Genomic DNA, 115,343 nt, shown 5'->3' on the forward strand with positions numbered 1-115,343 from the left:
GCACCGGGGTGGCGATGGCCATCATCCTCTTCCCCTTCGGCCCGCTGGCGATGCTCGCGGGCCTGGCAGGCGGCGGCGTCCTGGCGATGACGGCCGTCAGCTCCTACGGCTCGGTGCGCATCCGTGTGGTCGCCGGCTCCCTTGTGGCGGGCAAGGCGCGGATTCCGGTGACAGCGCTGGGCGAGGCGGTGGTGCTCGACGAGGCCGAGGCGTCGGCCTGGCGGTCGTACAAGGCGGACCAGCGGGCGTTCATGCTGCTGCGCTCCTACGTGCCGACGGCGCTGAAGGTCGAGGTGACCGATCCGCAGGACCCGACGCCCTACCTCTACCTGTCGACGCGCTCGCCCAAGCGGCTGGCCCAGGCGCTCCAGGCCGCGGTCGCGGCGGCGGGCGGCGGGACGGGGAGGACGGCCGGCGAGGAGACGGGTGGCGGTTTTTCGGGCGAACGGGAGACGGGCGGCGGGGCGGGACCGGCGGCAGGCGCCTAGGCGCCGGGCGGGTCAGGCGGGCTCGGCCGGGCGGGGGCGCTGCGCGGCGCGCAGGTCGTGCCGTACGCGCTCGGCGAGCCTGCGGGTGTCGCGCCTGTTCATCAGGGCGCCGACGGACGCGCCGATGAGGAACGGGGTGAGCGCGGGGGTGTGGCGCAGGGTGCGCCGCAGCAGCCGCTGGCGCAGCTCCTTCTTCATGGAGGTGCCGACCGCCACGTTGACGGTGGACAGCTTGAGCACGTCGATGCCGCGCTGCTGGGACCAGGCCCACAGGTAGGCCGTGGCGCGGTCCCGGGCCGTGCCGGGCGCGCGCAGCCCGTAGAGCTCGTGCAGCTCGGCGATGAGCTTGTACTCGATGGCCGCGACGCCGAGGGTCTCGGCGGCGACCTCCGCCGGCATGGCGGGCGGGGTGGGCATCATCGCGGCGGCGCCCACACCGGCGCCCACCGTCATCGTGCCCTTGACCGCGGCGGCGATCAGCCGGTCCGCGACGTCCTCGGGATCGAGCCCGGGGAACTGTGCGCGCAGGGTCGCCAGGTCGCGCACGGGGATGCGCGGTGCGGTCTCCACGAGCCGCTCGGCGACCGAGCCGATGCCGACCCGGGCGATACGGCCGCCCGCGCGGGCGGTGCCGAACACGCCTCGGGCCACGCTCCAGGACGCGCTCCGGGAAACCGTCCTGGACGCCGTCCAGGACACTCCCCGGACGACGCTCCGGGAGACCCCGCGAGCGGTGGCGGCCGCGAGCGAGGCCGCCCGGCCTCGCTCGGCGTCCTCGGGGCCTTCCGGCAAGCCGGTCATGGCACTCGGGGATCAGGCCGCGCAGTCGCGGCAGATCGGGTTGCCGTTCTTCTCCGACGCCAGCTGGCTGCGGTGGTGCACCAGGAAGCAGCTCATGCAGGTGAACTCGTCCGCCTGGCGGGGCAGCACGCGGACCGACAGTTCCTCGTTGGAGAGGTCGGCGCCCGGCAGTTCGAGGGACTCGGCCTGGTCGAACTCGTCGACGTCGACGGCGGAGGTCGACTTCTCGTTCCGCCGGGCCTTCAGTTCCTCGATGCTGTCCTCGTTGACATCGTCGTCGGTCTTGCGTGGGGTGTCGTAATCCGTTGCCATGTCGCTCTCCCCCTGTGGGTGTCTGCGGTGTCTCCAGCGCACGTAACGCGCGGGAGGCCGGACTTGTGCCCGACCCGAGGCGGAGATTTTGCCTCACATCAAGGCCCGTTACTCAATCGACACCCAAGCCCGACCCCCGAGGGGCGAGCGCGCGGGTGGCCGATCATGGTCCGTGGCGGTCCGAAAGTCATACGCCACAGGTGCCCTCACGTGTACTTCCCGTGATCATGACCTGCGGAAACATGGATTTTCCGGTCCTTTTCCCTGGCCAGGCGCTCACCGAGCGTACATGAAGAATCGAGTCGGTGTGCTATTGCTCACAACCCGTTCCGGCCCCGCACAGACCCTGAAATTACTCGCAAAGCGAACAGACACCGGGGCGTGTCGGGTGGGCCGGGAGGGGCCCGGGTGACCTGGCGCCCGGACGCGGGTGACGTGCTTCACAGCGGGATGGCGACCCGCATGACCAGGCCACCGCCCTCCCTGGGCTCCGCGGTGATCACCCCGCCGTGCGCCCGAGCCACCGAGCGGGCGATGGACAGGCCGAGCCCGACACCCTTGTCACTGCCGGTGCGCTCGGTACGCAGCCGCCGGAACGGCTCGAAGAGGTTGTCGATCTCGTACGCCGGGACGACCGGGCCGGTGTTGGCCACCACCAGCAGCGCCTGACCGCCCTCCACTGCCGTGCGGACCCGCACCCAGCCGTTGCCGGGCACGTTGTACCGCACGGCGTTCTGCACCAGGTTCAGGGCGATCCGCTCCAGCAGCACACCGTTGCCCTGGACGACCGCCTCCGTGAGGTCCGAACGCAGCTCCACGCCCTTGGCCTGCGCCTCGCCGCGGGTCTGATCGAGCGCCTGGGAGGCAGCCTCGGCCAGGTCCACCGGCTTGCGGTCCACGATCTCGTTGTCGCTGCGGGCGAGCAGCAGCAGGCCCTCCACGAGCTGCTCGCTGCGCTCGTTGGTGGCGAGCAGGGTCTTGCCGAGCTGCTGGAGCTCGGGCGAGGTGCCCGGGTCCGACAGCTGCACCTCCAGCAGGGTGCGGTTGATCGCCAGCGGGGTGCGCAGCTCGTGCGAGGCGTTCGCCACGAAGCGCCGCTGGGCGTCGAAGGAGCGCTCCAGCCGGTCCAGCATCTCGTCGAAGGTGTCCGCCAGCTCCTTCAGCTCGTCGTCCGGGCCGTCGAGCTCGATCCGCCGCTTGAGGTCCGAGCCGACCACGCCGCGCGCGGTCCTGGTGATCCGGCCGAGCGGCGCGAGCACCCGGCCGGCCATCACGTAGCCGAACGCGAAGGCGACCACGGCCATGCCGATCAGGGTGATCAGCGACCGCTTGAGCAGGGTGTTGAGCGCCGCCGCCCGGCGGGCGTCCATGCACTGGGCGAGTGCCTGCTGGAAGGCGTCGGCGCTGGTGTGGGACCCCAGGCCGGGGCAGGCGTTGCTGTTGATCGTGACGTTGCCGCTGGTGATGCTGAACAACGGCTCGTTGCCCTGGTGGAGGGCCTGGGCGGCCAGCAGGTAGATGATCCACAGCAGCACGACACCGGCGATCAGGAACATGCCGCCGTACAGGACGGTCAGCCGTATCCGGATGGTGGGCCGCAGCCAGGGCGCCGTGCTCTCCTGGGGCTGCGGGTTCCACAAGGGGCGCGGGGGCGCGGTCGGCCGGGCCGGAGGGTGTCCCCCCGGGGCCCGTGGCGCCTGGGGCGGCTGCGGGGACGCGGACTGCGAGGACGGTACGTGGGGGGTCGAAGGTGTCACGGCGGTTCAGATCCGGTAGCCGGAGCCCGGCACGGTGACGATCACCGGGGGCTCGCCGAGTTTGCGGCGCAGGGTCATCACGGTGACCCGCACCACGTTGGTGAAGGGGTCGGTGTTCTCGTCCCAGGCCTTCTCCAGGAGCTGCTCCGCGGAGACCACCGAGCCCTCGCTGCGCATGAGGACCTCCAGGACGGCGAACTCCTTGGGCGCCAGTCGCACCTCGTCGCCGTTGCGGAACACCTCGCGGCGGTTGGGGTCCAGCCGGATGCCGCCGCGCTCCAGCACGGGGGGCAGGGCGGCGGTGGTACGGCGGCCCAGGGCGCGCACCCGGGCGGTCAGCTCGGTGAAGGCGAAGGGTTTGGGCAGGTAGTCGTCGGCGCCCAGCTCCAGGCCCTCGACCCGGTCGCTGACGTCGCCCGCGGCGGTGAGCATCAGCACCCGGGTGGGCATGCCGAGCCCGACGATCTGCCGGCACACCTCGTCACCGTGCACCACGGGGAGGTCACGGTCGAGGACGACCACGTCGTAGTCGTTGACGCCGATCCGCTCAAGGGCGGCGCCGCCGTCGTACACGACATCGACGGCCATGGCCTCGCGGCGCAGCCCGGTGGCAACCGCATCGGCGAGCAGCTGCTCGTCCTCGACGACCAGTACGCGCAAGGCGCTGTTCCTTCCATGAACGGTGGAGACGATCGGTGGAAAGGGCGGCGGAAAAGGCATGGCCCCCGCCTCCAATCGTGCACCGGAACGCCGTAAACCGGCGGTAAGGGTCGTCAAGGCAGCGGGACGGGGGCGGGTGGGGGCGAAGCGCCCGGCGCGATCACCGGAATTTCCCCGGTGTCCGCGAGGTTTCCGCCTCGGGCTCGGTGGGGAGGACGGCTGTACACCCGACCACCACGCCTTGCCGGCGCGTTCGCGCTTGGCACGGGCGTTGACACATCCCCGTGTCAACGGAGACGACGAGGGGCCGCATATGGACGCTTTCACGACGGGAATCCTGCAGCGCATACGCTCCACGGAGTCCGACCTGCGCCGGGCCCGGGAGACAGGGGACGACTACCTCGCCGAGGTCGAGCAGGGTGAGCTCGACGACCTGCGCCGCCTCGCGGCCGAGCACGGCGTGGACGTACGGCCCAAGGTCGCCTGAGCCGCGTCGGCCGACCCCCAAGCCGCACGCCCCGGTCACCGAAGGACGGTGCCGGGGCGTTCGCATGCCCGGGCGCGCCCCCGGGGGCGGCCCCGGGCGTGTCCCCGGGGGCAGCCAGGGCGCGTCCCGGCGCGTCCCGGCGCCTTCCATGGCGCGGACGCGCCCGGCGCGCGCCTCCCGCCCCGGAAAGCGCGGCCGCGGCGGCCGCCGCGGGACGGCCGTCACGGCCGCCCCGTCCCCCGTACGGGGCCGGCGCGGGGCCGCGGGCCCGATCAGTCGTGCCAGGCCCCCAGCTCCTCCAGCAGGCCCTGCAGCGGCTCGAACAGGCCGGGCGGAGCGGCCACCGTCAGCTCCCCGGAGGCCGGCTCGCCCGGGCGGCCGCCGGTGAGGGCGCCGGCCTCACGGGCGAACAGATCGCCCGCGGCCAGGTCCCAGGGGTTGAGCCCGCGCTCGTAGTAGGCGTCCAGCCGCCCGCAGCCGACGTCGCACAGGTCGATCGCTGCCGATCCCGCGCGGCGGATGTCCCGTACCCGGGGGACCAGGGTGCGGACCACCTCGGCCTGGGCCGCGCGCCGCTGCGAGAGGTACCCGAAGCCGGTGCCGACCAGGGCGTGCGCGAAGTCGGGGGCGGGGCGGCAGCGGGCGGGCCGGCCGTTGACGAGGGCGCCGCCGCCGAGCACCGCCTGGTACGTCTCGCCGCGCATCGGCGCCTCGACCACGCCGACCAGGGTCCGGCCGTCCTTCTCGGCGGCGATGCTGACCGCCCAGGACGGCAGGCCGTAGAGGTAGTTCACCGTGCCGTCGAGCGGGTCGATCACCCAGCGGATCCCGCTGGTGCCCTCGCTGCTGGCGCCCTCCTCCCCGAGGACGCCGTCGTCCGGGCGCAGCCGGGCGATGTGGGAGGTGATCAGCTTCTCGGCGGCGATGTCCATCTCGGTCACGACGTCGATGGGGCTCGACTTCGTGGCGGCGACGCCGAGGTCGGCCGGGCGGCCGTCGCGCAGCAGGGCGCCCGCCCGGCGGGCGGCCTCCAGGGCGACGGCGAGCAGCTCGGCGTGTTCCCCCGCCGCCTGGGATTCGGTCGATGGGCTCATCGGGGCGCTCCTCAGTCGGTGCCGGCCGCGGCCGGCTGGGGGTTCCTGGCCGGGCAGCAGCCGGCGGGGCAGACGTCGTGGCTGGGGCCCAGGGCGCCCAGCGCGCACCGGACCGGGGTCCGGCCCCGCTCGGTGGCGGCCCGCTCCAGGACCAGGTCGCGGATCGCCGCGGCGAAGCGCGGGTCGGCGCCGACCGTGGCCGCCCGGCTCACCGGCAGGCCCAGCTCCGCCGCCTTGGCGGCGGCCTCGGTGTCCAGGTCGTACTTGACCTCCATGTGGTCGGAGACGAAGCCGATCGGCACCATCACCACGGCGGGCGCGCCGTCCGCGTGCTCCGCCTCCAGGTGGTCGCAGATGTCGGGTTCCAGCCACGGGATGTGCGGGGCGCCGCTGCGGGACTGGTAGACCAGCCGCCAGGGCCGCTCGACCCCGGTGGCCTCGCGGACCGCGTCCGCCACCAGGCCGGCGACGTCGAGGTGCTGCGCGACATAGGCGCCGCCGTCGCCGTGGCCCTCCACGGGACCCGAGGTGTCGGCCGCGGCGGTCGGGATGGAGTGGGTGGTGAAGGCGAGCCGGGCGCCGTCGCGTACGTCCGCGGGAAGCGCGGCAAGGGCGGCGAGGACGGAGTCGACCATGGGCTCGACGAACCCCGGGTGGTTGAAGTAGTGCCGCAGCTTGTCCACGCGCGGCACCGGGCGGCCCTCGTCGGCGAGGACGGCCAGTGAGGCGGCCAGGTTCTCGCGGTACTGGCGGCAGCCGGAGTACGAGGCGTAGGCGCTGGTGGCCAGGACCAGGACGCGGCGGTGCCCTGTGTCACTGATCTCGCGCAGGGTGTCGGTGAGGTAAGGCGCCCAGTTGCGGTTGCCCCAGTACACCGGCAGGTCCAGACCGTGTCCGGCGAAGTCCTCGCGGATCGCCCGGAGCAGTTCGCGGTTCTGCGCGTTGATCGGGCTGACCCCGCCGAACAGGAAGTAGTGCCGGCCCACTTCCTTGAGCCGCTCGCGGGGGATGCCGCGGCCGCGGGTGACGTTCTCCAGGAAGGGCACGACGTCGTCGGGCCCCTCGGGACCGCCGAAGGAGAGCAGCAGCAAGGCGTCGTACGGGTGCGCGGATTCGGGCGGTGCGGCGTCGGACGGCGCCTGCCGGGGCGACGCGGCCGGGGCGGGGGCGGCTTCGGACGATGCGGCTTCGGACATGCCCCCGATCCTGCCATCCCGGCCCGGAAAACCCGTTGCCCGCCTCCGTAAGCTGTGTGGACCAGCCATGTTCCTTACCGGAGTCCGGAATGACGAGCCCCTACCGCGCCATCTTCACGCCGAAGGGCACCAAGGGCTTCTCCGCCGCCGGGCTGGTCGCCCGGATGCCGATGTCCATGGCGGGTGTCGGCATCGTGACGATGATCTCGCAGGTGACCGGGCGCTACGGCCTCGCGGGCGCCCTGTCGGCGACCCTGGCGCTGGCCACGGCGCTGTGCGGTCCCCAGGTGTCCCGGCTGGTCGACAGGCACGGGCAGCGGCGGGTACTGCGGCCGGTGACCGCCGTGACCGTCGCCGCGACGGCCGCGCTGCTGATCGGGGTACGGACCGGGGCTCCGCGGTGGACGTACTTCGTGTGCGTGCTGTTCGCCGGGCTGACCCCGAGCCTCGGCGCGATGGTCAGGGCCCGCTGGGCGACCGTCCATCGGGGCGCGCCCAGCCTGCTGCACACCGCGTACTCCTTCGAATCGGTCGTGGACGAGATCGTCTTCATCGTCGGGCCGATCCTGTCGATCGGGCTGTGCACGGTCTGGTTCGCCGAGGCCGGGCCGCTGCTGGCGGCCGTGTTCCTGGGCGTCGGCGTGCTGCTGCTGACCGCCCAGCGCGGCACGGAGCCGCCTCCGCACCCGCCCGGGCACGCGGCGGACGGCTCCGCGCTGCGCGAGCGGGGCCTGAGTGTCCTGGTCACGGCGTTCGTGGGGACCGGCGCCGTGTTCGGGTCGGTCGAGGTGGTGACGGTCGCGTTCGCCGGCGAGCGCGGGCACAAGGCGCTGGCGAGCCTGGTGCTGGCCGCCTACGCGCTCGGGTCGTGCCTGGCCGGACTGGTCTTCGGGGTGCTCACCCCGCGCGGCACCCCTACCGGACGGTTCCTGGTGGGCGTGTCCGTGATGGCGGTGAGTATGATCCCGCCACTACTGGTCGGAAACCTCTGGTTCCTGGCCTTGGCGCTGTTCTGTTCGGGTGTGACCATCGCTCCCACCATGGTGACCGCGATGGGCCTGGTCGAGCGGCTGGTGCCGCGGACGAAACTGACCGAGGGCATCACGTGGACCACCACGGGGCTCAATGTGGGCGTGGCCGCCGGGGCCGCGCTCGCCGGGCGGGTGATCGACGCGCACGGCGCCTCGGCGGGGTTCGCGGTGCCGGCCGGCGCGGCGGTCCTCGCCGTGGCGGTGGCTTTCCTCGGGAGCGGCCGGCTGCGGCCGGCGCAGGAGCGGAAGGAGTCGGACGGCGATGGGCATATCCGCGGCGAGTCGTACGCAGAGCCGGCCGGAGGCGACGGCGTGGCGTAACTGGGCGGGCAACGTGTCCGCCCGTCCCGCGCGCTCGGTGGCCCCCGCCTCGGTGGACGAACTGGCCGCCGAGGTGCGCCGGGCGGCCGCCGACGGGCTGACCGTCAAGGCGGTGGGATCCGGCCACTCGTTCACCACGACGGCCGCCACGGACGGCGTGCTGATCCGCCCTGAGGGGCTGACCGCGATCCGCTCGATCGACGCCGCGGCCGGCACGGTCACGGTGGAGTCCGGGGTGCAGCTCAAGCAGCTCAACGCGGCGCTGGCCGCCGAGGGCCTGTCGCTGACCAACATGGGCGACATCATGGTGCAGACCGTCGCGGGCGCCACCAGCACCGGCACGCACGGCACCGGCCGCGACTCGGGCTCGATAGCCGCCCAGATCAGGGCGCTTGAGCTGGTGACCGCCGACGGCTCGGTGCTGACCTGCTCGGCCACGCGGAACCCCGAGGTCTTCGCCGCGGCCAGGATCGGGCTCGGCGCGCTGGGCGTGGTCAGCGCGATCACGTTCGCGGTGGAACCGCTGTTCCTGCTGACCGCCCGTGAGGAACCGATGTCCTTCGACCGGGTCACGTCCGAGTTCGACCAGTTCGTCGCCGACAACGAGCACTTCGAGTTCTACTGGTTCCCGCACACCGAGGGCTGCGTCACCAAGCGCAACAACCGCAGCCGGGGGCCGGCCGCCCCGGTCCCGGCGGTGCGCGGCTGGATCGACGACGAGCTGCTGTCCAACGGCGTCTTCCAGGCCGCCTGCGCCCTGGGCCGGGCGGCGCCGGCCGCCATCCCGGGCATCGCCAGGATCTCCAGCCGCGCGCTGTCGGCCCGCACGTACACCGACATCCCGTACAAGGTCTTCACAAGTCCGCGCCGGGTGCGGTTCGTGGAGATGGAGTACGCCGTGCCGCGCGCGGCCGCGGTCGACGCGATACGGGAGCTCAAGGCGATGGTGGAGCGCTCGTCGCTGCGGATCAGCTTCCCGGTGGAGGTGCGGGTGGCGCCGGCCGACGACATCCCGCTGTCGACGGCGTCGGGGCGGGACAGCGCGTACATCGCGGTGCACATGTACCGGGGCAGCCGGTACCAGGAGTACTTCACCGCGGTCGAGAAGATCATGACGGAGCGGGGCGGGCGTCCGCACTGGGGCAAACTGCACACCCGGGACGCCGGTTACCTGGCGGACGTCTATCCCCGGTTCGGGGAATTCACCCGGTTGCGGGACCGGCTCGATCCCGAGCGGCTGTTCGGCAACGACTATCTGCGCCGCGTGCTGGGTTCGTAGCCGTACGTCCGGATTTGCCCGGGGCGCACAGGGCGCACTTGTGAGTTGCGTCACTCAACTCCCGGCTCCCGGGAGGAGATTCGGTGGCGCGGCGGCCACCCTCCGGTGGCCCGAATGGAGTACCGTGACCAGTCCCGGCCCCCGGTTGCTCTCCGGTCGCGGGGACCGATGGGGAAAGGAGCTGACGACCCTGGTCCCGGGGTGCCATGATTGGTCACGGACAGTGGCCAATCGTCCACCGTCCCATGACGGCGTGTCACCGCGGACATGCGACACGCCGGGCAACTCTGCAAGGTTGTGGCACGCTGCACCTGGGCAGGCCAGACTCGTCCAACGGGAGCAGCGACGCACGTGACGTCGGCAGGCACCACCCGGGAGGTAACCGTGCCCGAACTGCGCGTCGTGGCCGTCAGCAACGACGGCACACGACTGGTGCTCAAGGCTGCCGACAGCACGGAGTACACCCTCCCCATCGACGAGCGGCTGCGCGCCGCCGTGCGCAACGACAGGGCGCGGCTCGGCCAGATCGAGATCGAGGTCGAGAGCCATCTGCGGCCGCGCGACATCCAGGCCCGGATACGCGCCGGCGCCTCCGCCGAGGAGGTCGCCCAGCTCGCCGGGATCCCGGTGGAGCGGGTCCGCCGCTTCGAGGGGCCGGTGCTGGCCGAGCGGGCGTTCATGGCCGAGCGGGCCAGGAAGACCCCGGTGCGGCGGCAGGGCGAGAGCACCGGGCCGCAGCTCGGGGAGGCGGTGGCCGAGCGGCTGCTGCTGCGCGGCGCGGAGAAGGACACCGTGCTGTGGGACTCCTGGCGGCGGGACGACGGCACCTGGGAGGTGCTGCTGGTCTACCGGGTCGCCGGTGAGCCGCACTCGGCGAGCTGGACGTACGATCCGCCGCGCCGCCTGGTGCAGGCGGTGGACGACGAGGCCCGCTCGCTGATCGGCGAGACCGCGCAGAGCCAGGCGGCCGAGCCGAGCTTCCCGTTCGTGCCGAGGATCGCCCGGCTGCCCAGGGACCGCCCGCTGGACCGTGCCCTCGACCGGCAGTCCTCGTCCGACCGGTCCGAGGCCGCCCGCGCCGAGAGCGAGCGCGGTGCGGAACCGGAGGAGCGGGACTCCCTGACCAGCCTGCTCGAAGCGGTGCCCAGCTTCCGCGGCGACATGGTCGTGCCCGCGCCCCCGGGTGCGCCCGACACCGCCCCGGCGGCCGAGGTTCCCGAGGAGTCCGCCGAGGAGGCGGCTCCCGCCGCCAGCGCGGGATCGGCCTACGCGGACGTCCTGATGCCCCGTGCCGTCGCCGGGCACCGCGACCGCCTGGTCGGCACCACCGACCGGCAGGCGGAAGCGGACGGCGTCCGACCCGGCCGCAGGGCGACGGTGCCGAGCTGGGACGAGATCGTCTTCGGCAGCCGGCGCAAGAAGGAGTAGGCCCGCCGGGGCCCCGGGACCCCCGTGGCCCCGGGACCTCCTGGCCCCGGGGCCCTGCCGCACGTCCCGCCGGGCGGGACGGGTTCGCCGGGCGTCCTCGTACCGCCCGGCTCGGCGTGCGTTCCGCGCGCGGGCTCAGCCGGGCTGCGAGCCGGTGGCCACGGGCCGGGCGGGGTCGGCCGTCCACTCACTCCAGGAGCCCGGGTAGAGGGCGGGGGCGGAGATCCCCGCGAGGACGAGCGCGAGGATCTCGTGGGCGGCGGAGACGCCCGAGCCGCAGTAGACGCCGACTTCCCGGCCGGAGGCCGCGCCGAGGGCCTCGAACCGGCGCACGAGGTCGGCGGCGGGCAGGAAGCGGCCGTCGGGGCCGGCGTTGGCGGTGGTGGGCGCGTTGACCGCGCCGGGGATGTGGCCGGCGACGGGGTCGATGGGCTCCACCTCGCCCCGGTACCGCTCGGGCACGCGGGCGTCCAGCAGCAGGCCGCGGCGGGCGAGCGCGGCCGCGCCGTCGGCGTCGACCACGGGCATCGCCCCCGGCCGCGGCACGAAGTCGCCCTCCTCGGGGGCGGGTTCCTCGGTGGACAGCGGCAACCCGGCCGCCCGCCAGGCGTCGAGCCCGCCGTCGAGGACACGTACCCGCTCGTGCCCCGCCCAGCGCAGCAGCCACCAGGCACGGGCGGGGCCCCAGCCGTTGCCGTCGTCGTAGACGACCACGTCGGAGTCCGCGCCGACCCCGGCCTTGCGCATGGCCGCGCCGAACGCCTCGGCGTCGGGCAGCGGGTGGCGCCCGCGCGGCCCGGGCGCCCCGGCGAGTTCGGCGTCCATGTCGACGTAACGCGCCCCGGGGATGTGCCCCTTGGCGTACTCCGGATACCCGGGCGGGCCGCCCAGCCGGTAACGGACGTCCAAGAGGACGCGGGATTCGGAGGTTTGAGCGAGTTCGGCGGCGGAGATGATCGGTTGCATGTGCCCATTGTGGCGTGCGGCCTCCACCGGTCGGTGACCGGATCACCTCATACGGTGATGACGCCGATCCACACAGGGCATACCATTTCGCCCGCGCCCCGGCTCCGGCCGACGCACGCGGCGCGGCCAGGGCGCGCCCGCCGGCGGGGGGCGGACATCGGCGGGCCGCCTGCCTTGAGATGACGGACGCGCCCAGGCGCGCCCCGAGGAGAGTACGTTTCGCATGACGGAGGTAGCGGGCAGGCGCCTGCCCGGCACGCCCTGCTGGGCCACTCTCATGGTCCACCGGGCGGATCAGGCGCGGAGCTTCTACGGAGCCCTGTTCGGCTGGGAGTTCGAGCACGACCCCGGGCGGCGGGGCGCGTACACCTCGGCGCTGCTCGACGGGCGGCGGGTGGCCGCCATCGGCGACGGCCCGGCCGAGCCGCTGCGCCCGGTCGCCTGGACGACGATGTTCGCCTCGGACGACGTGGACGGGACGGCGGAGCTGGTCAGGGCGTGCGGCGGCACGGTCGCCGTCGGACCGCTGAACGCCGAAGGCGAGGGCAGGCTGGCGATCGCGGCGGACCCCTCGGGCGCGGTGTTCGGCATCCGGCAGGGGGAACGGTCCGCGCGCGCGGAGCCGACCGGCGGCCCGGGGTCCGTGGCGTGGAGCGAGCTGCGGACGTGGGAGTCGCCGCTGGTCGCCAAGTTCTACCAGGTGGTGTTCGGCTCGGGTGCCGAGCCGTCCGCCGGTGAAGAGCCCGACCGCGTCGTCCTGACCGTGGGCGGCAGGGCCGTCGCGGGCGTCCACGGCCTCGGCTCGCGCCTGCCGCGCGACCGCGGCGCCCACTGGACGACCTTCTTCGAGACCGTCGACGTGGACGAGACGGTGCACCGCGCGGCCGGGCTCGGCGGGCGCGTGGTGGACCCGCCGTACGACTCCCCCTGCGGCCGCGCGGCCACGCTCGTCGGCCCGGAAGGCGCGGCCTTCGCCCTCCTCGCCCCGGCACCGGCCTGACCCCGTCGCGCGCGGAACCGGTCCTCGCGGCCCGCGGGGCGGGCCCTTGGAGCTCCGAACGGAATGGGCGTCCGATCAGCTAGCGGCGTCTGGTGCCGTACATCGCAAGGCGCCGGTTCGTCCTCGTACTGGGCGTACTCGGACGAACCGGCAACTGGGGGTCCCCCCGCCGCAGGCAGGGGGAGAGGTGCGGTGCCAGGGGGCGCGAGCAGGGCGGCCATTCCGTTCGGAGTTCTAAGCTCCGGAGAGCAGGGCGGGGGCGTCGGCGAGGATCAGCGCCGCCGCGCCGCGGACCTCCGCCTTTTCGTCGAGACCGGCCGTGACGACGTCGAGTCCGGCGACCGCGGACGGCAGGGTGTGGCGGCGGACCCCGGACCGTACGGGTTCGAGGATGTCCTCGCCCGCGCTCGCCAGGTCGCCGCCGATCACGACGAGTTGCGGGTTGAGGAGGGTGACCAGGGCGGACAGAGCGCGGCCGACGGCGTCACCGGCGTCACGCACGGCCCGCAGCACGCCGGTGTTGCGTTGCGCGATCAGCGCGGGCAGGTCGCGGGCGTCGACCGGCTGGCCCCAACTCTCGGTGAGGAGGCGGGCTATGGCCACCGGACTGGCCACCGTTTCCAGGCAGCCGCGGTTGCCGCAGCGGCACACGAGCCCGTCGGGGATCAGCGGGAGGTGCCCGATCTCGCCTGCCAGGCCGCGGGCGCCGACCAGCAGCCGGCCGTTGCTGACGATCCCCGCGCCGATGCCCGCGGACAGGCGGACGTAGACCATGTCGACGGTCTGCCGCCCGGCGCCGTACATCCGCTCGGCCAGCGCGCCCGCGTTGGCGTCGTTCGTGACGCGGACCGGGAGGCAGGTGCGGTCGCGCAGTTCGTCGGTGAGGCGCAGGCCGACCCAGCCGGGCATGATGCCGTCCGCGCCGAGGGCGCCGGTGTCCTTGTCCACGGGGGAGGCTATGCCCACGCCGATGCCGAGCACCCGGGAGCGGTCCACGTCGGCGTCGCGCAGCGCCGCGCGGGACAGTGCCGCGACCAGGTCCAGGGTCTCCTCGGGGGCCCGGTCGACGTCCTTGGCGGCCCAGCGTTCCCACCGCACGCCGCCGAACAGGTCGCACAGCATGAGGCGGACGTGCTGGTGGCCGATGTCCGCGCCGATGGCGTACCCCGCCTCGGGCACCAGCGACAGCGCCTGCGCGGGCCGCCCGGTGCGCCGCGGCCCGTCGGCGGGCTCCTCCCCCGCCTCGTCCTCGGTGACCAGGCCGGCGGCGACGAGATCGGCGACCAGCGAGGAGACGGTCGCTCTGGACAGACCGGTGGCCCGCACCAGTTCGGGCCGGCTGGTGCGCGGCGCGGCGTGCAGCGCTTCCAGCACCCTGAGCCGTCCGACCTCCCGCAGGTTCGCTGGCGTGTCCTTCATGGCCCCCCAGGGGTGCGGCGCGTACGGCTCTTGCAGGGTACGGGGCCGCACGGGGTGCGCACGATCGGCCGCGGCGCGCTCACGGCAGCCCGGCCCGCTCGTTCGGGGGCGGCAGGGGCGGCAAGGGCGATACGGGTGGGCGGTACGAGTGGGCGCTCGGCGAACGGTGGCGGGCGGTTACCTGCGGTCACGACCACCGCGGCGGGAGCGCGCCTCAGGCCTGTCCCACCGGCAGGACGTCCTGGCCGAGCGCGGCGGCGCCCGCCGTGGCCCTGGTCATCCGGCGCCGGTGGTGGCGACGGCACAGCACCTCGTAACCGACCTCGCCGGAAGCGGTGCCCGCAGCGGAACCGGAGCCGGGGCCCGAGGCCGGGCCGGAGGCGGAGCCCGCGGCCGCCGCGGCGCTCTCGACGTCGCCGATCACCACCTGGGCGCCTTCGACGACCATCACACCGCCGATCGTGCGGGCGTTGTGGGTGGCCCGGGCGCCGCACCAGCACAGGGCCTCGACCTGCAACGCCTCGACGCGGTCGGCGAGTTCGACCAGCCGACGGGAGCCGGGGAAGAGCCGGGTGCGGAAGTCGGTGGTGATGCCGAAGGCGTAGACGTCCAGGTCCAGGTCGTCCACGATCCGGGCGAGCTGGTCTATCTGCTCGGGCCCGAGGAACTGCGCCTCGTCCACGACGACGTAGTCGACCCGGCCGCCGCGGCTGATCTCGCGGACCACATGGGCGTAGAGGTCCATCCCGTCGCCGACCTCGACCGCGTCGGTGACCAGGCCGAGCCGGGAGGAGAGCCGGCCCGCGCCCGCCCGGTCGTCGCGGGTGAAGATCACCGACTGCAGGCCGCGGGCGGTGCGGTTGTGCACGATCTGCAGGGCGAGCGTGCTCTTGCCGCAGTCCATCGTTCCGGAGAAGAAGACCAACTCGGGCATGGGAAGGGCGACGGCCTTTCGGTGGCGGGCGGCGGGGGCGGGGTGTGCGCGGCAGGGGCGTTCACAAGTGCGCGCGGGCGCGGCGGGACCTCAGGAGCGTACTTCGAGCAGCGGCACCAACTGCTCGACGGGGGCCAGCGAGCCGTGCAGGCCGACCATCTTGGACTCCCCCGGCTCGCTGCGGGCGGCCACGATCGCCATGTCGTCGCGGGCGACCGCGACCACGTCGCCGATGCGGGCGAGCACGCGCCGCTCCGGCTCGGGACCGAACCAGCCGGCGCGGACGGCCTGTTCGCGGTCGGCCACCCACATGCGGTCGCCCAGCACCTCGCTCCACACCGCGAACACGTCGGAGGCGGCGCCGGGCACCGCGTAGACATGCCGGGCGCGGCCCTCACCGCCCAGGACGGCGACGCCCGCGCGCAGCTCCCAGTCCTCGTCGAAGTCGATGCGGGACTCTTCGTCGAAGGGGATGTCGATCATGCCGTGGTCGGCGGTGACGTAGAGCACGGCACGCGGCGGCAGCCGCTCGGCCAGCCGCCGCACCAGCCGGTCGACCATGGCGAGCTGGCCGCGCCAGGCGTCGGAGCCGACGCCGTGCCGGTGGCCCATGGCGTCGAGCTCGCTGTAGTACGTGTACACCAGCGCCCGGTCGGCTGCGGCGAGCCGCTCGGCGGCCAGGTCCACCCGCTCCTCGCCGGTGAGCCGGCCGAGGAAGGTGCCGCCGGACAGCGCGACCTTCGTGAGCGGGGTGTGCTCAAAGTCGGGCGAGGAGACCTGGCAGGTCGCGATGCCGGCCGCGTCGGCGAGCCGGAAGACCGTGGGGTGCGGCTGCCACACCCCGGGTGACGTCCACGGCTGCCAGCGCAGCTGGTTCATCAGCTGGCCGGTGTCGGGGTTGAGCGTGGTGTAGCCGGCCAGGCCGTGCGCGCCGGGCGGCAGGCCGGTGCCGACCGAGGCCAGCGAGGTGGCGGTGGTGGCCGGGAAGCCCGCGGTGAGCGGCCGCCCGGTACCGCCGCGGGAGGTGCCCAGCAGCGAGGTCAGGTAAGGAGCCTGCTCCGGGTGGCGCAGCAGCAGTTCCCAGCCCAGGCCGTCGACGAGGAACACGCACACCCTGTCGGCGGGTTCCAGCACCAGCCCGGTCGCGGGCATACCGGGGATCGCGAAGCCTGCGACCGCGGCGGGGATCACGTCGCTGAGGGCGCCGGTGCCGTACTCGGGAGCGGGGGCGGTCAGCGGGTCGAGCGGCACGGGGGCGAACGCGTCGGGGAGCGGCCGGGCCATCAGTCCGTGGCCGCTGTCGCCTCGGCGAGCGCCTGCGCGAAGGCGAGGGTCTGGCGGACGGTGTCGGGGCCGTCGCCGGTCTCGCTGACCCGCAGCGACAGGTCGTCGGCGGTGGAGGAGCCGGTGTAGCCGTGGTCGGCCTCGCAGTTGGGGTCGCCGCAGGCGGCCGGCTCCAGGTCGAGCCGGGAGACCGCGCCCCAGCCGATGGTGAGGACCACCTCGCGGGGCAGCGTCCCGGGGGTGTACGCCTCGGGGTTCGCCACGACCCGGCTGACGACGACCGACGAGATCCGGCCGATCTTCACCGACTCGGTGGACGTGGTGGCGTACGGCGTCGGGGAGGTGTCGTCGGCGGCCTGCTCGTCCGTGTGGCTGACGATGAACCTGCTGTCGGTGAGCACCAGGACGGTCACATGGCGGCGCACCTCGTTGGCGTCGAAGGTGGTCTCCTGGTGGACCAGGTACGAGGAGACCGGCTCCCGGCCCACCGCTGCCTCGACGGCCTCGGCCACCAGGGCGGGGTAATAGCCACTGCGCTCGATGGCCGTGCGCAGGCCCTGCGTACTCGTACCGGTCTTCGCCATGACGACCATCCTAATGGCGCCGCGCTTCCCGGCTCCGGACGAGGCGGGTCCGGCTGTGGAAAACCCCTGCCGGAATCCCCTTGCGGCACGCCGCTCCCGGCGGATCCTTCCCGGCAGCGGGCCTCAGACCGACGCCAGGGCGCGGGGGCCCAGATCGGTACGGGCGGGCGGGCGGGCGAGCCGCACCCGGGCGCCGAGCACCGAGAGACCGCGCGGGGCGACCACGACCGGCTCCAGGTCGACCGCGACCACTTCGGGCAGGTCGTCGGCGAGGATCGACACCCGCAGCAGCAGTTCCTCCAGGGCGGCGGTGTCGACGGGTTCCGCGCCGCGCCAGCCGAAGAGCAGGGGCGCGGCCTTGATGGAGCGCACCAGTTCGGCCACGTCGCGGTCGGTGGCCGGTACGAGCCGGTGGGCGGTGTCGCCGAGCAGTTCCGAGGGCACGCCGGCCAGGCCGAAGGACAGGACCGCGCCGGCCGCGGGGTCCATGCCGGCGCGTACCACCGTGTCGACCCCGCGCGGGGCCATGGACTGGACGACCAGGCTCAGCTCGGCGGGGGCGCCGAGGCGCGCGGTCAGCTCGTCGTACGCCCGGCGCAGGTCGCGGTCGCCGGCGAGGTCGAGGCGTACGCCGCCGAGGTCGGAGCGGTGCCGCAGGTGGGGCGCGGTGGTCTTGAGCGCCACGGGGTAGCCGAGCCGGCCCGCGGCGGCCAGCGCCGTCCGGGCGTCGGGGGCGGGCAGGGTGGGCAGGACGCGGATGCCGTACCGGCCGAGCAGGGCGGCCGCGTCCCGCTCGGACAGCTCGGTCCCCTCCGCGGGCGCGTCCGGGGGCAGCATCCGGCGCACGTCCTCGGCGGCGGCCGCTTCCTGGATGTCGTCGAACTGCGGAACGCGGCCCGGCTCGGACTCGGTCCTGCGCCAGGCCGCGTACGCGGCGGCCTCCGCGAGGGAGCCGACGGCCCGGTCGGGAGCGCGGTAGGCGGGGACGCGGGCGCCCTCGCCGAACGCGGTCAGCCGGTCGGCCATGGCGTCCAGCGCGGTGTGGACCACCACGACGGGTTTCCCGCCGCCGTGCGCGGCGGAACGCAGGGCGGCGGCCAGCGCGGGGTCGTCGCCGGACTCGGGGTCGGGCCGGGGATCGCGGTCGGACCGGGAATCGGGGTCGGCCCGGGGATCGCGGTCGGGCCGGGAATCGGGGCCGGGCCGGGACTCCAGGTCACCGCCGGACGCCAGGTCACCGCCGGCTCCCGGGCCGCCGCCGGATCCCTGGTCGGCCTCGGGCGTGGCTTCCGTGCCCACCCGCGGGATCGCGGTGACCACCACGGCGTCGCACGTAGGGTCGGCGAGCGCGGCGCGCAGGGCCGCGGCGAAGTCGGCGGGCCCGGCCGCGGTGGTCAGGTCTCGGGGCGGGGCGGGACGCAGGCCGGCGGTGAGCGCGGCGTCGTAGGTGAGCAGGCCCAGGGACTCGGAGTTGCCGAGGATGGCGAGCCGGTCGCCGCGCGGCAGCGGCTGGAGTGCGAGGAAGAGGCCGGCGTCCAGGAGTTCGGTCACGGTGTTCACCCGGATCACGCCGGCCTGCCGGAAGAGCGCGGAGACGGTGGTGTCGGGGATGCGGGTGACGGGCACGCTGTGCCCGGCGGGCACCGACCCGGAGTGCAGCGCGCCCTTGACCACCACCACGGGTTTGGCCGCGGCGGTGCGGCGGGCGAGCCTGGTGAACTTGCGCGGGTTGCCGAACGACTCCAGGTACATCAGTACGGCGTCGGTCTCCGGGTCGTCCTGCCAGAACTGCAGCAGGTCGTTGCCGGAGACGTCGGCGCGGTTGCCCGCCGAGACGAAGGTGGCCGGTCCGGCGCCGCGCCGGTGCAGCCCGGACAGCAGGGCGATGCCGATCGAACCGGACTGGGTGAACAGGCCGAGCCTGCCGCGGCGCGGCATCTCCGGCGCCAGCGAGGCGTTCAGCGAGACGTCGGGGGCGGTGTTGACCAGGCCGAACGCGTTGGGACCGATGACGCGCATGCCGTAACTGCGGGCCTGGCGGACCAGCTCGCGCTGGCGTGCGCGCCCGGCCGGGCCGGTCTCGGAGTAGCCCGCCGCGACCACCAGCAGGCCGCGCACCCCCGCCTCGCCGCAATCGGCCACGGCTTCGGGGACCCGTGCGGCGGGGACGGCGAGCACCGCGAGGTCCACGGGTTCGCCGATGGCCCGCACCGAGCGGTGACCGGGCACACCCTCGATGTCGGCGGGGCCGCCCTCGCCGGGCCCGGGGAAGGAGTGGTTGACCGCGTACAGCCGCCCGGTGAAGCCGCCGGCCGCGATGTTGCGCAGCAGCGTACGGCCCACCCCGCCGGGCCGGCGGCCGGTGCCGACCACGGCGACGGACTCGGGGCGCAGCAGCCGCTGCACGGAGCGGGCCTCGGCGCGGTGCTCGCGGGCGCGCATCACCTGCAGCGACTGGGCGGTCGGTTCCAGGTCGAGTTCGAGGTGGACGACGCCGTCGGTGAAGCTGCGCTCCTGGGTGTAGCCCGCGTCGGTGAAGACCTTGACCATCTTGCGGTTGGCGGGCAGCACTTCGGCGATGAAGTGCAGGATGCCGCGCTCGCGGGCGACGGCGGCGATGTGTTCGAGCAGCGCGGAGGCCACGCCGCGGCCCTGGTGGGCGTCCTGCACGAGGAAGGCGACCTCGGCACGGGTGGAGGCGCCGCCCGGAGCGGCCGGGCGGCCGTCCTCGGCGATGCGGTCGTAGCGCACGGTGGCGATGAACTCGTCGCCGATCGTGGCCGCCAGGCCCACCCGGTCGTTGTAGTCGTGGTGCGTGAAGCGGTGCACGTCGCGGTCGGACAGCCGCGGGTAGGGCGCGAAGAACCGGTAGTACTTGGACTCGTCGGAGACCTTCTCGTAGAAGTGGACCAGCCGCCCGGCGTCGTCCGGCCCGATCGGGCGGATGTGGGCGATGCCGCCGTCCCGCAGGACGACGTCCGCCTCCCAGTGCACGGGGTACGGCTGCGCCGGCTGCTCGGTCATGTGCCCCAGGGTAAGGCGGCCCGCCGGGGCCGCGCGGCAGGTGCGCGCGGGGGCCGGCGCGGGCAGGCTTGGGGCAGTCCGCCCGACCGGCGGACCGCGGCGACGCGACCGGCCGGAGCGGGAGCGGCCGCCCGTACGTGCGAGATTGGTCCGGATAACTGGATGACCGGCACGTCCTGCACCGACCGTGCCACGACCAGAAGGGGCAGCACCATGGCTGAGCGCCGCGTCACCGTCGGCTGGGCGGAGGGACTCCACGCCCGCCCCGCGTCCATCTTCGTCCGCGCGGCAATGGCCGCGGGCGTCCCCGTGACCATCGCGAAGGCCGGCCGGGGCCCGGTCAGCGCGGCGTCGATGCTGGCCGTCCTGGGCCTGGGCGCCAAGGGCGGTGAGGAGATCGTGCTCGCCTCCGACGCCGAGGGCGCCGATCTCGCGCTGGACCGCCTGGCCAAGTTGGTCGCCGAGGGCCTTGAGGAGCTGCCCGAGACGGTCTGACGGCGCCGCCCGGCTGCTCGCGGCACGTTCGCGCTGTCGTCCTTTCCCCGCTTGTCGCGCCAAGCCGTACTCGCCGAGCCGGCGGTGCCCGCGGTGGTAGCCGTGCCGGCGGTGCCCGCCGGCCAGAAATTCACGGCGCGGCCGCGAGGGTGCGCCACCACCCGGCCCAATCGCGGGCAGCGGAATTCCGCGGGGTCGGACAATCCCCCATGATTGCCCGGCCTCGCTTTCCCGCTTCCGCTGGATTTCACCGGAACAGCAATTCCAGCACCTTGTATACGACGCGAATGTTAAGCACGGCGGCGCACCGCGTTTACGGGATGTTTCGGGTTCCTCACGGCCGTGGCCCGCTCCACGTGGACGGCGGCCAGCCGGCGGGCGCGCTCGGCGTCGCCGCGGGCGACGGCGTCGGTGATGGCGGCGTGCTCGTCCCAGGACTCGGCGGCCCGACCGGCGGAGGCGTCCCCGTACACCCAGGCGATCTTGTGGCGCAGTTGGGTGAGCAGCGCGGCCAGCGTGGGGCTGCCGGAGGCCTGCGCGAGCGTCTCGTGGAACCAGCCGCTCAGCGACGGCAGGTCCGAGAACTGCCCCTGCACGGCGCGCTCCTGCCCCAGGCGGACCAGGCCGCGCAGCACCTTGAGGTGCGCTTCGGTACGGCGCTGGGCGGCCCGCGCGGCGCCCAGCGGTTCCAGCAGGCCGCGGATCTCCAGCAGGTCCGCGGCCTCCCGCTCGGTGGGCTCGGCGACCGAGGCCCCGGCGTGCCTGCGGGTGCGCACGAAGCCCTCGGACTCCAGGGTGCGCAGCGCCTCGCGCACGGGAACCCTGGAGACCCCGTACCGCTGCGCCAGGAGCTCCTCGGTCAGCCGGGCCCCGGGCGGGAAGAATCCGCCGACGATGTCGTCGCGGATGGCCGTACACACCACCTGGGCGGAGATGCGCCGCCCCGAGCCGTCCGCCCCGCTCACATCCGAATCCGCATCGCAGGCTCCATTCTTTTCCCCGTATTGTGCCGAACTCTATTCCAGCACGCGGGAGATCGGAAAAGCAGCCCCCGAATAGAGGGATTTGATTCGGGACAGGTGCGGCTGTTCCGGGCGCGGAAGCGGGGGTGCGGGGACGCGGAAGCGCGCAGACGCGGGTGAACCCGGGGCCGGGGAGGCGCGCGCCCGGTGGCCCGCCGGTCACCGGGCGCCCGGGCGCCGGTCCATCCGGCTTCCCGGGCGCCGGCCACCGGTCGCGGCGGGAGCAGGTTCCCCGGGCCGGAGCCGGGACGGCTAGAGCGTCACCCCGTGGGAGCGCAGGTAAGCCACCGGATCGATGTCCGAGCCGTAGTCCGGACCGGTGCGCACTTCGAAGTGCATGTGGGGGCCGGTCACGTTGCCGGTGGCGCCCGAGACACCGATCGCCTCGCCCTCCGCGACGCGCTGCCCGGCGGCCACCAGCGGCCGGGTGAGGTGGCCGTAGAGGGTGTACTTGCCGTCGGCGTGCCGGATGATCACGTCGTTTCCGTAGGAGCCGTCCCATCCCGCGGAGACGACCGTGCCGACGGCGACCGCGTGCACCGTGGTGCCGATGGGCACCAGGAAGTCCACGCCGGTGTGGTATCCGCTGGACCAGTAGGCGCCCGCCTCCCGGTAGGGGGTGCCGATGGGGGCGTCACCGACGGGGCGCGTCCAGGCGGCGGCGAGTGCGCGGCGGGAGGCCGCACGGGAGGCGCGGGCCGCGGCGGCCACCTTGGCGCGTGCGGCGGCCTCGGCCCTGACGCGGACGGCCCTGGCGTCGGCCCTGGCCTTGTCGGCGGACCGCTGCTCGGCGGCGGCGGCTTCGCGCTGGGCGTCCGCCTGCTCCGCCACGGCGTCGGTCAGCGCCTCGCCCACGGAGACCGCCCGGGCGAAGGCGGCGTCCGGGGCGGAGGCGTCGCGGGCGGAGGCGATGCCGCCCGCCGAAGCCGCCGTGCGGCTCTGACCCGGGGCGGCGGCCGCGGTGGCGCCGAACGCGCCGACGGCGGTCAGTGCCGCCACTCCCGCCAGGGTGGCGCCGGTGCGGCCGGGGCCGCGCCGGGCGCGGCGGTGCTTCCCGCGCACGGCGGGCGATACGGTGAACGCCATGGGGAGGCGTCGCTCCTTTCCTTCCTTCTCGCCTACCGGGTTAGCTGACGGGTTCGGAGCAGGAAGGTCTCCTACCGAACACCCCACCACTTACTGGTGAAATGTCCTGATTCACCCCAACTACCTGGTTCCCCGGCTCCCCTGACGGGGACTCGGCGATGACACAACGGCCGTAGACGCTAGCCGGGCGAACACCCCTCCACCAAACAGATCAGCCGATATGTGGCGCGCGACACGCGGCCACGAGGGCCCTTCGCAACGGGCTCGCAAGCGACGCCAGGGGCACGGAGACGGGCCGCCAAAACGCCCGGAACCCCGGCGCCGCACGGGCTGCCGGGGTTCCGGAAGGGTTACGGGCGGGCGCTCCGCGAGGGATGCCCGCCGCAGGGATCAGGTGATGATCGTCACAGGGCCGATGCCCAGCTCGCGGACCGGGTCCGCGATCTTCGCGGCATCGCCGACGAGGACGGTCACCACCCGGTCGAGCGGGAAGGCGTTGACGACCGCGGCCGTGGCCTCCACCGTGCCCGTCTCGGCCAGCCTCACGTAGAGCCCGGCCTGGAAATCGTCGGGCAGCTGCTGCTCGACCTGGTCGGCCAGGGTGTCGGCGACGGCGGCGGCCGTCTCGTAGCGCAGCGGGGCCACGCCCACCAGGTTCTGCACCGCCACGTCGCGCTCCTCGTCGGTGAGCCCGTCGGCCGCGAGGGTGCGGATGACCTGCCAGGTGTCGGCGAGCGCGGGGCCGGTGACCTCGGTCGCCACCGAGCCGCTGATGGCCAGCAGCGCCGCACCCGTGCCGTCGGCGGAGGACAGCAGCACCTGGGCGAAGGAGCGCACCCCGTACGTGTAGCCCTTCTCCTCGCGCAGTACGCGGTCGAGCCTGGAGGTCAGGGTGCCGCCGAGGCAGTAGACGCCGAGCACCTGCGCGGCCCACACCGGGTCCTGGCGGTCGGGGCCGGTACGGCCGATGAGCACCTGGGTCTGCACGGCGCCGGGCCGGTCGACGATCACCACCCGGGCGGTGTCGTCCGCGCTGACCACGGGCCGCGGCCGGGGCTCGGCACGGGTGCCGGTCCACCGCCCCAGCGTGCTGTCCAGCAGCGCGGGCAGGTCGATGCCGGTGAAGTCGCCGACCACGACGACGGTCGAGGTGGCGGGCCGGACGTGAGCGTCGTAGAACGACTTGACCGCCTTGGCGTCGATCCCGCGGACGGTGTCCTCGGTGCCCTGGCGCGGCCTGGAGAAGCGCGATTCGGCCGGGAACAGCTCCTTGGACAGCGCCATCGCCGCGCGCCGGGCCGGGTTGGCCAGCTCGTGCGGGATCTCGTCCAGGCGGTTGGCGACCAGCCGCTTGACCTCGTCCTCGGGGAAGGCGGGGGCGCGCAGCGCCTCGGCGAGCAGGCCGAGTGCCTTGTCCAGCCGGGAGGCCGGCACCTCCAGCGAGACGCGCACGCCCGGGTGGTCGGCGTGGGCGTCCAAGGTGGCGCCGCAGCGCTCCAGTTCGGCCGCGAACTCTTCCGCGGTGTGCTCGTCGGTGCCCTCCGACAGCGCCCTGGCCATGATGGTGGCCACGCCGTCCAGTCCCTGCGGCTCGGCCTCCAGCGGCGCGGCCAGCAGCACCTCGACGGCGACCACCTGCTGTCCGGGACGGTGCTTGGTGAGCAGTGTCAGCCCGTTGGGCAGGGTGCCGCGCTCGGGCGCGGGGAAGGCCCACGGCCTGGCCTCGCCCGGCTCCGGCTGCGGGTGGAACGTCATCACGGCGGCGGTGTCGCTCACTGCTGGCCCTCTTCTTCCTGGTCGTCGCCGGACTCCCCGGCCTGCTCACCGGAGTCCCCGGCCTGTTCGCCGCCCGCCTGCCCTCCGCCGGTCGGCTCGTAGACGAGCACCGCGCGGTTGTCCGGCCGCAGCCGGGCCGCTGCCACCTCCCTGACCTCTTCCGCGGTGACGGACAGCACCCGCTGGACGGCGGTCAGCGCGAGCTGCGGGTCGCCGAACAGGACGGCGAACCGGCACAGTTCGTCCGCGCGGCCGCCCACCGTGGCCAGGCGGTCCAGCCACTCGCGCTCCAGCTGGGCCTGGGCCCGCTCCATCTCCTCGGGAGTCGGCCCCTGTTCGGCGAACCTGGCCAGTTCCTCGTCCACCGCGGCCTCGATGACCGGCAGCTCCACGCCGCTGGACGCCTTGATGTCGAGCCAGCCCAGCGAGGGCGCCCCGGCCAGCCGCAGCAGCCCGAACCCGGCGGTCACCGCGGTGCGGTCGCGGCGCACCAGCCGGTTGTGCAGCCGGGACGACTCGCCGCCGCCCAGCACGGTCAGTGCCAGGTCGGCCGCGTCCGCCTCACGGGAGCCGTCCTCGGGCAGCCGGTAGGCGGCCATCAGCGCCCGCGAGGGCACGTCCTCCTCCACCACTTCGCGCACCTGCTCGCCGACGACGGCGGGCAGCGATCCGTCACGCGGCGCGGGCTTGCCGTCGTGGTTGGGGATGCTGCCGAAATACTTCTCGATCCAGCCCAGCGTCTGCTGCGGGTCGATGGCGCCGACGACCGCCAGCACCGCGTTGCCCGGCGCGTAGTACGTGCGGAAGAACGCGCGGGCGTCCTCCAGCGAGGCCGCGTCCAGGTCGGCCATCGAGCCGATCGGGGTGTGGTGGTACGGGTGGCCGTCCGGGTAGACGAGGGCGGCCAGGCGCTCGAACGCGGTGCCGTAGGGCACGTTGTCGTACCGCTGGCGGCGCTCGTTCTTCACCACGTCCCGCTGGTTGTCCAGGCTCTCCTGGTCCAGGGCGGTCAGCAGGCTGCCCATCCGGTCGGCCTCCAGCCACAGGGCCAGCTCGACCTGGTGGGCGGGCATCGTCTCGAAGTAATTGGTGCGCTCGAAGCTGGTGGTGCCGTTGAGTGAGCCGCCGGCCGCCTGCACCAGCTCGAAGTGGCCGTTGCCCTTCACGCTGGCCGAGCCCTGGAACATCAGGTGCTCGAAGAGGTGGGCCAGGCCGGTGCGGCCCTTGACCTCGTGCCGCGACCCGACGTCGTACCAGAGGCAGACGGCCGCGACCGGGGTGAGGTGGTCCTCGGAGAGCACCACCCGCAGGCCGTTCGCCAGGCGGTGCTCGGTGGCTGTCAGGCCGCTGGAGTGTGCCTCCGGGGTGGCCGTGTGACCCATGGGCTGGCTGTCCTTCCGGTCGCGTGCTCGTGACTGCGTAGAGTGCTGCCACTCTAGGCAAGCGAGCGGACCTCCGGTGGAGTTCCCTGTGGACAACGCGCGCGTGCCGGGTCCTGGTCGGCGTTGTCGGTGGCGCGGTCCACAATGGTCGGCGTCACCAGAGAGCCACTGAGCAGCAGAAGCAGAACCGGCTAAACCAGCTAAGGAGCGCCGCCGAGATGGCCCGCCGCACGAGCAGTACGCCGCCGCCCGACGATTTCGAGGAGCGGATCCTCGACATCGACGTCGTGGACGAGATGAAGGGCTCCTACCTGGAGTACGCCTACTCGGTGATCTACTCGCGCGCGCTGCCCGACGCCCGCGACGGCATGAAACCGGTGCACCGCCGGATCGTCTACCAGATGAACGAGATGGGCCTGCGCCCCGACCGGGGGTACGTGAAGTGCGCCCGCGTGGTCGGCGAGGTCATGGGCAAGCTGCACCCGCACGGCGACGCGTCGATCTACGACGCGATGGTGCGCATGGCCCAGCCGTTCTCGCAGCGCCTGCCGCTGGTCGACGGCCACGGCAACTTCGGCTCGCTGGACGACCTGCCCGCGGCCATGCGGTACACCGAGGCGCGGATGTCCGGGCCGGCCCAGCTCATGGTCGAGTCGATCGACGAGGACACCGTCGACTTCACGCCGAACTACGACGGCCAGGAGCAGGAGCCCGACGTCCTGCCGTCGGCGTACCCGAACCTGCTGGTCAACGGCGCGTCCGGGATCGCGGTCGGCATGGCCACCAACATGCCGCCGCACAACCTGAACGAGGTCGTGGCCGCCGCCCGCCACCTGATCCGCCACCCGAACGCGGACCTCGACGCCTTGATGCGGCACATCCCCGGTCCCGACCTGCCGACCGGCGGCCGCGTGATCGGCCTGTCCGGGATCCGCGACGCGTACGAGACGGGGCGCGGCACCTTCAAGATGCGGGCCACGGTGGCGGTCGAGGACGTCACCCCGCGCCGCAAGGGCCTGGTCGTCACCGAGCTGCCGTTCAACGTCGGCCCGGAGAAGGTCATCGCCAAGATCAAGGACATGGTCAACGCGAAGAAGCTCCAGGGGATCGCGGACGTCAAGGACCTGACCGACCGCGAGCACGGGCTGCGCCTGGTCATCGAGGTCAAGAACGGCTTCAACCCCGAGGCCGTCCTGGAACAGCTCTACAAGCTGACGCCGATGGAGGAGTCCTTCGGCATCAACAACGTCGCCCTGGTCGACGGCCAGCCGCTGACCCTGGGCCTGAAGGAGCTGCTGGAGGTCTACGTCGACCACCGCTTCGACGTGGTGCGCCGGCGCAGCGAGTTCCGCCGCGGCAAGCGGCGCGACCGGTTGCACCTGGTGGACGGCCTCCTGGTGGCGCTGGTCGACATCGACGAGGTCATCGCGATCATCCGGGCCAGCGATAACGCGGCACAGGCCAAGGAGCGGCTGATCGAGCGGTTCTCCCTGTCCGACGTCCAGACCCAGTACATCCTCGACACCCCGCTGCGCCGCCTCACCCGGTTCGACCGGATCGAGCTGGAGGCCGAGCGGGACAGGCTCCAGGCGGAGATCGCCGAGCTGACCCGCATCCTGGAGTCGGACGCGGAGCTGCGCAAGCTCGTGTCGGCCGAACTGGCCGCGGTGGCCAAGCAGTACGGCTCGCCGCGCCGCACGCTGCTGCTGGAGTCGGCGGACACCCCGGTCGCGGCGGTGCCGCTGGAGGTCGCCGACGACCCGTGCCGGGTGCTGCTGTCCTCCACCGGGCTGCTCGGCCGCACCACGAGCGGCGAGGAGTTCGGCGAGAGCGGTGGCAAGCGCGCCAAGCACGACCTGATCGTCTCGGCGGTGCCCACCACGGCCCGCGCCGACATCGGCGTGGTCACCTCGGAGGGCCGCCTGCTGCGGCTCGCCGTCATCGACCTCCCCATCCTTCCCCCGGCCACCGGTGTGCCCACCCTCGCCGGCGGCGCCCCGCTGGCCGAGTTCCTGTCGCTGCGGGACGACGAGCGCGTGCTGTGCCTGACCACCCTCGACGAGTCCTCGCCGGGACTCGCCCTCGGCACGAAACAGGGCGTCGTCAAGCGGGTCGTGCCCGACTACCCGGCGAACAAGGACGACCTGGAGGTGATCTCCCTCAAGGAGGGCGACCAGGTGGTCGGCGCGGTGGAGCTGCGCACCGGCGAGGAGGACCTGGTCTTCATCACCGACGACGCCCAGTTGCTGCGCTACCCCGCCGCCCAGGTACGGCCCCAGGGCCGGCCGGCGGCGGGCATGGCCGGGATCAAGCTCGCCGACGGCGCCGAAGTGATCTCCTTCACCGCCGTCGACCCTGCCGCGGACGCGGTGGTCTTCACCGTCGCCCGGGCCGAGGACACCCTGGACGGCGGCGGCGAGGGCACCGCCAAGCTCACCCCCTTCGACCAGTACCCCCGCAAGGGCCGCGCCACCGGTGGCGTCCGCTGCCAGCGCCTCCTGCGGGGCGAGACGGGCCTCCTGTTCGCCTGGGCGGGCGCCGCCCCCGCCCGCGCGGCGACCGCGACGGGCAGCCCCGCGGAGCTGCCCCCGAAGGACCCGCGTCGCGACGGCTCCGGCGTCCCCCTGGCCAAGTCCGTCGCCGCGGTCGCCGGACCGGTCTAGACCGGTCCGGAGCTGCGCCCGGTGCCCCGGCGCGTGTTTCCGCGCCGGGGCCGGGGCGCCTGCCGCCAGGGGCGCCCCCGGCCGGACTCGGGTGCTGCGGTCTGGCCGCGGGGCCGGGCGTCCGGCCGCGGGGCCTTGCGCGGACGGACCGCCCGACCCGCCGGCCCCGCCCCGGAGCGCGCCCTCGAACCGCCCCCAGTACCCTCGACCGGGTGATCACGTGCACGCGGGCCTCCGCCGACCTGGCCGAACCACTGGAAGCCACCGCCCCGGTAGCCCGCACCTGGCTGCTGGTCGAACAGCCGGGCCCCTGGGGTGCCAAGGCCCTCACAACGAGCCATATGGATCCCGAAACGGGCCGTGCCCTCGACCGCGCCACCGCCGGCACCGGCGTCAGGGCCGCCCTGATCCGCCGCCCCGGCCGCCACTTCGACTCCCACCGGCCCGGCCGTCACCGGGTGATCGTGGCCCACACCGCGCCGGACTCCTCCTGGATCCGTACCGCCGAGGTGGCCGACCCGGCCGAACTGGCCTCCCTGGACTTCGCCGCCATGGCCGCGGGCTCGGACCCCGGCATCGGCACCCCGTACGCCGGCCCCCCGATCGTGGCGGTCTGCACCAACGGCAAACGAGACCGCTGCTGCGCGATGTACGGGCGCCCGCTCGCCGCGGAACTCGCCTCCTTCGGTGGCCTGGACGTCTGGGAGATCACCCACCTCGGCGGCCATCGCTTCGCCCCGACGATGCTCGTCCTGCCCTACGGCTACGTCTACGGCAGGATGGACAGCGGCCACGCGAAGGACGTGGCGGAGGCGGTTCGAGGCGGTCGCGTCGTGTCCGCGGGCTGCCGCGGTCGCTCCACCTGGGACCGGCCGGGCCAGGCCGCCGACCTGGCCGTACGCGCCCTGACCGGCGAGGACCGGGCCGGAGCCGTCACCGTGGGGCGTACCGCCGAGGAGTCGCCCGACCGTTGGAGCGTCGACGTCGCCCACGACGACGGCCGGGCCTGGCGGGTGACCGTGGTGCGCAGGCCCTGCCTGCCGCCCCGCCCGGAAAGCTGCGGCGCGGCCCTCGGCACCCCGGCCCGGCTGGAGGTCATCGCCCTCGAAGCGGTGACCGGGAACCACGCGCCCGCCCGCTGACACCGACCTTCGCCGGACGCCCGGGAAGGTTCACGCGGGTGCGGCCGTCGCGACGTCGGCGGCCGGAATGTCGGCGATCTGCGCGGTCGCGGCCTGCTGCACCGCGCCGATCAGCTCCGCCACGTCGATCTCGATGCTCCTGTCGGGCCGGCCGCTGCCGCAGTGCACGCGGCCCAGGCCCCCCACGGTCTCGTCGAACACCACGGCGGCGGCCGGGTCCGCGGACACCGGGCACACGCCGCCGGGCAGCATCCCGGCGCGCGCCAGCCGGTCGGCGCCCGCCGGCGCCAGGTCGGTGCGGCGGATCCCGACGGCCCTGGCCAGGGCGCCGTAGCGCAGCCGCGCGTGGCCGGGAAGGGCCGCCAGGACGAGCCGGTCGTCGGGGGTGACGAAGGCCAGGGTCTTGACGGTCCGCTCCAGGGGCACGCCCAAAGCGGCGCAGACCTCGACGGGGACGACCGCGCCGGGGTGCTCGTGCAGTGCGAAGGGCACGCCGAGTGCCGTGAGCACCTTCAGCGGGCCGGTCGGTGCGGAATCGCTCACGCCGCCGAGATTACCGTGCGTGGAGCGGGAGTTGACGGGACTTCACGGCACGGACCGGCTCGCATGGCGGCGGATGCCGTACGGCGGCGGCGCGCCGCGGGCACTCTCACGCGTCGGGGCCCGCCCGGCGGCGAAGGAGCCGGCCGTGGGCGGCCTGGGAGTGTGTGACGACGTACACGTCGATGTCCTCCCCGCAGCCTTCGATGATGGTCTCGCCCGTCCCGCGGGACACCGCCCGCTTGAGCCGGCCGCGGCGCGTGGCGCCGATCAGGATGTGGCTGGCGTTGACCTCCCGGGCGAAGGCGAGGATGGCCGCGGCGGGATCCTCGCCGGTGACGGTGTGGTAGGTGCCGCCCAGCTCCTCCACCAGCGCGCGCTGGCGCTCCAGGGACGGCGAGGGGACGGTGGCGAGGGCGTCGTCGCGCTGGACGTGGACGGCGAGGAGTTCGCCGCCCGCTCCCCGGGAGGCGGCGCGTTTGCCGCGGCGCACGAGGGCGTCGCCCTCGGGGCCGCCGGACAGCGCGACGAGCACGCGCTCACGAGTGGGCCAGGGCTGCTGGATGCCGTGGTCCGTGCGGTAGCGCAGCAGTGCTTCCTCCACGCGGTCGGCCGCCCACAGCAGCGCTATCTCGCGCAGAGCGGTGAGGTTTCCGGCGCGGAAGTAGTTGTCGAGGGCGGCCTGGATCTTGTCGGGCGCGTAGATGTTGCCGTGCGCCATACGGCGGCGCAGCGCCTCGGCCGACATGTCCACCAGTTCGATCTGGTCGGCGCCGCGGACCACGTCGTCGGGTACGGTCTCGCGCTGCGTGACGCCGGTGATCTCCGCGACGACGTCGTTGAGCGACTCCAGGTGCTGGATGTTGACGGTGGAGATCACGTCGATGCCGGCGTCCAGGAGTTCCTCGACGTCCTGCCAGCGCTTCTCGTGACGGGATCCCGGGACGTTGGTGTGGGCGAGTTCGTCGACGAGGGCGACCTGCGGGTGGCGGGCGAGGACGGCGTCGAGGTCCATCTCGGTGAAGACGCAGTTCCGGTACGTCATGGTCCTGCGGGGCACCGTCTCCAGTCCCTCGGCCATCTCGCGGGTCAGGGCCCGCCCGTAGTCCTCGGCGTACGCGAGGACCACGTCGGTGCCGCGTTCGGCACGGCGGTGGCCCTCGCTGAGCATGTCGTACGTCTTGCCCACGCCGGGCGCCGCGCCGAGGTAGACCCGCAGCTTGCCACGCGGCATCGCCACTCCTCTCGCCCGGCCCGGCGGCCGCGGTCCGAGATCCGGCCGGACCGGCGTACGAGTCCTTCTCCTCCATCATCGGACGCCGGGTCCCGGGCCGCGAGACGCCGCGAGGGCCGCGGGCGGCCGGGCGGCCGGGCGGGCGGGCGCCGGATCCGGCGCTCACGCCGTCCTGGACAGGGCGAGGTTGAGCTGGACCACGTTGACGTACGGCTCGCCGAGGAAGCCGAGGACGCGGCCGTGGGTGTTGGCCGCGACCAGGTCGCGTACCGCCGCGGGGGTCAGGCCGCGGGCCCTGGCGACCCTGTAGACCTGTTCGTGGGCGTAGGCCGTGGAGATGTCGGGGTCGAGGCCGGAGCCGGAGGCGGTGACCGCGTCGGCCGGCACGTCCTCGGGGCGCACGCCGTCGAAGGCCGCGATCGCCGCCTTGCGCTCCTTGATCGTCCCGGTCAGGCTCGGGTTGTTGGGGCCGAGGTTGGATGCGCCCGAGCGCAGCGGATCGTACGCACCGGCCGAGTAGCGGGGCTGGAACCACTTCGGGTCCGGCCGCGGGGCCTCGTCGGGGTCACCCGGGTTCCGCTTCGGCAGGTCGAAGCTCTGGCCGATGCGGCCGGACCCGACGACGCGGCCGTCGTCCCTGATCAGCGAGCCGTTGGCCGTGTGGCCGAGGAACGCCTGCGCGACGCCGGTGACCGCCAGCGGGTAGACGATCCCGGTGATCACGGTGAGCAGCAGCAGCATGCGGAGGGCGGCCAGGTGGGTGCGGACCGCCGTGGGAAGTCCGGTCATGGGGGTGGATCTCCTTTCCGTGACCGTGGTCAGCGCAGGCCGGGGATGAACTGGATGATCAGGTCGATGAGTTTGATGCCGGCGAACGGCAGCACCAGGCCGCCCAGGCCGAACACCCAGATGTTGCGGTTGAGCAGCGCGGCGGCCGAGGAGGGGCGGTAGCGCACGCCGCGCAGGGCGAGCGGGATCAGGGCGATGATGATCAGCGCGTTGAAGACGACCGCGGAGGTGATCGCGGAGTGCGGGCTGTGCAGCTTCATGATGTTGAGCCGGTCCAGGCCCGGGTACACGCCGGCGAACATCGCGGGGATGATCGCGAAGTACTTCGCCACGTCGTTGGCGATGGAGAACGTGGTCAGGGCGCCGCGGGTGATGAGGAGCTGCTTGCCGATCTCCACGATCTCGATCAGCTTGGTGGGGTTGGAGTCCAGGTCCACCATGTTCCCGGCCTCCTTGGCGGCCGAGGTGCCGGTGTTCATGGCCACGCCGACATCGGCCTGCGCGAGCGCGGGCGCGTCGTTCGTACCGTCGCCGGTCATCGCTACCAGCTTCCCGCCCGCCTGCTCACGCCTGATCAGCGCCATCTTGTCCTCGGGCGTGGCCTCGGCGAGGAAGTCGTCGACCCCTGCCTCCCGGGCGATGGCCTTGGCGGTCACCGGGTTGTCACCGGTGATCATGACCGTGCGGATGCCCATCCGGCGCAGCTCGTCGAACCGCTCCCGCATGCCCGCCTTGACGACGTCCTTGAGGTTGATCACGCCGAGCACGGCCGCGGTCACCTCCTCCTCGCGCCGCACGACCTCGCCCACGACCAGCGGCGTGCCGCCGCTCGCCGCGATGGAGTCGACCAGCGGGCCGACCTCCTCCGTCGGGCGGCCGCCGTTGTCCCGGATCCAGTGCATGACCGCGGTGGCGGCCCCCTTGCGCAGCGACCTGTGGCCGCCGTCCTCGGCCAGGTCCACCCCGCTCATCCGGGTCTGCGCGCTGAACGGTACGAACGTGGCGTGCGGCAACTGGCCCTCGGCCCGTCCCCGCAGCCCGTGCTTCTCCTTGGCCAGCACCACGATGGAGCGGCCCTCCGGGGTCTCGTCCGACAGCGAGGACAGCTGCGCCGCGTCCGCGAGCTCGTCCACGCTCATCCCGCTGACCGGCAGGAACTCGGCGGCCTGCCGGTTGCCCAGCGTGATGGTGCCGGTCTTGTCCAGCAGCAGCGTGTTGACGTCGCCCGCGGCCTCGACCGCGCGGCCGGACATGGCGAGCACGTTGCGCTGCACCATGCGGTCCATGCCGGCGATGCCGATGGCCGACAGCAGTGCCCCGATGGTGGTCGGGATCAGCGCGACCACCAGGGCGACCAGGACGACGATGGGCTGCTCGGCCCCGGCGTAGAGGGCGAAGGGCTGCAGGGTGACGACCGCGACGAGGAAGACGATCGTCAGCGAGGCCAGCAGGATGTTCAGCGCGACCTCGTTGGGCGTCTTCTGCCGGGCGGCGCCCTCGACAAGGGCGATCATCCGGTCGATGAACGTCTCCCCCGGCTTGGAAGTGATCTTCACCACGATCCGGTCGGAGAGCACCTTCGTCCCGCCGGTCACCGCCGACCGGTCGCCGCCGGACTCGCGGATCACGGGAGCGGACTCGCCCGTGATCGCGGACTCGTCCACGGAGGCGACGCCTTCGACGACATCGCCGTCACCGGGGATCATCTGCCCCGCCTCGACGACGACGTGGTCGCCCAGGGCCAGCGAGGCGGCGGGCACCTCCTCCTCGTGCGGGTCCCTGGCGCCCGGCCGCCAGTCGGTGAGCCTGCGGGCGACGGTGTGGGTCCTGGTCCTGCGCAGTGTCTCGGCCTGCGCCTTGCCGCGCCCCTCGGCCACGGCCTCGGCGAGGTTGGCGAACACCACGGTCAGCCACAGCCAGACGGTGATCACCCACCCGAAGACGCTCGGGTCCTTGATCGCGAAGACCGTGGTCAGCACGGAACCGGTCTGGACGACGAACATGACCGGATTCCTGGCCATGGTCCGCGGATCGAGCTTCTTGACCGCGTCGGGAAGTGATCTGATCAGCTGGCCGGGGTCGAGCAGCCGCCCGGAGGCCCGGTGGGAGTCGCGCGGTCCGCCGCCGGGCGTGACGGGGGATGTGAAGGTGGACGGGGACGACATCAGTGCAGACCTTCCGCGAGCGGACCCAGCGCGAGGGCGGGGAAGTAGGTGAGGCCCACGACGATCAGGACGACGCCGGTGAGCAGGCCGACGAACTGCGGCCGGTGGGTGGGCAAGGTGCCCGCGGTGACCGGGACCGGCTGCTGCCGGGCCAGGGAGCCGGCCAGCGCGAGCACGAAGATCATCGGCAGGAAGCGGCCCAGCAGCATCGCCAGGCCCAGCGCGGTGTTCCACCAGTGGGTGTCGACGCCGAGACCGGCGAACGCCGAGCCGTTGTTGTTCGCCGCGGAGGTGAAGGCGTACAGCACCTCGGAGAAGCCGTGCGGGCCGGAGTTGAGCATGCCCGCCCGCTCGCCCTTCAGCGACATCGCGAGCCCCGAGCCGACCAGCACGATCGCCGGGGTGGCGAGGATGTAGAGGGAGGCGAACTTCATCTCCCGGCTGCCGAGCTTCTTGCCCAGGTACTCAGGCGTCCGCCCGACCATCAGGCCGGCCACGAACACCGTGATGATCGCCAGGATCAGGATCCCGTACAGGCCGGAGCCGGTGCCGCCGGGCGCGATCTCGCCCAGCATCATGTCGAAGATCGCCATCCCGCCGCCGCCGGGCGAGAACGAGTCGTGGAAGGAGTTCACCGCACCTGTCGAGGTGAGCGTCGTGGACGCGGCGAACAGGGCCGAGGCCCAGATGCCGAATCTCTGCTCCTTGCCCTCCATCATCCCGCCGGCCGCGTGACCGGCCGCGCTGCTCACGCTGTGCAGTTCGTTGACGGTGATCAGGGTCACCGAGACCGCCCAGATCAGGCCCATCACGGCCAGGATCGCGTAGCCCTGCCGCTTGTCGCCCACCATCGTCCCGAAGGTGCGCGGCAGCGAGAACGAGATCGCCAGCAGCAGGTAGATCTCCAGCCAGTTCGTGAACGCGTTGGGGTTCTCGAAGGGGTGGGCGGAGTTGGCGTTGTTGATGCCGCCGCCGTTGGTGCCGAGCTGCTTGATCGCCTCCTGCGAGGCGGTCGGGCCGGTGTACAGGTGCTGGTGGCCGCCCGCGATGTTCGCAATCGACTGGATGCCGTGGAAACTCTGCACGACGCCGCCCGCGACGAGCACGATGGCGAACACGAAGGCCAGCGGCAGCAGCAGCCGCACCACGACGCGGGTCAGGTCCACCCAGAAGTTCCCGACCCGGTCGGTGCGCTTGCGGGTGAAGCCGCGGATCAGCGCGGCCACCACCGCGATGCCCACCGCCGCCGACACGAAGTTCTGCACCGCCAGGCCCGTCATCTGCACCAGGTAGCCCATCGTCGACTCGCCCGAGTACGACTGCCAGTTGGTGTTCGTGACGAACGAGGCGGCGGTGTTGAACGCCTGATCCGCCTTCACCCCCGGGAAACCCAGCGACAGCAGCAAATGCCGCTGCAGCCGCAGGAACCCGTACAGGAACAGCACGGAGACCGCGGAGAAGGCGAGGACGCTGCGCAGGTACGCCGTCCACCGCTGGTCGGCCTCCGCGTTCACCCCGCCCAGCCGGTAGACGAACCGCTCGGCACGCAGGTGCTCGGGGGCGGTGAGGATGTGGGCCATGTAGTCGCCCAGCGGCCGGTACGTCAGCGCCAGCGCGCCCACCAGCGCGAGGATCTGGAGCCAGCCCGCGAGGGTGTCGTCCACTAGAACCGCTCCGGGAAGATCAGGGCCAGCACGAGGTAGCCGAGCAGGCCGCAGGCGACGACCAGGCCGACGATGTTCTCCGCGCTCACAGCTTCTCGACCCCCTTGACCACAAGGGCGAGCACGGCGAACACCGCGATCGTCACGGCGACGAAAACCAGATCGGACATGAACGGGACACCCCGGATCGTGATGGCGGAGGTTGCGTCGAAACGGCGCCGACGGGCACCGGCGCCCCGACAGCAAACCTTGCCCCCGCATCGCCGTCCGGCGGCGTTGACGGCCTCCTGACGCCGCCGGACGGCCTATTCACGCGGCCTTGACATCACCCTTCCGCCTGACGTGAAACCGCGGGTCGCGCGCGGGGCGGGCCGGGGTTCGCCCCGGGCGGGAAACCGGGGCCCGCGCGCCCGACGGGACGCGCGGGCGGACCGGATGCGCCGGACCCTCGCGGGGTTCACTGCGCGGGCGGGAGCACCGGGCTGTTGTGATAGGCGGCGATCAGCCACTGGCCGTCGCGCTTTTCGAACACCCAGGTCGCGTTCACCTTGCGGGTGTCCGGAACCTCGGTCTCGCCGGCGTGGAGGATGGCGGATTCGCTGACGACGATCGCGGCGTCCCTGCCGACGAAGCGGAGGCCGAGCTGCCTGTTCCAGGTCGAGGTGCCCTTGAGCGGTCCCTGGAAGGCCAGGGCCATGCTCTCGCGGATCACCTCACGGCTGTCGCGGAGCGAGCCGGTCATGATGGCGGTCGCGTCCGCGGTGTAGTCGGCGACCATGCCGTCGGCGTCGCCGGCCGCCCACGCCTTGTAGGAGTCGGCAAGTACGGCCTGGATGGCCGCCGCGTCTTCCGTACGACTGTCTGACATCGGGTTCTCCCTTGTGGCCGGTCCGCCAGGGAATTCCGGCGGACTCGCCCGTACATACCGGCGGCGGGGCCGGAACTCATCGCGCCGGTGAACCCTTCTTCGACGGCCGCGGCCGCTGCCACGGCCGCGGCGGTCCCGGCAGTGGTCAGACGTCGATCCTGGGAGCGAGGCCGAACGTCGCGAACACGTCCGCGTCCTGGAAGACGGTGTTCCTGCTGATGCCGGCGGCGGTGACGGTGAACACCTGGAGGGTGTGCAGTTCGAACGCGCCGCTTTCGCGGAGGTTGTAGGCGGCGAAGCCCGGCTGGCCGTTGGCCGCGACGGGAGCCAGCCGCCACCTGGTGCCCGCCTTGGCGAAGACCCACTCCATGAACCGGCCGTAGTTGTCGCGGCCGGTGAACCAGTTGAGCATCGGCGGCATCTCCATGAGGACGTCGTCGGCGAGGAGCCGCTTGAGTCCCTCGATGTCGGCGTTCTCGAACGCCGACATGTAGCGCTCGACGGTGGCGCGCTGCTCCGCCCGCGAGGGCTCCGGGACGTCGTCCTCCAGGAGGCCGGCCTGCCTCAGCCGTGCCCGCGCCCGCTGCAGCGCGCTGTTGACCGAGGCGACGGATGTCCCGAGGATCGCCGCCGTCTCGGCGGCGGAAAAGGCCAGGACCTCGCTCAGGATCAGCGCGCCACGCTCACGCGCGGACAGGTGCTGAACCGCCGCGACGAAGGCCAGGCGCAGGCTGCCCCGGTCGATGGCCGCGCCGGCGGGGTCCCCCAGGCGCAGCAGCGAGTCGGGCACCGGCTGCAGCCAGGTGGCCTCGCCGCCGTGCACCAGGGGGTCCAGCGGCCGGCTGTCGGCGACCGTTCCCGACGGCAGGGGTCTGCGACCGCGGCTTTCCAGGGCGGTCAGGCAGGCGTTCGTCGCGATCCGGTACAGCCAGGTCCGCGGCGAGCTGCGGGCCCGGTCGTAACGGTCGCGCGCCCGCCAGGCCCGCAGGTAGGTCTCCTGGACCAGGTCCTCGGCGTCGTGGACCGAGCCGAGCATGCGGTAGCAGTGGGCCAGCAACTCCGGCCGGTACTGTTCGAGCCGGTGGTCGAAGTCCTCCACCGTGTTCGCCATGCCGGCCCTTTCCGCGCTTCCCACCTGCCGGGGACCGGCCTGCCCTGACCGGGCCCGTCCCGCCTCGCCTCAGACGTCGATCCGCGCCCGGTCCAGCGTGGAGGCCGAGTTGGTGATGAACTCCTTGCGGGGCGCCACCTCGTTGCCCATCAGGAGGTCGAAGGCCTGCTCGGCCGCTTCCAGGTCGCTGATGTTGATGCGGCGCAGAGTGCGGTGGCGGGGATCCATCGTGGTCTCGGCCAGTTGGTTGGCGTCCATCTCGCCGAGGCCCTTGTAGCGCTGGATGCTGTCCTTGTAGCGCACGCCCCGGCGCTGGAGGTCCAGCAGGGTCTGGCGCAGTTCGTTGTCGGAGTAGGTGTAGAGGTACTTGTCCTGGCCCCGCTTGGGCTGGACGAGCTCGATGCGGTGCAGCGGCGGCACCGCGGAGAAGACCCGGCCCTCCTCCACCATGGGCCGCATGTACCGCTGGAAGAGCGTCAGGAGCAGGCAGCGGATGTGGGCGCCGTCGACGTCCGCGTCGGCGAGGAAGATGACCTTGCCGTACCGCGCCTGGTCGATGTCGAAGGTGCGGCCGGAGCCCGCTCCTATGACCTGGATGATCGCGCCGCACTCGGCGTTCTTGAGCATGTCCGAGATCGACGACTTCTGGACGTTGAGGATCTTGCCGCGGATCGGCAGCAGCGCCTGGAACTCGGAGTTGCGGGCGAGCTTCGCGGTGCCGAGGGCCGAGTCGCCCTCGACGATGAACAGCTCGCTGCGGTCCACGTCGTCGCTGCGGCAGTCGGCGAGCTTGGCCGGCAGCGAGGACGTCTCCAGCGCGGTCTTGCGGCGCTGGGCCTCCTTGTGCTGGCGGGCCGCGATCCGCGTCCTGGCGGCGGCGGCGGCCTTCTCCAGCACCGCCCGGGCCTGCGCCTTGCTGTCCCGCTTGGTGGAGGTCAGGAACTCCTTGAGCTCCTTGGCGACGACCGCGGCCACGATGCGGTTCGCCGCAGAGGTGCCCAGCACCTCCTTCGTCTGCCCCTCGAACTGCGGCTCGGCCAGGCGCACGGTGACGACCGCCGTGAGCCCCTCCATGGCGTCGTCCTTGACGATGTCCTCTTCGGCGACGCGCAGCACCTTCGTGGCGCGCAGCACCTCGTTGAGCGTCCTGGTGACGGAGCGCTCGAAGCCCGCCACGTGGGTGCCGCCCTTGGGGGTGGCGATGATGTTGACGAACGAGCGGGTGGTGCTGTCGTAGCCGGTGCCCCAGCGCAGCGCGATGTCGACGCCCAGTTCGCGGGTGACCTCCGTGGCCGTCATGTGGCCGCGGTCGTCGAGCACCGGCACGGTCTCCTTGAAGGTGCCGCTGCCGTTGAGTCGCAGGACGTCGCAGATGGGCTTGTCGGGCGCCAGGTACTCGCAGAACTCGCTGATGCCGCCGTCGTAGTGGAAGACCTCCTCCACCGGCTTGTCCGACTCGATGCCGCGCTCGTCGCGCACCACGATGGTCAGTCCGGGCACGAGGAAAGCGGTCTGCCGGGCGCGCTGGTACAGCGTCTCCAGGGACAGCCGGGCGTCCTTGAGGAAGATCTGGCGGTCCGCCCAGTAGCGCACCCGGGTGCCGGTGCGGGTCCTGGGGACCTTCTTGGTCTTTTCCAGGCCGGTGTCCGCCTCGAAGGGCGCGTCCGGGCCGGGGCCGGAGAAACGGCCGGGCACACCACGGCGGAAGCTGATGGCGTGGGTGTGGCCGCCGCGGTCCACCTCGACGTCCAGCCGGGACGACAACGCGTTGACGACGGACGCGCCGACGCCGTGCAGGCCGCCGGATGCCGCGTACGAGCCACCGCCGAACTTGCCGCCGGCGTGCAGCTTGGTCATGACGACCTCGACGCCGGACAGCCCCGTCTTGGGCTCGACGTCGACGGGGATGCCGCGGCCCTTGTCGCGGACCTCGATCGAGCCGTCCTCGTAGAGGATCACCTCGATACGGTCCCCGTGCCCGGCGAGCGCCTCGTCGACGGAGTTGTCGATGATCTCCCAGACGCAGTGCATCAGACCGCGACTGTCGGTCGATCCGATGTACATACCGGGTCGCTTGCGGACCGCTTCGAGGCCTTCGAGGACGAGCAGGTGCCGCGCGGTGTAGTTGGACCCGTCACGGTCCGCGCCGGTCAGCAGCGCGGGGGACGGCACGGTCGTCTCGGCGGTCACGCGGGCAGCTCCTCGATCCAGGTGTTCTGAAGTTTTCGGCCCTGACGATGAGGCCGTGTCGGTGAGAGGGTACCGAGGTCCGGGGGGTGGGCAGCGCCGCGACCCGGTACCGGGAACGCCCATACTAGCTCTTATCGAGCAGTCGTTCGATAACCCGGGGGAGTGATACACATGTCACGTTCCCAAAGAGGCATGAACCATTTAGGCTCCGGGCACGTCCTCTCCAACACCCGGCAGCCGGCCGGGGGCCCGAGTCCGGACAACACCTCCATACGACACATCTGACGCAACTGACTCCAATTCGCCGCCAATCGGTAACACCCAGTCACTCCGAGGTCGGATTTCGAGGAAAAGCCGTCAGCGGGAACGTTTTCGGCCTGGTTGGATGTTGACCCTGGTACGACAGCTCGTCGAGCTAGAGAAGAGGCGACGTGACTACTGTTCTGACCCCCGCGAGTCCGCTGACAGCGGCAGACCGCTGCGACCGTTGCGGCGCTCAGGCTTACCTGCGCGTCGTCCTCATCAGCGGCGGAGAGCTGCTCTTCTGCGCTCACCACGGCCGCAAGTTCGAGCCCGAGCTCAAGAAGATCGCAGCGGAAATACAGGACGAGAGCGGTCGGCTGACCGACACCCCGGCTTCGGCGGGAGACGAAGAGCGCTGACACATCGCACCAGCGACGAGTTCGGAGCCGCGGGCGGACGGACCCCTTCAGGGGGTGTCCGCCCGCATGCTTGCCGGTCCGGGGAACCCGGGCCGAACGACGCCGGCCGGGTCTCCTCCGGCCGCGTCCGTCACAGGCGCCGGGAGGCAGTCACAGGTGCCGGGAGACCAGTGCCGACACGGCGGAGACCCGCGTATAGACCCCCGGGTAGCCAGGCTGCGCACAGCCGCTCCCCCATGAGACCAGTCCCACCAGGCGTCCCGCGACCACCAGCGGCCCGCCGCTGTCCCCCTGGCAGGCGTCCCGCCCGCCGCCCGTGACCCCCGCGCACATCATCGTGGTGGACGTGTACCTGCCGTCCGCACTCCCCGGGTACGCCCGCTCGCAGTCCGCGTCCGGCAGTACGGTGACGTCGGCCGCGTGCAGCGTGTCGGCGTAGTCGCCGCGGCCGCTGGTGTCACCCCAGCCGTAGACCTGCGCGCCCGTACCGGCGGCGTAGTCGGCCGTGTCCGAGGGCTGCGCCATGGGGAGAGCGGCGCCACCGGGCAGGTCCCGGTCCACTGTGACCACCGCCACATCCCCGGCGTTGGTCACCGGGTCGAACCCGGGGTTGACCCACACGCCCACCGGCGTGAGCTCCTCGCCCGCGTCCCCCCTCAGATCGGTGCGGCCGGCGATGACCCGCAGGTCGCCCAGGCGCCGCCAGTCGGTGACCCCCAGAACCTCGCCACCGAAGCAGTGCGCGGCGGTCAGCACCGTGCGCGGCCCCACGGCCACCCCTCCGCAGAACTGACCGGAACGCTCCGTTCCGAAGCGGGACCGGCTGGCCAGCGCGACCACCCACGACTGCTGGTCGGTGGTGGTGACGGTCCCGCCCACCACGACATCGTTGGCCGCGGCGGGCGTGGCGGGCGCGGCCAGCGGCACGGCCACCGCGGGAAGCAGCGCGAGCGCGCCGATGAGCGGCACCCGGCGCCGCAGCGGCGCGCGCACCGCGGCTGCCACCCGCGACGCTATGGAACGGCTTCCCGCGGCGGTATGGACGAGGGAACGCATGCGGCCTCCTGACCCTGTGGACAACTCTGGACACCCAGAGTCATCGACAGAGCCGGAGGCCGCATCCGCAGCAACGCCAGTGGCCTGGCGTGTCGGGCCTACCGCTCGCGCCGGTCGGGCCCACGGGGAGCGGCCCGGTCGGGCCGACCGGGCCGCTCCGTATCGGACGGACCCGACGGACCCGACGGACTGGCCGGACCGGTCGGTCAGTCGGTCAGCCGGTCAGTCGAGGTAGTCGGTCAGTCGAGGTAGTCGCGCAGGACCTGCGAGCGGGACGGGTGGCGCAGCTTCGACATGGTCTTCGACTCGATCTGGCGGATCCGCTCGCGCGTGACCCCGTACACCTTGCCGATCTCGTCCAGCGTCTTGGGCTGGCCGTCGGTGAGGCCGAAGCGCATGGAGACCACGCCCGCCTCCCGCTCGGAAAGGGTGTCGAGGACGGAGTGCAGCTGCTCCTGCAGAAGCGTGAAGCTGACCGCGTCGGCCGGCACGACCGCCTCGGAGTCCTCGATCAGGTCACCGAACTCGCTGTCGCCGTCCTCGCCGAGCGGGGTGTGCAGCGAGATGGGCTCGCGGCCGTACTTCTGGACCTCGATGACCTTCTCGGGGGTCATGTCGAGTTCCTTGGCCAGCTCCTCCGGGGTGGGCTCGCGGCCCAGGTCCTGGAGCATCTGGCGCTGCACTCGGGCCAGCTTGTTGATGACCTCGACCATGTGCACCGGGATGCGGATGGTACGGGCCTGGTCGGCCATGGCGCGGGTGATCGCCTGCCGGATCCACCAGGTGGCGTAGGTGGAGAACTTGAAACCCTTGGTGTAGTCGAATTTCTCGACCGCACGGATCAGACCCAGGTTCCCCTCCTGGATCAGGTCGAGGAAGAGCATGCCGCGGCCGGTGTAGCGCTTGGCGAGCGAGACCACGAGCCGGAGGTTGGCCTCCAGCAGGTGGTTCTTGGCCCAGCGGCCGTCCTCCGCGATGATCTCCAGCTCGCGCTTGAGCTTGGGCGCGAGCTTGTCGGCCGCCGCGAGCTTGTCCTCGGCGAACAGGCCGGCCTCGATCCGCTTGGCCAGCTCGACCTCCTGCTCCGCGTTGAGCAGGGGGACCTTGCCGATCTGCTTCAGATAGTCCTTGACCGGGTCGGCGGTGGCGCCGGCGACCGCGACCTGCTGGGCCGGCGCGTCGTCCTCGTCGTCGTCGGAGAGCACGAAGCTCTCGGACTCCGCCTTCTCCGTCTCGTCGTCCGCACTCTTCACGGGCGCGTCGTCCAGCAGGTCCTCCGCCTCGACCGCTGCCTCGTCCTCGCTCGGGACGGCGGTGGTCTTCTTCGCCGCCGTCTTCTTCGCGGGCGCCTTCTTGGCAGCCGCCGTCTTCTTGGCGACGGTCTTCTTCGCGGGTGCCTTCTTGGGCTGGGTTTCCGCCTCCACCGATGGCTCCACCGTGGTCTCGGCCTCGACCACCACCTCGGGGGCGGGGGCCTTGGGCGCTACGGTCTTCTTGGCAGGGGCCGCCTTGGTGGCGACCGTCTTGGTGGCAGTACGCTTCGCCGGGCTCTTGGCTGCGACGCTCTTTCGGGTGCGCTTGGGCGCCTCAGCGGCAGTCACCATCAGCGTCACACCCTCCTCATCGAGGACCTGGTTGAGGCTGCGCAGAACGTTCTTCCACTGGGTTGCCGGAATCTGGTCCGCCTCGAACGCCCGACGTACATCGTCGCCGGCGATCTGGCCCTGGGCCTTACCCTGCTCGATGAGCGCCATCAGAGACTCGGACTCTGCGATCTCGGACGGGAGCGTACGGGATGTGCTGGCCGACACGAACAACCTCTCGGAACGATGGGAACGACTCGGTGGAACCGCAGAGCGACTCAGCGCCGGCTGCGACGCCGAGAATTCCTCGCGCGGCCGCCACCTCTTAAGTCATCGCATTGCTTCGCTTGGCGTTACGCCCAGCTTACGTGGCCCGAGTCACACCCCAAATCGCACTTATTCCTACCCAAGCCGGGCATCTGCCACACGCGGTGCCGCCGCCGGTCCCGGTGGTGCGGGACCCGCGGCGGCCGGGGTCGCGCTCAGTGCTCGCGCGGCGCGGGGACTACGTGGCTGTCGGCGGCACCGGACGGCTGGTCGGCGGGCACGGTGAGGAGCTGGCGCATGGCGGCTTCGGCGGTCCCGCCGTCGCCCTCGGCGAGCGCCTCGACGATGCGCTGGTGGAGGCCCACCGAGGTGTCGCCCGGACGCTCGCAGCCGGTGACGGAGCCCCCGGAGACGTGCAGCGCGGAGGAGACGATGCCGGACAGGTGTTCCAGCATCTTGTTCCCGGCGATCTGCAGCAGCAGCGTGTGGAACTCGGTGTCGGCGCGGCTGAAGGTGAGGGCGTCGTTCTGGGCGGCGGCGTGCGCCATGATCTCGGCCATGTCGGCGAGACGCTGCTGGACGTCGTCACGGCCGTGGCCGGCGGCGAGGCGGGCGGCGAGGGGTTCGATGGTCCAGCGCAGTTCGAGCAGCTCGCGGCGCTGGTCGTCGCGCTGGGGGCCGAAGGCGCGCCATTCGATGATGTCGGGGTCCAGCAGGTTCCAGTCGGCGACCGGGCGGACCCGGGTGCCCACGTTGGGCCTGGCGCTGACCAGCCCCTTGGCCTCCAGCACGCGCAGGGACTCGCGCACCACGGTGCGGGAGACCTCGAAGCGCTGGCCGATCTCCTCGGGGACCAGCGGCCGGTCGGCTCCGAGATCGCCGGAGACGATCATCTGTCCGAGCTGCTGGACGAGTTGGCCGTGCAGTCCCCGGCCGCGACTGCTGCCGCCGCGCCGGCCGACCCGGCCCATGTCCGGCTCCACGCCCTCCCAGGAGGCGGGCCCGGGCCGGTCGGTGCCACCGGAATCGGGGTACGAGTAGCGGTCCAGCTCGCCCGAGCCGGCGACACCGGAGTCGGCGGAGCGAGCCGCGGTCATCATGGAATGCGCAAGGGTACTCACGCATCCTTTGTCGGCGATGCCGATGCGCGCCTTGAGGGCTTTGCTGAAAAGCACACGAAAGGGTGAGCACTCATCACCTGATAATTGACGACTGCCCGGGCGGATCACCCTTTCTTGCTGGTGAGCGGGGCAGTTCGGCCGGGAGGTACGGCAGTTGACCGGCGCACGCGCCGCCGTCCGCGCAACGCGCTCGCCGCGTAAGCCCCCGCGAGCGCCGCCAGCGACAACGCCAGGGCGAGAAAGAACGGTTGGGTGAGGAACCGCAGCGTCCCGGACACGGTGCCGCTGCCGTCCTGCGACACCCCGCTGATCACCGACCACAACGCGCCGCCGGCGTCCAGGAGTTCCCGGGTGTCGTCGCCACCGACGAACAACCGCACGGCGGGTGCGACCAGCACCGGCACGGCCAGCACGGTGGCCACTCCGAGTGCGGTGGTGCGGAAGACCGCCGCGGCCAGGACTCCGGCGCAGGCGCAGCACACGCACAGCGCGGCCCATCCTGCCAGCGCGCCGGGCCGGGTGAGCAGGTCGGGTGCCAGGCCGAGGGTGAGGCGCAGTACGGCGATGTCGGCCGCCGCGGAGGCGGCCGCCAGCGCGAGGGCGAGCGCGGAGCCGACCGTGAGCTTGGCCAGCAGCAGGCGCGGACTGCGCGGGTCGGGGCCGAGGCCGGGGCTCAGCGCCGGGTAGCGGTACTCCTGTCCGTAGGTGAGCGCGCCCAGTGCTCCCGCGCCGACGGCCGCGCTCGGCAACGGCAGTTGGTCCCACCAGCCGGACAGCAGCCGCATCGGGGACAGCGGCACACCGCCGAGCTTGACCATGGCCAGTGTGCTCAGCACCGAACCGAGCAGCGCGAGGGCGGCGATCGGCCAGGGCGTGCGCAGTCCGAAGCCGCGGCGGATCTCGTACGCGAACGCCCGCGCCGGCCCGGCCCGGCGAACCGCGCGGCGCGGCAGTCCGCGCCCCGGGCGGACGCGGAGCCGGCGCGGCCCCCGTCCCTCGCCATGCCCCTCGCCGTGCCCTTCGCCATGCCCTTCCGCAGAGCCCGCGGCGCGCGCCTCGGTGGAGCCGGCGGCAGTGCCCGCAGCCAAGACCACCGCGTGGCCGGCCACCGGCCCGACCGCCGGACCGGCGGCTTCCGCGGCCACCGCGCCCTCAGCGAGTTGGTGGAGCAGGATCCCGTTGCGGTACGCGGTCTCGCCGACCGCCGCCGGGCTCGACCCGTACACGGCGATGCGGCTGCCGCCCGCGGCCACCACCTCGGCTCCGCCGTCGCTGAGCAACTCGCCGAGCCGCTGCGCGTAGGGCGATTGCACGGCGACGAAGGGGCGCAGCCGGGTACGGGCGAAGTGTGCCGCGGGCTCGTCGGCGACCATGCGCCCCTCGTCCAGCACGATCACCCGGTCGGCCGTACGAGCCGCGGCGCGCGGATCCCGGCCCGACAGCAGAACCGCTCCGCCGGCCGACGCGTGCCTCCTGGCCAGTTCGTGCACCCATGCCGCCTCGCGGGGCGGGAGCCCGCGGGCCGGGTCGTCCAGGACGAGTGCCCGCGGCCGCGCGAGCAGCGCGACGGCCATCGCGAACCGGCGGTCCATGCCGAGCGAGTACGTGCCGAGCCGCTCGTGCGCCACCGCGTCGAGGCCGACGATGCCGAGGACGTCGTCGGCGCGCGACATCGGCAGCCCGAAGGCGGCGCAAAGCATCCGAAGGTGCCCGCGGCCCGTGCGGCCGGGATGACCCCGCACCTCTCCGACCAGGGCGCCCACCTCCCGAGCGGGGTGGAGCACCTCGGCCAGCGGGCGGCCGTCGACGAGGGTCGCGCCTCGGCCGGGCTCCAAGCCCAGCAGCAGCCGCAGCGCGGTCGACTTCCCCGAACCCGCCTTCCCCACCAGCCCGGTGACCTCGCCGACCCGGACGTCGAACGTCAGGTCGGCGACGACCGGCCGGCTCCTGTGCCGGGACGCGCTGGTCAACCCGATGGCCTGGATCACGGCAGTACCATAACCCGCAAAACAGACAAAATGCCTTAGCGTCAGACCTCGGGTCGCAGCATCGGCGGATTGAGCAGTGTGGCCCCGCCGGCCCTGAAGAGCTGAGCCGGCCGACCGCCCTGACGGGTCGTCGTCCCACCGGTCGGCACCAGGAACCCGACCGTCCCCGTCACCTTGCGGTGGAAGTTGCGCGGGTCCAGCGCCACGCCCCACACCGCCTCGTACACCCGCCGCAGCTCCCCCACGGTGAACTCCGGCGGGCAGAACGCGGTCGCCAGTGACGAGTACTCGATTTTGGAGCGGGCCCGCTCCACACCGTCGGCGAGGATGCGGTCGTGGTCAAAGGCGAGCGAGGTCTCCCCGGGCTCCTGACCGCCCTCGGCCAGCAGCGTGTCGACCGGCGCCCACCGGGCGCTCCTGGCGTCGCCGCCCGCACGGGGCGCCGGAAGGTCGGGCGCGAGGACCAGGTGGGCGACGCTCACCACCCTCATCCGGGGGTCCCGCTGCGGCTCGCCGTAGGTGGCGAGCTGCTCCAGGTGGACGCCGTTCTGGGCACGCAGTCCTGTCTCCTCGGCCAGCTCGCGGGCAGCCGCCTGGGAAAGGTCCTCATCGGTGCGGACGAACCCTCCTGGCAGCGCCCATCGTCCCTGGAACGGCGGCTCGCCACGGCGCACGGCCAGTGCGCAGAGCGCGTGCTGCCGCACCGTGAGCACGACCAGGTCGACGGTGACGGCGAAGGGCGGAAAAGCCGACGGGTCGTAGGGCGACATGCCGCGATCTTAGTCGTCTGCCTGACGATAATCAGCCCGATCGGCAGCTCTTCGTGATCAGGTCGCCCGTATTTGCCGCCGGGGGGTCACCCGCGCGGACCAGCGCGCGGGACATGTCCCCGACAGCGGCCCGCATGATCGGCCACCGTCCAGCGACGGGGCCCGCCTTACCGACGAGACCCGCATCGCCGACGAGACCCGCATCGGCCGCGGGACCCGCGTCACCGACGGGACCCCCGTCACCGACGAGAGCGGACACGGTGACCTCCGGGCGAGTGGCGGCCGGGTCCCTTGCCCGCCGGTCCCGATGGCCCGGACGGGGCGGCCGGTCCAGCCGTGCCGGCCGCTCGGCGCCGGGACTTCGCCGTCGCGCTCACCCTCCGGCGCCGCTCCTCCCTCAGCGTGCGGCGCAGCAGCTCCGGGTCCAGGCCCGCGCTGACCGACGTCTGCAGCAGTCTGGCGAAGGTGTACCGCGGTTCGAGGTCGAGGGCCATGGTGAGGGCCACTCGCGCCTCCGCCTCGTCGCCGGAGGACCAGGCGACCCAGCCGGCCAGGGTCAGGGGAGCGGCCGCGTGTTCGCTGTAGGGGCCGGCACACCGTCGGGCGAGGGCCCGCCACAAGCGCAGCGCCGCGTCGGCGTGCTCCGGCTCCATCCACTCGGCGACCCTGTCGCGGGCCTCCTTGTCCTGCAGCCCGAGGATGATCGAGGCCGCCTCGTCGTCACCCAGCAGCTTGTCGTCACGCCGGTCCCCGCGCTCGGGATCGCTGATGGCCGGCGCCGAGCGGAACCTTTCCATCGCCGCCCTCGCCAAGGCCACGGTGCGGTTGACGAGCCGCTCCTGCGAACCGTCGGCCAGCATCCGGGGAACCAGTTCCGCGCAGGCGATGTCCAGGGCGATCTCGTACTGCCGGTCGCGCGCCCTCGCCGGCCTGAGCCGCGCCTCCATGTCGCGCTGCGAGCCGGGCGTGGGCAGGCCCGCGTACACAGCCGTGGCCGCCATCGCGGAGGTGCCGGGCGGTGGCAATTGCGTGCCCTCCTCCGGCATGGCCGCCTGCGGCGTGCAGTAGGACCACCAGCGGCCGGCCGACACGCACAGCGCCTCGACAACCGGCACGTCCAGCCGCCCGCATGCGACCCGCAGGAGTTGGGCCAGGGGCCGCAGCCGTTCCACGACCGCCGAGTTGTGCTCACCCTCGTCCGGGTCCTGGCACAGATAGAAGACGATGGCGTCGGGCCGGGCGCCTCGCCGGACACTGTTCTTCACCAGGCACTCGGCGAGTTGGCCTGCCACGTCCGGCCATTCGTCGGCGTCCCGCGGCAGCCCGAGCCGCAGCCGGCCGCCGAACCTGCCGTGTTCACCGTGCAGGGCCACCATCACAATGCTGTTCCGAGGATGGAAGCCCATCAGATAGGGCAAGGCGTCCGCGAGCTCGCCGGGGCCGCGCAAGGTGAAGCTGGCCTGGACCGGTTGTTCCGATGACTGTCCGTGGTTGAATTCGTCGCTCTGAGTCATGATTCGACGATGACGCATCGCACATGATCCGCACCAGTCCCCTTGCGGGGGCTGTGGATAACTCTCCGGCGAAGTTTTCCACAGGCGCCGGGACGGCGTTGGCGGACTGTCGGTGCGATCGGGTTGCATGGAGGCATGACCGAAACGACCAGCGCGTTGCGCGCCGCCGCGGACACCGTCCTGAGCCGACTCGTCGGCGCCGAGCCCGGTACCGCGCGGCTGCGCGAGGACCAGTGGCGCGCCATCGAGGCGCTGGTCGCGCACGGCCGCAGGGCACTGGTGGTGCAGCGCACCGGCTGGGGGAAATCGGCGGTCTACTTCGTCGCGACGGCGCTCCTGCGGGAGCGCGGGAGCGGACCGACCGTGATCGTGTCACCACTGCTCGCACTCATGCGCAACCAGGTGGAAGCGGCCGCGCGGGCGGGGATCAGGGCGCGCACGATCAACTCCGCCAACCCCGAGGAGTGGGGCGGCATCCAGGCCGAGGTCGCCGCCGGCGAAATCGATGTCCTGCTGGTCAGCCCGGAGCGGCTGAACAACCCGGACTTCCGGGACGGGGTGCTGCCCCGGCTCGCCGCGACGACCGGCCTGCTCGTCGTCGACGAGGCCCACTGCATCTCCGACTGGGGCCACGACTTCCGTCCCGACTACCGGCGGCTGCGCACGATGCTCGCCGGCCTCCCCCACGGCGTGCCGGTCCTGGCGACGACGGCTACGGCGAACGCCCGCGTGACCGCGGACGTCGCCGAGCAACTCGGCACCGGCGTTCCGGGGGACGGCGGGGAAGGCACTCTGGTGCTGCGCGGCCCGCTGGACCGCGAGAGCCTTTCACTGGCCGTGCTGCGACTTCCGGACGCCGCCCACCGTCTGGCCTGGCTGGCCGATCATCTCGCCGCGCTGCCGGGCTCCGGCATCATCTACACCCTCACCGTGGCCGCCGCGGACGAGGTCGCCGCCTTCCTGCGGCAGCGGGGCCACACCGTGGCCTCGTACTCCGGCCGGACCGACACCGCCGAACGCGAGGCCGCGGAGAACGACCTGCTCGCCAACCGCGTCAAGGCCCTGGTGGCCACCTCGGCGCTCGGCATGGGATTCGACAAGCCCGACCTCGGCTTCGTCGTCCACGTCGGTTCCCCGTCCTCGCCGATCGCCTACTACCAGCAGGTCGGCCGGGCCGGCCGCGGTGTCGACCACGCCGAGGTGCTGCTGCTCCCGGGCACCGAGGACGCGGCGATCTGGCGGTACTTCGCCTCACTCGCCTTCCCACCCGAGTCGCAGGTCCGCCGCACGCTCGACGTCTTGGAGGAGGCAGGGCGGCCGCTGTCCGTCCCGGCCCTGGAGGCGCGCGTCGACCTGCGACGCTCTCGGCTGGAGACCATGCTCAAAGTGCTGGACGTGGACGGGGCGGTACGCCGGGTGCGCGGCGGCTGGACGGCGACAGGGCAGCCCTGGGTGTACGACACCCAGCGGTACGCCTGGGTGGCCGACCAGCGCAGGGCCGAGGAGCAGGCCATGCGGGAGTACGCGACGACGACCGGCTGCCGGATGGAGTTCCTGCGACGCCAACTGGACGACGAGCGGGCCGAGCCCTGCGGCCGCTGCGACAACTGCGCCGGCGCCCGCTTCGACGCGGAAGTGTCCGGCGCGACCCTGGACGCGGCGCGGGCCGCCCTGGGACGCCCGGGCGTGGAGCTGGAACCACGCAAGATGTGGCCGACGGGGCTCGAAGCGGCCGGAGTTCCGCTCAAGGGACGCATCCCGGCCGACGAGCAAGCGGGCCAGGGGCGCGCGTTGGGTCGGCTGTCGGACATCGGTTGGGGAAACCGGCTGCGTCCGCTGTTCGCCGAAGGCGCGCCCGACCAGCCCGTGCCGCCGGACGCGGTGGACGCGGTGGTGCGGGTCCTCGCCGACTGGGCCAAGGGGCCGGGAGGGTGGGCCGGCGGTGGGCCGGACGCTGCCGAGCGCCCGGTCGGTGTGGTCGCCGTCGCCTCGCGCCGCCACGCTCTCCTCGTCGCCTCACTGAGCGAACGCATCGCGGCCATCGGGCGGATACCGCTGCTGGGCACCGTCGAATACACCGGGGACGGCGGCCCCGGCGCGGTGCCCCGCAGCAACAGCGCGCAGCGGGTGCGGGCGCTGCACGGGGCGTTCACGGTGCCGGAGGAGTTGAACTCCGCGCTGAAGCGGACGCCGGGGCCCGTTCTGCTCGTGGACGACTTCGCCGACACGGGCTGGACGTTGGCCGTCGTCGCCCGCCTGCTGCGTCGGGCAGGAGCGAGCGCCGTGTTCCCGCTGGTTCTGGCGGTGCAGGGCTGAGCCGGGGAGGGCGGGAGAGCAAGCGGAAGGGATCTATCCGACGCACAGGTCCATACCGGTCGGTCACGGCGATTGCCCGTTGCCGCACGGCAAGCCGGAAGGAAGAATTGGCTGCGGATCCCCGTTCGGCTCTCGGAGCCCCCTGACCGGTGTGTGCCCGCACCCGGTCTACGGGTGCATCCGGGAAGGGAGGACCGTGACCATCGGCTTCGTTCCGGAGACGTCCTCCGCCACATCTTCCCCCGCGATCCGCAACCTGGAGCCGGCCGATTGGGGGGGCGCCACGGTCCCGTTGCTCGCCAACCCCCGCGATGTCGTCAAGGATCTGCACGCGCGGCACCTGCCCGCACCGTCCACCGCGGTCGTCGCGGTCTACGACCCCGACGGCCGGATCCGGGCCAGCGCCTCGTTCCAAGGCCGCAGCGCGGTGATCGACGGCTGGGAGCGGCGCAACGCCCTGCTGTCGCATCTGCGTCGGGTGTTCCCCCACGACCTGCGGCTGCGCCGACCGGTACGGACCGCCGTCCTGCTGGTGTGCCGGAACGGTTCTGCCGAGTGGACCGAGGAGGACGGCGCCTGGATGTGGGGACTGCGGGACGCCTGCGTCCTGCACGGCCTGCGGTGCGGTTCCTATGTGACGCTCAGCGAGGACGGCTGGAACATCGTCGGAGAGAACCGGTCCGGCCGTACGCCGAACTCCGCCTCCTGGTCCCGCACGGCCGGCTCGGCCCCGACAGCGCGGATGCTCGGCGGCGCTCCTCAGCAGATGCGCCGGGCCGCGGTCCGGTGACACCCGCCACGGACCGGGCCGTGCCGCACCGGTGCCCGGCCGATCAGGCGCTGGCGCCGAGCAGGGCGTTGATCCGTGCCGGGTCGCCGCACACGATGAGCAGCACACCCGCGCGAGCCAGCGCGCCCGCCAGGGCCCGAGGCATCGTTTCGTCACTGCCGCCGTTGACCGCCACGACCACCACCGGCCGGCCGGCGGCCCGGGTGGCCGAGATGTCGGCGTAGAACACGTCGTCCGCGGCGTCGTGCTGCGACCAGTAGGACGCCTCACCGAAGGAGAGTTCGTGGGCGGCCCACGGGTGCTGCTCGCCCGTGGTCAGGACGAGGATCTCGCCGGGCGCGCGGCCTGTGTCCAGCAGCAGGTCCACCGTCTCGTCCGCGGCGTCCACGGCGCCGGCGGCGGGAGCCGGGATCAACTGGATCTGGGCGGTGGACGCGTCGCCGCTCCGCTGTGGCGGAACGGCCGACTGCTCGGTGGCGCCGGCCGGGGCCACCGCGGCGGTGGACGCGGCGGGACCGCCCGCCGGACGAGCGGGGCCGGGACGGCCCGGACGTGGTCCGGCGGCGTCCCTCGGTGCCGTGGGTCGCGGCGCCGCGGGTCGCGGTGGACCGGGAACAGGACGTGGGGCCGACGCGGTCCGGCCGCCGGCCGGAGCAGTGCGTGGACCCGGGACGCTCTCGTGAATCTGAGGCTCCTCGGGGGTGAGAGGCATGAGTGGATGTCTATCAAATGCGCCGGGAATGCGCAGCGGGGGGTGGGCGCTCCGTCAGAAATCGAAACCGAGTTGTTCCCCGGCGGCGGCCGCGTCGGGTTCGCCCGTGCCGACGCCTGCCCTGACCTTCTTCAGGTGCTGCCACCTCGGCATCGTGTCCAGGTACGACCAGGACAGCCGGTGGTGGGCGGTCGGCCCCCACTCCTCCAGGGCGCCGCGGTGAACAGGCGACGGATATCCCGCGTTGTCGGCGAATGCGAACGGGGCGTATTCCACGCCGAGTTCGGCCATCGCCGTGTCGCGATGCACCTTGGCGATCACCGAGGCCGCGGCGACCGCGACACATGACTGATCGCCTTTGACGACCGTTCGCACGGTCCACGCGTCACCCAGATAGTTGTGCTTGCCATCGAGGATCACCGCGTCGGGCCGCTCCGGCAGTGCCTCCAGCGCGCGCCCGGCCGCCAGGCGCAGGGCCGCGGTCATTCCGAACAGGTCGATCTCCTCCGGCGACGCGTGCCCGAGAGCGTAGGAAGTCACCCAACCGGCGAGGACGGTGGCGAGTTGGGCACGGCGCTTGGGGGTGATGAGTTTGGAGTCGGTCAGGCCCTCCGGCGGTCGGCGCAGTCCGGTGACGGCGGCGCACACGGTGACCGGTCCGGCCCAGGCACCGCGCCCCACCTCGTCCACTCCGGCGACGGTTCGCACCCCGAGGGTGGCGCGCATCGAACGCTCGACGCTGTGAGTGGGTGGCTGGTAGGGCATGGCATTGGCCAGCCTACCCTTGGGCAACCGGCCTCTCACAGAGGGTCGGCAGCGGTGGTTGAGGCCGCAATGGCCCATTCCGGAAGGCGTTCCGTCCGTTCGGTCCAGCTACGGGGCGGCTCGCCGCCCGGCCCGGAGGCGATGACGCCGCCGACGATGGCGCATGTGGTGTCCACGTCACCACCGGCCCGAGCCGTGGCCCAGAAGGCCCGCTCGTAATCCCCGAGGTGCCGAGCAGCGGCCCACAGGGTGAACGGCACCGTGTCGTGCGCGCTGGTACGCCGACCGCATCCGAGGACGGCCGCGACGGTCGCCACGTCCGCGTAGTCGAGCATGTCCCGCGCTCGCCTGATGCCCGCGGCCACCGCGCTGCGCGGTACGAGGTCGAGCACGGCTGCGAGCAGCGCGTCGGGATCCCGCGGCCCCGCCGGGTCCGCCACGAGGGAGGCCGCCGCGGCCACCCCCACGGCGCCGGCGACGGCCTCCCGGTGCTGATGGGTCGTGTACGCCGAGATCTCCGCCTGGTGCGCCGCCTGCGCCGCGTCACCCGCGTACCAGGCCCCCAAAGGTGCCACCCGCATGGCGGCGCCGTTGCCCCACGAGCCCTGGCCGTTGAACAGGCCCGCGGCCAGCTCCCGCCAGTCCCCGCCTTCCTGCCGGATCAGCCGCAGCATACGGTTCACCGCCGGGCCGTAGCCGCGGTCGAAGTCGTGGTGCTCGGCGAAGGACCAGGCGAGGGCGTCCTGGTCGACCCGCCCGTGACGGGCCAGGACCGCGACCACGGAGCAGGCCATCTCCGTGTCGTCCGTCCAGTGCCACGGGCCGGGCGGCAGTTCCCCGTCCTGCAGGGCGCGGTGGTGGGCGGGAACGAAGAACTGTGATCCGAGCGCGTCCCCCACCGCCAGGCCGCGGAGGCTGGAGAGGGCGCGGGTGAGTCTGCCGGCGTCGGCGGAGTGAGCGGTCATCGCGTCGAAAACTTTGACATCGGGGCCGATCCCGGTCAATCTCCCTGTGCCGAACCTCTCACCCGCTCGGCGGACCGCGCCGACGCCACAGGCCCGCCCCTCAGCAGATCGCCCCGCCGGGCGGCCCCGGAGTCCCCCACCGCTCGAACGGCCGGTCCAGCGCGTAGCGGCCGTCCGCCCCGAGCAGCAGCATCCGCATCTCCCCGTTGGAGGGGTTGGACAGCGTCTCGAACTCCTCGACCGTCCAGTGGAACCAGCGCATGCAGAACAGCCGCATCGTCAGCCCGTGCGTCACCAGCAGGACGTTCGGCGGGAAGTCGGGCTTGTCGAAGGCCCGGTAGAGCGTCTCCAGGAAGGACCCCACCCGGTCGTGGACGTCCGCCCCGCTCTCCCCCATCGCGAACCGGTAGAAGAAGTGACCGTAGGCGTCGCGGGCCTTGCGCTGGCGCTGGATGTCCTCCAGGTCCTGCCAGTTGCCCCAGTCCTGCTCGCGCAGCCGCGGCTCTTCCCGCGCCTGCACCAGCCGCGGGTCCAGGCCCAGTATCCGGTACGTCTGCCAGGTGCGCCGGTACGGGGAGACGAAGGCCTGCACCTTCTCCTGGCCGAACAGTTTCCGCAGCCGCGCGCCGGCCTCCGCGGCCTGCCGTCGACCGTCGGCGGTGAGCTCCAGGGCGTGGTCCGGTACCCGTTGGTAGATGGTGTCGTCCTCGTTGCCCTGGGACTCGCCGTGCCGGATGAGCACGATGCGCTGCGGGCGTCCCATGAGCGTCAGCCTATTGCGCGCCCCCGGTCGCTGCGCGCCGGTCCCCCGTCAGACCGCCCCCGCCCGCGCCAGCAGCTCGCGTGACAGCTCCCTCAGCCGGCGCCGGGCGTCGGCGTCGTACGCCTGCCGCTCCGCCCGGGCCTGCGACGTGCCGTTGCAGTAGCGGCCCGTGCCGGGGTTCCGCCTCGTCCACGAGCCGCAGCGCGGCCGCACCGCCCTCTTCCACGGTGCTCCAGGGGCCTATGCCTCCTTCTCTCACCATCGTCGTGTCCATGGAGGTCGCCGGGTGCAGCGCGTCGACTGCGACCCCGGTGCCGCTCAGTCAGGGTGCGCCGCCCGGCCCGCGAGCCGGTCACGGCGCTACAGGCCGCGGCCGCGACCCGCCGCCGTTGACGACGTCCCGCTCGTTGTCCCGCGCGTTGACCACAGGCATTGCACCCCCCTTACGAGTCATGATGACTCGTAAAGATTAATTCGAGGCATCTTGCCTTGTAAAGTGGATTCATGGAAAGGACACCCGGACGAGGGAGACCCCGCAGCGAGACCGCCCGCCGTGCCGTGCTCGACGCGGCGCTGCGCCTGTGCCAGAGCGGCGGCTACCAGGCCCTGACGATGAAGGCCATCGCCGAGACGGCCGGAGTGGGCCGTCAGACCGTGTACCGGTGGTGGCCCGCCAAACAGGACGTCCTCATCGACGCGTTGCGCGACCTGCGGCTGCGCAGGTCCGAGCACCTCGATCCGGACAGCGGCGACACCCTCGCCGATCTGCGTACGCTGCTGACGGCCACCTTCGCCCTGGCGAACGGCCTGACCGGCAAGGCCTTGACCGGCCTCATGTCCGAGGCGCAGCACGACCCGCACCTCTCCGACCGCCTGCAGGCCACGGTGCTGGGTCCGCGCAGGCACGCCCTCCGTCTGGTCCTGGCCCGCGGAGTCGAGCGCGGCGAGTTGGAGGAGGTGGTCCCGCTCGACCTGGCGGTGGATTTCGCGTTCGGCACCATGTGGTACCGCCTGATAAGCCACCACGCACCCGTGGACGCCGAGGCGGCCGAGCAGATCGCACAGGCGCTGGCCGCCCTGCTCCGCCGGAAGGAGCCGGGCGCGGCCCTGCATCACCGGGGTGCGTCCGGCACCACACTCGTCAACGCGGCGCCCGAGCCACCCACTGACGGGTGAGGTAGGCCAGCCGCGCCGGGTTCGCGACCGTGCGTATGCCCACCATGCCCCGTTCCCCGAACTCCGGCGCGAGGACGCCCACCACCTCGCCCCGTGCCGTGCCCACCACCGCCGCGTCCCCGTTGACCTCGGCCACGGTCCCGGTGATGCCCTCCGGCGCCCGTGCGCGCAGGCCGGTCAGAAAGCGTCCGACCTTCACCGCGCCCAAAACGGGCCGCCGGACCGCCCCCGGCTCCCAGCCCCCGTCGGACCAGGCCACCACGTCATCGGCGAGCAACTCCTCGACGGCCGCCCGGTCCTCGTCGAGAACCGCCCGCAGCAACTCCTCCACCGCTTGCCGCCGCTGCTCGCCGCCTGCCTCGGTCCTGGCCGGCGTCTCGCTCTCCCGTACCCGCTGCCGGGACCGCCGCAGCAATGACCGACAGCGCTCCTCCGGCAGCCCGAGCACCGCGGAGGCGTCGGCCGGCCCGTAGCCGAACTGCTCCCGCAGTACGAATGCGGCCCGCTCGGCCGGCGACACGCGTTCCAGCACGACCAGTCGCGCCATGGAGACCGACTCCCGCGCCCCCGGAGTGTCCATCCGGCCCAGCGCGCCGGCGCCGGTGAGCACGGGCTCGGGCAGCCAGGCCACGGCGTGCCCCTCACGCCGTCCGCGCGACGCCGTCTCGGCCCGCCGTATCGCCTCGCCGACGACCTCACCGACGAGCCGGGCGCCGCTCGGGCCGTCGGCTCCGCCTCCGCCGTCCTTGCCGCGCCGGTCCCCCGGCGCGAGCAGCGTCGACACGATCGCTTCCGCCTCGCACGCCGATCCGAGCATGCGGTACGCGGCGCCGAACAGCCGCACCCGCATCGCCTCGGCCGCACGGTCTTCGGCGGCAGGGGGCAGCGGGCCTGTCTCCGGCCCGTCGGCCGACGCGACATGACGCGCCGCCGTCTCCGTGCCGGTCGGTTCGTTTCCCCTCAGACCGTCCACGCCTGCATCACATCCACCACGTCGCCGGCAACGGACAGCACGTCCGAGTCGAGTTCGGCACGGTCGGACAGCCGGGCCACCGATCCCTCCCGGTACTTTCCGTGCTCGGTCGCCGAATCCCACATGGACAGCACCAGGAAGTCGCTTCCGGTGCCCTGGCCGAAGACGCCGCGCAGCATGCCCGGCGACCCGGCCATGGCGGGATTCCACACCCGCTCCTGCATCGAGGTGAAGTGGTCGATCCGGTCCGGGCGCACCTTGCACAGCGCGACCCGCAGCAGATCGACGTCGTCGAACCGCGGTTCGAAGCCCACCTTCACATCGAGCCGGTGCTCGAAGAGGCGCACGGCGAGCATCTCGAACGTGCCTTCCTGCGCGGCCGCGATGCCGTCGTGCGGGCCCGCCATGAACGCGTCGTACGAACCGCGCTCGTCCCAGAAGGCGAAAAGGTGCGCCACCCCGGGCTGGGCCCGGCTCCAGCCACCGCCCTGGCCGCGGAATCCGGGCTGACTCCTGAGCGCGGCCCAGCCGCGCTGACCCTGGTCGAACCGGGCCCTGTCGAGGACCCCGCAGCGTATCCACTTCACCAACACCGCGCCATCGTAGTGGCGTTGAGCGCACGCTCAGGACCACGGCCAAGGCCTGCCAGAAGGTCACCGCACCGCCCGGCTTCAGCGTTGCAGCCTCTCGCCCGGCCCCGCCGCGGCGAAGGCCGCCTCCAGGCCGTCGCCGCCCTCCGTGGGCCGACGGCTTCCGGCGCGACACCCGGCCCGGAGATCTTGGTCAGGACACGCGGCCGACCGGATGCTCCCCGGGCTCGTCGAAGGCCGGGGCGGTGAGCGGAACGCAGCACCGTCACCAAGCGGGCCGAACACGAATGGGGAGCCGTTCACTCGAACGGCTCCCCATCGACTCGTACGATCACCCGGTCATGTGCGACCCGGTCGGCCGACCGTCAGGTCGCCGCGTCCCCGGCGACGGCCGATCCCACACGGTCCCGGGTGCCCGCTGTCAGCTGCACCCGCTCGTGGAGCCGCAGCCCTCGCACAGGTAGCAGCTTCCGGCTCGCCGCATCTTCGTGCCGCAGGAGAAGCACAGCGGCGCGTCCGCGTTGAGCCCGAGCTGGATCTCCAGCAGCTCCGTGGAGCTGTGCGCCTCCCTGGGCGCGGGCTGGGCCGCCTCCGGCTTGGCCGCCGAAACCGGCTTCCGCTGCGACTCGACCTCACGCGGAGCGGACTGCGCCAGGCCCTCGACGTCGACTTCCTCGTCGGTGGGCTCGTAGGACCCCGTGTCCAGATGCCGCTGCCGCTCCTCGGCTGAGTGGATGCCGAGAGCCGAACGGGTCTCGAAGGGCAGGAAGTCCAGCGCGAGGCGGCGGAAGATGTAGTCCACGATCGACTGCGCCATCCGCACGTCCGGATCGTCGGTGAGTCCGGCCGGCTCGAAGCGCATGTTGGTGAACTTCGAGACGTACGTCTCCAGCGGGACGCCGTACTGCATGCCGACGGACACGGCGATGGAGAAGGCGTCCATCATGCCCGCCAGGGTGGAACCCTGCTTGGACATCTTCAGGAAGACCTCGCCGAGGCCGTCGTCCGGGTAGGAGTTGGCCGTCATGTAGCCCTCGGCGCCGCCGACGGTGAACGACGTGGTGATACCCGGGCGGCCCTTGGGCAGGCGCTTGCGGACCGGACGGTACTCGACGACCTTCTCGACCGGCGCGGGCGCCTGCTCGGCCGCCGAGGTCTCCGCAGCGGCCTGCTTGTTCTTCTTGGCGGACAGCGGCTGACCGACCTTGCAGTTGTCGCGGTAGATCGCCAGCGCCTTCAGACCCAGCTTCCAGCCCTCGAAGTAGACCTGCTCGACCTCCTCGACGGTGGCCGACTCGGGCAGGTTGACCGTCTTGGAGATGGCGCCGGACAGGAACGGCTGCGCGGCCGCCATCATCCGTACGTGACCCATGGCGGAGATCGCCCGCTCGCCCATGGCGCAGTCGAACACTTCGTAGTGCTCGTGCTTCAGCCCCGGCGCGTCGATCACGTTGCCGTGCTCGGCGATGTGGGCCACGATCGCCTCGATCTGCTCTTCCTGGTAACCCAGCCGCTTGAGGGCGGTCGGCACCGTGTTGTTGACGATCTGCATCGAGCCGCCGCCGACCAGCTTCTTGAACTTGACCAGGGCCAGGTCGGGCTCGACGCCTGTGGTGTCGCAGTCCATCATCAGGCCGATGGTGCCGGTGGGCGCGAGCACGGACGCCTGTGCGTTGCGGAAGCCGTGCTTCTCGCCGAGCCGCAGCACGTCCTGCCACGCCTCTGTGGCCGCCGCCCACACCGGGGTGTCCAGGTCGTCCATCCGCTTGGCCGCCGCATTGGCGTCGGAGTGCTGCTTCATGACCCGCTTGTGCGCGTCGGCGTTGCGGGCGTAGCCGTCGTACGAACCGACGACCGCGGCCAGCTCCGCGGACCGCCGGTACGACGTCCCGGTCATCAGGGAGGTGATCGCACCGGCCAGCGCCCGGCCGCCGTCGGAGTCGTAGGCGTGGCCCGTCGCCATGAGCAGGGCGCCGAGGTTGGCATAGCCGATGCCCAGCTGCCGGAAGGCGCGGGTGGTCTCACCGATCTTCTGGGTCGGGAAGTCCGCGAAGCAGATGGAGATGTCCATCGCCGTGATGACCAGCTCGACGACCTTGGTGAACCGCTCGGCGTCGAAGGACTGGTGGCCGGCGTCGTCGTGGCGCAGGAATTTGAGCAGGTTCAAAGACGCCAGGTTGCAGCTCGAGTTGTCCAGGTGCATGTACTCGCTGCAAGGGTTGGAGGCCGTGATCCTGCCGGTCTCCGGCGACGTGTGCCAGTGGTTGATCGTGTCGTCGTACTGGATGCCGGGGTCGGCGCACGCCCAGGCGGCCTCCGCCATCTTGCGGAACAGCGACTTGGCGTCGACTTCCTCGATGACCTCGCCGGTCATCCGGGCGCGCAGGCCGAAGGAGCGGCCGGACTCGACGGCCTTCATGAACTCGTCGTTCACCCGGACGGAGTTGTTCGCGTTCTGGTACTGCACGGAGGTGATGTCGTCTCCGCCCAGGTCCATGTCGAACCCCGCGTCACGCAGGGCGCGGATCTTCTCCTCCTCCTTGACCTTGGTCTCGATGAACGCCTCGACGTCCGGGTGGTCGACGTCCAGGACGACCATCTTGGCGGCGCGCCGGGTGGCGCCCCCCGACTTGATGGTGCCCGCGGAGGCGTCAGCGCCGCGCATGAACGAGACCGGGCCCGAAGCGTTGCCGCCGGAGGAGAGCAGCTCCTTGGAGGAACGGATGCGCGACAGGTTCAGGCCGGCACCCGAGCCGCCCTTGAAGATCATCCCCTCTTCCTTGTACCAGTCGAGGATCGACTCCATGGAGTCGTCGACGGACAGGATGAAGCACGCCGACACCTGCTGCGGCTGCGCGGTGCCCACGTTGAACCAGACGGGCGAGTTGAAGCTGAAAACCTGGTGGAGCAGCGCGTACGTCAGTTCGTGCTCGAAGATCTCGGCGTCCGCGGGGGACGTGAAGTAGCCGTGCTCCTCGCCCGCCGCCCGGTACGTCCGCACGACCCGGTCGATCAGCTGCTTCAGGCTCTTCTCCCGCTGGGGGCTGCCCACCGCGCCGCGGAAGTACTTGCTGGTGACGATGTTGACCGCGTTCACCGACCAGAAGTCGGGGAACTCCACACCACGCTGCTCGAAGTTGATCGAGCCGTCGCGCCAGTTGGTCATGACGACGTCACGGTGCTCCCAGACCACCTCGTCATACGGGTGCACGCCCGGGGTGGTGTGGATGCGCTCGATACGCAGGCCCTTGCTCGCCTTCGACCCCTTGGTACGGGAACCGCGTGCCGGGCCGCTCGCCGTCTCTGTCATTCCGCCTCCCTATACGGGCGAAAACGCCCTGATGTGCGCGGATCTTCCCGCAGCACGGTGTTGTCTGGCGCCGGAACGCCCCTGGCGCTCCGGCAAGATCCGGTTCCTCAGCCGCTCAGTCGGCGGCCGCGGGCGTGGCGACTCCGAGCTCCTCGTCGAGCCCGCCAGGAGTGCTGGGGGGCAGCTGCTCGCGCAGCTCCCTGATGGCCCCCTCGAAGTCCTCAAGCGAATCGAACGCGCGGTACACGGAGGCGAACCGCAGGTAAGCGACCAGGTCGAGTTCCTGGAGCGGACCGAGTATCGCCAGCCCCACGTCGTGGGTCGACAGCTCGGCGCTGCCGGTGGCCCTGACCGCCTCCTCGACCCGCTGGCCGAGCTGCGCGAGGGCGTCCTCGGTGACGGGACGTCCCTGGCACGCCTTGCGCACACCCGCGATCACCTTGTCGCGGCTGAACGGCTCGGTCACCCCGCTGCGCTTGATCACCATCAGTGACGCGGTCTCCACCGTGGTGAAACGGCGGCCGCAATCCGGACACTGGCGCCGACGGCGGATCGACGCCCCGTCGTCCGTCGTCCGACTGTCGACCACACGGCTGTCGGGGTGCCGGCAGAAGGGACAGTGCACGCTTCCAACCCCCTTCCCCACCCACGGTGAACGCACGACGACAAGGCTCCCGCAAGGCCCGTACAGGCCTCCGAAGCACCACTCATACTAGCCACGCGACCACAACTTGTGGTGGCCAGGTCCTATCCAACCACTAGATCTGGTGCCCTTGCACCACCGGGGTGGGGTCCGCGTGTCGCCACCACGGTGCGGATCCGGGGCGCCTCGGAGTGTAGGCGCACGGGCCGACCCGCGGGCGACCGCGCGCCGCCGGGACGGCCGGGGTGCACACTGCTCCAGGAAGCCACCGCGGTCCACGCGGTTCGGACGACGACCCGTCGGGCGCTCGGCCGGCGCACGCCACGGCCGGCCTCCGACCGGTCCACAGCCGGTCCGCAGCCCGTCCGCAGCCCGTCCGCAGCCGTCTCCGGCGGACCTCGGCAGCGAACCAGGTAATCGAACTTTCATTCGATCCATACACCCGGTACCTTGATCACGTCAGCGGATTTATGCAAATTCACTCGAACGTGTGTTTGGCGCAACCTTTCGAAACCCACTACCGTTGTACTAACCGCCCGTGCCGAGAAGCGGGCCGACCGCAGCCATGCGGTGGAGAACAACGTGAAAGGGGCCGCCGTGACCACCACCGCAGAGAGCGCCACCTCGACATTGCCCGCCCATGACCGATCCCCGGATCGAATCGGCCCGTTGGACATGATGAACGAAGACACCGCCCCGAAGCCCGCGCGCTCCCTCCCCGGACGGCCCCCGGGCATTCGCGCCGACAGCTCCGGACTCACCGAACGGCAACGACGGGTTATCGAGGTCATCAGGGACTCGGTGCAGCGCCGTGGATATCCGCCGTCCATGCGGGAGATCGGCCAGGCCGTCGGCCTGTCCAGCACCTCCTCGGTGGCCCACCAGTTGATGGCCCTCGAACGCAAGGGATTCCTGCGCCGCGACCCGCACCGCCCCCGCGCGTACGAGGTCCGGGCCTCGGACGCCGGCCACCCGCAGCCCACCGACACCGCGGGAAAGCCGTCCGCGTCCTACGTACCGCTGGTCGGCCGGATCGCGGCCGGTGGACCGATTCTGGCGGAGGAATCCGTCGAGGACGTCTTCCCGCTGCCGCGCCAGCTGGTGGGTGACGGCGAACTCTTCGTCCTCAAGGTCGTCGGTGACTCGATGATCGAGGCGGCTATTTGCGACGGCGACTGGGTGACCGTGCGCCGCCAGCCCGTGGCGGAGAACGGCGACATCGTCGCCGCGATGCTGGACGGCGAGGCCACCGTCAAGCGCTTCAAGCGGGACAACGGCCACGTGTGGCTGCTCCCGCACAACGCGGCCTATCAGCCCATTCCTGGTGACGAGGCCACCATTCTCGGCAAGGTCGTGGCGGTGCTCCGCCGCATCTGAGCGACCCGCTCCCACGTGCCCCGGAACCGGCGTGGCGGTTCCGGGGCTGCGTCGTCATCACGAGGCGCGGCTGTCCTGCGGCCCCTGGATCCCCTCAGTCCTTGGCGCCTGCATCAATGGCCGCGAGTGACCTGCGCACCTGATTGCGGTCGGTCGTGTACCAGAATTCCGGCATGGAGGTCCGCAGGAATCCGCCGTAGCGCGCAGTGGCCAGCCTCGGGTCGAGGACGGCCACCACACCTCGGTCCCCACTCGCCCTGATGAGGCGGCCGGCCCCCTGTGCCATCAACAGCGCGGCGTGCGTGGCCGCCACCGCCATGAAGCCGTTGCCCCCGTTCTCCTCCACCGACTTCTGCCGGGCGCTCATCAGCGGATCGTCAGGCCGGGGGAAGGGAATGCGATCCATGACCACCAACTGGCAGTTCGGACCGGGCACATCCACCCCCTGCCACAGCGACAGCGTCCCGAACAGGCAGGTGCGGGCGTCCTGCGAGAACCTCCGGATGAGCTCTCCGAGGGTCTCCTCGCCCTGCAGCAGCACCGGGTGGTCCAGCCGGCCCCGCAGCGCCTCCGCGGCGGCCTGGGCGCCACGCATGGACGAGAACAGCCCGAGCGTGCGGCCCCCGGCCGCCTCGATCAGCTCGGCCAATTCGTCCAGCATGTCCTCACGGCTGCTGTCCCGGCCTGGCTGGTTCAGATGCCTGGCGACATAAAGGATGCCCTGCTTGCGATAGTCGAACGGAGAGCCCACGTCGAGGCCCTTCCACGGCGGTACGTCGTCGCCTTCGGTGCCCTCGGGGGCGAGACCCAGGGACGCCGCCACACCGTTGAAGTCGCCGCCGAGCTTGAGCGTCGCCGAGGTGAGCACCACCGACCGCTCGGTGAACAGCTTTTCGCGCAGCAGCCCCGAGACGGTCAGCGGTGCCACCCGCAGCGAGGCTCCGAAGCGGTCGTGGCGCTCGCACCACACCACGTCGTACTCCGAGCCCTGCAGCAGCCGCTCACTGACCTCGTGGACGTGATCCACCGAGGCCAGGGCCTGTTTGCGAACGGCGTCCTCGTCCTGCACCGACTTGTCACGGGTGTCGCCGAGCGCGGTGATCACCTGACGGCACGCGTCCCGGAGTGCGGCCAGAACGTACCCGAGATCCTCCGGGATCTCCTCAAGGCGTCCGGGCAGGGCCAGCTCCATCACCCGCTCGAACCCCTCGCCCGCGCTCAGCAGGGCGTCGGCCGCCTTCTCGTTGACGAGCTTGGCAGCCCGTTTGACGGCCCTGTTGACGCCGATCGGGGACAGTTCCCCGGTGGCGACCCCGGTGACGCGGGAGACGAGCTCATGCGCCTCGTCGATGATCAGCACCTCATGGCTCGGCAGCACCGGCGCTCCCTCGATGGCGTCGATGGCCAGGAGTGCGTGGTTGGTGACCACGACATCCGCCAGCTTGGCGCGCTCGCGGGCGGCCTCGGCGAAGCATTCGGCGCCATAAGCGCACTTGGTGGCTCCCAGGCACTCCCGGGAGGTCACCGACACCTGGCTCCACGCCCGGTCCGAGACGCCGGGGGTGAGACCGTCGCGGTCCCCGGTCTCCGTCTCGTCCGCCCAGTCCCGCAATCGCAGCAAGTCCTGCCCGAGCTTGCTGGTCGGCGCCGCGGCCTCGAAGGGGTCGAAGAGGCCGTCCTCCTCGTCCTGGGGTACGCCCTCGTGCAGGCGGTGCAGGCACAAATAGTTCGACCGGCCCTTGAGCATCGCGTACTGCGGTTCGCGGCGCAGCAGCGGTTTGAGGGCCTCCACCGTGCGCGGCAGGTCGCGCTCCACCAGCTGCCGCTGCAGAGCCAGGGTGGCCGTGGCCACGACCACCCGCTCACCATGGGCGAGGGCGGGCACCAGATAGCCCAGGGACTTGCCGGTGCCGGTGCCGGCCTGGACGAGCAGGTGCGACTGATCGTCCACAGCGGCGGCGACGGCCTCGGCCATGGCGACCTGGCCGGCCCGTTCCACACCGCCGACGGCGGTCACGGCGGCGTGCAGCAGGTCGGTGAGCGCTGGGGATCCCTCCGCGGCGGACGGCGGGGCGCTGTCCGGTTCTTCCGCCGCGTCCTGGAGGCTGGTCGTGGTTTCCATAGGGAGGCCAGCCTACGGCGAATCACTGACAGCGCGGCCCCGGTCACCGCGCCCGACGGGTGGACCGGTGACCGGTCGGACGGGACGGTTCCCGTCGCCCTGGCGCGATCCGCGCCCTGCCGTCGTCGGTCGGTCCCGTCCCGTTCGCGGGACCTCCGCCGTCGCGCGGTGCTAGCTTCTGGTCACATGCAGTGCGAGAGCCGTTTGACGCTGGATGCCTCCGCCGCCGACTACGTCGTCGATGTGGCGAACGTGGTCCGCGAACCGGCGCTGGGCGGTGACAGAGCGGCGGATCTGTCCCGGCTCGAAGGGCTGCTGGACGCGCTCGCGGTGTTCTCCCGGGATCCCGCGGTGCAGGTCTACGCCGTCGCCGACCGCTCGCTGCTGACCGACGGGCGGCTCACCCCCGCGGAACGCCGGCGGCTCGACCGCTGGTACGAGGACCGGCTCCTCGAAGTTCTGCCGCGTGCCGACGACCGGATTCTGGAACTCGCCGACGCTCTGGAGCTCAAAGTGGTCAGCGGGGACAATTTCCTCGATTTCCACCGGGCATATCCATGGATTCCCGGCAGTCGCGACCGATTTCTGCGCCCATTTCCGGAGTCCGACGGCCGGATAGGCATACGGCCCCGTATTATGCCGGTTCCACCCGAATGGGAAGTTTCACGCAAAGAGGAAGAGGGCATTCTGCTCGAAGCCGGGGTCCTCCGCCGCTGGGCCCCGTCGACGCACGCCTTCGTACTCAGCCGCGACTGGCGCTGCCCGGAACCCGGCTGTCCGCTGTTCGGCGCCGGTGACCGGCCCAGTAACGCGCTGCCTCGCCGTCGCCGGGACAAAGTGGTCTGCCCGGCACATGGCGTGCCGCTCACGGACACCGGTCCGCTGCCCCGCCGCACGCAGGTCAAGGTGGTCATGGACGGCACCGTCAGGGGCCGGTTCATGGTCACGGCGGGGGAACCGCTGGCGGTCGGCCGCGCCCCGGCCGGCGGAGGTGTCGCCCTCGGCGCATGGATCGACGACACGGCGGTGGACTCGGTCAGCCGCACCCATGTGGTCCTGACCTACGACGGCAAGGGCCTTTCCGTCGTGGACGAACGCAGCGCCAACGGCACGAGGGTGCGGCGGGTGCGGCCCACCGGTGACGAGTTGTTCCCGCTGTACCGCGGCGTCGTCTGGAAGCTCCGCCAGGGCGATTCGATCGTGCTGCACGACCGGCTGGAGCTGCTGCCCAGCGGCCGCCGGTTCGTCTTCGAGGAGGACGCGACAGACGGTACGGTCGGATTCCGGGACGCCGGCTCCGCCGCGGGCCCGACAATGGTGGGCGTGCCGACGGGTCCGTCGGGGCAGGACAGCCATCGGGACGACGCCGGCGAGCGACGCCAAGGCCCGCCGGGCGCTGACGGGCCTTTCGAGCCGCACGACGGGCGTGACGAGCAGAGTTGAGTGAGGACGGCGTGGCGGGCGAGGTCGGGGTCGGTACGGTCCTCAGCGGCCGGTACCGGCTGGAGCAGTCGCTGGGCAGCGGGGGCTTCGGGCAGGTGTACGCGGCTTGGGACACGCGGCTGTCCCGCCGTGTCGCGGTGAAGGTACTGACGCTGCGCTCGGAATGGGCCGACGGCGCCCGCCACGAGCGGCAGGGACGATTCCGCCGGGAGACCGTCGCCGCGGCGGCGCTCAGCCACCCCAACGTGGCCACCGTGCACGACGCGGGCGCACACGAGGGCAGGCCGTTCCTCGTCATGGAGTTGCTCAACGGCACCGACTTCCGGCAGGTGCTGCTGGAACGCGGGGGGCTGCCGGTCGCGGACGTGCTCTCGTACGGGGCGCAGATCTGCGCGGGGCTGCGGCACGCCCACGAGCACGGCCTGGTCCACCGGGACATCAAGCCGGAGAACCTGATGCTGCTCCCGGACGGCACCGTCAAGATCTGCGATTTCGGCCTCGTGGCGCACCGCGACTCCGCCTTCACCCGGTACACCGACGTGCACGCGGTGATGGGTTCGCCGCCCTTCTTCTCGCCCGAACAGGCCCAGGGCCGGGAGGTCACCGCTCAGTCGGACCTGTACTCCCTGGGGTGCGTGCTGTACGCGATGCTCGCCGAAGGGCCTCCCTTCACCGCGGGCAACGCCGTCGGGTATGCCTACGCGCACGTGCACGAGACACCGGAGCGGATCGAGCACCGCCGCCCGGACGTTCCCGCCGAACTGGCGCACCTGGTGCACAGACTTCTGGCGAAGCGCCCGCAGGACCGGCCGGCCGGCGCGGACGAGGTGGCGTCCCAGCTGCGGGCGATGCAGCGGTTCGTCTCGGCGCCCCGCAGCCCCACGGCTCTCGACGACGGAGCCCGCCACGTGGTGTGGACGATGCTGGAGGAGGGCGAGGGGCTGCTCGCCCGGGGCAGGTTCGCCGATGCCGACCGGCGCTACTGGCAGGCCCTGCAGCAGATCGCCCGCCAGGGCGCGGAGGATGAGCCGGCCTCGTTCGCCGCCCTGTTCGGCCGGGCACGTGCGCTGGAGGGGCGCAACGGAGTGGTCGCGGTGTCGCGCCGGCTGGAGGAACTGGCACGGAACACCGAGCTTGCGCTGGGCTCCGACCATCCGCTCACGCGTTGCGTGACGGCCTATGCGGCGGCCAGGGCCGACCATCCCCGGTCCGGTGGCTCCGCGACTCCGGACGGTCGTTGACGGCCCCTCAAGGCAGCACGTAGACGTTGACGTCGGCGGCCAGGCGGATCTTGTCTCCCGGACGCAGGGGCGCCCGGTCGCCGGGTCCGAGCCGGTAGCCATGGGCGAAGGTGCCGTTGGTGGAGCCCTCGTCCGCGATCCAGGCGGTGCCGTCGGCGTCCACCCCGACCGTCGCATGCAGCCGTGACAGGTTGTCATGGGCGGCGAGGAAGGCGACCGCCGGACACAACTGCGGATCCCGGCCGAGCCGTATGCGGACCCCCGGTTCCACCGGAACGATCTCACCGCCGGGGAAGGACAGCCGCAGGGCGCTGGGCGGGGTGTCCCGGCGGGTCAGGGCGGGGCGGGGCAGCAGGCCGGCGCTCATGGTGAGGACCCGCGTGTCCTCGGCGTCCGGATCCACCTGCGGCAGCACGGCGGTGGGGTCGGGATCATCCTCGCCGTTCCGTGACGGCGGCGTCATCAGCGAAAAGGGCACCAGGCATCCTCGGCACACCAGTTGGCCCGGCTGTGCGCCGGCCGTGCCGCACTCCGGGCAGACACCGGTGGCTGTCTCTGGCATCCCGCCCCCCTTCGGTCCCTCCCACGGGCGCGTCGGCGTTCGCGCGCCGCGGTCATGTCGCTACGGCGATCGTATCGATGTCAGGGGTGGGCGAGTCAGGAGATGTGGAGGGGGTTGTGGACAGTGCCGTGGACGGCGGCGTGCGGACGATCGCAGCGGTCGCGGTACCCGTCGAGATGGAGGCGGTTGCGGTTCAGGCACAGCCGGTCGATCCGCGGGGTGAGCAGATCGAACAGGGCGAAGCGCTCCTTGAGTTCGGGGAAACGCTCCTGATAGCGGAGGATCTCGTCTCGGGCCATGGCCCAGAAATCGGATTCCGGCACGCCGAGTTGCCGCTCGCACAACGGCGCCAGGTAGCGGAACACTCCGACGAACAGCCCCGAATGGATGAACTGCGTCAGGAACTCGGGAGGTTCGGTCAGGAGCACCGACCGCACCTCCTCCGGCATGGCGGCAAGCTCGGGAATCGGTTCGGCACTGATGTTGATGTCGTCGACGAAGTCCTTCACCGCCAGGCGGACCGGGATGTCGTGCTCGTCGTAGATCACGACCGCGTTCTCGCCGTGGGGCGAGAACACCGTTCCGTAGCGATAAAGGAAGTGCAGCAGAGGCGGCAGCAAGGCCGCGAAGAAGTGGCGCAGCCAGACTCGCGGGGCCAGCCCCGAGCGGTCCACGAGTTCCGCGGTGAACGCCCGGCCCTCCGGATCGACGTGCAGCAGCGCGGCCAGCGTTCGGGCGCGCTCGCCGGCCTCCAGGTGGACGGCCAGCGGCTCGCGCCAGATGCAGCCGAGCAGTTCCCGGTATTGGTAGGGGACGGTGGGCAGCTTGTCGTACTGCGGGTGGGCGACGGCGATGGAGGCCACTTCACCGAGGAGGATCACCCGCGTCTCGTCACGCAGGAAGCGGTCGTGATCGCGCAACCGGTGCACCCAGGCAGTGACGGCGGGCGCGGCAAGGGTGCGTTCGGTGGGCAGGCCGCGCCAGACGAGCGTGTTCAGAACGGACAGCGGCAGCTTGACGGAGCGGCGCTGTGGGCGGCTGATGTTGAGGAAGGTGCGAATGGACTGTTGCGGGAGCCTGAGGTCGTTGTCAGTGGTGAGGTGCAGGATGGACTTGTCGGCGATCGCGGGCGCGAACAGGGGGGCCACGACCTGGTCCCACTGCCAGGGGTGGACCGGGAGCAGCAGGTAGTCGGCGGGGTCGCGGTCATGGTCGGCGATGTTGTGGCGGAAGGCGTCGAGCGTGGCGGGAGCGAGTTCCTCCGCGTACAGCAGATCGGGGGTGGCCAGCGTGGCGATGCCGCGGTATTCGGCGAGGTCGCGGTGCACGGCGATCCAGGGCAGCCGGTGGTGCCTGCGCGCTTCGGGGGCCCATTGGGCGGCGTCGGCGTCCGAGAATCCCATACGCCCCTTGTTGGCGATCAGCCACGGATGGCCGGTCTGGTACCCCTCGAGTTCGGCGTAGTCGAGGTCGGCGAGGTCGGCGGCGCCGAGCGCGGCGGCGTTCAGGCGTACGTCGGCGCTCAGGGTGGCCAGCAGTTCCTTGATCAGATGTCCTGTGGTGTCCCCGGTGAGCGCGAGCACGGTGTCGTGGCCGTGTGCCAGGAAGTGCAGCGGATCCCCGGTGGGGCCGATGCTGTCGGGGTCCACGTACCAGCTGCCGTACGAGCCCCGGCGCGCGCGGAACCGGTACGTGACGTCGTCGCTGAGGACGAGCCGGTACGCGGTGCGCCCCGCAGCCGGCTCCGGGACAGGAGTGATCACCTCTTCGTACGCGAACTCGGCGAGCATCTTGGCGAGCAGGCGCCGGGCCGCATGCTGCCAGGCGGCGGAGTCGGACGAGGGGGAGATGATCACGATGGGCTCCTGCGCGGCTGGACGGGTTCGGGCTTCGGGCGGAGGTCAGAGGTCGAAGGTCGGGTCGGTGGAAGACGGGGTCGGGGCGGCGGAGGCCGATGTACTTGGCGACGACACGTCACAGCAGGTGGCGCAGCGAGCGTTCGCGGATCATCAGGGCGGCGCGCTTGCCGGGGAGATCGACCTCTGCGGAGAAGCGGAAACCCGCGGTCAGGAACGCGGACACGGAGGGGGTGTTGCGCAGGTCCGGCTCCGCGACGACGCGGGTGCACAGCGGCCGGTGGTCGAGGATCAGTCCGGACACGGCGCGCAGGAGGGTGCTGCCCAGGCCACGGGCACGGTGGGTGACGCCGCCGATGAGGAGGTGGATACCGGTGTCGTGCGGCTTCGCCGGGTAGTACCGGGCGATCGGGTCCAGGTCCGCGCGGTAGATCTCCCAGTAGCTCATCGGCGCGCCCCTGAGCACCCCGAGGCAGGGGACGCTGCGGCCGTCGCCCTGCAGCTGCGCGCCCACGTGCCTCTCGGTGATCCGTTCCTCGCCGTCTAGTTCCCAGAATTCGGCGACAGCCGGGTCGTTCATCCACCGGGTGATCAAGATCAGGTCGCGGGCCGGAACGACCGGGACGAGCCGGAAATGGCCGTGCGGGGTGTTCGCCGCGCTCCAAGCGGCGATGTGGTCGAGCAGGTCCGCCCAGTCGTCGGTGTCGTCACGATCCCTGTCCGCCGGTGGGATGAAGGTTTCCTCGCCGAAGCGGCCGATTGCTTCGGGAGGGATCTTCAGATCCAGGGTGTCGTCGGTGCTTGGGTCGGGGGATGGCAACGGAATTCCTTCCTCTGCTGGCTCCCCTGCGGGATTCGGATGGTCGCGCCGGATGGGAGCTCAGCCGGTGAGCGGGTTGCGTACGGTGACGTACACGGACTGGGTGTCGACCGGGCCGACGAGTTCGTCCATACCGCGCAGCCGGGTCAGCAGGTTCGCCTTGCACCGCAGGTGGGAGCTGTGCAGCAGCAGTTCGGGCACAGTGCTGCGGCCGGAGGCGGCGGCCAGGAAGCGGCGGAAGGCGGCGAGCAGGAGCCGCTCGTCGGCGAGCCCCTGGGAGCCGAAGGCGCCGATGAGACCGAGGACGTTGTTGATGCCGAGGTAGTAGGCCAGGCGCTCGTCGGCGATCTCGTCCGCGACAAAGGTGTCGCTCTGCGCGCCGACGCCTGGCAGCCGGGCCTCCAGCTCAGCACGGCGTGAAGCGCGGAAGTAGTAACCCTGGTTGTCGCGGTAGCGGCCGCCCGACGGCCAGCCGTCGTCGTCGAGGAGCACCAGGGTGTTCTGCTGGTGGGCCTCCAGGGCGATGCCTGCCTCTCCGTCCAGCCAGAGCACCGGCCGGACGACCGCGTCGAGGTAGCGGAGGAACCACTCCGTGGCGACGGCGGTGCCGGGGCGGCCGGTGCGGTCGGTGAGGGCCGCCATCAGGACGGCGAGCCGCGAGCGCAGCGCAGGCGCGGGCACTCCTGGCCAGGGGCGCGGCGAAATGAGGCCGGCGACGCAGTGCGCCTGGTGGCCGACTCCGAAGGCGTTGTGGCGCAGCATCACGTCGAGGCCGCCGACCGGCCGGCCGTCCGCGTCGTCGACTCCCAGCCAGGCTGGGTCGCGGACGATGTCGAACGTGGGGTGGACGGCGTGCCACTGGGCGGCGAGGCCACTGCGCAGGAGTCTGTGCACCTCGGTACCTCGCAGCAGTTCTTTGCGCAGGTTCTCCCGGCGCGAGTTGGTGATGCGCAGGCCCAGCGAGAGTTTGAGCATCACGGCGGTATCCGGCCGGTAGACCGTGCGCACGGACGAGGTGGGATGCCAGGGCGCGCCCACCTGCCCCAGGTCGAGCAGCAGCCCGGCGTCGAAGAGGTCCCGTACTTCCGGGCGGAGAGTGATGTCGTGCGCCTGCCAGGGGTGAAGCGGCAGGGGGGCGGCGCCCTCGGGGAGCCGGAGCCCGGGCCCGGCGAGCGCGGCCAAGAGGTCAGCGGCGGGTACCGGTCGGCCGCGTTCGGTCCAGGCGGAGTCCGTGGCGAGCAGTTCAGGCGCCACCGCGAGCCAGTGCAGCGGGAAGGAGCCTCGGGCTTCGGGCGAGTAGAGCGCTGCCTCCGTGTCGCTCAGTCCTTCGCGCCCCTTGGGCGCAGGGTGCAGGGGGTGGCCGAAGATCAGGGCCTGTTCCGTGTCCAGGAAGGGCAGCCGGGGTTCGGCCGGTCCCGGCCGTTCGCGGCGGTCCGTGACGAACGCGGCGGTGTGCCGTACCGAATCGGCGACCCGGGCGACGAGGTCGGCCGCGTCCGCGGGTTCGCCGTCGCTCTCGCGGGCCAGGAGCGCGGCGAGGGCGACCGCGGTCAGCGGGGGGTGGGCGGCGGTGGCCAGGTGGGCGGGGCCGAAGCGGTGGTGCCCTGTCGGCGACCAGTGCTGGACGGCGGCTCGTACTTCGCTCCCGCTGGCGGGCAGCGGGATCACCAGGAGTCCGTCGGCCGGGCGGCCGAGCCCCCTCTCCCGCACCCAGCAGCGCAGGAGGTTCTCGATGCCTGCCGCGTCGGCGACCGCGTACGGCTCCGATCGCTGCAGCGGGTCCGGGCCGGGGATCGTTCCGGCGCGCTGCGGGGGCACCGTCGCGCCGGTCTCGGCTGGTCCCTGGTCGATGGGGCTGCGGGCGGTCATGCCTGGGCTCCGCTCTCGGGTCGTTCGGGGGGTGGGGTGGCGGCGATGCCCAGGGGGCGGGCCCCCGGGTGCGTGACAGCGTGCGTCCGGCTCACGCGGCGGCTCCGCGCGGTGCGCATCGCGCGGCCTCGATCGCCGCCGCCAGCCGGTCCAGCACGGCCTCCGCCTGTTCGTCGGTAATGGTCAGCGGGGGCAGCAAGCGGACGACGCCGGCGTGTCTGCCCCCCAGCTCCACGATCAGGCCGCGCTTGAGCGACTCCTGCTGGACGAGGGCGGCCAGACGCGCGTCGGCCGGAAGCGCACCGTAGTCGTCCGGCTGCGCGTCGGTGTCGACCAGCTCCACTCCGATCATCAGACCGCGGCCACGAACGTCGCCGATGCACTCGTGGTGGGCGGCGAGGCCTCGCAGGTTGGAGAGCATCCGGGCGCCCACGGTCTGTGCCCGCTCGTGCAGGGCGTTCTGCCGGACGAAACGCAACGTGGCGGTCCCGGCCGCCATCGCCATCTGATTGCCGCGGAACGTGCCGGCGTGGGCGCCGGGCCGCCAGACGTCCAGTTCCTCGCGGTAGACGATCACCGCGAGCGGAAGGCTGCCGCCGATCGCCTTGGACAGCACCATGACATCGGGCAGGATCCCGCTGTGTTCGACCGCCCAGAACGCGCCGGTCCGCCCGACCCCGGTCTGCACCTCATCCACGATCAGCGGTACGTCGTGCGCGGCGGTGATCTCGCGCATCCGGCGCAACCAGGAGTCGGGTGCCGGGATCACACCGCCCTCGCCCTGGACGACCTCCAGCATCATCGCCGCGGGCGACCGTACGCCCCCTTTGGGGTCGTCGAGCAGGCTCGCGGCCAGGCGCGCCGACAGTTCGGCCCCCCGGTCACCGCCGGTCCCGAAGGGGCAGCGGTAGTCGTACGGGAACGGGAGCCTGGTGACGCCCAGGCCGAATTCGGCGGCCTCGGCGGGGACCGTCGTGTCGCCCGTGGCGGCCAGGGCGCCGGACGTCATGCCGTGGTAGGCGCCCGAGAAGGCCAGCAGGCCGCGGCGCCCGGTGGCGATCCGGGTGAGCTTGAGCGCGGCCTCGACGGCATCGGTGCCGGCCGGGCCGCAGAACTGGATCCTGCCGCGATCGGCGAGTTCCGACGGCAGCGTCTCGAACAAGGCGGTGGTGAACGCGTCCTTGATCGGGGTGGCCAGGTCCAGGGCGTGCAGCGGGGCACCGGAATCCAGCACCTTCCTGATCGCCTCGAGAACGACGGGATGGTTGTGGCCGAGCGCGAGGGTCCCGGCTCCGGACAGGCAGTCGAGGTAGCGGCGGCCGTCGGCGCCCTCCACGGTCATTCCCCGGGCCCGGACGGGCACCACCGGCAACGAGCGGGCGTACGTCCGGGCGGCGGACTCTCTTTGCGCCTGCCGCCGCAGGATCCCCTCCCCCGCCGCGAACTCGTCACTTGATGCCGTCAGTTGCCCCGGCGCGCTCGACATGGCCGCCACGTGCTGTCTCCTCCGGATCGACGTACCGTCATCTCGTCCCCGTCCGTACTAACGACGGGGTGACGGAGCGATCACGGCCGAGCGGCAGAACTTTCCGGGACGGGGCACAGGGCCCGGATGCACGCACGCAAAGGTAAGGACCCGCCTCCATGGAGGCGGGTCCTTACCTGCTGTCAGGCGCCGGTTGTCACGCGCCAGGCGGGTGCGTGAGAGCCCGGGTCAGTGCCGGGTCGCCAAGGCGAACGGGGCGAGCTCCGCGGCCAGTTCTTCGTGTACTCGCACCTTGAGAAGCGTGCCCTCGCCGGTGTGCTCCTCGGAGAGCACCTCGCCGCTGCCGTGCACCCGGGAGACCAGACCGCCGTGGGTGTACGGCACAAGGGCCTCCACCTCGACGTCCGGCCGCGGCAGCTCCTCGTCGATCATCTCCAGCAGCAGACCGATGTTCTGCCCGCTGCGGGCGGAGACCGCGACGGCGTGCTTCTCGTGGCGCAGCAGCCGCTGCAGGACCAGAGGGTCGGCCGCGTCGGCCTTGTTGACGACGACGATCTCCGGCACGTCGAGCGCTCCGACGTCGCGGAACACCTCCCGCACCGCCGCCAACTGCTCTTCAGGGGCCGGATGCGTTCCGTCGACCACGTGCAGGATCAGGTCGGCGTCGGCGACCTCCTCCATGGTGGAGCGGAATGCCTCGACCAGGTGGTGGGGAAGGTGCCGGACGAATCCGACGGTGTCGGCCAGCGTGTAGAGACGGCCGCTCGGCGTCTCGGCGCGCCGCACGGTCGGGTCCAGGGTGGCGAACAGGGCGTTCTCCACCAGGACCCCGGCGCCGGTGAGCCGGTTGAGCAGTGAGGACTTGCCCGCGTTGGTGTAGCCGGCGATCGCGACGGACGGTACCTTGTGCCGCTTGCGCTCCTGGCGCTTGAGGTCGCGGCTGGTCTTCATCTCCGCGATCTCCCGGCGGAGCTTGGCCATCTTCTCGCGGATGCGCCGCCGGTCGGTCTCGATCTTGGTCTCACCGGGACCGCGGGTGGCCATGCCGCCGCCCGAGGAGCCGGAGCCACCGCCACCCATCTGCCGGGACAGCGACTGGCCCCAACCGCGCAGCCTGGGCAGCATGTACTGCATCTGGGCCAGCGAGACCTGCGCCTTGCCCTCCCTGGACTTGGCGTGCTGGGCGAAGATGTCGAGGATCAGCGCGGTCCGGTCGACCACCTTGACCTTGACGACGTCCTCCAGATGGATGAGCTGGCCGGGGCTCAGCTCACCGTCGCAGACCACGGTGTCCGCACCGGTCTCGACGACGATGTCGCGGAGTTCCTGTGCCTTGCCCGAGCCGATGTACGTGGCGGGGTCCGGCTTGTCGCGGCGCTGGATCACGCCGTCCAGCACGAGGGCGCCCGCGGTCTCGGCGAGGGCCGCCAGCTCGGCCAGCGAGTTCTCGGCGTCGTCCACGGTGCCCGAGGTCCACACGCCGACGAGAACGACCCGCTCCAGCCGGAGCTGCCGGTACTCGACCTCGGTGATGTCCTCCAGCTCCGTGGAGAGCCCGGCCACCCGGCGAAGGGCGGCTCGGTCCGAACGGTCGAGCTGGTCGCCGTCACGCTCCCCGTCGATCTCGAGACTCCAGGCCACGTCCTCTTCCATCAGGGCGTCGGCCCGAAGGCTTTCGGGAAGGCGCTGGCGGTCGTTCGAAGAGGAAGAAGTGAAGGTCATGTGATCCTTTGGTCGTAGGGTTGTCCGGCGGGCGCTCTCGCGTCGTCCCTACGATGGTCGCACGCGCGAGATGCGCGGTCACGTGGGTTTACGGGACCCGTTCCGGTATCCCCTTCAACGCCTCGGGCCGTTTCCGGATTCCCCGGGCCGCCGGGCCACCCGCCCCGGCAGGAGATCACTCGAACGGGTGCGCGACCACCCGAAACTCTTCTCGGTTCACCTGCGTTTACACAGCGTAGTCAGAAACAGCCGCCACGCGCCGAGCGGGCGGCCGACACGCGGGGGGACTCGATGGATGGGGCAAGTCGGGACGCAGGGCGGAACGCGGGGTCAGGACGGGGTCGAGACCATGACCGGCCGGGTCCGGTAGACGTCGTACACGCCCGGAACGGAGCGCATGGCCCGCATGAGAGCGGTCAGCGCCTTCCGGTCGGGGAGTTCGACGGTGTACGTGTGGCGCACCCGGTGCTCCTGCGGGGGCTCCACCGCGGCCGAGACGATCCCGACGCCCTGGGCGGCGATCACCTCGGTGAGATCGGCGAGCAGCCGCGGCCGGCTGAGCGCCTCGGCCAGTACGGTTGCCCGGTAGCCGCCCGCGGGTGCGCCGTCGCGCCAGCGCACGGGCACCGTACGGCGTCCGGCCGCGGTCATCCGCCCGGCGGTCGGGCATTCCGCCCGGTGGACGGCGACGGTGCCGCCGCGAATGGCGAATGCGGTGACCCGGTCGGGTGGGACGGGCGTACAGCAGCGGGCCAGTCGCACGGCAGCGCCCGGCAGATCCGCGACGGCGACCGGCTCGTCCGCGGGCACCGCGCCCGCGATGGGCGCCGGGCGTACGGACGGAGCCTGCGCCGGGCGGTCCGCTCGCTCCTGCGCCGGGTCGGCCGAGTGCTGGGCCAACCAGCGGGTGATCGCGATCCGGGCGGCGGGCGTGGTGGCGTGCTCCAGCCAGTCGGGGTCGGGCCCAGAGGAGGCGGTGTCGTCCATGAGCAGTTGCAGGATGTCGCCGTCGCGCAGGCGGGTGCCCAGAGGCGCGAGCCGGCCGTTGACCCGCACGCCGACGCAGGCGTGGCCCGTCTCACCGTGGATCGTGTAGGCGGCGTCCACGCAGCTTGCGCCGGCGGGGAGCCGCAGGGTTCCGGAGGCGTCACCTGCCTGTTGAGTGACGACGGTGATCTCCCGGTCCTGGGCGAGGTCGTCGCGCAGCGAGGTCCAGAAGATGTCCGGGTCGGGCGCCGCGCGCTGCCATTCGAGGAGCCGGGCGAGCCAGCCGGGGCGAGTGGGGTCCGTCCGCCCCCAGTTCTCCGCGGCCGGCACCTCCGACTCGCCCCGCCGACCCTCCGCTGCCTGCGACCACTCGGCCGCGGCGTGCGGGTCGCCGAGAGCGATCACTCCGGCCTCGGCGACCCTGTGCATCGTCCGGGTGCGGACCAGGACCTCGGCGATCCGGCCCCTTGCGTCGGCGATCGCGGTGTGGAGCGACTGGTAGAGGTTGAACTTGGGAGCCGCGATGAAGTCCTTGAACTCCGCGATCACCGGTGTGAAGCAGGTGTGCAGTTCGCCGAGCACGGCGTAGCAGTCCGCGTCCTCGCCGACCAGCACGAGGAGTCGGCCGAAATCGCAGCCGCCGAGCGGGGCGCCGCCGCGTTTGAGCATGACGCGATGCACGGACACCGCGTGCCGGGGCCGGATGGCGACTTCCGCCGCGATGCCGGCCTCTCGCAGGACCGCGCGCACGTCGTCGGCGACGGCGCCCAGCGTGTTCTCGGACCTGACGGCGTTGGCCTCGATCGTGGCGCGGGTGCGCGCGTACTCCTCGGGATGGAGGATCGCGAAGACCAAGTCCTCCAGTTCGGTCTTGAGCGCCTGTACACCGAGGCGTTCGGCGAGCGGGATGAGCACGTCCCGGGTCACCTTGGCGATGCGCGCCTGCTTGTCGGGGCGCATCACCCCGAGCGTGCGCATGTTGTGGAGGCGGTCGGCCAGTTTGATCGACATCACCCGCACATCGCTGCCGGTGGCGACGAGCATCTTGCGGAACGTCTCCGGCTCGGCAGCGGCGCCGTAGTCGACCTTCTCCAGCTTGGTGACTCCGTCGACGAGGTAGGTGACCTCCTCGCCGAACTCCCGTCGCACCTGGTCAAGGGTCACCTCGGTGTCCTCGACGGTGTCGTGCAGCAAAGAGGCCGTCAGCGTCGTGGTCTCCGCGCCGAGTTCGGCCAGGATGAGGGTGACCGCGAGCGGATGGGTGATGTAGGGCTCGCCGCTCTTGCGGGTCTGGCCGCGGTGCGAGGACTCCGCGAGCACGTACGCGCGGCGCAGCGTGTCGACGGCCTCGGCGCGGACTCCCGGGTGCCGGGCCCGGTGCACCTTGATCAGATGCTCGATGGCGTCGGGCAGTCGGTCCCTTCCGCCGGGTCCCAGAAGCGCCGCGCGGCCAAGGCGGCGCAGGTCGATGCGGGGCAGTCCGCGCTTCCGGGCCTCAGCGATGCGTCCGGTGTTCACCTCGTTGTCTGCGCTCATCGGGCACCTCCGGCAGCATGGACCGGCTGCGGGTACCCTCGCACGACCCACGGGGGCGCGCCGGTGATTGATGCTATCGAGCCCACCACGTCCGGCTGTCACGCTCTCGCCGAGAGTGATCCCCATCACCCGTTCGAGGGAATGACTACGACTGCTCTCGCCCGGATACGTCCGGTTGCTGACGACGATTCGCCTGCTGGAGACCGTTGCGCCAAGGCGGTTCGCCGATCGTCGTCAGGCCGTCCGGGCAGCAAACCAGGCCGGGTCGATGACGCCTTCTGCGACGATCACCGCGGGCCCGGTCATCTCGATCTCGCCATCGGCGCGTTCGGTGATCAGCAGGCGCCCACCGGGAACATCGACGGTGTACGTGACGGGCCGCCCGGCGCCAACCGGGTCGTGGCCGTCCCGGCGGGCGGCCGCGACCATGACCGCACAGGCGCCCGTACCGCAGGATCGGGTCTCACCGGAGCCGCGTTCATGCACCCGCAGGGCAACGTGGTGGGGCCCCCGGTCGACGACGAATTCCACGTTGGTACCGGTCGGGTACGCCTCCGCGGGGGTGACCGCGGGGGCACGCAGAAGGTCACCCGCCTCGTCGAGGGACCTCACGAAGGCGACGGCGTGCGGGTTGCCCATGTTGACGTGTACGGCGGGCCACGTGCGGCCGCCGACGTCGACGGTGACCGCTCCACCGGGCAGGACGGCCCGGCCCATACGGACGGTGATGTCGCCCGGGGTGCCGTCGTCGGCGTCCTTGGCGATGTGCACGCCACGCACCCCGGCACGGGTGGCGATGGCCAGGTCCCCGGTCTCGGCCAGGCGTGCCCGCTGGAGGTAGCGGGCGAAGACGCGCACACCATTGCCGCACATCTCCGCGACGGAACCGTCGCTGTTGCGATAGTCCATGAACCACTCGGCCTCGCCCGCCATGGCGGCCGCGTCGGGGTGCGCGGCCGAGCGGACGACGCGCAGCAGTCCGTCGCCGCCGATACCGGCCCGCCGGTCGCACAGGCGTGCGACCTCGGCGGCGGACAGGTCCAGCCGGCCGTCCGGGTCGGGGACGATCACGAAATCGTTCTCGGTGCCGTGGCCCTTGAGGAAGCTCACAGGGGCGGCGCCGCCGCGCGCATCAGTCACACTCCCGATCCTACGTGCCCCAGGACGCGCAGGTCGGGGCGGACAGGGGGACGGGCGGCGGAGGCGAAGGGCCACCCAGGTCCGGGCGGGCCCCGTGCGCCCGATCAGCGCAGCCGGGCGACACGCCAGACGGCGAGCACGGCCAGCAGTACGACGACGGCGGCATATCCGGCGACCAAGCGCCAGTCCGCGCGGCCGCCGGAGCCCCGCGGGGGCAGGCCGGGCCAGGTATGGCCGATCCGGCGGGCGGCCATCAGCCCCCATCCGGCCGAGCAGCAGCAAAGAAGCAGGCCGAGCATGGCCACGACCGGCCCGGCGTCACCGGACTCGAAAGCCAGCGGAAAGGCGAACATCAGCGAGCCGCCGACGGCGAGGGCGACGATCGGGACGAGCTGCCAGACCTTCAGCTGCCGAGCCGGACGCAGCGCACGGAAGAAGGACTGGCTCTCGTCGCCGGACGGGAGGGGCTCAGCGGGATCGAGGACGTCAAGTGAGCGAAGGGAGTCCAGTGAATCGAGGGAATCCAGAGGTACCCCCGGTTCCAGGGGTTCGAGCCGGTCCGCAGGCTCATCGGACTCCGGGGAATCAAAGGAGTCGTCGTGTGCGCGCGTTTCGGGAAGGCCGGGGGTGTCCTGGGCCTCATGGGAGAAACCCGGATCCGCCGCGTCGTGCCCGTGCGGGGTGTCGCGTGGGCCGGCTGCCATCGCCACGCGCCCTCCCGATCTCCGACACCGTAGCTCGATGCTTGATGATGGCATGCGTCTAGCCCCGCTCAGCGGCGCCGGAGCGTCCCGATGCCATCACGTGATCAGGCTGTGACCGCTTCTTGGAGCAACGTCAGCGCCTCGTCGACGAGTTCCGGACCGCGTGCCGTGAGCCAGTGCACCCGCGGGTCGCGCCGGAACCATGAATCCTGGCGGCGGGCAAAGCGTTTGGTGGCGCGTACGGTCTCGGCTCGTGCCTCTTGCTCGGTGCACTCGCCGGCCAGGGCGGCCAGCACCTGCTGGTAGCCGAGGGCCCGGGAGGCCGTACGCCCTTCGCGCAGGCCCCGCGCCTCAAGGGTGCGGACCTCGGCGACCAGGCCGGCCTCCCACATGCGATCGACGCGGACGGAGATGCGTTCGTCGAGTTCGGGCCGGGGGACGTCAACGCCGACCTGAACCGTGTCGTAGAAGGCCTCGTGACCGGGGAGGTTGGCGGTGAACGGGCGCCCGGTGATCTCGACGACCTCCAAGGCGCGGACGATACGGCGCCCGTTGCCCGGCAGGATCGCGCGGGCGGCCTCGGGGTCGACGGCGGCGAGGCGGGCGTGCAGGGCGCCGGGGCCGCGCAGTTCCAGTTCCGCCTCGAGCCGGGCACGGACCTCCGGGTCGGTGCCCGGGAACTCCAGCACGTCAAGTGCGGCGCGCACGTAGAGGCCGGAGCCGCCGACCAGGACGGGAACGCGGCCCTCGGCGAGGAGGTGGTCGATCTCGGCACGGGCGAGGCGCTGGTAATCGGCGACGTTGGCCGCCTGAGTGACGTCCCAGATGTCGAGGAGGTGGTGCGGGACGCCCTGGCGCTCCTCCGGGGTGAGCTTCGCGGTGCCGATGTCCATGCCGCGGTAGAGCTGCATGGAGTCGGCGTTGATCACCTCGCCGCCGAGGGTCTTCGCCAACGCGACGCCCAGATCGGACTTTCCGGCCGCGGTGGGACCGACGACGGCGATGACACGGTTCTTCATCCTGTCAGTCTCCCAAACGGCCGACGGCCGAGCGCGCCGGATCGGGCGGGCACTTGCGGACGCGGCGGGGCACAGGCGCGGGTATGGTCGACATCGAGAAGATGCTTTGCGGGCTTTTGTCATTATTCGCCCGCTCTGGGCCGCCATCGTCGATGAATGCGAGGGAAGGTGCCACATGAGCTTCATGGACACGCTCAAGGGCAAGCTCGGGATGTCGAAGGACAAGGCCGGGGATCTCGCCCGTGAACACGGCGACAAGATCGACTCCGGGATCGACAAGGCCGGACAGGCCGCGGACTCCAGGACCGGCGGCAAGTACGGTCAGCAGATCGACAGGGGAGCGGACAGGGCGAAGGGCGCCGTGGACGACTACGGCAATCAGGGCGGCGGTCAAGGCTCCCGCTGACCGCGCGCAGGGGCGTCCCCGTCCCTGACGGAGCCGGACGGCCGCGGACCTCCACCATCCGCGGCCCGTCCTTCACGTCGCCCCTGGGCCGCCTTGAGTGCGGCTCCTCAGATCACGGTTCCGCGGCCCGGGGCGTGGGCACGTGCAGGGGAGCCCGGCCGCGTCCAGGCCGCGACGAAGTACGCCACACCGTAAGGGACGCACTGGTGGAGCAACTCACCCGCGAGGCCGGACCACTCCGCGGCCCCGGCGAGGACCTGCCAGGGAGCACGGCCCGCGGATCGAAGCTCACGGGACAGCTCGGGGTCCATAGCGGCCAGGGCCGTGGTGTCGGCCGCGGCCAGGGCGGCGGCCACGGATCCGTCGTAGTGTTCGGCACGCTCGTCGAGGTAGCCGGGGGCCTTGACCGTACGGCAGGCGCTGCCGTCACCCATGACCAGCAGGGCGACCCGCTCGGCCGAGTCGGCGACGGCCCGTCCGGCGGCGGCGCAGTCCTCGGGCGGCAGGTCCTCACCGACACCGAGGCCGCCCACCGGGGCGCTGCCCCACCCGCGCAGCAGCCATCCCGCGACGGTCAGTGACGGCGGCAGGACCGGGAGCCGCGGACCGGCGGGATTCGGCGCGGCGCCGGCCGCCGGTGGCTCGACCGGCCCGAGTGTCACGTCCAACGGGACGCCGAATTCCCGGAAGGATCCGGGTGCTCCTTGTGCGTAGGACAGGCGGCCCGGTTCGCGTCCCGGACCTACGGCCACCAGCAGGTCCGGCCGGGACGCGGCCAGTGCCCCCACCGCGTCGGCACAGGCCGCTCGCAGAGCGTCGAGTTCGGGCGCGGCTCCGGCGGCCACGTCGGGCACCAGCAGGGGCGGGCACGGACACACGGCTGCGGCGACGAGCATGATCGCACCCTACCGGGCCGGGAAGATCGAGGTCGCCGGCCCGAGCCGCCCGCCTGCCTCAGAGCGCGGCCCGAGCCCGTCTCCTGGTCTCAGTGCGCGCTGCAGCCGCCCATCGCGGCCTCGGGCGAGGGAGCCGGTGCGCCGACCGCCGGAAGGCCGAGCATGACGCCCTTGGGAGCGGGCGCGGCGGTGTTGCGGCGCTCCCACGCGTCCCCGGCGCGCGTCGGGCGGACCCCCAGCACCGGCCCCTCGGCCAGCAGGTGGTGCGGCGCCGCGTACGTGACCTCCACCGTCACCATGTCCCCCGGCCGCACAGGCGTCGAAGCGGCGGGCGGCGTGAAATGCACAAGACGGTTGTCGGGAGCGCGCCCCGACAGCCGGTGCGTGGCGTCGTCCTTGCGCCCCTCCCCCTCGGCGACCAGCACCTCAAGGGTGCGGCCGACCTGCTTCTTGTTCTCGGCCCAGGAGATCTCCTCCTGCAGCGCGACCAGCCGTTCGTACCGCTCCTGCACGACCGCCTTGGGGATCTGCCCGTCCATCTCGGCCGCGGGCGTGCCGGGGCGCTTGCTGTACTGGAAGGTGAAGGCCTGCGCGAAGCGGGCCTCTCGCACCACGTGCAGCGTCTGCTCGAAGTCCTCCTCGGTCTCGCCGGGGAAGCCCACGATGATGTCGGTGGTGATCGCGGCGTCCGGCATCGCGGCTCGCACCTTGTCGATGATGCCGAGGTAGCGGTCCTGCCGGTACGAGCGCCGCATCGCCTTCAGGACGCGGTCGGAGCCCGACTGCAGCGGCATGTGCAGTTGGTGCATCACGTTGGGCGTCTCGGCCATCGCGGCGATGACGTCGTCGGTGAAGTCGCGCGGATGCGGAGAGGTGAAGCGGACCCGCTCCAGTCCCTCGACGCCCCCCGTCGCCCGCAGCAGCTTGCCGAACGCCTCGCGGTCGCCGATGTCGGACCCATAGGCGTTGACGTTCTGGCCCAGGAGCGTCACCTCGATGACGCCCTCCGCGACCAACGCCTCCACCTCGGCGAGGATGTCGCCCGGCCGCCGGTCCTTCTCCTTGCCGCGCAGCGCGGGCACGATGCAGAAGGTGCAGGTGTTGTTGCAGCCGACCGAGATCGCGACCCAGGCGGCGTACGCCGACTCGCGCCTGGACGGCAGCGTCGAGGGGAAGGTCTCCAGCGATTCGGCGATCTCGACCTGCGCCTCATCGGCGATCCTGGCGCGTTCCAGCAGGACGGGAAGCTGTCCGATGTTGTGCGTGCCGAACACCACGTCCACCCAGGGGGCGCGCTTGACGATGGTGTCGCGGTCCTTCTGCGCCAAACATCCGCCGACCGCGATCTGCATTCCCGGCCGGGCCGCCTTCTTTGGCACGAGTTGCCCGAGATTGCCGTAGAGGCGGTTGTCGGCGTTCTCCCGCACCGCGCAGGTGTTGAAGACCACCACGTCCGCCCCGTCGTCCGCCTCGGCGGCGCGCACATATCCGGCGGCCTCCAGAAGCCCGGCCAGCCGTTCGGAATCGTGGACGTTCATCTGACACCCGTAGGTGCGAATCTCATAACTGCGCTTGACGTCCACTGTCCCGCTCCGGTCGCTGCTGCTCATGGAAACAAGGGTAGGCGGCCCCAGTGGTCGCTCTTGCCGGGAGAGCGGCTTACCCGGCACCGGCCCTTCGCGGGGCCGGGCCGCCCCACAGGGGGAGCTCTCACGGACGCCCACCTCACGTCCCGGCGGGCTTCCGCCGGGACGGATGCGCTGGCAGGATCGCGGGCCATGAACAGACCCGGCACCGGAGAGAGCGCTCCGCGGTCCGACGTGCGCCCCGTGGGCCTCGTGACCGGCCGGCTGGGTCGCCGGCGGGCACTCCAGAGCGCCCTGGCGGCCTCGTCCGCGCTGGCCCTGCTGCTGTGGTGGCTGCTGCCGTCGGGCGGGCCCTCGTACCCCCACAGGCCGATCTCGTTCGCCACCGGTGTCGCCAACGGCGTCTACGAGAAGTACGGGATGCTGCTGAAGTCGGACCTCACGGCCGCGCTGCCCGGGGTCGAGGTGAACCTTCTGAACACCGAGGGCTCGGTCGAGAACATCGAGCGGGTGGCATCGGGGCGGGCGGACTTCACCATCGCCGCCGCCGACGCGGTGGCCGACTACCACGGCCGCGGCAAGAGCGACCTGCGGGCCTGCGCCCGGCTGTACGACGACTACATGCAGCTCGTCGTACCGCGCAGCTCCACTGTCCGCGCTGCCAAGGATCTGCGCGGGCTGCGCGTCGGAGTCGGACAGGCGGGCTCGGGTGTGAACTTGATCACACGCCGCCTGCTCGCGGCGGCGGGTCTCGACATCACCAAGGACATCCAGGCGTACCCGGTCGGTATCGACCAGGCCCCCGCCATGCTGATGGGCGGCAAGCTGGACGCCTTCTTCTGGTCCGGCGGCCTGCCGACCGCCGCGGTGACGGCCATGGCCACGCCGGTGGACAGGATCAGGCTCGTGCAGCTCGGCGACCTGGTGAAGCCGCTGCACGCCATGGGAGCGAGCATGCAGTACTACCGGCAGGCCGTGATGCCCGCCGACGCCTATCCCAAGGCGCAGGACGGCCGGGCCGTGGCCACCATCGCGGTGGCCAACCTGCTGGTCACCACCGACCACGCCAACGCCGGCCTGGTGGAGCGGCTCACCCGTGCCGTCATCGCCAGCCGGGACGCCATCGGCAAGAAGGTGCACGCCGCCCAGCTCGTGGATCTGCGGACCGCGGTCTTCACCGACCCACTGCCGCTTCACGAGGGCGCCGAACGCTACTACCGGTCGGTGAAGCCTTAAGCGCACCCAGGCTTGCCCTGCCGCGAACCCGTGTCGCCCGGCCTACGCGCCCTTGAGTGCCGGAGGGCGCGTACGACCGCTGACCCGCATGTCTGACCCGCACCTCGCGAGGAGCCCGCACTCCTTATGGCGGTTCGCTCCATTGCGGCGCCCGCACCCTATACGGCGGTTCGCATCCCGTACGACCGTTCGCATCTATTACGACGGTTCGCCGCCATTACGGCGTGCGCACCGGCGCCTGGCGGGGCACCCGCAGCGTGACTTCCAGGCCGTGCGGGTCACGGCGGGCGAAGGCGATCTCGCCGCCGGACTGGCTGAGCAGGGCTCGGGCGATGGAAAGGCCGAGACCGGAACCTTGGACGTTCTGGTGGCGGTTGCTGCGCCAGAAGCGGTCGCCGATCCGGGCCAGCTCGTCGTCGGTGAGGCCGGGGCCGCCGTCCGCCACGGTGATCGTCACCTGCCCGCCGTCCGCCGCGATCCCCACCGACACCGTCCCGCCGCCCGGCGTGAACTTGATCGCGTTGTCCAGTACGGCGTCGAGCGCGCTGGACAGGGCGACCGGGTCCGCCCATCCGTTGACGCGGCCGCCGCCGTCGGGCTCGATGAACTCCACCGCGGTCCCGGCCCGGTCGGCCACCGGCCGCCAGGCGGCGGCCCTGGTCCGCACCAAGGCGGCGATGTCCGTCACGTCCAGATGGCTCTCGGTGCTCTCCGCCACGGCGAGGCCGAGCAGGTCGTCCAGCACCTGCGCGAGCCGGTGACCCTCCTCCTTCACCGACTCGGCCTCGGTGTGGCCCTCGGGCAGTTCCAGGCCCAGCAGTTCGATCCGCAGCAGGAGCGCGGACAGCGGATTGCGCAACTGGTGGGAGGCGTCGGCGACGAACGCCCGCTGCTGGTCGAGGACGGCCTCGACGTTGTCGGCCATCTCGTTGAACGACCGGATCAGACGGCGCAGCTCGGGCGGTCCGCCGGCCTCCTGGACGCGGGACGTCATCCGGCCGGTCGCGATGTCGTGGGTGACCCGGTCGAGCCTGGCCACCGGCCGCAGCACCCAGGCGGTGAGGCGTACCGCGAACAGCACGGCGATCGCCATCGCGGCGAGTTCGCCGGCGGCAAGCAGCAGCCAGCCGTGCAGGATACGGGCGCGCAGTGCGCCGGTCGGCGAGTCGGTCACGACCACCGCGACCACGTCGCCGTCCCGCACGATGGGCGAGGCTATGGCGAGCATCCGGTGCTGCCACGGCCAGACCTGCTCCGGGTCGTGGGCGCGGCGCCCGAGCAGCGCCGAGTAGTACGCGTCGTACAACTCCCCCTGTCTGGGCAGCCGCCAGTCCGCGGGGGCGGCCGCCATGGCCGAGCTGTCGCGGTAGAAGACACCGACGCGGATTCCGTAGAGCTGCTCGTAGCGGACGAGTTCGGTGCGCAAGGTGTGCAGCCGCTCGGCGTCGTCCGAGTTGGTGACGATCTGCTCCTCGCGATCGTCGACGAACTGGGCGAGCGCGGCGAACCGGGTCGTGTCGTCGATCCGGTCGACCACCACCCGGTGCTGCTGCGCGGCCGCCTGGCTGGCGGCCAGCGGAAAGCCGAGGGCGAGCAGGACGCCCGCCATCAGCACGATGAGCAGCGGCAGCAATCGGTTGCGCACGGCAGGGTCCTGGCGTGCCGTCAGCCGGCCGGAACCACGAGCCGGTAGCCGACTCCGCGGACCGTCTCGATCATCGCGGGGGTGCGCAGCTTGGAGCGCAGGCTGGCGACATGCACTTCGAGCGTGCGGCCTGTGCCCTCCCAGGCTGTGCGCCAGACCTCGCTGATGATCTGCTCGCGGCGGAACACCACGCCGGGGCGCTGGGCGAGCAGCGCGAGCAGGTCGAACTCCTTGCGGGTGAGCGATACGGGCGCGCCGTCCACGGTGACGCGGCGGGTGGCCGGTTCGATCACGACCGGGCCCAGCCGCAGCGTTTCGTCGGGCCCGGGGGCGGCGGCCGGTTCGAGCGCGGGTGCCGTGGCCGCCGTCCGGCCGTCGGCTGCCGGGGACGCCGTCGCGGTCGTGGAGAACATGGTGACCGCGGGGCCGGCCGGGGTCCTGAGCGGGGGGCGACGGGCGACGGCATGGATACGGGCGAGCAGTTCGCCGGTGTCGTACGGCTTGACCACGTAGTCGTCCGCGCCGAGGTTGAGGCCGTGGATACGGGAGCGCACGTCCGCGCGGGCGGTGACCATGATCACCGGGGTGGTCGTGAGCCGTCTGATCCGACTGCAGACCTCGAAACCGTCCTGGTCGGGGAGGCCGAGATCGAGCAGGACGCAGTCGTAGCCGGGGCTCAGGCCGGGCAGCAGGGCCTCGATGGCGTCCTCACCGCTGCGGGCGTGCCGGACGTCGAAGCCGTGCTTGCCGAGTATCGCGGAGAGAGCGGCGGCGACCCGGTCGTCGTCCTCCACGAGCAACAGCCGCATGCGGCACCCCCTTCCACTGGGACCTGTACTGGGACCTCTGCGGGGACTACCGGGACTTCCACTGGAACAGTCGGTCCGGGCCGGTTGCCGGTTCCGTTCGAAAGCGGTTGGTTTTCGGTTCGTGTTCGTTTCCCCGTGGACGGAATCCACCCCGATTCGACCGGGGTGCGTCAAGGGGATACCGCCTCAGGAGGCGGACCGTTACCGAGCCGGTACGCGATGGGGGACGGAACGAGGCGGGCCGCCACGAGGGCGCGGGCGGGTCCACGGGTGGGGCGCAAGGCGGTCGCGCGCCGACGCGCACGGGTGCCGGGCGGGCGGCACGCGGGGGACGTGCGCCCGGTGTGCGGCTGCCGCACCGCGCCGACGTGCGGCTCTCGCTTGACGTGGGCAGGCGCAGTGGGTTGCATACGCTTTGTGACCGCTATTCTTCCGGGGGCTGCTGCGTGGACCCGGTGATCGTCGTGGGGGCGGGTCCGGTGGGCCTGGCCCTCGCCCTCGCGCTGGCCCGCCGCGAAGTCCCCGTCATCCTGTTCGACGAGGCGCAGACGCCTACGCCGGGCGGCGCACAGGGGCCGGGGCAGCCTCGTACAGCGGTTCTCGGTCCGGTGACGGTCGCGCTCCTCGACCGGCTCGGCTACGGCGGCGTCCGTGGCGACGGCGCGACCTGGCGAGCGTGGCGCACACTGCGCCGCCGCACGGAGATGGCGCGGGTCGACTTCGGGCCCGACCCGGCACAGGCGCCGCTGCATGTGGCCCAGTACCGGCTGGAAGCGGGCCTGCGAGCCGCCTTGCTGGGCTGTGGCTCGGCCCGGGTCGTGACGGGTTGCCGAGTGGACGGCTTGGAGCAGGACGCCGGCGGGGTCCTGGTGCACACCCGCGGCGAGCACGAGACCTGGTGGCGGGGCAGCTACGTGGCAGGCTGCGACGGGCCGCGGTCGACGGTGCGGAAGCTGCTGGGGGTACGGTTCCCCGGCCGCACCGCCGTCGACCGGCATGCGGTCGCGGTGGTGCGGACCGAACTGCCGGAGCCCGGCGTCGCGTTGCTGCACCGCGATCCGCCGGGTGCGCCGGCCGGGCAGGAGATCACCGCCAAGCCGCTTCCCGACGGGATGTGGCGGCTGGACTGGCTGCTGCCCGCTCAGACCCGCCAACTGACCTCGGACGCCCTTGTGGAGCGCGTGCGCGCCACCCTCACCGCGTGGTGCGGGCAGGTGGTGCCCTACGACCTGGTGGGCTCGGCGGACTACTCCGTCCACCAGCGACTGGCCCGGCGGTGGCGGGTCGGCCGGGTGTTCCTGGCCGGTGACGCGGCCCATCTGATGGGCGCGCTCGGGGCGCAGAGCATCGAGGAAGGGCTGCGCGACGCGGAGAACCTCTCCTGGAAACTGGCGATGGCCTGGCACGACGGGTCCTCCGAGCTCCTCCTGGACAGCTACGAGGCGGAACGGCGCGGCGCGGTGGGAGTACGGCTGCGCACGACCGACCAGGCACTTCCGCTGCTGCGGGCGAGCGGGGCCTGGCAGAGCGTGCGGCAGACGCTCCTGGCCGGATCGGGGCGCGGCCAGGCGGAGCTGCTGACGGACAGCCACCTGGGGCTCGGCTCCGCCGCCGCGTCCTCGGTGTACGCCCGCTCTCCGCTGACCCTGCCTGCGCCCCGCTCGGGCGGCGGCAGATCCCAGCCGTCGCCGCTGGTCGCCGGGTGCGACACTCCTCCGGGCGGAATCGTCAGCGACGCGCAGGTGACCGCGCTGGACGGCACCGTCGGGCGGCTGTGGGACCGGCTCGGCCGAGGACTGCTGGTGGTGCTCGTGGCCCCCGGCACCGGGGTGTGGGAGAGCCGCCACTGGCTTACCGCCGGGCTGATGCCGCGGCTGGCGGCTGCCGTCGCGGCGCTGCCCACGCCCGCCGAGCTGCTGGTCACCGAGGGCTACCCGGGCGCCACCGCGCACACCGTTCTGCTCATCCGGCCGGACGGCCACCTTGTGGCGGCCATGGTGGGCTGCCGCCCCGCCGAGCTTTACTCCTATGCCGACCTGGCCCGTGGCGGCCCTCCGGTACCGGCCCAGGCGAGCGGCTCCCACTCAGGGGGCACCGCGGAGCCGACGGGTCCGGCTCCTCCGGCCGACACCAGGACCGCCGGGGCGGACGGCCCGGTCAGCGGCCGCAGGAACTAGACCGCGGCCGGGGGGAGGTGTCCGAGGCCGTGCCCTCGCGGCTCCGCGCTCACCGTCGTTATTCGTGCGGCCACAGCTCCTCCTCCCCTTCTCGCATGTCGCCTTCTTCTGTGAGGGCGTCGCGGACCACCCGGAGGGCGAGGCCCTCGGAGTAGCCCTTGCGGGCCAGCATCCCGGCGAGGCGCCGAAGACGCTTGTCGCGGTCCAGGCCGCGCGTACCCGGTAGGCGGCGCCGTACCAGTTCGCGGGCGGTCTCTTCCTCCTGCTCGGCGTCGAGGAGCTGGACCGCCTCGGTCACCAGCTCGGCGTCCACTCCACGGTGGCGCAGCTCCTGGGCGAGGGCGCGGCGGGCCAGCCCTCGGCCGCGGTGCCGGGATTCGACCCAGGCATTGGCGAACGCCTGGTCGTCGATGAGGCCCACGTCCTGGAACCGTTCGAGGACGTGCTCGGCGATCTCATCGGGGATCTCCCGCTTGCGCATGGCGTCGGCGAGCTGCCTGCGGGTTCGGGGTGTCCCCGTGAGCAGGCGCAGGCACAGCGCCCGCGCCTGCTCCTCGGGGTCGAGCGGCGGCTCTTGCGAGGCCCTCGACTCGGAAGAGCCGCCGCGCTCCTGGGACCTGCGCGCCATGGGTCAGGCCTTGGCGGCAGCGGCCTTGGTCGCCTTCTTGGGGGCCGGTACCTCGGTCTTGGCCGCTTCGACCGGGCCGGCTGCGACGGCTCCGGCGGCGTCCGCGCCCGGCTGTGCCCCCGGCGCGTCGGCCTTGGGCACCCCGACGCCCAGCTTCTCCTTGATCCGCTTCTCGATCTCGTCCGCCAGGTCCGGGTTGTCCTTGAGGAAGTTGCGGACGTTCTCCTTGCCCTGGCCGAGTTGGTCGCCCTCGTAGGTGTACCAGGCGCCGGACTTGCGGATGAAGCCGTGCTCGACGCCCATGTCGATCAGACCGCCCTCGCGGCTGATGCCCTGGCCGTAGAGGATGTCGAACTCGGCCTGCTTGAAGGGCGGGGCGACCTTGTTCTTGACGACCTTGACCCGGGTGCGGTTACCGACCGCGTCGGTGCCGTCCTTGAGGGTCTCGATCCGGCGGATGTCGAGCCGGACGGAGGCGTAGAACTTCAGGGCCCGGCCACCGGTCGTGGTCTCCGGCGAGCCGAACATCACACCGATCTTCTCGCGGAGCTGGTTGATGAAGATGGCGGTGGTCTTCGACTGGTTCAGCGCGCTGGTGATCTTGCGCAGCGCCTGGCTCATCAGGCGGGCCTGCAGGCCGACGTGCGAGTCGCCCATCTCGCCCTCGATCTCGGCACGCGGCACGAGGGCTGCCACGGAGTCGATCACGATCAGGTCGAGCGCGCCGGAGCGCACCAGCATGTCCACGATCTCCAGGGCCTGCTCGCCGGTGTCCGGCTGGGACAGGATGAGGTTGTCCGTGTCGACGCCCAGGGCCCTGGCGTAGTCGGGGTCGAGGGCGTGCTCGGCGTCCACGAAGGCCACGGTGCCGCCCGCCCGCTGGGCATTGGCCACCGCGTGCAGGGTCAGCGTGGTCTTGCCGGAGGACTCCGGTCCGTACACCTCCACGACTCGGCCACGCGGCAGACCGCCGACGCCGAGGGCCACGTCCAGGGCGGTCGACCCGGTGGAGATGACCTCGATGGGCTCATTCGGCCGATCGCCCAGGCGCATGACCGCACCTTTGCCGAACTGCCGTTCAATTTGTGCGAGCGCGGCGTCGAGCGCCTTCTCGCGGTCGTTTCCTGCCATGGGTTCCACCCGGGATGTCTGGTTCGATCGCTTCACGTCCACGACGCTAGCGCCTGCCACTGACAACGCGCCCGGACGTCGGCCCCGGACTGTGGACAACTCCGGCGGAAGCCCCGCCCGGTGCATCCATCTGAATGGATGTTCGATTTTTCTGTCAAGCGGCACACGCGATCGCCGCTGCGCCGCTATTCCGCGCGCGGATCGGTGACCTCGTAACGGCGGACGTACGCGGTGAGGAAACCTTGCAGCGTCGCCGTAGCGGGAATCGCGATGAGCGCGCCGACCGCGCCCAGCAGGGCCGCCCCCGCGACCACCGAGCCGAAGGCCACCGCCGGATGCATGTCCACGGTCCGCGCCGTGATCCGCGGCTGCAGCAGATAGTTCTCGAACTGCTGGTAGACGATCACGAAGCCCAGCACCCACAGCGCGTCCCAGGGGTTCTCGGCGAAGGCGATGAGGACCGGCAGGGCCCCGGCCAGGTAGGTGCCGACGGTCGGGATGAACTGCGAGACCACGCCCACCCACACGCCCAGAGCGGGCGCGTACGGCACGCCGAGCACCTGGAGCAGGATGTAGTGCGCGACACCGGAGATCAGGGCCATCAGGGCACGCGAGTAGAGATAACCGCCGGTCTTGTCGACGGCGATCTCCCAGGCCCGCAGCACCTCGGCCTGCCGGGCGGGCGGCAGCACCGAGCAGAGCTCGCGGCGCAGCCGGGGGCCGTCGGCGGCCATGTAATAGGTGAAGAGCAGCACCGTGAACAGCTGGAACACGATGCCGAACACGGTGGCGCCGATACCCCAGGCGTTGCTGGCCCCGTGGGACAGGTACGCGCGCACCCAGTTCGAGTGCAGGACCCTGTTCCTGAGGTTGCCGGTGCTCAGGTGGGTGTGGAAGGACCGGTTGCTCCACGAGACCACGTCGTTCACGTACTGCGGCAGGTTGCGCACGATCGTGCTGATCTGGTCCACCAGAAGCGAACCGAGGGCCAGCACGAAACCCGCGCCCGCGAGCAGGACCACCAGGATGACCAGCCCGGTGGCGGCACCGCGGCGCAGACCGCGGCGTGCGAGCCAGCTCACCGCGGGCTCGATGGCGACCGCGCAGAAGAACGAGATCACGACGTTGACGAGCAGGCCCAGGAGCCGGTGGAAGGCCCAGCTGGCGAAGTGGTAGCAGGCGATGAGGACGAGCGAGAGGACCAAGGCGCGGGGCAGCCAGCGTGGCATCGCGGGCCGTGGCGGAGGCCGGTCGCCGTGCGGCGCGTCCGGTCCCCTGGGTGGCTGCGGCGGGGGCGGCGGCGCGGCCGGCTCAGGGGTCTCGTCGGTTCCTGCCACGGGCCAAGTCTTGCCGCTACCCGGCACAAATTCCTGATATCACCCCATTTGCATCATCGGCCGACGACCCTCGCACGGCCGCGCCGACCGCCTCAGCGCATGGCCGCGGGCACCTCCATCGCCGCGCACACGGCACGCCACACGTCCTTGGCCTCCCACCCGTCGTCCAGCGCCTGCAGCACCGTACGGCCTCCCAGCTCGGACATCACGTGGTCGCGTGCGAAAGAGTCGGCGTACGTCTCGCCGAAATACGCCCGCATCCGCTCCCAGAAAATCGTCAACCGCATGTCAGCCAGTATCGCGCGCTGCTACGACAGCGGGTCCGCCTCCGCCGCCGTGGGCGGGCCGGCCCTGCGGCCCCGCCGTCCGCGTCGGCGGCCCGCGGACCAGCGGCGGGCGAGTTATCCACAGGCGGACAGGACAGGGCCAGCGGAGTGTCGGTGCGGCGAGGCAGGATGGTGGACATGTCCGATCAGAGCAGTCTCGAAGCCTTCTCCCCGGCCACCCGCGCGTGGTTCACCGGGGCGTTCCGCGAGCCCACCGCGGCGCAGGCCGGCGCGTGGACCGCCATCGCGGGCGGCTCGGACGTGCTCGTCGTGGCGCCGACCGGTTCGGGCAAGACGCTGGCGGCGTTCCTGGCCGCGCTGGACCGGCTGGCGTCCACTCCCCCTCCGGCAGAGGCCCGCCGCCGCTGCCGGGTGCTGTACGTATCCCCCTTGAAGGCCCTGGCGGTGGACGTGGAGCGCAATCTGCGCAGCCCGCTCGCCGGTCTGCGCCAGGAGTCGGTACGGCTGGGCCTGCCCGAACCGGAGGTGCGGGTGGGCATCCGCTCGGGCGACACCCCGGCGGCCGAGCGCCGAGCGCTGGCCACCCGCCCGCCGGACATCCTCATCACCACGCCCGAGTCGCTGTTCCTCATGCTCACCTCGTCCGCCCGCGACGCGCTGAGCGGGGTGGAGACGGTGATCCTCGACGAGGTGCACGCGGTGGCCGGCACCAAGCGGGGCGCCCATCTGGCGGTCTCCTTGGAACGCCTCGACCGGCTGCTGGAACGGCCGGCCCGGCGGATCGGCCTGTCCGCCACGGTCCGGCCGGTGGACGAGATCGCCCGCTACCTGTCGCCGCAGCGCAGGGTGACGATCGTGCAGCCACCGGCGCAAAAGCAGTTCGACCTGTCGGTGGTCGTGCCGGTGGAGGACATGGGTGAGCTCGGCGGCGCCCCGGTCGCCGACGCGGCCGAGCACACCGGTCCAGCGGCCGGCCCCGCCGAGCGGCCCTCCATCTGGCCGCACGTCGAGGAGCAGATCGCCGACCTGGTGCAGGCTCACCGCTCGACGATCGTGTTCGCCAACTCGCGGCGCCTGGCCGAGCGGCTGTGCAACAGGCTGAACGAGATCGGGTACGAGCGGGCGGAGGGCCGGACACTGCCCGAGGCGCACTCCCCCGCCGAGATCATGGCGGAGTCGGGCGCCGCCCGCGGGGCCCCGGCGGTGCTCGCCCGCGCCCACCACGGCTCGGTGTCCAAGGAGCAGCGGGCACTGGTCGAGGAGGACCTGAAGGCGGGGCGGCTGCCCGCGGTGGTGGCGACCTCCAGCCTGGAGCTGGGCATCGACATGGGCGCCGTGGACCTGGTGGTCCAGGTCGAGTCGCCGCCGTCGGTCGCGTCGGGTCTGCAGCGGGTGGGCCGGGCCGGACACCAGGTGGGCGCGGTGTCCAGAGGTGTGATCTTCCCCAAGTACCGCGGTGACCTGGTGCAGTCCGCGGTGGTCACCGAGCGGATGCGGCAGGGCGCGATCGAATCCCTGCGGGTGCCCGCGAACCCGCTCGACGTACTGGCCCAGCAGATCGTGGCGATGACCGCGCTCGACGCCTGGGACGTGGACGAGCTGCTGGCAGTCGTGCGTCGGGCCGCACCCTTCGCGTCGCTTCCGCACTCCGCCTACACCGCGGTGCTGGACATGCTGGCCGGACGCTATCCGTCGGACGCCTTTGCCGAGCTGCGCCCGCGCCTGGTCTGGGACCGGGTGGCGAACACGCTCACCGGGCGGCCCGGCGCCCAGCGGCTGGCCGTCACCTCCGGCGGCACTATCCCGGACCGCGGCCTGTTCGGGGTGTTCCTCGCCGGCGCCGACCCGAAGAAGGGCGGCGGCCGGGTCGGGGAGCTGGACGAGGAGATGGTGTACGAGTCGCGGGTGGGCGACGTGTTCACCCTGGGCACCACCTCGTGGCGGATCGAGGACATCACCCGTGACCGGGTGCTGGTCTCACCCGCGCCAGGGGTGCCGGGGCGGCTGCCGTTCTGGAAGGGCGACCAGCTGGGCCGGCCCCTGGAGCTGGGCCGGGCCCAGGGGAAGTGGTTGCGCGAGGTGGCGTCACTCGCCCCCGAGCGGGCCAGGGAGCGGCTGACCGCCGCCGGTCTGGACACCTGGGCCTCCGACAACGTGTTGGCGTACCTCGCCGAGCAGCGGCAGGCGTGCGGGCACGTGCCGGACGACCGCACGATCGTGGTGGAAAGGTTCCGCGACGAGCTGGGCGACTGGCGGGTGATCATCCACTCGCCGTTCGGCGCCCAGGTGCACGCTCCGTGGGCCCTGGCGCTCGGCTCCCGTCTCCAGGAGCGGTACGGCTTGGACGCGCAGGCCATGCACGCCGACGACGGCATCGTGCTGCGGCTGCCGGACGCCGATCTGATGGGGCTGGATCTGCTGGACTCCGACCCCGCGCTGCGCGGCGCCGAGTACGACCCGGAGCAGGCACCGGTCGGGGCCGCCGATGTCGTCTTCGACAAAGGCGAGGTCGAGCAGGTCGTCACCGAACAGGTCGGTGGTTCGGCGCTGTTCGCATCCCGGTTCCGCGAATGCGCGGCTCGCGCGCTTCTGCTGCCGCGGCGCAATCCGGGCAAGCGGACCCCCCTGTGGCAGCAGCGTCAGCGGGCGTCCCAACTGCTGCAGGTGGCCTCGGAGTTCGGCTCGTTCCCGATCGTCCTGGAAGCGGTACGGGAGTGCCTGCAGGACGTCTTCGACGTGCCGGGCCTGGTGGAGCTGATGGGCGACATCGAGGCACGCCGGGTGCGTCTGGTGGAGGTCACCACGCCGGAGCCGTCGCCGTTCGCCCGGTCGTTGCTGTTCGGCTACGTGGCCCAGTTCCTGTACGAGGGCGACTCGCCGCTGGGTGAGCGGCGGGCGGCTGCGCTGTCGCTGGACTCCCGGCTGCTTGCGGAGCTGCTGGGGCAGGCGGAGCTGCGGGAACTGCTGGACTCCGGTGTGCTGGCCGAGCTGGACCGCGAACTGCAATGGCTCACCGAGGACCGCGGGGTCAAGGACGCGGAAGGGGTGGCGGACGCGCTGCGGGTACTCGGGCCCCTGACCGCCGCGGAGCTGGTGGAGCGCGGCGCGGACCCGGACTGGGCGGTGCAGTTGGAGAGGTCACGGCGGGCGATTCGGGTGCGGGTCGCGGGCGCCGAGCACTGGGCGGCGGTGGAGGACGCCGGCCGGCTGCGGGACGCACTGGGCACGGCGCTTCCGGTGGGCGTGCCGGTGGCGTTCACCGAGCCGGTGAAGGACCCGCTGGGTGATCTGCTGGCGAGGTACGCGCGGACGCACGGCCCGTTCACCACGGCCGACGCGGCGGCCAGGTTCGGCCTGGGGACGGCGGTCGCCGACGGCACGCTGCACCGGCTGACCGCGGCGGGCCGCCTTGTCCAGGGCGAGTTCCGGCCGGGCGGGGCGGGGCAGGAGTGGTGCGACGCGGCGGTGCTGCGGCGGCTGCGGCGCCGCTCGCTGGCAGCGTTGCGGCAGGAACTGGAGCCGGTGCCGCCGGCGACCCTCGGGGTGTTCCTGCCGCAGTGGCAGCATGTGGGCACGCACAGCCTGCGCGGCATGGACGGTCTGGCCCGGGCCGTCGAGCAGCTCCAGGGCGCGGCGGTACCCGCCTCGGCCCTGGAAAAGCTGGTGCTGCCGTCCCGGGTGGCCGGCTACACCCCGGGGATGCTGGACGAGCTGACCGCGGCGGGCGAGGTCGTCTGGGCCGGGGCCGGGGCGCTGCCCGGTAAGGACGGCTGGGTGTCGCTCTACCTCGCCGACGCCGCCCCGCTGCTGCTGCCCGAGCCGCAGCAGATGGAGCAGACTCCCCTGCACCTTGCGGTGCTGGCCGCGCTGGCCGGTGGGTACGGACTGTTCTTCCGCCAGATCGCCGACCAGGTGCGGGCCGGCGGCCTGGACGCCACCGACCCGCAGATCGCCGACGCGGTGTGGGACCTGGCCTGGTCGGGCCGCCTCACCAACGACACGCTGGCCCCGCTGCGGGCGCTGCTGGGCTCGGGCCGCACCGCGGGTTCCACCGCGCACCGGGCGCCGCGCTCGGTGCCGCGTGGCCGGTACAGTTCGCTCGCCGCCAGGGCGCCGCGTGCCACTGCCTCGCGCAGCGGCCCGCCCACCACGGCCGGCCGCTGGTCCCTGGTGCCCGCGGCTGAACCGGACCCGACACTGCGGGCGCACGCCCTCACCCACACGCTGCTGGACCGGCACGGTGTGGTCACCCGGGGGGCGGTGGCCGCCGAGGGCGTGGCGGGCGGCTTCTCCGCGGCCTACCGGGTCCTGTCGGCGTTCGAGGAGACCGGTCAGGCGCGGCGCGGTTACGTGGTGGAGGGGCTGGGGGCGGCGCAGTTCGCGATGGACGGTGCCGTGGACCGGCTGCGGGCGCTCAGCACCGCCCGTGAGCGGGAGGAGGACCACTCCTCCCGGGTCCGGACCGTGGTGCTGGCCGCCTCCGACCCGGCCAACCCCTACGGGGCGGCACTGCCCTGGCCGGCGCAGCCCGACGGGGTCACCCACAAGCCGGGCCGCAAAGCAGGCGCGCTGGTCGTCCTCACCGACGGCGAGCCCGCCCTCTACGTCGAGCGCGGCGGCAAGACCCTGCTCGCCTGGCCCATGGACGGGATACGGACGCAGGCGGCCGCCGACGCGCTGGCGCTGGCGGTACGGGACGGCGCGCTGGGCCGTCTCACCGTGGAGCGCGCCAACGGCGAACCCGCGCTGACCTCGCCGCTGGGCCGGGCCCTGGAGGCCGCGGGCTTCCACGCCACCCCGCGGGGGCTGCGGCTGAGGGACGGGAGGTAGGGCGAGGCGCTGCGGCGGGAGGGCCGGCTCCCCTGGTCGCCGGCGGGCGCGCCGTTTGGGTCATCATGGACGGGTGCCCGAAGGAGACACGGTCTGGCTGACCGCTCACCGACTGCACGCGGCGCTGGCCGGCCGGCCCTTGCTGCGGGTGGATCTGCGGGTGCCGAAGCTGGCCACGACCGATCTGGCCGGACGGCGGCTGCTGGAGGTGGTCCCGCGCGGCAAGCACCTGATGGCGCGGCTCGATGGCGAGCTGACTCTCCACTCGCACCTGCGGATGGAGGGCTCGTGGCATCTCTACGCGCCCGGGGAGCGCTGGCGGGGCGGTCCGATGCACCAAGTGCGCGCGGTGCTGGAGACGGCGGACAGGACGGCGGTCGGTTACCGGCTTGGGATGCTCGCCGTGCTGCCGACCGGTGAGGAGGACTCGGTGGTGGGCCATCTGGGACCGGACCTGCTCGGCCCGGACTGGGACGCGGCCAGGGCGCTGGAGCGGCTGGCCGCGGATCCGGATCGGCCGCTCGGGGAGGCGTTGCTCGACCAGCGCAACCTCGCCGGGATCGGCAACGTCTACGTGGCCGAGTTGTGCTTCCTGCGCGGGGTGACGCCATGGACGCCGTACGGACAGGTGGGGGCGCCCGAGAAGCTGGTGGCGCTCGCCAAGCGGCTGCTGGAGGCCAACAAGACCCGGGTCGGGCATGTGACGACCGGGGACACCCGGCGGGGCCGTACGAACTGGGTCTACGGACGGGAGCACCAGCCGTGCCTGCGGTGCGGTACGCCCGTCAGGGCCGGCGAGCACGGGCAGGCGGGGCAGAGCCGGGTGGCGTACTGGTGCCCGCGCTGCCAGCGCGGCCCGGCACCGGGTCCGCCGGGACGGCATGCAGCGGGATGAGCCCCAGGCTCCAGCCCCCGGCCGCGAGGGCGGCCTGCCAGGAGGCGGCGGTCCCAGGCCGCGCGGCGAGCCACAGCGCCCCCGACACCCACAAGGCCCCGCACGCGCCAGAAACGAAGAGTCGGACGGCCGACGGACGGCCTGGGCCGCGGCGCGCGGGCCGCGTACGCCGTCCCCCAAGGTACGGGCTCCACGGACGGCCGCGGGGAGCGGCAGGGCGCCCGGGCCCGACCGATGCGGGCCTCGCGCGGCCCGCATCGCCCACCTGGCCAGCCCCGCCGAACAAGGGCTCCCGCCCGACCGGGTCCTTCGCGCCCGCCCGGTCCACCTGACCCACCTGACCCGCCGGACCGACCGGCCGGACCGGACGGACCGGCTCTCGGCGCGTCGCGCCCGCCCGGCCCCCAGGGCGCGCACGACGCTCGCCACGCCGCCTGCGTATTCGTTCCACCGGATGTGTCCGGAGCACGGGGAGCGCACCCATGGATGGCCGCCTCCTTCGGACCCCGAGATCGCGGCGGGGAACCCCCGTGGGGGTTCCCCGATGGTCAGGGCCCGATCGGACCGATCGGCCCGATCGGGCCCGGACGGACCGAGTGCGGAGGCCGGGCCTCTCACACGTTCTCCGCCCGGACGTTCTCCGCCCGGATCCGCTCAGACGTTCTCCGCCTGGAACATCCAGTGCTCCTTCTCCAGTTCCTGGGTGATGCCGATGAGCAGATCCTGGGTGACGGGGTCGGGCTCGTCGGTGTCCGCGACACGTTCCCGCATTCGGGTGATGACGGCGTGCAGGGCGTTGACCATGATCTCGACGACTTCGGCGTCTCTGATCCAGCCGTCCGTCACCGCGTCGATCCCGCTGGTCTTGGCGACCGTGCCGGCCCGCCCGTCGGGCGTGATGCCCAGCGCGGCGGCGCGTTCGGCGACGTTGTCGGAGGCGGTGCGCGCGGTGGCGACGACCTCGTCCAGTTGCAGGTGAATGGACCGGAAGCGCGGGCCGACGACATTCCAGTGCACCTGCTTGGCGACCAGGGAGAGGTCGACGAGGTCCACCAGCGCGCCCTGGAGTGCGTCTGCGACGATCTTGCGGCTGGGCTCGGGCAGCGGGCTCTTCACGACACTCATGCGGATGTCTCCTACCGGATCGGCGACGTCAGTCCTGATCGACCCCCGTTCGCTTCCTTCGCCTACCCTGCCTCGGCGCCGTACACCTGGCAAAAGCACACAAGCGTGGACATGCGAAAGCGCGGCGGCCTGGGCCGGGAGGTGATCCCGGACCCGGGCCGCCGCGATGGGCCGGCGGAAGGGGCCGAACGTGCTGGTACGCCTCGTGCGCGGCTCAGGCGGCCGCGCCGGCGGCGACGACGTCCACCGCCTCGGCGGACTTCTTCGGGGCCTTGATGGTGATCCGTTCGTCCGGAGCGGACGGCACGGCTGTGACGGACGTGACGGACGTGACCGCGCCCAGCAGGGGCCGCATCGGCGCGGCAGTGGTCTCGGCCGCTGCCGACTGCGAGAGCTCGGCGAGCGACAGATCGTCGCTGACCTCGCGCATCACCTCGGACATCGGGACGTCCAGTGCTTCGCAGATCGCCGACAGCAGTTCGGAGGAAGCCTCCTTCTGCCCTCGCTCGACCTCCGAGAGGTACCCGAGTGAGACCCGGGCGGACGAGGAGACCTCACGCAGGGTGCGGCCCTGGCGCTGGCGCTGCCGACGCAGCACGTCACCAAGCAGGCGACGGAGCAGGATCATCGGTGGCTCCCTCCTCGGACCGCGAAACCGCATCCTTCTCGCCCCACCGTACCGCCTCGGGCACCGGCCGTGCGGGGAGCGAAGACGTGTTCACTCAGGGCTGCAAACATCCCTTCCCCCCGTCTTCTTCCCTATCCTTCGTCCCCGGACTCGTACCGGGACCGTTGTCCGGGCGGGTGCCCGGGTCCGCAACCGTACTCCTCTCAAGGGCTCCGGCGAGCAGTTCCAGCGCGGCGGTCACGGAAGCCGACCGGATCTCGCCGCGGTCCCCGGCCAGCCGCAGCGGCTCCACCCAGGAACCGGCGGGGCCGGCGACAGCCACGAAGACGGTGCCGACCGGCTGCCCGTCCTGCGGATCGGGCCCCGCGACACCCGTGGTGGCCACGCCCCAGTCGGCGCCGAGCCGTTCGCGTACGCCCTCGGCCATCTCACGGGCGACCTGGGCGTCGACCGCGCCCCGCGCGGCCAGCAGCGCGGCGTCCACGCCGAGCAGTCGGTGCTTGAGATCGGTGGCGTACGCGGTCACCGATCCGCGGAAGCTGCGGGAGGCGCCCGGCACCGACGCCAGCTCGGCGGCCACCAGCCCGCCGGTGAGCGATTCGGCCACGGCCAGGGTGTTCCCGCGCTCGGCGAGCATCGTCAGTACGGCGGCAGCGGCCGTCATACGCCCTGCTGCCGCTCTGCCGCCGCCGCGGCCCCGGAAACCGCCTCCGTCACACCCTCGGCCCCGGAGACGGCGTTCTGTCCGTTTTCCGACGGTTGGCCCGGCGCTGCGGCCGCAGCGGCTCCTCCTGCGACCGGCGCGCCCTTCCTCACCCCGGCACCGCCGGGGCCTGTCCGCCCCCGCTCGTCCGCGGACGCCGCCGCCACCGCCGGCTCCCGTTCCGGCTCCTGGGCCCGTCCTCGCTCCCGCGCCCGGCCCGCCGCCCTGCGCCGGATCAGGCCGGCCCGGCGCAGGACGACGGCCTGCCGTACGTAGTCCAGGCCGGTGGCCACCGTGAGGATCACCGCGACCGCCATGATCCAGGCGCGCAAGGAGGCCAGCGGGCCGGTCAGGATGAGGATGTACATGCCCACGCCCACGCCCTGGGTGAGCGTCTTGAGCTTCCCGCCGCGGCTGGCCGGGATCACGCCGAACCGGATCACCCAGAACCGCATCAAGGTGATGCCCAGCTCACGGACCAGGATCACCACCGTCACCCACCACGGCAGGTCGCCCAGGCCGGACAGTCCGATCAGCGCCGCGCCCATGATCGCCTTGTCGGCGATGGGGTCGGCGATCTTGCCGAAGTCCGTGACCAGGCCGTAGCGGCGCGCGAGTTCGCCGTCGAACAGGTCGGTGATCATCGCGACGCCGAAGGCGGCCCAGGCGAAGGAGCGCCAGGCGGGGTCGTGCCCGTCGCCGTGCAGCAGCAGGACGACGAAGCCGGGGACGAGCGCCAGGCGGATCATCGTCAGCAGGTTGGCGACGTTCCACAGCCCGGGTTTGGCGGCCGCGGGAGGGCCGGCGGAACCAGGAGGACCTGCGGGTCCGGCCGGGGCCGCGGGCGCTTCGCTCATCTGCCCACCACCTCCGTGCCGGCAAGGGCACCGTCCGCGCCCCCCGCCGCCCGGGTACCCGGCGCGTCCGGCTCCTGCGTGCCGTCCCGGACGTCGAGGGCGTCGAGCGCATCCAGCGGCTCGGCGACCAGATCCACCCCCCGCGCCGCCGTGACCTTCGCGGTGACGAACGTGCCCGGCCGCCATGCCCGCGGCGTGCCGTCCGGCAGGTCGAGCACCACCTGGCCGTCCGTCTCCGGCGCCTGGTGGTCGGCCCGTCCGGTCACTTCGCCGGTCTCCTCGTCCACCGCCTCGACCAGCACCCGGACCGTCGAGCCGATCCGCTCCTCCGCGCGCTGCGCGGTCAGCTCCTCGGCCAGCCGCGAGACGCGGTCCAGCCGCGCCGCGACCGTGTCCTCGTCCAGCTTGTCGCCGTATGTGGCCGCCTCGGTTCCCTCCTCGTCGGAGTAGCCGAACACGCCGATGGCGTCGAGCCTGGCAGCGCCGAGGAACCGTTCCAGTTCGGCGAGGTCGGCCTCGGTCTCGCCGGGGAAGCCGACGATGAAGTTGGAGCGCACCCCGGCCTCGGGAGCCTTCGCCCGGATCGTGTCGAGCAGGTCGAGGAAGCGGTCGGTGTCCCCGAAGCGCCGCATCGCCCGCAGCACGCGCGGCGAGGAGTGCTGGAAGGACAGGTCGAAATACGGGACGACGCCCGGCGTCGAGGTGAGCACGTCGATGAGGCCGGGGCGCATCTCGGCGGGCTGCAGGTAGCTGACCCGCACCCGCTCGACTCCGTCGACGGCGGCCAGTTCCGGCAGCAGCGTCTCCAGCAGGCGGATGTCGCCGAGGTCCTTGCCGTACGAGGTGTTGTTCTCGCTGACCAGCATCACCTCCTTGACGCCCTGCCCGGCCAGCCAGCGGGTCTCGGCCAGCACGTCGGAGGGGCGGCGGGAGATGAACGAACCGCGGAAGGAGGGGATGGCGCAGAACGAGCAGCGGCGGTCGCAGCCCGAGGCGAGCTTCACCGAGGCCACCGGGCCGGAGTCGAGCCGGCGCCGCAGCGGCGCACGGGGGCCCGAGGGGGGCGCGACGCCGTCGGGCAGGTCGGCCGGAGCGGGGGCGAGGGCGGCCTCGGCCGCGTCCCGTACACCGGAGGACTCGGCGTCCGCGGCCGGGCCGTCGCCCGCCGCCTGCCCGTGCCCCGGCAGCGCCACGGCGGAGCCCTGGCGCCGCGCCGGGCTGATCGGCAGCAGCTTGCGCCGGTCGCGCGGGGTGTGGGGGGCGTGGACACCGCCGGACAGGATGGTCCGCAGCCGGTCGGAGATGTCCGTGTAGTCGTCGAAGCCGAGAACGCCGTCGGCCTCCGGGAGGGCGTCGGCGAGTTCCTTGCCGTACCGCTCGGCCATGCAGCCGACCGCGACGACGGCCTGGGTGCGGCCCTGGCCCTTGAGGTCGCTGGCCTCCAGCAGGGCGTCGACGGAGTCCTTCTTGGCCGCCTCCACGAAGCCGCAGGTGTTCACCACCGCGACGTCGGCGTCGGCCGCGTCCTCGACCAGACGCCAGCCGTCCGCCGCCAGCCGGCCGGCGAGTTCCTCCGAGTCCACTTCATTGCGGGCGCAGCCGAGCGTGACAAGGGCGACGGTACGGGGTTCTGGCATGGGCCAAGCCTACCCGTTGCCCGATCACCGACTCCGGCCCGCGGCAACCGGGCGACCCGCCCGCGACCGGCGGCCGGGCAGTGCCGGTGGGCACCGCCGGTCAGGCGGCGAGCCGGCCGGGCGGCCTGTCGGCCGGCGGACCGGCCGCCCGCTCGAGCCTGCAGCTCGGGCCCCAGCTCAGGTCGCCCGCCCAGGCCCGCAGACCAGGCCCCCAGCTCAGGCGGGCAGCTCGGGCCGGCCGCTCAGCCCTGCGTCGGATCGCCCGGCGTGTACGTCAGCCGCACCACCTGGCCGTCCGAGCCGGCCGCCCCCAGGTCCTTGCCGTTGACGAACAGCTGTACGGCCCCCGCGTTGCCCACGACGAGCTTGATCTTCTTGTCGTCGGTCCAGGTCTTGGACTGGCCCTTCTTCAGGGAGTCCTGGAAGAGCATCTTGCCGTTGGAGTCGGTGGCCTGGATCCAGCTCGTGCCGCCCTCGGCGCTGACCTTCACGGTGACCTTGCCGGGGGGCGCGGCGGCGATCGCGCTGTTCGACGGCTGGGGCTTCGGCACCTCGTTGCCCTGCGGGGTACGGCTGGGCGAGGTGGTGACCGTCGGCGAGGAGGTGGCCGACTTGGCCGTGCTGTTTCCACCGCCGCTGCCGCTGAAGACGGTGAATCCGACGAAGCCGAGGACCACGACGATGGCGGCGATCATGGCGGCCGTCCAGTTCGGGCGGCGCGGCTCCACCGAGCGGATCCGCTCCGCCTCGTACACCTGCGCCACCTTGATCGGCAGCTCCGCGGACTCGTGCTCCGCGGCGTACTGCTCGATCAGGGGCTCGGGGTCGAGGCCGACGGCCCGCGCCAGGCTGCGGATGTGGCCGCGCGCGTAGACGTCGCCGCCGCAGCGGGAGAAGTCGTCCTGCTCGATCGACTGCACTATGGGGACCCGTACCCGGGTGGCGGTGCTGACCTCGTCGACGGTGAGCCCGGAGGCGATACGGGCCTGGGCGAGGGCGCGACCGACCGAAGGCCGGTCTTCGGAGGGCGAGTTGCCGATGGTCACGAGGGCGCCTTTCAAGCGTGCAGCCACCTGCTGGAGTCAAGTCTAGGGGCGGGGCGAAACCGCTGGGCAAGCGGACCGCGGATACGCGTCCGCCATCAGGATGCCGGGAACCCGCCCCTTGAGTTGACGTACGAGCAGCGGAAACGGTTGCCCCGGAATGTGCCCCGCGTCTCATCACATCACACGTCCGGAAGCGGACGTGTCACGCCCCGCCGCGGATCTCGGCCAGTACCCCGTCGAGGTCGTCCGCCTTGATCAGCACATCCCGGGCCTTGGAGCCCTCGCTGGGGCCGACGATGCCGCGCGACTCCATCAGGTCCATCAGCCGGCCCGCCTTGGCGAAGCCGACCCGCAGCTTGCGCTGCAGCATCGACGTGGAGCCGAACTGCGTGGAGACGACCAGCTCCGCCGCCTGGCACAGCAGGTCCAGGTCGTCGCCGATCTCCTCGTCGATCTCCTTCTTGGGTCCGCCGCCGACCACCACGTCGGTCCGGTAGGTGGGGGTGAGCTGGGCCTTGCAGTGCTCGACGACCTTGCCGACCTCCTCCTCGGTGACGAAGGCGCCCTGCATCCGGATCGGCTTGTTCGCGCCCATCGGCAGGAACAGTCCGTCACCTTTTCCGATCAGCTTCTCGGCGCCGGGCTGATCGAGGATGACCCGGCTGTCGGCGAGCGAGGAGGTGGCGAAGGCGAGCCGGGACGGCACGTTGGCCTTGATCAGGCCGGTGACGACGTCGACGCTGGGCCGCTGGGTGGCCAGCACCAGGTGGATGCCGGCGGCCCGGGCGAGCTGGGTGATGCGGACGATGGAGTCCTCCACGTCGCGCGGCGCCACCATCATCAGGTCCGCCAGCTCGTCCACGATGACCAGCAGATACGGGTACGGGGCCAGCTCGCGCTCGCTGCCCTCGGGCGTCTTGGCCCGGCCCGAGCGCACCGCGGCGTTGAAGTCGTCGATGTGCCGGAAGCCGTAGGCGGCGAGGTCGTCGTAGCGCAGGTCCATCTCGCGCACCACCCACTGCAGGGCCTCGGCGGCCCGCTTGGGGTTGGTGATGATCGGGGTGATCAGGTGCGGGATGCCCTCGTACGCCGTCAGCTCGACCCGCTTGGGGTCGACCAGCACCATGCGCACCTCGTCCGGGGTGGCGCGGGCCATCACCGAGGTGATCAGGCAGTTGATGCAGGACGACTTGCCGGAACCGGTCGCGCCGGCCACCAGGACGTGCGGCATCTTGGCGAGATTGGCCATGACGTAGCCGCCTTCGACGTCCTTGCCGAGCGCGACGGTCATGGGGTGGTCCTCGCCGGCCGCGTCGGCCGAGCGCAGCACGTCGCCGAGCTTGACCATCTCCCGGTCGCTGTTGGGGATCTCGATGCCGACCGCGGACTTGCCGGGGATGGGGCTGATGATGCGCACGTCGGGGCTGGCGACGGAGTACGCGATGTTCTTGGCGAGGGCGGTGATCCGCTCGACCTTGACGGCGGCGCCCAGCTCGACCTCGTAGCGGGTGACCGTCGGGCCGCGGGTGAAGCCGGTGACGGTCGCGTCGACCTTGAACTCCTTGAAGACCTGGGTGAGGGCGGCGACCACCGCGTCGTTGGCGGCGCTGCGGCTGCGTCCGGGGCCGCCGCGCTCCAGCAGGTCGAGGGAGGGCAGGGCGTAGGTGATGTCGCCGGCGAGCTGGAGCTGCTCGGCGCGCGGCGGCAGCGGTTCGGCAGCGGCGGGCGCGGCCGGCTTGGTGAGGTCGGGCACGGATTCCGCGTCGGCGCCGCCGTCGGTGTCCTCGGCGCGGGCGGCGGGCACGGGCTTGCGCAGCCGTCCGGTCAGGTCGGGTACCAGCGGCGAGGGCTGCACACCGTGGAGTACGGCGCCGTCGAGCGAGGCGGCGGCCGCGGCGGCCACGTCCACCGGATCCGGGTCGGCCGGTCCGGTGAGCGGTTCCGGGCGTCTGCGGGGCCTGCGGCGCGGCTTCGGCTCGTCCCCCGCGTCGGGGGGGCCGGCCGTCGACGGAGACCGCGTCACCGGGTCGTTGTCCACGTCGTACGGCTCGTCGGACCTGCCGTCCGCCGCCCGGGACTTGGACAGGCGCAGCGGAAGCCGCCGCACGGGCGACTCGTCCTCCCCCGCGCCCTGGCCGTCCTCGTCGAACAGCTCCTCCAGGGGTACGGCCTCCGGGTCCGGCGGCGGCGCGTACAGGCCCAGGCGCGCGCCGGCCTGGCGCAGCCGGTGCGGGATGGTGTTGACCGGGGTGGCGGTCACCACGAGCAGCCCGAAGAGGGTGAAGAGCAGCAGCAGCGGCACGGCGAGGAACGCGCCGACCGTGTACAGCAGCGGCGAGGCCGCCGTCCAGCCGATGAGGCCGCCGGCGTGGCGCATGGCCGTGGCGCCGTCCCCGCGGCTCGGGGAGCCGCAGGCGATGTGGATGAGGCCGAGCATGCCGATGAGGAGCGCCGACAGGCCGATCACGATGCGGCCGTTGGCCTCCTGCTGCTCGGGGTGGCGCATCAGCCGCACCGCGACCGCGCCGAGCATGAAGGGGACCAGCAGGTCCAGTCGGCCGAACGCTCCGGTGACGAGCAGCTGCACCAGGTCCCCGACCGGGCCGCGCAGATCCGACCAGGTGCCGGCCGCGACCACCAGGGTCAGGCCGAGCAGCAGCAGCGCCAGGCCGTCCTTGCGGTGTGCGGGGTCCAGGCCCCGCGCGCCGCGCCCTATGCCGCGGAAGACGGCCCCGATGGTGTGCGCCAGGCCGAGCCACAGGGCGCGGACCATGCGGTACAGGCCGTTGGTGGGCGAAGGAGCCGGTTTCGGGGCGGGCTTGGGCGCCGCCGCGGCCTTCTTGGCGGGCGCCTTCGCCGGTGGCTTCTTCGCGGCGGCCTTCTTGGCGGCAGGCTTCGCCGGTGCTTTGTTGGCGGTGCCGGACGTACGGGAGGCCATGGCGTTGAGGTTACCGCCCTGGGGAGGGGGGACATGCGAGCCTGTGGATACGCCCGTTCGTGTCGCCCCGGACCGATGAGCGGATTGACGCCCGGTCAGCCGCCGGGCGTCCGCCGCTCGTACCGCCCCGTGCTCAGTCCGAGTGCTGCTGCCTGAGCGCTCCGTCGGCGCCGCTCGTGCCCGGCTCCAGCGCGTCCAGCGCCCGCCGCAGACCGGTCAGTTTGCGCTCCAGGTGCGCGGCGGTGGCCACCGCGGCGGCGTCCGCGGACTCGCCGAGCTGCTTGCTGAGCGCCTCGGCCTGCTCCTCCACGGCGGCCAGCCGCGCCGAGAGCTCGGCCAGCAGTCCGCCCGCCGCCTCCTTGGCGCCGTTGGCCCCGCCGGAGGGCGCGCCCTGCTCCAACTGCAGCCGCAGCAGTCCGGCCTGCTCGCGAAGCTGCACGTTCTTCATGTAAAGGTCGACGAAGACCGACACCTTGGCGCGCAGCACCCACGGGTCGAACGGCTTGGAGATGTAGTCGACCGCGCCCGCGGCGTAACCGCGGAAGGTGTGGTGCGGGCCGTGGTTGATCGCCGTCAGGAAGATGATCGGGATGTCCCGGGTCCGCTCCCGCCGCTTGATGTGCGCCGCGGTCTCGAACCCGTCCATGCCCGGCATCTGCACGTCGAGCAGGATCACCGCGAAGTCGTCGGTCAGCAGCGCTTTGAGCGCTTCCTCCCCGGACGATGCCCGTACCAGTGTCTGATCGAGCGCCGAGAGGATCGCCTCCAGCGCGAGCAGATTCTCCGGCCGGTCATCGACCAGGAGGATCTTGGCCTTCTGCACCATGGCCCGCCCTCCTCGCCCCGGCACTGCGCCGGTCGCCGCCCCCGGGTACGACTCCGTCATGCCGCCCGTCCTTGTGCCGGTCATGGTAGCCGCACCCCGCCGTTCGCCACACCCTGTCACCGCCAGGTCACTCAACACATACCGAAAACGCAGGCGGAGACCAGAAGGTTCCCCGCTTACGGGTGTCTCACACCTCGTCAGGCACACGAGTCGGCAAAAGATCGCGATCCTCGCGGTCCCGACCCGCGTGCGCCCGCCGCGGCGGGCGCACGCGCCGTCTCAGCGTGCGTGCATCCACTCTTCCATGAGGGTCAGCAGATGATCGGTGTCGACAGGCTTGGTCACATAATCCGACGCTCCCGATTCGATGGTCTTCTCCCGGTCGCCCTTCATCGCCTTCGCGGTGAGCGCGATGATCGGCAGCCCGGCGAACTGCGGCATCTTCCGGATCGCCGCGGTCGTGGCGTACCCGTCCATCTCCGGCATCATGATGTCCATCAGCACGATGGCGATGTCGTCGTGCTGCTCCAGGACCTCGATGCCCTCGCGGCCGTTCTCCGCGTACAGCACCGTCAGCCCGTGCTGCTCCAGGACGCTGGTCAGCGCGAAGACGTTGCGGATGTCGTCGTCGACGATCAGCACCACCTCGCCCTGGAAACCGCCGGAGAAGCGGGGGTACGCGTCGTCCTGCGACTCGTCCGCCCACGGCTCGGGGGCCTGGCCGTTCTGGGAGCCGTTGGCGGCGCCGTTCGGCGTGTGCAGGGCGCCGTTCGCGGCCGCGTGGGCGGGCCGCGCGGCGGACTGGGCCGAGCGGCGGCGCAGCCGGGCCAGGCTGCTGCCGGGGCTGCGGGTGCGGGACGGCGCGGCCTGCCCGCCCTCCCCCTCCTCGCCGCCGGCCGGCAGTTGCGGCGACGCGGACGGCGGAACGTCGCCCATGCTCATCGGCAGGTACAGGGTGAACGTGGAGCCGCGGCCGGGCTGGCTGTCGGCGTGGATCTCGCCGCCGAGCAGCCGTGCGATCTCGCGGCTGATCGACAGGCCGAGGCCCGTACCGCCGTACTTGCGGCTGGTGGTGCCGTCGGCCTGCTTGAACGCCTCGAAGATCACCCGCATCTTGCCGGCCGCGATGCCGATGCCGGTGTCCGTCACCGAGAACGCGATCAGCGGCTGGTCCGGGCCGCGCAGCGTGCCCGCCTCCAGCAACTGCTCCTTGATCGACTGCGGGACGTCTGGGCCGGCCGGCCGGATCACCAGCTCCACGGAGCCGGAGTCGGTGAACTTCACCGCGTTGGACAGCAGGTTGCGCAGCACCTGCAGCAGCCGCTGCTCGTCGGTGTGCAGGGTCACCGGCAGCTCCGGCGAGACCCGCACCGAGAAGTCCAGGCCCTTCTCGGCCGTCAGCGGCCGGAAGGTGGCCTCCACGTAGTCGACGAGCTGGACCAGGGCGATCCGGGTCGGCGAGACGTCCATCTTGCCGGCCTCGACCTTGGACAGGTCCAGGATGTCGTTGATGAGCTGCAGCAGGTCGGATCCGGCGCCGTGGATGGTCTCGGCGAACTCGACCTGCTTGGGCGACAGGTTGCCGTCGGCATTGTCGGCGAGCAGCTTGGCCAGGATCAGCAGCGAGTTGAGCGGGGTGCGCAGCTCGTGCGACATGTTCGCCAGGAACTCCGACTTGTAGCGCATGGAGACCGCGAGCTGCTCGGCCCGCTCCTCCAGCACCTGCCTGGCCTCCTCGATCTCGGTGTTCTTCACCTCGATGTCGCGGTTCTGCCGGGCCAGCAGCTCGGCCTTCTCCTCCAGTTCGGCGTTGGACGCCTCCAGCGCCCGCTGCCGGTTCTCCAACTCGGCCGACCGCTCCTGCAGTTGCTCGGTCAGCTCCTGGGACTGCTTGAGCAGCCCCTCGGTCTTGGTGTTGACCGAGATGGTGTTGACGCTGATCGCGATGATGTCGGTGATCTGGTTGAGGAAGTCCTTCTGGATCTGGGTGAACGGCTGGAACGCGGCCAGCTCGATCACCCCGAGCACCCGGCCCTCGAACAGCACTGGCAGCACGATGACGTGCGACGGCGGGGCCTCGCCGAGCCCGGAGGTGATCTTCAGGTATCCCGGCGGCGCGTTCTCCACCAGGATCGGCCGCTTCTCCACCGCGGCCTGCCCGATCAGGCCCTCGCCGGGCAGGAACACGGTCGACAACGACCGCCGGGAGAAGCCGTAGCCGCCGATCAGCCGCAGCTCGTACTCCTCGCCCGCCTCACCGGTGTCCTCGGCGAGGAAGAACGCGCCGTGCTGCGCCGAGACCACCGGGGTCAGCTCGCTCATGATCAGCGCGGCCACGTCGCCGAGATCGCGGCGGCCCTGCATGAGGCCGGAGATCCGGGCCAGGTTGCCCTTGAGCCAGTCCTGTTCCTTGTTCGCCAGCGTGGTCTCGCGCAGCCGGACGATCATGGTGTTGATGTAGTCCTGCAGCTCCAGGATCTCGCCCGCCGCGTCCACGTCGATCCGCAGGTTCAGATCCCCGCGGGTCACCGCGGTGGCCACCTGCGCGATGTTGCGGACCTGCGAGGTGAGGTTGTTGGCCATCAGGTTCACGGACTCGGTCAGGTCCTTCCAGATGCCCGACACGTCCGGCACCCGCGCCTGACCGCCCAGCCGGCCCTCGGTGCCCACCTCCCGGGCCACCCGGGTCACCTCGTCACCGAAGGCGGACAGCTGGCCGACCATGGTGTTGATCGTCGTCTTGAGTTCGAGGATCTCGCCGCGCGCGTCCACGTCGATCTTCTTGGACAGGTCGCCGCGCGCCACCGCCGTCGTCACCTGGGCGATCTGCCGCACCTGGCCGGTCAGGTTGGACGCCATGCCGTTCACCGACTCGGTGAGGTCCTTCCACGTGCCGGACACGCCGGGTACGCGGGCCTGCCCGCCGAGGATGCCCTCGGTGCCCACCTCGCGGGCCACGCGGGTGACCTCGTCGCCGAACGCCGACAGCGTGTCCACCATCGTGTTGATGGTGTTCTTCAGCTCCAGGATCTCGCCCCGGGCGTCCACGTCGATCTTCTTCGTCAGGTCGCCGTTGGCGACGGCCGCCGCCACCGAGGAGATCGAACGCACCTGACTGGTCAGGTTGTTGGCCATCAGGTTGACGTTGTCGGTGAGGTCCTTCCAGATGCCCGACGCGTCCCTGACCCGGGCCTGGCCGCCGAGCTGGCCCTCCGTGCCGACCTCGCGGGCCACGCGGGTGACCTCGTCACCGAACGCCGACAGCGTGTCCACCATCTGGTTCACGGTGATGACCAGGGCGAGCACCTCGCCCTTGGCGTCCACCGTGATCTTCTTGGACAGGTCGCCCTGGGCGACCGCGGTGGTGACCTCGGCGATGTTGCGGACCTGGCTGGTCAGGTTGTTCGCCATGAAGTTGACGGACTGGGTGAGGTCCTTCCACGTGCCGGCCACGCCCTTGACCTCGGCCTGGCCGCCCAGGATGCCCTCGGTGCCCACCTCGCGGGCCACCCGCGTCACCTGCTCCGCGAACGACGACAGCTGATCCACCATCGTGTTCAGCGTGTTCTTCAGTTCCAGGATCTCGCCCTTGGCGTCGACGTCGATCTTCTGCGACAGGTCACCGCGCGCGACCGCCGTGGCGACCTGCGCGATGTTGCGGACCTGGGCCGTCAGGTTGCCGGCCATGAAGTTCACCGAGTCCGTCAGGTCGCGCCACACGCCGGCGACCCCCGGCACCTGCGCCTGACCGCCCAGCCTGCCGTCCGTACCCACCTCGCGGGCCACCCGCGTGACCTGCTCGGCGAACGACGAGAGCTGGTCGACCATCGTGTTGATGGTGTTCTTCAGCTCCAGGATCTCGCCCCGGGCGTCCACGTCGATCTTCTGCGACAGGTCGCCGCGCGCGACCGCCGTCGTGACCTGGGCGATCTGCCGGACCTGCGAGGTCAGGTTGCCGGCCATGAAGTTGACGGAGTCGGTCAGGTCCTTCCAGGTGCCGCTGACGCCGTCCACCCGGGCCTGACCGCCCAGCCGCCCCTCGGTGCCCACGTCGGTCGCCATCCGCGTGACCTGCGCGGAGAACGAGCTGAGCTGGTCCACCATCCGGTTCACGGTGTTCTTCAGCTCCAGCATCTCGCCGGAGACGTCCACCGTGACCTTCTGCGACAGATCACCGTTGGCCACCGCCGTCGTGACCTGCGCGATGTTGCGGACCTGACCGGTCAGGTTGCGGAAGGCGGTGTTCACCGAGTCGGTGAGGTCCTTCCACGTGCCCGCCGCTCCCGGCACCTGCGCCTGACCGCCCAGGATGCCTTCGACGCCCACCTCGCGGGCCACCCGCGTCACCTCGGCGCCGAACGCCGAGAGCTGGTCGACCATGGTGTTGACGGTGTTCTTCAGCTCCAGCATCTCGCCGGAGACGTCCACCGTGACCTTCTGTGACAGATCACCGTTGGCCACCGCCGTCGTGACCTGCGCGATGTCCCGCACCTGGGCGGTGAGGTTGCGGAAGGCGGTGTTCACCGAGTCGGTGAGGTCCTTCCACGTGCCCGCCGCCCCCGGCACCTGCGCCTGACCGCCGAGCTGGCCCTCCGCGCCGATCTCGCCCGCGACGCGCGTCACCTCGTCGGCGAAGGTCCGCAGCGTCTCGGTCATGGCGTTGATCGTCTCGGCGAGCTGCGCGACCTCGCCGCGCGCGCCGATGGTGATCTTCTGGGTCAGGTCGCCGTTGGCGACAGCGGTGGTCACCTGTGCGATGTCCCGTACCTGGGCGGTCAGGTTCCCGGCCATCGTGTTGACGGAGTCCGTCAGGTCCTTCCAGACCCCGGCCACGCCCGGCACCTGCGCCTGGCCGCCCAGCTCGCCCTCGGTGCCGACCTCCCGGGCGACGCGGGTGACCTCGGAGGAGAAGGACGCGAGCTGGTCCACCATCGAATTGACGGTGTTCTTCAGCTCCAGCATCTCTCCCGCGACATGCACGGTGACCTTGCGTGACAGGTCGCCCTTGAGCACCGCCTGTGTGACCAGCGCGATGTCCCGCACCTGGGCGGTCAGCCGGTACGCCATGGTGTTCACCGAGTCGGTCAGGTCCTTCCAGGACCCCGACATGCCGCGCACCTTCGCCTGGCCGCCCAGCTTGCCCTCGGTGCCGACCTCGCTGGCCACCCGGGTCACCTCGTCGGTGAACACCGAGAGCTGGTCCACCAGCCCGTTGACCGTGCGGCCCACCTTCAGGAACTCCCCGCGCAGCGGGTGCGCCGACCCGTCGGCGTTCTGCGCCCGCAGGTCCATCCGCTGCTCCAGGTCGCCCTCGGCGACCGCCGACAGCACCCTGCCCACCTCGGACACCGGCCGCACCAGGTCGTCGACCAGCGCGTTGCACGCCTCGACGGCCGCGGCCCAGGCGCCCTCGCAGGCCCCCGTCTCCAGCCGCTCGGTGAGCTTGCCCTCCCGGCCGACCACGCGCCGGACCCGGGCCAGCTCGCCCGTGAGGTGCTGGTTACGGTCGGCGACCTCGTTGAAGACGGCGGCGATCTCCGCCATGACGCCGTCGCCGGCCACCGTCAGCCGCTTGCGGAAGTTCCCGTCCCGCATCGCGGACAGCGCCCCGACGAGCTTCAGGAGCGCGGCCGAATCGACCTCTACGGTCCCGTTGGCGCGGGATCGCCCGTTCTTCGTAC

88 protein-coding genes, 1 pseudogene and 1 riboswitch (2 of these 90 cut by a window edge) are annotated in these 115,343 nt (G+C 72.2%); of the genes and pseudogenes, 21 read left to right on the forward strand and 68 right to left on the reverse strand.

Translation table 11 applies throughout. The features are described from left to right. Positions 1-386 (forward strand): annotated as a pseudogene (locus K7G61_RS15155) (DUF3093 domain-containing protein) (its annotated part extends 109 nt beyond the left edge of the window); the annotation flags it as partial. Positions 387-500: 114 nt separating this feature from the next. Here K7G61_RS15155 and K7G61_RS15160 read toward each other — a convergent pair. From K7G61_RS15160 to K7G61_RS15175, 4 genes are all read right to left on the reverse strand, one after another. Beyond that, entirely contained in the window at positions 501-1,289 is a 789-nt protein-coding gene (locus tag K7G61_RS15160; protein ID WP_225847342.1) for a hypothetical protein, read from the reverse strand. 12 nt (positions 1,290-1,301) lie between these two features. Further along, positions 1,302-1,601: a DUF4193 domain-containing protein gene (locus tag K7G61_RS15165; RefSeq protein WP_033173914.1), complete on the reverse strand. Its 300-nt coding sequence runs from the start codon at positions 1,599-1,601 to the stop codon at positions 1,302-1,304. Positions 1,602-2,041: 440 nt separating this feature from the next. Beyond that, positions 2,042-3,241 (reverse strand): HAMP domain-containing sensor histidine kinase, encoded by a 1,200-nt coding sequence (locus tag K7G61_RS15170; RefSeq protein WP_225847343.1) that lies wholly within the window; start codon positions 3,239-3,241, stop codon positions 2,042-2,044. Between the two features lie 123 nt (positions 3,242-3,364). After that, entirely contained in the window at positions 3,365-4,018 is a 654-nt protein-coding gene (locus K7G61_RS15175; RefSeq protein WP_225847344.1) for a response regulator transcription factor, read from the reverse strand. Positions 4,019-4,331: 313 nt separating this feature from the next. Here K7G61_RS15175 and K7G61_RS15180 point away from each other — a divergent pair, with 313 nt between their 5' ends. Then, on the forward strand, positions 4,332-4,505 hold the full coding sequence (locus K7G61_RS15180; RefSeq protein WP_225847345.1) for a hypothetical protein: 174 nt from the start codon (positions 4,332-4,334) through the stop codon (positions 4,503-4,505). Between the two features lie 272 nt (positions 4,506-4,777). Here the strand turns inward: K7G61_RS15180 and K7G61_RS15185 are convergent, their stop codons facing one another. After that, entirely contained in the window at positions 4,778-5,599 is an 822-nt protein-coding gene (locus tag K7G61_RS15185) for an inositol monophosphatase family protein (RefSeq protein ID WP_225847346.1), read from the reverse strand. Between the two features lie 11 nt (positions 5,600-5,610). Then, positions 5,611-6,795, reverse strand: a complete 1,185-nt coding sequence (locus K7G61_RS15190; protein WP_225847347.1) for a ferrochelatase — start codon at positions 6,793-6,795, stop codon at positions 5,611-5,613. Between the two features lie 89 nt (positions 6,796-6,884). Between K7G61_RS15190 and K7G61_RS15195 the strand changes: the two genes are divergently transcribed. The 3 genes from K7G61_RS15195 to sepH all read left to right on the forward strand — a co-directional run bounded on the left by K7G61_RS15195 (position 6,885) and on the right by sepH (position 10,854). Then, the gene (locus K7G61_RS15195) at positions 6,885-8,147 is read left to right on the forward strand and encodes an MFS transporter (protein ID WP_225847348.1); all 1,263 of its coding nucleotides are present in this window, start codon (positions 6,885-6,887) and stop codon (positions 8,145-8,147) included. Next, positions 8,089-9,426: a D-arabinono-1,4-lactone oxidase gene (locus K7G61_RS15200; RefSeq protein ID WP_225847349.1), complete on the forward strand. Its 1,338-nt coding sequence runs from the start codon at positions 8,089-8,091 to the stop codon at positions 9,424-9,426. Before K7G61_RS15195 ends, K7G61_RS15200 begins: the two co-directional genes overlap by 59 nt. A 351-nt stretch (positions 9,427-9,777) precedes the next feature. Beyond that, the gene (sepH, locus tag K7G61_RS15205; RefSeq protein ID WP_225847350.1) at positions 9,778-10,854 is read left to right on the forward strand and encodes a septation protein SepH; all 1,077 of its coding nucleotides are present in this window, start codon (positions 9,778-9,780) and stop codon (positions 10,852-10,854) included. Positions 10,855-10,989: 135 nt separating this feature from the next. On the opposite strand, the gene K7G61_RS15210 is transcribed toward sepH, so the two are convergent. After that, positions 10,990-11,820: a sulfurtransferase gene (locus K7G61_RS15210; protein ID WP_225847351.1), complete on the reverse strand. Its 831-nt coding sequence runs from the start codon at positions 11,818-11,820 to the stop codon at positions 10,990-10,992. Between the two features lie 223 nt (positions 11,821-12,043). Here K7G61_RS15210 and K7G61_RS15215 point away from each other — a divergent pair, with 223 nt between their 5' ends. Next, complete coding sequence (locus K7G61_RS15215) at positions 12,044-12,820, forward strand: VOC family protein (RefSeq protein WP_225847352.1); 777 nt, start codon at positions 12,044-12,046, stop codon at positions 12,818-12,820. Between the two features lie 234 nt (positions 12,821-13,054). Here the strand turns inward: K7G61_RS15215 and K7G61_RS15220 are convergent, their stop codons facing one another. The 5 genes from K7G61_RS15220 to K7G61_RS15240 all read right to left on the reverse strand — a co-directional run bounded on the left by K7G61_RS15220 (position 13,055) and on the right by K7G61_RS15240 (position 20,065). Further along, positions 13,055-14,239, reverse strand: coding sequence for an ROK family transcriptional regulator (locus tag K7G61_RS15220; protein WP_225847353.1), 1,185 nt, complete (start codon positions 14,237-14,239; stop codon positions 13,055-13,057). 214 nt (positions 14,240-14,453) lie between these two features. Beyond that, positions 14,454-15,173 (reverse strand): thymidine kinase, encoded by a 720-nt coding sequence (locus tag K7G61_RS15225; RefSeq protein ID WP_225847354.1) that lies wholly within the window; start codon positions 15,171-15,173, stop codon positions 14,454-14,456. A 90-nt stretch (positions 15,174-15,263) separates the two neighbouring features. Beyond that, positions 15,264-16,457 (reverse strand): alkaline phosphatase family protein, encoded by a 1,194-nt coding sequence (locus K7G61_RS15230; protein WP_225847355.1) that lies wholly within the window; start codon positions 16,455-16,457, stop codon positions 15,264-15,266. Further along, complete coding sequence (locus K7G61_RS15235) at positions 16,457-17,041, reverse strand: DUF5998 family protein (RefSeq protein ID WP_225847356.1); 585 nt, start codon at positions 17,039-17,041, stop codon at positions 16,457-16,459. Before K7G61_RS15235 ends, K7G61_RS15230 begins: the two co-directional genes overlap by 1 nt. A gap of 123 nt (positions 17,042-17,164) precedes the next feature. After that, positions 17,165-20,065: a bifunctional GNAT family N-acetyltransferase/acetate--CoA ligase family protein gene (locus K7G61_RS15240; protein ID WP_225847357.1), complete on the reverse strand. Its 2,901-nt coding sequence runs from the start codon at positions 20,063-20,065 to the stop codon at positions 17,165-17,167. Between the two features lie 213 nt (positions 20,066-20,278). On the opposite strand from K7G61_RS15240, the gene K7G61_RS15245 reads away from it, so the two are divergent. Further along, positions 20,279-20,560 (forward strand): HPr family phosphocarrier protein, encoded by a 282-nt coding sequence (locus K7G61_RS15245; RefSeq protein ID WP_225847358.1) that lies wholly within the window; start codon positions 20,279-20,281, stop codon positions 20,558-20,560. A gap of 290 nt (positions 20,561-20,850) precedes the next feature. Here K7G61_RS15245 and K7G61_RS15250 read toward each other — a convergent pair whose 3' ends face one another. From K7G61_RS15250 to K7G61_RS15265, 4 genes are all read right to left on the reverse strand, one after another. Next, positions 20,851-21,525, reverse strand: a complete 675-nt coding sequence (locus tag K7G61_RS15250; protein ID WP_225847359.1) for a GntR family transcriptional regulator — start codon at positions 21,523-21,525, stop codon at positions 20,851-20,853. Between the two features lie 309 nt (positions 21,526-21,834). Then, entirely contained in the window at positions 21,835-22,668 is an 834-nt protein-coding gene (locus K7G61_RS15255; RefSeq protein ID WP_225847360.1) for a M23 family metallopeptidase, read from the reverse strand. Between the two features lie 14 nt (positions 22,669-22,682). Continuing rightward, a riboswitch (cyclic di-AMP (ydaO/yuaA leader) is annotated at positions 22,683-22,836 on the reverse strand. Positions 22,837-23,058: 222 nt separating this feature from the next. Beyond that, positions 23,059-24,423 (reverse strand): pitrilysin family protein, encoded by a 1,365-nt coding sequence (locus tag K7G61_RS15260; RefSeq protein ID WP_263984433.1) that lies wholly within the window; start codon positions 24,421-24,423, stop codon positions 23,059-23,061. A 17-nt stretch (positions 24,424-24,440) separates the two neighbouring features. Continuing rightward, positions 24,441-25,826 (reverse strand): pitrilysin family protein, encoded by a 1,386-nt coding sequence (locus K7G61_RS15265; RefSeq protein WP_225847362.1) that lies wholly within the window; start codon positions 25,824-25,826, stop codon positions 24,441-24,443. A gap of 218 nt (positions 25,827-26,044) precedes the next feature. On the opposite strand from K7G61_RS15265, the gene K7G61_RS15270 reads away from it, so the two are divergent. Next, positions 26,045-28,489 carry a DNA topoisomerase (ATP-hydrolyzing) subunit A gene (locus K7G61_RS15270; RefSeq protein ID WP_225847363.1) on the forward strand — a complete coding sequence of 815 codons (2,445 nt, stop codon included), beginning with the start codon at positions 26,045-26,047 and terminating at the stop codon, positions 28,487-28,489. A 212-nt stretch (positions 28,490-28,701) separates the two neighbouring features. Then, a complete protein-coding gene (locus K7G61_RS15275; RefSeq protein WP_225847364.1) occupies positions 28,702-29,631 on the forward strand; it encodes a sucrase ferredoxin in 930 nt (309 codons plus the stop codon). A 30-nt stretch (positions 29,632-29,661) separates the two neighbouring features. Here the strand turns inward: K7G61_RS15275 and K7G61_RS15280 are convergent, their stop codons facing one another. The 9 genes from K7G61_RS15280 to K7G61_RS15320 all read right to left on the reverse strand — a co-directional run bounded on the left by K7G61_RS15280 (position 29,662) and on the right by K7G61_RS15320 (position 40,191). Further along, positions 29,662-30,174: an aminoacyl-tRNA deacylase gene (locus tag K7G61_RS15280; RefSeq protein WP_225847365.1), complete on the reverse strand. Its 513-nt coding sequence runs from the start codon at positions 30,172-30,174 to the stop codon at positions 29,662-29,664. Positions 30,175-30,280: 106 nt separating this feature from the next. Further along, on the reverse strand, positions 30,281-31,405 hold the full coding sequence (locus tag K7G61_RS15285; protein WP_225847366.1) for a universal stress protein: 1,125 nt from the start codon (positions 31,403-31,405) through the stop codon (positions 30,281-30,283). A 162-nt stretch (positions 31,406-31,567) separates the two neighbouring features. Beyond that, the gene (kdpC, locus tag K7G61_RS15290; protein WP_225847367.1) at positions 31,568-32,194 is read right to left on the reverse strand and encodes a potassium-transporting ATPase subunit KdpC; all 627 of its coding nucleotides are present in this window, start codon (positions 32,192-32,194) and stop codon (positions 31,568-31,570) included. A gap of 29 nt (positions 32,195-32,223) precedes the next feature. Beyond that, positions 32,224-34,359, reverse strand: coding sequence for a potassium-transporting ATPase subunit KdpB (gene kdpB / locus K7G61_RS15295; protein WP_225847368.1), 2,136 nt, complete (start codon positions 34,357-34,359; stop codon positions 32,224-32,226). Beyond that, positions 34,359-36,023 carry a potassium-transporting ATPase subunit KdpA gene (gene kdpA, locus K7G61_RS15300; protein WP_225847369.1) on the reverse strand — a complete coding sequence of 555 codons (1,665 nt, stop codon included), beginning with the start codon at positions 36,021-36,023 and terminating at the stop codon, positions 34,359-34,361. Before kdpA ends, kdpB begins: the two co-directional genes overlap by 1 nt. Continuing rightward, complete coding sequence (gene kdpF / locus K7G61_RS15305) at positions 36,023-36,112, reverse strand: K(+)-transporting ATPase subunit F (protein WP_225847370.1); 90 nt, start codon at positions 36,110-36,112, stop codon at positions 36,023-36,025. The genes kdpA and kdpF overlap by 1 nt, the downstream gene beginning before the upstream one ends. 367 nt (positions 36,113-36,479) lie before the next feature. After that, a complete protein-coding gene (locus K7G61_RS15310; RefSeq protein ID WP_225847371.1) occupies positions 36,480-36,890 on the reverse strand; it encodes an SgcJ/EcaC family oxidoreductase in 411 nt (136 codons plus the stop codon). A gap of 145 nt (positions 36,891-37,035) precedes the next feature. Continuing rightward, the gene (locus tag K7G61_RS15315) at positions 37,036-38,001 is read right to left on the reverse strand and encodes an RNA polymerase subunit sigma-70 (protein ID WP_225847372.1); all 966 of its coding nucleotides are present in this window, start codon (positions 37,999-38,001) and stop codon (positions 37,036-37,038) included. 69 nt (positions 38,002-38,070) lie between these two features. Continuing rightward, positions 38,071-40,191 (reverse strand): type IIA DNA topoisomerase subunit B, encoded by a 2,121-nt coding sequence (locus tag K7G61_RS15320; RefSeq protein WP_225847373.1) that lies wholly within the window; start codon positions 40,189-40,191, stop codon positions 38,071-38,073. 431 nt (positions 40,192-40,622) lie between these two features. Here K7G61_RS15320 and K7G61_RS15325 point away from each other — a divergent pair, with 431 nt between their 5' ends. Then, positions 40,623-40,853, forward strand: a complete 231-nt coding sequence (locus tag K7G61_RS15325; protein ID WP_225847374.1) for a hypothetical protein — start codon at positions 40,623-40,625, stop codon at positions 40,851-40,853. Positions 40,854-41,003: 150 nt separating this feature from the next. On the opposite strand, the gene K7G61_RS15330 is transcribed toward K7G61_RS15325, so the two are convergent. The 6 genes from K7G61_RS15330 to K7G61_RS15355 all read right to left on the reverse strand — a co-directional run bounded on the left by K7G61_RS15330 (position 41,004) and on the right by K7G61_RS15355 (position 49,152). Beyond that, positions 41,004-41,909, reverse strand: coding sequence for a trypsin-like serine protease (locus tag K7G61_RS15330; RefSeq protein ID WP_225847375.1), 906 nt, complete (start codon positions 41,907-41,909; stop codon positions 41,004-41,006). A gap of 239 nt (positions 41,910-42,148) precedes the next feature. Then, on the reverse strand, positions 42,149-43,720 hold the full coding sequence (locus tag K7G61_RS15335; protein ID WP_225847376.1) for an RNA polymerase sigma factor: 1,572 nt from the start codon (positions 43,718-43,720) through the stop codon (positions 42,149-42,151). A 254-nt stretch (positions 43,721-43,974) separates the two neighbouring features. Further along, complete coding sequence (locus K7G61_RS15340; protein ID WP_308190637.1) at positions 43,975-44,934, reverse strand: FadR/GntR family transcriptional regulator; 960 nt, start codon at positions 44,932-44,934, stop codon at positions 43,975-43,977. Positions 44,935-44,984: 50 nt separating this feature from the next. Further along, complete coding sequence (locus K7G61_RS15345; protein WP_225847378.1) at positions 44,985-46,868, reverse strand: ATP-binding cassette domain-containing protein; 1,884 nt, start codon at positions 46,866-46,868, stop codon at positions 44,985-44,987. Between the two features lie 41 nt (positions 46,869-46,909). After that, positions 46,910-47,638 (reverse strand): NUDIX domain-containing protein, encoded by a 729-nt coding sequence (locus K7G61_RS15350; RefSeq protein ID WP_225847379.1) that lies wholly within the window; start codon positions 47,636-47,638, stop codon positions 46,910-46,912. 239 nt (positions 47,639-47,877) lie between these two features. Next, entirely contained in the window at positions 47,878-49,152 is a 1,275-nt protein-coding gene (locus K7G61_RS15355) for a DUF4192 domain-containing protein (RefSeq protein WP_225847380.1), read from the reverse strand. 135 nt (positions 49,153-49,287) lie between these two features. Here K7G61_RS15355 and K7G61_RS15360 point away from each other — a divergent pair, with 135 nt between their 5' ends. After that, on the forward strand, positions 49,288-51,468 hold the full coding sequence (locus tag K7G61_RS15360; protein WP_225847381.1) for a RecQ family ATP-dependent DNA helicase: 2,181 nt from the start codon (positions 49,288-49,290) through the stop codon (positions 51,466-51,468). Between the two features lie 196 nt (positions 51,469-51,664). After that, positions 51,665-52,258, forward strand: coding sequence for a hypothetical protein (locus K7G61_RS15365; RefSeq protein WP_225847382.1), 594 nt, complete (start codon positions 51,665-51,667; stop codon positions 52,256-52,258). Between the two features lie 43 nt (positions 52,259-52,301). Here K7G61_RS15365 and K7G61_RS15370 read toward each other — a convergent pair whose 3' ends face one another. The 5 genes from K7G61_RS15370 to K7G61_RS15390 form a co-directional block, all read right to left on the reverse strand. Continuing rightward, a complete protein-coding gene (locus K7G61_RS15370) occupies positions 52,302-52,970 on the reverse strand; it encodes a hypothetical protein (protein ID WP_225847383.1) in 669 nt (222 codons plus the stop codon). A gap of 54 nt (positions 52,971-53,024) precedes the next feature. Beyond that, entirely contained in the window at positions 53,025-53,735 is a 711-nt protein-coding gene (locus tag K7G61_RS15375; protein WP_225847384.1) for a ribonuclease HII, read from the reverse strand. 35 nt (positions 53,736-53,770) lie between these two features. Next, positions 53,771-54,700 (reverse strand): ADP-ribosylglycohydrolase family protein, encoded by a 930-nt coding sequence (locus tag K7G61_RS15380; protein ID WP_225847385.1) that lies wholly within the window; start codon positions 54,698-54,700, stop codon positions 53,771-53,773. 100 nt (positions 54,701-54,800) lie between these two features. Further along, on the reverse strand, positions 54,801-55,463 hold the full coding sequence (locus K7G61_RS15385; protein ID WP_225847386.1) for a histidine phosphatase family protein: 663 nt from the start codon (positions 55,461-55,463) through the stop codon (positions 54,801-54,803). A 48-nt stretch (positions 55,464-55,511) separates the two neighbouring features. Then, complete coding sequence (locus K7G61_RS15390) at positions 55,512-55,676, reverse strand: hypothetical protein (protein ID WP_225847387.1); 165 nt, start codon at positions 55,674-55,676, stop codon at positions 55,512-55,514. A gap of 291 nt (positions 55,677-55,967) precedes the next feature. Between K7G61_RS15390 and K7G61_RS15395 the strand changes: the two genes are divergently transcribed. After that, positions 55,968-56,639: a TetR/AcrR family transcriptional regulator gene (locus K7G61_RS15395; RefSeq protein WP_225847388.1), complete on the forward strand. Its 672-nt coding sequence runs from the start codon at positions 55,968-55,970 to the stop codon at positions 56,637-56,639. On the opposite strand, the gene K7G61_RS15400 is transcribed toward K7G61_RS15395, so the two are convergent. The 4 genes from K7G61_RS15400 to nrdR form a co-directional block, all read right to left on the reverse strand. After that, positions 56,605-57,612 carry a sigma factor-like helix-turn-helix DNA-binding protein gene (locus K7G61_RS15400; protein WP_225847389.1) on the reverse strand — a complete coding sequence of 336 codons (1,008 nt, stop codon included), beginning with the start codon at positions 57,610-57,612 and terminating at the stop codon, positions 56,605-56,607. The genes K7G61_RS15395 and K7G61_RS15400 overlap by 35 nt on opposite strands. Next, positions 57,600-58,205 (reverse strand): YdbC family protein, encoded by a 606-nt coding sequence (locus K7G61_RS15405; protein ID WP_225847390.1) that lies wholly within the window; start codon positions 58,203-58,205, stop codon positions 57,600-57,602. The genes K7G61_RS15400 and K7G61_RS15405 overlap by 13 nt, the downstream gene beginning before the upstream one ends. A gap of 418 nt (positions 58,206-58,623) precedes the next feature. Continuing rightward, positions 58,624-61,512, reverse strand: coding sequence for a vitamin B12-dependent ribonucleotide reductase (locus K7G61_RS15410; RefSeq protein WP_225847391.1), 2,889 nt, complete (start codon positions 61,510-61,512; stop codon positions 58,624-58,626). Positions 61,513-61,627: 115 nt separating this feature from the next. Beyond that, positions 61,628-62,137, reverse strand: coding sequence for a transcriptional regulator NrdR (gene nrdR, locus K7G61_RS15415; RefSeq protein WP_225847392.1), 510 nt, complete (start codon positions 62,135-62,137; stop codon positions 61,628-61,630). Between the two features lie 615 nt (positions 62,138-62,752). Here nrdR and lexA point away from each other — a divergent pair. Next, the gene (gene lexA, locus K7G61_RS15420; RefSeq protein WP_225847393.1) at positions 62,753-63,532 is read left to right on the forward strand and encodes a transcriptional repressor LexA; all 780 of its coding nucleotides are present in this window, start codon (positions 62,753-62,755) and stop codon (positions 63,530-63,532) included. A gap of 94 nt (positions 63,533-63,626) precedes the next feature. On the opposite strand, the gene K7G61_RS15425 is transcribed toward lexA, so the two are convergent. Then, entirely contained in the window at positions 63,627-65,654 is a 2,028-nt protein-coding gene (locus K7G61_RS15425) for an ATP-dependent DNA helicase (protein ID WP_225847394.1), read from the reverse strand. A gap of 186 nt (positions 65,655-65,840) precedes the next feature. Between K7G61_RS15425 and K7G61_RS15430 the strand changes: the two genes are divergently transcribed. Both K7G61_RS15430 and K7G61_RS15435 read left to right on the forward strand, forming a co-directional pair. After that, entirely contained in the window at positions 65,841-67,097 is a 1,257-nt protein-coding gene (locus K7G61_RS15430) for an FHA domain-containing protein (RefSeq protein WP_225847395.1), read from the forward strand. Next, complete coding sequence (locus K7G61_RS15435) at positions 67,094-68,338, forward strand: serine/threonine-protein kinase (protein ID WP_225847396.1); 1,245 nt, start codon at positions 67,094-67,096, stop codon at positions 68,336-68,338. Before K7G61_RS15430 ends, K7G61_RS15435 begins: the two co-directional genes overlap by 4 nt. A 7-nt stretch (positions 68,339-68,345) precedes the next feature. Here K7G61_RS15435 and K7G61_RS15440 read toward each other — a convergent pair whose 3' ends face one another. The 10 genes from K7G61_RS15440 to miaA form a co-directional block, all read right to left on the reverse strand. Further along, positions 68,346-68,900, reverse strand: coding sequence for an FHA domain-containing protein (locus K7G61_RS15440; RefSeq protein ID WP_225847397.1), 555 nt, complete (start codon positions 68,898-68,900; stop codon positions 68,346-68,348). Positions 68,901-68,995: 95 nt separating this feature from the next. After that, a complete protein-coding gene (locus tag K7G61_RS15445; protein ID WP_225847398.1) occupies positions 68,996-70,756 on the reverse strand; it encodes an IucA/IucC family siderophore biosynthesis protein in 1,761 nt (586 codons plus the stop codon). A gap of 118 nt (positions 70,757-70,874) precedes the next feature. Beyond that, on the reverse strand, positions 70,875-71,576 hold the full coding sequence (locus K7G61_RS15450) for a GNAT family N-acetyltransferase (protein WP_263984406.1): 702 nt from the start codon (positions 71,574-71,576) through the stop codon (positions 70,875-70,877). 60 nt (positions 71,577-71,636) lie between these two features. After that, positions 71,637-73,445 carry an IucA/IucC family siderophore biosynthesis protein gene (locus K7G61_RS15455; RefSeq protein WP_225847399.1) on the reverse strand — a complete coding sequence of 603 codons (1,809 nt, stop codon included), beginning with the start codon at positions 73,443-73,445 and terminating at the stop codon, positions 71,637-71,639. Between the two features lie 91 nt (positions 73,446-73,536). Continuing rightward, entirely contained in the window at positions 73,537-74,931 is a 1,395-nt protein-coding gene (locus tag K7G61_RS15460) for a diaminobutyrate--2-oxoglutarate transaminase (protein WP_225847432.1), read from the reverse strand. Between the two features lie 228 nt (positions 74,932-75,159). Beyond that, positions 75,160-76,653 carry a GTPase HflX gene (hflX, locus tag K7G61_RS15465; protein WP_225847400.1) on the reverse strand — a complete coding sequence of 498 codons (1,494 nt, stop codon included), beginning with the start codon at positions 76,651-76,653 and terminating at the stop codon, positions 75,160-75,162. 330 nt (positions 76,654-76,983) lie between these two features. Then, entirely contained in the window at positions 76,984-79,176 is a 2,193-nt protein-coding gene (locus K7G61_RS15470) for a bifunctional (p)ppGpp synthetase/guanosine-3',5'-bis(diphosphate) 3'-pyrophosphohydrolase (protein WP_225847401.1), read from the reverse strand. Positions 79,177-79,410: 234 nt separating this feature from the next. After that, complete coding sequence (gene dapF, locus K7G61_RS15475) at positions 79,411-80,316, reverse strand: diaminopimelate epimerase (RefSeq protein WP_374204137.1); 906 nt, start codon at positions 80,314-80,316, stop codon at positions 79,411-79,413. Positions 80,317-80,420: 104 nt separating this feature from the next. Then, the gene (locus K7G61_RS15480; protein WP_225847402.1) at positions 80,421-81,020 is read right to left on the reverse strand and encodes a hypothetical protein; all 600 of its coding nucleotides are present in this window, start codon (positions 81,018-81,020) and stop codon (positions 80,421-80,423) included. Between the two features lie 104 nt (positions 81,021-81,124). Beyond that, a complete protein-coding gene (gene miaA / locus K7G61_RS15485; RefSeq protein ID WP_225847403.1) occupies positions 81,125-82,039 on the reverse strand; it encodes a tRNA (adenosine(37)-N6)-dimethylallyltransferase MiaA in 915 nt (304 codons plus the stop codon). Positions 82,040-82,214: 175 nt separating this feature from the next. Between miaA and K7G61_RS15490 the strand changes: the two genes are divergently transcribed. Then, entirely contained in the window at positions 82,215-82,445 is a 231-nt protein-coding gene (locus K7G61_RS15490; protein ID WP_225847404.1) for an antitoxin, read from the forward strand. A 107-nt stretch (positions 82,446-82,552) separates the two neighbouring features. Here K7G61_RS15490 and K7G61_RS15495 read toward each other — a convergent pair whose 3' ends face one another. Both K7G61_RS15495 and miaB read right to left on the reverse strand, forming a co-directional pair. Next, complete coding sequence (locus tag K7G61_RS15495; protein WP_225847405.1) at positions 82,553-83,341, reverse strand: class III extradiol dioxygenase subunit B-like domain-containing protein; 789 nt, start codon at positions 83,339-83,341, stop codon at positions 82,553-82,555. 89 nt (positions 83,342-83,430) lie between these two features. Next, positions 83,431-84,951 carry a tRNA (N6-isopentenyl adenosine(37)-C2)-methylthiotransferase MiaB gene (gene miaB, locus K7G61_RS15500; protein ID WP_225847406.1) on the reverse strand — a complete coding sequence of 507 codons (1,521 nt, stop codon included), beginning with the start codon at positions 84,949-84,951 and terminating at the stop codon, positions 83,431-83,433. A gap of 168 nt (positions 84,952-85,119) precedes the next feature. Here miaB and K7G61_RS15505 point away from each other — a divergent pair, with 168 nt between their 5' ends. Next, on the forward strand, positions 85,120-86,163 hold the full coding sequence (locus tag K7G61_RS15505) for a TAXI family TRAP transporter solute-binding subunit (RefSeq protein ID WP_225847407.1): 1,044 nt from the start codon (positions 85,120-85,122) through the stop codon (positions 86,161-86,163). Between the two features lie 217 nt (positions 86,164-86,380). Here the strand turns inward: K7G61_RS15505 and K7G61_RS15510 are convergent, their stop codons facing one another. Next, positions 86,381-87,808 (reverse strand): HAMP domain-containing sensor histidine kinase, encoded by a 1,428-nt coding sequence (locus K7G61_RS15510; RefSeq protein ID WP_225847408.1) that lies wholly within the window; start codon positions 87,806-87,808, stop codon positions 86,381-86,383. A 20-nt stretch (positions 87,809-87,828) separates the two neighbouring features. Beyond that, the gene (locus tag K7G61_RS15515; RefSeq protein ID WP_225847409.1) at positions 87,829-88,617 is read right to left on the reverse strand and encodes a response regulator transcription factor; all 789 of its coding nucleotides are present in this window, start codon (positions 88,615-88,617) and stop codon (positions 87,829-87,831) included. A 446-nt stretch (positions 88,618-89,063) separates the two neighbouring features. Between K7G61_RS15515 and K7G61_RS15520 the strand changes: the two genes are divergently transcribed. Beyond that, a complete protein-coding gene (locus tag K7G61_RS15520; RefSeq protein WP_225847410.1) occupies positions 89,064-90,794 on the forward strand; it encodes an FAD-dependent monooxygenase in 1,731 nt (576 codons plus the stop codon). A 58-nt stretch (positions 90,795-90,852) separates the two neighbouring features. Here the strand turns inward: K7G61_RS15520 and recX are convergent, their stop codons facing one another. From recX to K7G61_RS15540, 4 genes are all read right to left on the reverse strand, one after another. Then, positions 90,853-91,422, reverse strand: coding sequence for a recombination regulator RecX (gene recX, locus K7G61_RS15525; RefSeq protein WP_225847411.1), 570 nt, complete (start codon positions 91,420-91,422; stop codon positions 90,853-90,855). A 3-nt stretch (positions 91,423-91,425) separates the two neighbouring features. Next, a complete protein-coding gene (gene recA, locus K7G61_RS15530; protein WP_225847412.1) occupies positions 91,426-92,553 on the reverse strand; it encodes a recombinase RecA in 1,128 nt (375 codons plus the stop codon). Between the two features lie 185 nt (positions 92,554-92,738). Further along, the gene (locus K7G61_RS15535; RefSeq protein WP_374204138.1) at positions 92,739-93,890 is read right to left on the reverse strand and encodes an AI-2E family transporter; all 1,152 of its coding nucleotides are present in this window, start codon (positions 93,888-93,890) and stop codon (positions 92,739-92,741) included. Between the two features lie 92 nt (positions 93,891-93,982). Further along, positions 93,983-94,177 (reverse strand): DUF3046 domain-containing protein, encoded by a 195-nt coding sequence (locus tag K7G61_RS15540; protein ID WP_225847414.1) that lies wholly within the window; start codon positions 94,175-94,177, stop codon positions 93,983-93,985. 177 nt (positions 94,178-94,354) lie between these two features. On the opposite strand from K7G61_RS15540, the gene K7G61_RS15545 reads away from it, so the two are divergent. Next, positions 94,355-99,007, forward strand: a complete 4,653-nt coding sequence (locus tag K7G61_RS15545; RefSeq protein WP_374204139.1) for an ATP-dependent helicase — start codon at positions 94,355-94,357, stop codon at positions 99,005-99,007. Between the two features lie 73 nt (positions 99,008-99,080). Beyond that, the gene (locus K7G61_RS15550) at positions 99,081-99,902 is read left to right on the forward strand and encodes a DNA-formamidopyrimidine glycosylase family protein (RefSeq protein ID WP_225847415.1); all 822 of its coding nucleotides are present in this window, start codon (positions 99,081-99,083) and stop codon (positions 99,900-99,902) included. Between the two features lie 654 nt (positions 99,903-100,556). Here K7G61_RS15550 and K7G61_RS15555 read toward each other — a convergent pair. From K7G61_RS15555 to K7G61_RS15595, 9 genes are all read right to left on the reverse strand, one after another. After that, a complete protein-coding gene (locus K7G61_RS15555) occupies positions 100,557-101,027 on the reverse strand; it encodes a Dps family protein (RefSeq protein ID WP_225847416.1) in 471 nt (156 codons plus the stop codon). 214 nt (positions 101,028-101,241) lie between these two features. After that, positions 101,242-101,655: a helix-turn-helix domain-containing protein gene (locus tag K7G61_RS15560; RefSeq protein ID WP_225847417.1), complete on the reverse strand. Its 414-nt coding sequence runs from the start codon at positions 101,653-101,655 to the stop codon at positions 101,242-101,244. A gap of 94 nt (positions 101,656-101,749) precedes the next feature. After that, positions 101,750-102,319 (reverse strand): CinA family protein, encoded by a 570-nt coding sequence (locus K7G61_RS15565; protein ID WP_225847418.1) that lies wholly within the window; start codon positions 102,317-102,319, stop codon positions 101,750-101,752. Beyond that, complete coding sequence (gene pgsA, locus K7G61_RS15570) at positions 102,316-103,215, reverse strand: CDP-diacylglycerol--glycerol-3-phosphate 3-phosphatidyltransferase (RefSeq protein WP_225847419.1); 900 nt, start codon at positions 103,213-103,215, stop codon at positions 102,316-102,318. The genes K7G61_RS15565 and pgsA overlap by 4 nt, the downstream gene beginning before the upstream one ends. Beyond that, positions 103,212-104,852: a 30S ribosomal protein S12 methylthiotransferase RimO gene (rimO, locus tag K7G61_RS15575; RefSeq protein ID WP_225847420.1), complete on the reverse strand. Its 1,641-nt coding sequence runs from the start codon at positions 104,850-104,852 to the stop codon at positions 103,212-103,214. Before rimO ends, pgsA begins: the two co-directional genes overlap by 4 nt. Before the next feature lie 242 nt (positions 104,853-105,094). After that, a complete protein-coding gene (locus K7G61_RS15580) occupies positions 105,095-105,898 on the reverse strand; it encodes a RodZ domain-containing protein (protein WP_225847435.1) in 804 nt (267 codons plus the stop codon). Positions 105,899-106,100: 202 nt separating this feature from the next. Then, the gene (locus K7G61_RS15585; RefSeq protein WP_225847421.1) at positions 106,101-108,836 is read right to left on the reverse strand and encodes a DNA translocase FtsK; all 2,736 of its coding nucleotides are present in this window, start codon (positions 108,834-108,836) and stop codon (positions 106,101-106,103) included. 133 nt (positions 108,837-108,969) lie between these two features. After that, positions 108,970-109,662: a response regulator gene (locus K7G61_RS15590; RefSeq protein ID WP_225847422.1), complete on the reverse strand. Its 693-nt coding sequence runs from the start codon at positions 109,660-109,662 to the stop codon at positions 108,970-108,972. Between the two features lie 279 nt (positions 109,663-109,941). Beyond that, positions 109,942-115,343: the 3' portion of a HAMP domain-containing protein gene (locus K7G61_RS15595; RefSeq protein ID WP_225847423.1), read on the reverse strand. The gene runs 37 nt beyond the window's last position; the window shows 5,402 of its 5,439 coding nt (coding positions 38-5,439); its start codon lies off the right edge, out of view; it ends in the stop codon at positions 109,942-109,944.

The sequence above is a fragment of the Streptomyces sp. HPF1205 genome (assembly GCF_020400825.1).
GTDB lineage: Bacteria > Actinomycetota > Actinomycetes > Streptomycetales > Streptomycetaceae > Actinacidiphila.

Coding starts and splice junctions, on each gene's coding strand:
- K7G61_RS15160 (WP_225847342.1), bottom strand. CDS start 1,289: ATGACCGGCTTGCCGGAAGGCCCCGAGGACGCCGAGCGAGGCCGGGCG.
- K7G61_RS15165 (WP_033173914.1), bottom strand. CDS start 1,601: ATGGCAACGGATTACGACACCCCACGCAAGACCGACGACGATGTCAAC.
- K7G61_RS15180 (WP_225847345.1), top strand. CDS start 4,332: ATGGACGCTTTCACGACGGGAATCCTGCAGCGCATACGCTCCACGGAG.
- K7G61_RS15185 (WP_225847346.1), bottom strand. CDS start 5,599: ATGAGCCCATCGACCGAATCCCAGGCGGCGGGGGAACACGCCGAGCTG.
- K7G61_RS15190 (WP_225847347.1), bottom strand. CDS start 6,795: ATGTCCGAAGCCGCATCGTCCGAAGCCGCCCCCGCCCCGGCCGCGTCG.
- K7G61_RS15195 (WP_225847348.1), top strand. CDS start 6,885: ATGACGAGCCCCTACCGCGCCATCTTCACGCCGAAGGGCACCAAGGGC.
- K7G61_RS15200 (WP_225847349.1), top strand. CDS start 8,089: ATGGGCATATCCGCGGCGAGTCGTACGCAGAGCCGGCCGGAGGCGACG.
- K7G61_RS15210 (WP_225847351.1), bottom strand. CDS start 11,820: ATGCAACCGATCATCTCCGCCGCCGAACTCGCTCAAACCTCCGAATCC.
- K7G61_RS15215 (WP_225847352.1), top strand. CDS start 12,044: ATGACGGAGGTAGCGGGCAGGCGCCTGCCCGGCACGCCCTGCTGGGCC.
- K7G61_RS15220 (WP_225847353.1), bottom strand. CDS start 14,239: ATGAAGGACACGCCAGCGAACCTGCGGGAGGTCGGACGGCTCAGGGTG.
- K7G61_RS15225 (WP_225847354.1), bottom strand. CDS start 15,173: ATGCCCGAGTTGGTCTTCTTCTCCGGAACGATGGACTGCGGCAAGAGC.
- K7G61_RS15230 (WP_225847355.1), bottom strand. CDS start 16,457: ATGGCCCGGCCGCTCCCCGACGCGTTCGCCCCCGTGCCGCTCGACCCG.
- K7G61_RS15235 (WP_225847356.1), bottom strand. CDS start 17,041: ATGGCGAAGACCGGTACGAGTACGCAGGGCCTGCGCACGGCCATCGAG.
- K7G61_RS15240 (WP_225847357.1), bottom strand. CDS start 20,065: ATGACCGAGCAGCCGGCGCAGCCGTACCCCGTGCACTGGGAGGCGGAC.
- K7G61_RS15245 (WP_225847358.1), top strand. CDS start 20,279: ATGGCTGAGCGCCGCGTCACCGTCGGCTGGGCGGAGGGACTCCACGCC.
- K7G61_RS15255 (WP_225847360.1), bottom strand. CDS start 22,668: ATGGCGTTCACCGTATCGCCCGCCGTGCGCGGGAAGCACCGCCGCGCC.
- K7G61_RS15260 (WP_263984433.1), bottom strand. CDS start 24,423: ATGACGTTCCACCCGCAGCCGGAGCCGGGCGAGGCCAGGCCGTGGGCC.
- K7G61_RS15265 (WP_225847362.1), bottom strand. CDS start 25,826: ATGGGTCACACGGCCACCCCGGAGGCACACTCCAGCGGCCTGACAGCC.
- K7G61_RS15270 (WP_225847363.1), top strand. CDS start 26,045: ATGGCCCGCCGCACGAGCAGTACGCCGCCGCCCGACGATTTCGAGGAG.
- K7G61_RS15285 (WP_225847366.1), bottom strand. CDS start 31,405: ATGCCGCGTGGCAAGCTGCGGGTCTACCTCGGCGCGGCGCCCGGCGTG.
- kdpC (WP_225847367.1), bottom strand. CDS start 32,194: ATGACCGGACTTCCCACGGCGGTCCGCACCCACCTGGCCGCCCTCCGC.
- kdpB (WP_225847368.1), bottom strand. CDS start 34,359: ATGTCGTCCCCGTCCACCTTCACATCCCCCGTCACGCCCGGCGGCGGA.
- K7G61_RS15310 (WP_225847371.1), bottom strand. CDS start 36,890: ATGTCAGACAGTCGTACGGAAGACGCGGCGGCCATCCAGGCCGTACTT.
- K7G61_RS15315 (WP_225847372.1), bottom strand. CDS start 38,001: ATGGCGAACACGGTGGAGGACTTCGACCACCGGCTCGAACAGTACCGG.
- K7G61_RS15330 (WP_225847375.1), bottom strand. CDS start 41,909: ATGCGTTCCCTCGTCCATACCGCCGCGGGAAGCCGTTCCATAGCGTCG.
- K7G61_RS15350 (WP_225847379.1), bottom strand. CDS start 47,638: ATGTCGCCCTACGACCCGTCGGCTTTTCCGCCCTTCGCCGTCACCGTC.
- K7G61_RS15355 (WP_225847380.1), bottom strand. CDS start 49,152: ATGACTCAGAGCGACGAATTCAACCACGGACAGTCATCGGAACAACCG.
- K7G61_RS15360 (WP_225847381.1), top strand. CDS start 49,288: ATGACCGAAACGACCAGCGCGTTGCGCGCCGCCGCGGACACCGTCCTG.
- K7G61_RS15370 (WP_225847383.1), bottom strand. CDS start 52,970: ATGCCTCTCACCCCCGAGGAGCCTCAGATTCACGAGAGCGTCCCGGGT.
- K7G61_RS15375 (WP_225847384.1), bottom strand. CDS start 53,735: ATGCCCTACCAGCCACCCACTCACAGCGTCGAGCGTTCGATGCGCGCC.
- K7G61_RS15380 (WP_225847385.1), bottom strand. CDS start 54,700: ATGACCGCTCACTCCGCCGACGCCGGCAGACTCACCCGCGCCCTCTCC.
- K7G61_RS15385 (WP_225847386.1), bottom strand. CDS start 55,463: ATGGGACGCCCGCAGCGCATCGTGCTCATCCGGCACGGCGAGTCCCAG.
- K7G61_RS15395 (WP_225847388.1), top strand. CDS start 55,968: ATGGAAAGGACACCCGGACGAGGGAGACCCCGCAGCGAGACCGCCCGC.
- K7G61_RS15410 (WP_225847391.1), bottom strand. CDS start 61,512: ATGACAGAGACGGCGAGCGGCCCGGCACGCGGTTCCCGTACCAAGGGG.
- K7G61_RS15425 (WP_225847394.1), bottom strand. CDS start 65,654: ATGGAAACCACGACCAGCCTCCAGGACGCGGCGGAAGAACCGGACAGC.
- K7G61_RS15430 (WP_225847395.1), top strand. CDS start 65,841: ATGCAGTGCGAGAGCCGTTTGACGCTGGATGCCTCCGCCGCCGACTAC.
- K7G61_RS15440 (WP_225847397.1), bottom strand. CDS start 68,900: ATGCCAGAGACAGCCACCGGTGTCTGCCCGGAGTGCGGCACGGCCGGC.
- K7G61_RS15455 (WP_225847399.1), bottom strand. CDS start 73,445: ATGACCGCCCGCAGCCCCATCGACCAGGGACCAGCCGAGACCGGCGCG.
- K7G61_RS15460 (WP_225847432.1), bottom strand. CDS start 74,931: ATGTCGAGCGCGCCGGGGCAACTGACGGCATCAAGTGACGAGTTCGCG.
- hflX (WP_225847400.1), bottom strand. CDS start 76,653: ATGACCTTCACTTCTTCCTCTTCGAACGACCGCCAGCGCCTTCCCGAA.
- K7G61_RS15470 (WP_225847401.1), bottom strand. CDS start 79,176: ATGAGCGCAGACAACGAGGTGAACACCGGACGCATCGCTGAGGCCCGG.
- K7G61_RS15480 (WP_225847402.1), bottom strand. CDS start 81,020: ATGGCAGCCGGCCCACGCGACACCCCGCACGGGCACGACGCGGCGGAT.
- miaA (WP_225847403.1), bottom strand. CDS start 82,039: ATGAAGAACCGTGTCATCGCCGTCGTCGGTCCCACCGCGGCCGGAAAG.
- K7G61_RS15490 (WP_225847404.1), top strand. CDS start 82,215: ATGAGCTTCATGGACACGCTCAAGGGCAAGCTCGGGATGTCGAAGGAC.
- K7G61_RS15495 (WP_225847405.1), bottom strand. CDS start 83,341: ATGCTCGTCGCCGCAGCCGTGTGTCCGTGCCCGCCCCTGCTGGTGCCC.
- miaB (WP_225847406.1), bottom strand. CDS start 84,951: ATGAGCAGCAGCGACCGGAGCGGGACAGTGGACGTCAAGCGCAGTTAT.
- K7G61_RS15505 (WP_225847407.1), top strand. CDS start 85,120: ATGAACAGACCCGGCACCGGAGAGAGCGCTCCGCGGTCCGACGTGCGC.
- K7G61_RS15515 (WP_225847409.1), bottom strand. CDS start 88,617: ATGCGGCTGTTGCTCGTGGAGGACGACGACCGGGTCGCCGCCGCTCTC.
- recX (WP_225847411.1), bottom strand. CDS start 91,422: ATGGCGCGCAGGTCCCAGGAGCGCGGCGGCTCTTCCGAGTCGAGGGCC.
- recA (WP_225847412.1), bottom strand. CDS start 92,553: ATGGCAGGAAACGACCGCGAGAAGGCGCTCGACGCCGCGCTCGCACAA.
- K7G61_RS15540 (WP_225847414.1), bottom strand. CDS start 94,177: ATGCGGTTGACGATTTTCTGGGAGCGGATGCGGGCGTATTTCGGCGAG.
- K7G61_RS15545 (WP_374204139.1), top strand. CDS start 94,355: ATGTCCGATCAGAGCAGTCTCGAAGCCTTCTCCCCGGCCACCCGCGCG.
- K7G61_RS15555 (WP_225847416.1), bottom strand. CDS start 101,027: ATGAGTGTCGTGAAGAGCCCGCTGCCCGAGCCCAGCCGCAAGATCGTC.
- K7G61_RS15560 (WP_225847417.1), bottom strand. CDS start 101,655: ATGATCCTGCTCCGTCGCCTGCTTGGTGACGTGCTGCGTCGGCAGCGC.
- K7G61_RS15565 (WP_225847418.1), bottom strand. CDS start 102,319: ATGACGGCCGCTGCCGCCGTACTGACGATGCTCGCCGAGCGCGGGAAC.
- pgsA (WP_225847419.1), bottom strand. CDS start 103,215: ATGAGCGAAGCGCCCGCGGCCCCGGCCGGACCCGCAGGTCCTCCTGGT.
- rimO (WP_225847420.1), bottom strand. CDS start 104,852: ATGCCAGAACCCCGTACCGTCGCCCTTGTCACGCTCGGCTGCGCCCGC.
- K7G61_RS15585 (WP_225847421.1), bottom strand. CDS start 108,836: ATGGCCTCCCGTACGTCCGGCACCGCCAACAAAGCACCGGCGAAGCCT.
- K7G61_RS15590 (WP_225847422.1), bottom strand. CDS start 109,662: ATGGTGCAGAAGGCCAAGATCCTCCTGGTCGATGACCGGCCGGAGAAT.